Genomic DNA, 111400 nt, shown 5'->3' with positions numbered 1-111400 from the left:
CATCGAGTGCGCCGCTTCGGCGTCGGCGAGGGATCGGGCTCCGAGGGTCGGGTCGACGGGTTCGAGGTGGGCGAGGAGCTTCGCACGACGGCGGTTCTGCACCTCGAGCACGGTGAGCAGCGCGGCGATGGCCACGACCACTCCGATGACGATCCACACGACGACCACGACGTTCCCCTTCCGTCCCGGGGCGTCCACCCCGTCCTCCGAGCGTACCGCCGCCGTGTCTACGCCGCGCTGCTGATCCGCACGGCGCCAGCCCACCCGTGCACCCACGCGGGCAGTTCACGGTCGGCCGGTGCTCCGCCCACGGCGTCGAGCAGGTCCGCCATCGGGACCGTCCCGCCGGCGCGGCGCAGGAACCGCGCCTGGACGACGGCACGGGCGACGACGGCTCCGCGACGGACGAAGGTCTGCTCCAGGTACACGGCCCGGTCGTCGACGCCGAGCACCCGGGTCACGAGCTCGAACCGCTGCCCGAGCGTCAGGGACCGCTTGTACGTGATGGTCTGCGCCGAGACGACCGGGTACCAGCCGCGCTCCGCGATCGCGCCCCAGAACCCCGACCGCAGCATCAGGTCGAGCCGCCCGAGGTCGAGCATCGACAGGTACTTCCCGCTGTTGACGTGCCGTAGCGGGTCGAGGTCGGTCAGGGTCACGCGGAACGGTGTGCGTGCCTCGTCCCAGAGCGACGGCCGCCGTCCACCCGTCGTCGGGCGGAGCCGGACACGCAGGCGCAACAGGAACAGCCGGAAGTACAGGTTCACGCCCCGATCACACCAGAAGCGCGCGCTGCCCCGCGTGGACCTTGGAGGATCCACACGAACGGTGCCCGTGTCTGACCGGCACAGGCAGTGCCTTCCTCCGAGCGGCGCACCCGGAGTAGACCTGCACCATGCAGACACGCAAGCTCGCAGACCTCGAGGTCGGACCCGTCGGCCTCGGCACCATGGGCATGAGCGCCTTCTACACGGGCGCCGGCACCGACGACGCGGAGTCGATCCGCACCATCCACCGCGCGATCGACCTCGGCGTCACCCTGTTCGACACGGCCGAGGCGTACGGCCCCTACACGAACGAGGACCTGCTCCGCCGGGCCCTCGCCGACCGCCGCGACGACGTCGTGATCGCGACGAAGTTCGGCCTCATCACCCACACCGCCGGTGAGGAGACGCCCGCCACCGGCCGCGGCATCAGCTCCGCACCGGAGTCCGTGCGCGAGGCCCTCGAGGGGTCCCTGCGGCGCCTCGGCACCGACCACATCGACCTGTACTACCAGCACCGCGTCGACCCGGCCGTCCCGATCGAGGACGTCATCGGGCAGCTCGCGGGCTTCGTGCAGGAGGGCAAGATCCGGCACATCGGCCTGTCCGAGGCCGGACCCGAGACGATCCGGAAGGCCCACGCGGTCCACCCGATCACCGCCCTGCAGAGCGAGTACTCGCTGTGGACGCGCGACCCCGAGGGTGCGGTGCTCGACACCCTTCGCGAGCTCGGCATCGGACTGGTGCCGTACTCGCCGCTCGGCCGCGGGTTCCTGACCGGTGCGATCACGAAGCCGTCCGACCTGGACTCCGACGACTTCCGCCTGGCGAACCCGCGCTTCCAGGAAGAGGCGTTCGCGCAGAACATGCGCATCGTCGACGCCGTCAAGGCGATCGCGACCGAGGCCGACGCGACCCCGGCTCAGGTCTCCCTCGCCTGGCTGCTCGCCCAGGGCGACGACGTCGTGCCGATCCCGGGCACGAAGCGCGTGTCGCGGCTCGAGGAGAACGTCGGTGCCGCCGACCTGACCCTCACCGCGGACCAGGTCGCGCGCCTGTCGGCGCTCCCGGTCCCGACCGGCGACCGCTACCCCGACATGTCGACCATCGGTCGCTGACGCAACCGGATGACGGCCGGGAGGCCCGTGGCGGCTCCGCCACGGACCTCCCGGCCGTCTCGGCGTGCGTTTCGGGCGCTGGTCCGGTGACCGACGCGACCCACGCCCGTCATCCCGGGGAAACACGGGCTGCATAGCGTCCGGAGCACAGGGAAACCACCGCTCGAAGGGGACGCCATGACGACCACGAAGACACCGCGCGCGACACCGACCGAGGACGGTGTCGACTCCGTCCCACCGCTCGCCAGGCTCCTGCCGCTCGGCCTGCAGCACGTGCTCGCGATGTACGCGGGCGCGATCGCCGTGCCGCTCATCGTCGGCGGGGCCCTCGGCTTCGACAGCGCCGACCTGGCGTTCCTCATCAGCGCCGACCTGTTCGTCGCGGGCCTCGCCACGATCGTGCAGTCCGTCGGCTTCTGGCGGTTCGGGGTCCGGCTGCCGCTCGTGCAGGGCGTCACGTTCGCCGCCGTCGGCCCGATGATCGCGATCGGCACCGAGCACGGCATCACCGCCGTGTACGGGGCGACGATCGCGTGCGGCGTCTTCATGGTGGTCGTCGCACCGTGGTTCGCGCAGCTCGTCCGCTTGTTCCCCCCGATCGTCACCGGCACGGTCATCCTCATCATCGGCCTGTCGCTCATGAGCGTCGCCGCCGGCTGGGTCACCGACGGCGGGAAGGACGGTGCTGCCGACCCGCTCGACGTCGCGTTCGCCGCCGGGGTGCTGCTCGCGATCGTCCTGGTCGAACGGTTCGCGCCGCGGGGGCTCGCCCGGGTGTCGGTGCTGTTCGGGCTGCTGCTCGGCACGGTCGTGGCGCTGTTCGTCCCCGGCATGGTCGACGGGTCGGGCATCGGCGACGCGGGCTGGTTCGCCTTCGTCACGCCGTTCCACTTCGGGCTGCCGACGTTCGACCTCGCCTCGATCGTGTCGATGCTCGTCGTCGGGCTCGTGATCATGACCGAGACCACCGGCGACATGATCGCGGTCGGCGAGGTCACCGGCCGCCCGGTGTCGAAGCGCACGCTCGCCGACGGTCTGCGCGCGGACGGACTCGGCACCGTCGTCGGCGGGGTGTTCAACACGTTCCCGTACACGGCGTTCGCGCAGAACGTCGGGCTCGTCGCACTGACCGGCGTGCGCTCCCGGTACGTGGCGACGGCGGCCGGCGGCATCCTCGTGGTGCTCGGTCTGGTGCCGAAGGTGGCCGCGGTGGTCGAGGCGATCCCGCACGCGGTGCTCGGCGGTGCCGGTGTCGCCCTGTTCGGCATGGTCGCGGCGTCGGGCATCAGGACGCTGTCGAAGGTGCGGTTCGACAACCGGAACGTGCTCGTCGTGGCGCTGCCGCTCGGCATCGCGCTGCTGCCGACCGTCGCCCCGGAGATCTACGGGCAGTTCCCGACGTGGTTCACGCTGGTCTTCGACTCGGGGATCTCGGCCGGCGCCGTCGCGGCGATCCTGCTCAACCTGCTGCTCGGCTCGCGCGCCGTGGCCGAGCGGTACGGCGAGGACCCGGCGGTCGGTTCGTACGACGGGGTGCGGTCGACGGCTCCGATCGCGCTGCCGCGCGAGGAGCCCTCGGCCTAGACGAAGGCGGGCAGGTGCTCCCACGCACGGGGCGCCTCGGCCACGCCGTCGCGGACGACCGTCCCCTCGATCAGCCCGTAGGGACGGTCGGCCGCGATGAACACCTCGTTCTCGTTCGTCAGGTCGAACGGCGACAGGTCCACGACGAAGTGGTGCTTGTTCGGCATCGCGAACCGCACCTCGGCGAGCTCGGGCCGCAGTTCGATCGCCGCCCGCCCCATCTCCCACAGCGTCTGCTGCAGAGCGAGCGAGTGCACCGTGGCGAACTGCTCGAGCATCACGGCGACGACCTCGTCGTACAGGGCGTCGTAGTCGATCCCCGCTGCGACGGCGGACGGCAGGTACCGCCACCGCGCCGTGACCTCGGTCGCCATGATCCGGTCCGTCGTCTCCGGCAGGGTCGTGAACCGCGACCGCGGGAACCCGTGGAACTCGGACCCGGTCGACTTCAGGACGACCAGGTCCTTCACACCGCCGGTGACGTGGCGCTCGCCGCCCTCGACGTGCACCGTCGCCAGACGGGTCCCGGTGCCGGTGCGGCGGAACGAGTGGTCGTGCGGCTGCCCGTCGACCGTGATGCGTTCCCACGGGTGCACCTCGGCCTGCCAGAGCCCGCCCTCGACCCAGTCGAACTCACTCGTGAACTGGTCGGCGAGCAGCGCGAGGAAGTCCTCCGGGGCGCCGACGCCGTGCTCCTTCGCCAGGGCGAACACGGTGTTCTTCTGGGTGTCCGTCGCGACGATCCGGGAGTTGTCGCCGCTGGTGAACGACCCGGCGAACGCCTCGCCGATGAGCTGCGACGTCACGGTCAGGTCGGCGAGCTCGTGCCGGTCGCCGTGCCGGGTCACCCGCACCAGGCGGTTCTCGGCCTTGCCGTACTTGTTCGGCCCCAGGTGGACGGTGGTCTCCGACATGGCGGTCAACTCCTCGGTAGGTGCTGTAGGCGAAGGGGCTCAACAGCAGCGGGACGTGCAGGTGCTCGGTGCCCGTGACGCGGAACGCCACGGTCACGAACGGGTGGAAGGTCAGCACCCCGGCGGCGGCGAAGTACGGGCCGGTGTCGAAGCGCAGCACGTGGTCGATGCGCTCGAGCACGTCGGGGCCGAGCGCGGCGCGGCCGTCGGCGTCGGTCGAGCCGGTCGCGACGACGTCACCGTCGACGGTGCTGAGGATCAGGCCGACGCCGACCGCCGGGGTGCCGGTGGTGGCGTCGAGCACGTGCGTGGTCAGGTGCGGCACGGCGAAGGTCGCACGGATGCGGTGCAGGGCGATGTCGGACAGGGCAGCGGCGGCCTCGCGCGTCTCGACCACCGGGTCGCCCGCGAGGCGCCGGTCGAGCTCGGCCAGCAGCTCCTCGGGGGTCCGACCGGCGGCCCGCACCAGGAACACCCGCCCGAACCGCTGTTCGTACGCGGCGTTGCCGTCGGCGATCCGGCCGGCCACCGCGTCGGCGGCGCTGCGCATCGACGACTGTTCGCGGGCCGATGAGGCATCGGTCGTCCGCTCCCCGATCCGCGGGTGCTGCGCCAGGGCGTGGTCGAGCTCCGGCGCACCCCACGACGCCGACTCGACTCGCGCTCGGTCGAGCAGCGCCGACACCGTGCCGAACGGGCGCGCGGCCACCAGGGCGTCGACCCACGCGGGCACGTCGGCCCATCTCCGGATCACCGCGGCGGCGTCGGAGGCGGTCGCGTCGTCGAGGTCGCCGAGGTCCATGTGCCGAGGCTATGGAACGTCCGTTTCACCCGCGTTACCGGAGGATTTCCCCCGCAACGCGACCCGCGGCCCTGAAACGGTCGCGTCTGCCGGACGGGAGGCCCGTGGCGGCCCCACCCCGCGCCTCCCGTCCGTCGTCCGTCGCGTTGCGGACGCGAGACGCCGGCGGCTCAGACCTCCGTGGCGAAGGACGCTGCGCGCAGCTGCAGGTCCTCGATGCGCCGCAGGCGCGCGGCCTCGACGTCGTAGCCCTCGTAGGCGGGCGGCGGCAGCTTCCGGACGTTCCGCGAGCACTGGAAGTCCTGGCAGACGAGCGTGCCGACGGTGTCGCCGTTCCGTCCCGCCTTGCCGGACCGCTTCGCGCTGTAGAACACGACGTCGTTCGGCAGCTTGACGTCCTGGCACCACGAGCACTGGGCCCGCGAGCGCGACGAGGCCTCGGCCTGCCGGAACACGATGCCGACGAGCGTTCCCTCGAGCGTCGGCACGACGGCGTACGCACGCCGACCGATCTTCGGGTCGCGCCAGCCCAGGAAGTCGAGGGCGTCCCAGTCGATCGTCCCGAAGTCGGCGGGCAGCGTGATGTCGGTCGTCTCCTTGCGGGAGGCGTTGACGAAGGACGTGCGGAGGGTCTTCTCCGTGATGGGGAGCATGGTGCATCGCTTTCGAGCGGGCCCGGGGCGTGCGGACGCACACCGCACCGGGCGGGAGGAGGTCAGGGTTCGACGAGGGCGGCCGTGCCTGCAGGCACGACCGGGGGCCTCACGCCCTGATGCCGGCGCTCCGGGCGCCGACCACCTCCTGGAAGCTCACCCCAACAGCCTACGTCGACGTGTCAAGCGGCGGGGACGGCCGTCACCAGGACGAGGGCGCCATCGTAGGTCGGCCGGATCCGCAGCGCCCCGTGCCGCCGGTCCCACTCGCCGGAGTCGAGCGCGGTACGGAGGGCGGCCACCGATCGCCGTGCGGTGAGCTCGTCGACGAAGCTCCACGCCGAGTTCGCCTTCCGGGCGCCCGGGTCGAGCAGGCGCTCCGGCCGGGCGTAGTACGCCTCGGAGAAGCCGTCGACGCAGGTGAACGGGATCGGCAGCGGGGTGCTCGTGACGGTGTCGTCGCCCAGTGCGGCGGTGATGCGGTCGAGCGCCGGGTAGCGCCGGGCCTCGGTCGCCATCACCTCGGGTGCGTACTCGGCGAGCCAGAAGTCCTCGATGCGGGCCGGGTCGCACGTCAGGATCACGATCGGGCCCCGGGTCACCCGGCGCAGCTCGGCCAGCCCGAGCTCGAGGTCGCCCCACTGGTGCACCGAGAACGTCGTCATCGCGGCGTCGAACGTGTCGTCGTCGAAGGGCAGGCCCTCGGCGGTGGCGTCGATCGCCGTCGACAGGGTGTCCGGTCGTTGGGCGCGCATCGACGCCGAGGGTTCGACGGCCGTGACCTGTCGGTCGGTCGGCTCGTAGGACCCGGCACCGGCTCCCACGTTCAGGACCGTGCGGGCGTCGCCGAGGGCCTTCACGATCGCGCGGGCGAACGTCGGTTCGGGGCGCCGGTACTGCCGGTAGTCCTGCCCGATGCGGGCGTAGTCCGCGTCCCCGCTGATCCGTCCGTCGTCCTCACGTCCCCAGCCTACGAACCGCGCACCGGGCCGACCAGTGGTTCAGTCGACCGACTCGGACTCGGGCTCCGCCGCGCGCAGGGCCGCGTACTGCTCGGACCGTTCCGTCGCGGCCCAGGTGCCGAGCAGGGCCAGCGACCGCTCGGACTCGCTGCCCGGCTCGGCCGAGTACGTGAACAACGTCAGGCCGGGGTCGGCGACCAGGTCGAGCGCCTCGTACGACAACCGGAGCTCGCCGACGATCGGGTGGTCGATGCGCTTCCCGCCGGCGCGCTGCAGTCGGACGTCGTGCGCGGCCCACCAACCACGGAACTCCTCGCTGCGCGTGGAGAGCTCGCCGACCAGGGTGATGAGTCCGGGCTCGCACGGGTTCGACACCGCGGCTGCCCGGAGCACGGCGACGGCGTCCTTCGCGGTCTGCGCCCAGTCCGGGAAGAAGTCTCGGGCCGCGGGGTCGAGGAACGTGAAGCGTGCGGTGTTCACGGGGCGCCCCGGGCCGGCGAACATCGGCGAGTACAGCGCGCGACCGAGTTCGTTCGTCGCGACCACGTCACCGCGTTCGTTCCGCACCCAGGCCGGCGCGCCGGTGATGGCGTCGAGCAGGCGCTGGACGCCGGGGCGGACCCGGGTGGGGACGGTGCGGTGCATCGTCTTGACGCCGGAGTTCGCCAGTCGCGTGAGGTCCCACAGGTGGACGCGCTCGTCCTCGTCGAGCTGCAGGGCGCTCGCGAGGCCCTCGAGCACGCTGTCCGAGACGCCCTTGAGCGATCCACGCTCGAGGCGCGTGTAGTAGTCGACGCTCACGCCGGCGAGCATCGCGACCTCGTGCCGCCGCAGCCCGGGGACGCGTCGGACCCCGCCACCGAACGACGGCATGCCGACCTGCTCGGGGGTGAGCCGCGCTCGCCGGGAGGACAGGAAGTCGCGGATCTCGTTGCGCACGTCGATACCCATGGGGAGAGCGTACGTGGCGGCGCTGTCCGTCCGGCAGGCACTGGCGGTACCCGCCGGGCGGACGGGAGGCCCGTGGCGGCGCCGCCACGGGCCTCCAGGTCAGCTGCGCGGAGTTCAGAGCGTGACGTCGGCCGTGATCCGCACGCGCGCCACGCGGTGACCGTCCATGGCGGTCACCTCGAGGCGGTGCCCGCCGGCGGCGACGACGTCGCCGACCTCCGGCACGCGGTCCAGGTGGACCTGGACGAGGCCGCCGACGGTCTCGTAGTCGCCGTCGGGCAGCGCGGGACCGCCGTCGGCGACGAGGTCCTCGAGCACCGTGGACCCATCGACGCCGTCGTGCTCGGCGGTGGGTTCGTCGTACTCATCGCGGATGCGGCCGACGAGGTCCTCGAGCAGCGCCTCGAGCGTGACCATGCCCGCGCTGCCGCCGTACTCGTCCACGACCAGGGCGATCTGGTGCCCGTCGGTCCGCATGTCCGCGATCGCGCTCGACAGCGACTTCGTCTCCGGCAGTGCGAGCACCGGGCGCACCAGGGTCGACACCGGCGCGGACGGGTCGCTCGGACGGAGCAGGTCGCGGAGGTGCACGAAGCCGTCGACCTCGTCGCGTCCGCCGGAGGTCACGAGGTACCGGGTGTGCCCGACCTCGATCGCGTGGTCGGTGGCCTCGGCGATGGTCAGCGCGGCGTCGATCGTGGACACGTCGTACCAGGGGCGCATCGACTCGCGCAGGATCCGGTCACCGGCGTCCAGCGCACTCCGGGCGATCCGGCGGCCCTGCTCGTCGACGCCGGTGTGCTCGTCGACGAGGCCGCGGAGCTCCTCGGTGCTCATCGACTCGCTGCGGGCGTTCGGGTCGCCACCGAGTGCGCGGACGACCAGGTTCGTCGAGGCCGACAGCACCCAGATCACCGGGCGCATCAGGGTCGCGAAGCGGTCGAGGGTCGGCGCGACGAGCATCGAGAAGCCCTCGGCCCGCTGCAGGGCGAGTCGCTTCGGCACGAGTTCGCCGAACACGAGCGACAGGTAGGCGATGACGAGGGTCATCAGCACGAGGGCCACCGTCTCGGCGGCCCCCTGGCCGAGTCCGAGCCCGGTGAACACGGGTGCGATGTCGGGCGCGATCGACGAGGCGCCGTACGCGGCGGAGAAGAACCCGGCGACGGTCACACCGATCTGCACGGCCGCGAGGAACCGGTTCGGATCACGCCCGAGTTCGGCGACCCGCAGGCCACGAGAGCCCCGGCGTTCGAGCTGCTGCAGCTGCGACTCACGGAGCGAGACGAGTGCGATCTCGGCGGCGGCGAAGACCCCGCCGACGAGCACGAAGAGGATGACGAGCCCGAAGGCGATCCAGGTGTCGGCGCCCATCAGCGGGCAGCTTCCTCGGATCGACGACGGGCGGGCGGTCTGTGGTGATCGTCCATGCCTGTGAGTCTGCACAGGGCGGCTGGGACGTCACCCCACCAGCGCTCGACGTCTGCTGTGCGTCCGGGGTGCGTGCGGGGTGGGTGGTGTCGGGGGCTACGTCGTCAGCGAGCGGCCGATGCGGGCTTCGAGCCACGCCTCGGGGTCGATCGGGGTCACGCCGTCCATCAGGACCTCGAGGTGCAGGTGCGCGCCGGTCGAGACGCCGGAGGACCCGACGAGCCCGATGAACTCGCCGGCCTCGACCTGGTCGCCGACCTTGAGCGGCGACGACCCGGGGATCATGTGCCCGTAGAGCGTCGACACCTGGCGGCCGTCGATCTCGTGGTCGATGATCACGGCGTTGCCGTACGAGAAGTACGTGCCCGAGATCCGGACGGTGCCCGCGGCGACGGCACCGATGGCCGTGCCCATGCCGGGCGTGAAGTCGAGTCCCTGGTGCAGCGAGGAGCACGCGCCGCACGGTGCCGAGCGGTAACCGAAGCCCGAGCTCATCTGCACGGGGCCGGGGAACGGCGAGCGGACCGCGCCGCCGTACGAGACGGCTTCGCCGGCGATGCCGCTCGTGTCAGCCGTGCCGCCGGTGGTGACGATCCGGCGCGTCGTGCCGCCGCCGACGGTGAACCCGTCGCGGTCGAGCCCGGTCGCGGTGACCGCCTGGGTGACCGCGTAGTCCTGGGTGCGCACGATCGGTGCGATGGTCGACGTCGCCATCGAGGTTCCGGCGCTGGCGTGGGCGGGCATCGCCGAGGCGGCGAACATCGCGATCGCAGCGGCTGCGCTGGTCAGGGTGATCCGTCCGGCACGACCGGACCGGGAGGGCCGTGGGGCCGTCGCGACGCTCGTCACGGTGGCAGCGGGGCGGCGGACCACGCGCGTGATGCGGGTGTCGACGTGCTCGGTCGTCGCGCGGGCTGCGGTGGCGCGGCGGCCGACGGGCTTCGCCACGCTCGCGGCCTTGGCCGGCTTCGCGACCTTGGCGGGCTTCGCGACCTTGGCGGGCTTCGCGACCTTGGCGGGCTTCTCCGGCTTCTCCGGCTTGTCCGCTCGGCGCTGGGGCTTCCGGGCTGCAGCGCGCTCGGCCTCGAGGGCAGCGCGACGGGACAGGTGCACCACCGGGGTCTCCGGGTGCTGGTCGAGTTCGGGTGCAGTCGTCATGGCCGCCCACCATTCTGCACGACTCTGTCGCTTTGTACAGGCCCCACCGTGATCTTTTCGTTACCGCGGGGCTGGGAGGCACCTGATCACCGGGGGCCCCGACGTCCCCCGGCCGTCCGACATCGGTAGCGTCGTGGGAAAGCGACGGAAGGACCCGCACCATGGCCCGATCGCCGCGAGAGCGGCCCGCGCAGGTCGACCTCGGCACCGCCGACGTCGTGCTCGCCGGCACCCAGGAACTCCTGCCCGTGCTCCGCGCCGCCGCGGTGCGCGCGGGCATCGACGCCGCACGCATGCGGGTCATCGGTGTCGACGACCTGCCGGACCCCGAGGAGACCTGGGACGCCGAACTCGCGGTCATCGCGATCCGGCGCCCCGGTGACGACCCCGCGTTCCACCGTGCGCAGGCGGCCGCTGAGCTCATCGATCCGCTGCTCGTTCCGCACGCCGTCCGGATCGTGGTGACGGTCTCGGGACTGACACGGTTGGCGCCGAAGGTCGAGCGCACCCTGACGTCCGAGGTGCTCCACCAGATCGACGCCGCATCGGCGCCGTCGGGGTTCGAGCGGCCGTTCCGCAGCATGCGCATGCGGCTCGGGCTCGCAGCACTCCGGGCCGCCGGCGTCCGGGTGTTCCGGGTGTCGATCGGTACCTGATCGGCCAGACCGGGCCTGATCGGCTGGCCGTCGTCAGCGGGCAGGCGCCCCGCGGAGCTCGAGGGCGATCTGCTCGGCGTCGAGGTTCTGCAGCATCGACTCGAGCACCTCGGCGTCGAAGGAACCGTCGTCGCGGGCGTCGAGGATCGCCGCACGCTGCGCCTCGAGCACCGCGAGTCGTCGCGCCTTCTCGCGTCCCATCCACGCCCGGAGCTCGGCCGGGTCGGCTGCCTCGAGTTCTTCGCGTGCCCGAGGGCCGGACTCGCGGGTCCCGGGGACGTCCTCGGCCGCCGTCCGCATGAGCTCGAGCAGCCGCTTGCGCTCCTCGGTGTCCCGCGCCGATGTGTCGGGCGCGGGAGCGGCGATCCGTCGGAGCAGCGGGCCGATCGTGCCGCCCTGGACCACGAGCGAGAGCAGGGCCACCGCGAACGCGATGAACACCAGGAGCGATCGTTGCGGCGTCCCCTCGGGCAGGGTCTGCGCGGCGGCGACGGTCACCGCCCCGCGCATGCCGGCCCAGACCACGGCGGTGCCCTCGCGCCAGCCCAGTGGCGCCTTCGTGTAGTACGCGATGTCCGCCAGGGTGCGGCGGACGCGCGTCGTGAACCGGTCGAGTTCTCGCTCCGAGGGCGCTCGGTTGCCCGGCCGGTGCTCGCGGATCACCTCGCTCATCGCGTCGCGGTCGCCGGCGTGCATCTCGGCGAAGCGTTCCTGCATCCGCTCGCCGCGCTTGGCGGCCGCCGACAGCGCGAACAGCAGCGGGACGACGTACGCGGCCCGTACCAGCACGGTGAGCACGAGGGCGCCGACCGCGATGAGCAGCGCCGGACCGATGCCCGCGTGCTCCCGCTGCACGTCGCCGAGGATCCTCGCGAGTTCGAGCCCCATCGTCAGGAACACCGCGCCCTCGAGCACGAGCTCGATGGTCTGCCAGTTCTGCGCGTCCGACAGGCGGTGCCCCGGCGGGAGCTTGCGCGGCCCGACGATCCCGGTGAACAGTCCGGCGACGACCGCGGCCACGAGCCCGGACCCACCGAAGTGCTCGGTCGGCAGGGCGGCGACGAACGGCACCGCGAAGGACAGTGCCGTGTTCACCGCGGCGTTCGGCACCCGGGCGCGGACGAACACGTTCAACCAACCGACGAACCAGCCGATGACCACGGCGATGGCGACGGCCTTGGCGAAGTCGCCGAGCGCACCCCAGAACGAGAACGATGCACCAGCGGTGAAGATGGCCGTCCGGAGGAGGACCAGGGCGGTGGCGTCGTTGAGCAGCGATTCGCCGTCGAGGATCGAGATCGCCCGGCGCGACACCGAGGTCTGCTTGACGATCGAGGTGGCGGCGGCGTCGGTGGGACTGACGATCGCACCGAGGGCGATGCCCCACCAGAACCCGAGGTCCGGCACCACCCAGGCGAAGAACAGGCCGAGCACCAGGCTCGACGCGATGACGAGCAGGACCGACAGGCCACTGATGGCGCCGAACTCGCGCCGGAAGTTCATCGACGGCATCGACACCGCCGACGAGTACAACAGCGGCGGCAGGACCCCGGCGAGGATCCACTCCGGCTCGATCTCCGCGTCCGGGATGAACGGCAGCAGGCTCGCGATGATCCCGACGACGACGAGCACGAGCGGTGCCGCGACCCCGATGCGGGGCCCGAGCACGGCGGCACCGGCGATGGCGATCAGGGCGATGACGCCCACGACGAGGAGTTCGGTCACCGGTCCAGCGTGGCACCGTGCGCGCGATCAGGTCCGGTCGGGTCCGGCGCTGTGGACTGCTCCCGCCTGGACCGAGGGATGCGGAGGGGCGGTGTGGGCGACGACCGCGACGCTGCCGACGGCGAGCACGAGCGCCAGGGCCCCGGCGCTCACCGCTGTGCCGATGCGGCGGAGTCGGGAGCGTCCACCGCGGTCGCGTGGGGCGAACCGGGCCAGTCCGCGGCGGGGTTCCGGCCCGACGAGCCACGGACCGGATCCGTCGTCGTCGTACGAGAACGGCCCGCTGCCGTCCGGCGCGTACCGGTACGGACCGCTGCCGTCCGAGGCGTAGGCCGAGCGGAGGTCCTCCGCGGTCCACCCGAAGTCCTCCGGTGTCGCACGTGTCGTCGCCATGATCGCCCTCCTGCGGCTCTGGAACTGCGGAAGACCAGTCCACCGAGCGTTCCTATGAGTCGACAGTGCGCATCCAGGACGTCTGCCGTGTACCTGCCGGACGCAGGCCGGACCATGTATCTTGATGTCGAGACATCCCGCACCACGAGTAGCGTGGACGTACCGACGGTCGAACAAGGGAGTACCCGCCAGCATGGCCAAGATCATCTACACCCTCACGGACGAGGCGCCGTTCCTCGCCACCCACTCCTTCCTCCCGGTCATCCAGGCCTTCGCCGGCACCGCTGGTGTCGACGTCGAGACCCGCGACATCTCGCTCGCCGGCCGGATCATCGCCCAGTTCCCGGAGCGGCTCACCGACGAGCAGCGCGTGGACGATGCCCTGGCCGAGCTCGGTGAGCTCGCGAAGACCCCCGAGGCGAACATCATCAAGCTGCCGAACATCTCGGCGTCGATCCCGCAGCTCAAGGTCGCGATCAAGGAACTGCAGTCGCAGGGCTACGACCTGCCCGACTACCCGGACGAGCCGAAGACGGACGAGGAGCGCGACGCCCGCGCCCGCTACGGCCGCGTCCAGGGCAGCGCGGTCAACCCCGTGCTGCGCGAGGGCAACTCCGACCGCCGCGCTCCCCTGTCCGTCAAGAACTACGCCCGGAAGCACCCGCACCGCATGGGTGCGTGGAGCGGCGACTCGAAGACGAACGTCGTCACGATGGGCGTCGACGACTTCCGCTCGAACGAGAAGTCCTGGATCGCCCCCGCCGACGACGTCCTGACGATCACGTTCGTCGCCGAGGGTGGCGAGACCCAGGTCCTCAAGCAGTCGATCCCGGTCGTGCAGGGCGAGGTCGTCGACGGCACCGTGCTGCACGTCGCAGCGCTCGAGGCCTTCCTGCAGGACCAGATCCAGCGCGCCGCGGCCGAGGACATCCTGTTCTCCGTGCACCTCAAGGCAACGATGATGAAGGTCTCCGACCCGATCATCTTCGGCCACGTCATCAAGGCGTTCTTCCCGTCGGCGTTCGAGCGCTTCGGTGCCGACCTCGCAGCCGCCGGGCTCACCCCGAACGACGGTCTCGGCTCGATCCTCGCGGGGCTCGACGCCCTGCCGAACGGCGCGGAGATCAAGCAGGCCTTCACCGACGGCATCGCCGCGGGCCCCGAGCTCGCGATGGTCGACTCGGACAAGGGCATCACGAACCTGCACGTCCCGAGCGACGTCATCGTGGACGCCTCGATGCCCGCGATGATCCGCACCTCCGGCCACATGTGGGGCCCGGACGGCGACGAGCACGACACCCTCGCCGTGATCCCGGACTCGAGCTACGCCGGCATCTACCAGACCGTGATCGACGACTGCCGCGTCAACGGTGCCTTCGACCCGGCGACGATGGGTTCGGTCCCGAACGTCGGGCTCATGGCGCTGAAGGCCGAGGAGTACGGCTCGCACGACAAGACCTTCGAGGTCCCCGGTGCGGGCGCCGTCCGCGTGACGAACGCCGCCGGCGACGTCGTCATCGAGCACGACGTCGAGCCCGGTGACATCTGGCGCGCCTGCCAGACCAAGGACGTCGCCATCCGCGACTGGGTCAAGCTCGCCGTCACCCGTGCCCGCGCCTCGGAGACCCCGGCCGTGTTCTGGCTCGACGAGACCCGTGCGCACGACGCGAACCTGATCGGTCTGGTCCGCCAGTACCTGGGCGAGCTCGACACCGAGGGCCTGCAGATCGAGATCCTCTCGCCGGAGGACGCCATGCGCTTCTCGCTCGAGCGCATCCGCCGCGGCGAGGACACCATCTCCGTCACGGGCAACGTCCTGCGCGACTACCTGACCGACCTGTTCCCGATCATGGAGCTCGGCACCTCGGCGAAGATGCTCTCCGTCGTCCCGCTGCTCGGCGGCGGTGGACTGTTCGAGACCGGTGCCGGCGGCTCGGCCCCGAAGCACGTCCAGCAGCTCGTGCAGCAGAACTACCTGCGCTGGGACAGCCTCGGTGAGTTCCTGGCCCTGGCGGTCAGCCTCGAGCACCTCGCCGGCGTGACGGGCAACGAGCGGGCGAAGATCCTCGGTGAGACGCTCGACCGTGCCACCGGGACCTTCCTCGAGCAGGACAAGTCCCCGGGCCGCAAGCTCGGCTCGATCGACAACCGCGGCAGCCACTTCTACCTGGCCAAGTACTGGGCGGAAGAGCTCGCGGCGCAGACGACGGACACCGAGCTCGCCGCGTCGTTCGCCGAGATCGCGGGCAAGCTCGACGCGCAGGAGCAGCAGATCGTCGAGGAGCTGAACGGCGTGCAGGGCCACCCGGCCGACATCGGCGGCTACTACCGCCCGGACGACGCCAAGACGAGCGCGGTCATGCGCCCGTCCGCCACGCTGAACGCGACGCTCGCCGCGCTCTAGACGCACGCACCTGACGGACGGGAGGCCCGGTGCCAGCTGGCACCGGGCCTCCGTCCGTCGCGGCGCGCGTCCGCCCCGCCCGCCCGCCCCGCCCGCCCGCCCAGTCCCCGCCCAGTCCCCGCCCTGTCGCGTCCCGTGAGGTTCCGAAATCTCGGCATCTCGGCCCGCGAACGGGCCGTCTCCGGAACCTCGGCGAACCTGAGCGGCATGTCGTGGAACCTCGCGGCGGCGCGAATTCGCGGCGGCACCACCCCGCGACGCCGGAGCCGGAACGAGGCTCAGGAGCGCGGGACGGGCGGCCCCGCCGCCAGCAGCACCACGAACACCAGAGCGACCGCCACGACCCCGATGACGACCGCGACCGCGGGGCGACGCACCACGAAGAACAGCAGACGGTCCCAGAAACCCGAGCGCGCGTCGGGTGAGCGGCGCCACGGGCCCTCGAGCATGCCTCGGCGGGCGACCGCGACCTCGAACGGGACCGTGGCGTAGGGCACGACGGCGCTGGCCCAGCCGAGCACGAGCGCCCCGAACGACCACCGCTGGTTGACCGCGACGACGGTCGTGACCACCAGGTAGGCCAGGAACACGAAGCCGTGCACCCCGCCGCCGATCCGGACGCCCCAGTCGCCGGCGTCCAGGCCGTACTTGAGCACCATCCCGGCGATGAGCATGGTCCAGGTCACGAGTTCGGCGACCGCGGCGGCACGGAACAGGAGCGGGGAGTCATGCCCACATCGTCGCGGACGCGTCCCGGGAAACCCCGACACTCCGGTGGTCGTATCGATTCGACGCCCGGGGAGGCTAGCGTTGGAGCCATGTCAGTGCCGACCGAGAACCGTCCCCTGAACATCGTCGTCTGGAACGAGAACGTGCACGAGACCCGCGGTGACGCGACGGTCATCGGGCACTACCCCGACGGCATGCACACCGTGATCGCGGCATCGCTCCGCGAGCACCACCCCGACGCCACCGTGAGCACCGCCACGCTGCAGGAGCCCGACCACGGCATCACCGCCGAGCGCCTGGCCACGACCGACGTCCTGTTCTGGTGGGGCCACGCCGCCCACGACGAGGTCAGCGACGCCGTGGTGGACCTGGTCGTCGACGCGGTGCACGCCGGCATGGGCCTGGTGGTGCTGCACTCCGGGCACTACTCGAAGCCGTTCAAGCGCCTGATGGGCACCACCTGCTCGCTGAAGTGGCGCAACGACGGCGAGCGCGAACTCGTCTGGACGATCGCGCCGGAGCACCCGATCGCCGCCGGGGTGCCGCACCCGATCGTGATCGACCGGCAGGAGATGTACGGCGAGTACTTCGACATCCCGCGCCCCGACGAAGAGGTCTTCCTGTCGACCTTCGCCGGCGGCGAGGTCTTCCGGTCCGGGGTCGCCTACCGCCGCGGTCTGGGGAAGGTCTTCTACTTCTCCCCCGGCGACCAGGAGTACCCCGTCTACCACCACCCGGACATCCAGCGCGTGCTGTCGAACGCGGCGGCGTGGGCCGCTCCGGTGTCCGAGCGACGCGAGTTGACGGCCGACCAGCACCCGCGGGACTGGTTCCTGACGGAGGGTGCGGGTAGACAGGGCGCATGACCCAGCTGGACCCCGCCGCGCACCGGACCGCCGTCGTCGAGGCGCTCGGTGTCCTCGGCAGTGGCCCGGAGGAGCGGTTCGACCGCATCACCCGCATGACCCAAGAGGCGTTCGGGGTCCCGCTGACGTTCCTGAACCTGGTGCACGGCAACGTCGTGACGGCGCAGTCGACGCAGGGGTGGCGGCAGGGCGGGAGTGCCCCGGCGGAGCAGGTCTTCTGCTCGACGACGGTGCTCACGAACGAGCCGATGGTGGTGCCGGACGCGCTGCTGGACCCCCGGTTCCGCGACCTGGCAGCGGTCACCGAGCAAGGCATCCGATTCTACGCCGGAGCCCCGTTGTCGATGCTCGACGGCACCCGGGTCGGCACGCTCTGCATCATGGACGCGACCCCGCGCGAGCTGTCGGCGGCCGACCTCGACCTGCTGCGTGACCTCGCACGGTGGGCGGAGCGCGAACTCGGCCACGCGATCGACCGCGATCGGGTGACCCGCGTGCTCGAGGGCCTGGTCCCCGAACCCGTCGAGGTCCCCGGACACGACCTCGACACCCTGGTGCTCCGGACCGAGGACGGCGGCGGAGACGTCGCCGACTGGCGACTCGCCACCGACGGTGCACTGCACGTCACCATGGGGAGCGTCGCGGCGGCCGGACGCGCGTCCGGCCTGTTGGCCTCCGCGGTCCGCGGTGCCGTCGTCGCACGCACCGAAACCGCCATGCAGGACGCGATCGGCGGACTGGAGGCCCAGATCACCGCCGACCTGTCCGCCGCGGACGCCGTCGGTTCGCTCTTCCACCTGCGGCTCGACCCGACGTCGGGGCACGTCGACTTCGGGGACGCCGGCCACGGCCTCGCGGTGCTCGTCCGCGCTGACGGCAGCAGCCGGGCGCTGCACTCGCTCGACCTGCCGCTCGGCCTGCAGCCGGAGTCCGTGCCGCGGTCCCCCGCCACGCTCGACCTGGCGTCGGGCGACCGGCTCGTGGTGTGCACCGAGGGAGTCCTGGCGCTCGAGGGATCCGACACCTCGACGACCTGGCCGCCCTGGTCGCTGCCGAGCCGACCGGTGCCGCGGTCGTCGAACGGGTCCGCGCCCTGGTGCCGGCCGGTGCAGCCCACGACGTGACGCTGGTCGTGCTCGGGCGGCGCTGAACACCGCCCGCTGACGACGCCGCTGCCGCGCAGTCGTGCGCCGCCGTCAGGAGCGGAAGCGGTCCTGCCGTGATCGCGGTGCACCGGTGAGCGCGACGACGAGCAGCGTGGCCAGCAGGCCGAAGCCCGCGAGCTCGATGCCGAGGCCGGCGAGCTGCCAGTAGGCACTGCCGACCACCTGCGGCTGCGTGATCGACTCGGGCCACCACGCGTCGATCAGCGGGAACGAGCCGGGGAACGGGTCGAGGCCGAACACCACGAGCCCGCCGAGCAGCAGGACGACACCGAGCAGCGCCATCACCCCGCGGGAGCGCCCGAGCATGTGGACGACGAGCGCGGCCGCCATCCCGGCGAGGCCGACGACGGCGATCAGGAACGCGAGCACGACGACGGTCTGCGGCGCGAGGGCCACCCAGTCGAGCACCGCGATCGGCAGCAGCAGCCACCGTCCGGTCCGCGCCCACCGCGCGGGGTTCCGCCATCCGTCCATGGCGGCCAACCGTAGGGCACCCGCCCGGACGCGGGCCGTGCGCAGCCTCGGAGCGGACTACGATCGGCAGGTGATGGCCCAGGACGGACGCACCCGGCAGCAGCGGGCGCTCGAGACCCGCGCGGCGATCATCGGGGCCGCGGCTGCCGAGTTCGACGAGCGCGGGTACCTCGGCGCGTCGATGGACGGCGTCGCCGAGCGGATCGGGCTGACCAAGGGCGCGCTGTACTTCCACTTCGCGTCGAAGGCCGACCTCGCCGGTGCCGTGATCGCGCAGCAGCACGAGGTCTCGCGGCGCTACGGCGAAGCCGCGGTCGCCCGGAGCCGGACGCCGCTCGAAGCCCTCATGTGGATGTCACGGGGACTGGCGACCCAGATGGTCACCGAGGTGGTCGTGAGCGCCGGCATCCGTCTGTCGACCGAGGTCGCGACGCACGACGTCCCCCGTCAGGACCCGTACACCGACTGGATGGCGCTCATCGCACAGACCGTGCGCCAGGCGATCGACGCTGGCGAGGTGGACCCGCGGTGGGACCCGGACATGGTCGGACGCGTCGTCATCCCCGCGTACACGGGCGTGCAGACGGTGTCGGACGTGCTCGCCGACCGCACCGACCTGTACGAACGCCTGCGGGAACTCTGGACGGTGCTGCTCGCCGCGCTCGTCACCGAACGCCTCCGGCCAGAGGTCCCGCGACTCGTCGCCATCATCGCGCCGGAATGACGCGGGTCCCCCCAGGGAAACACCCACGTCACCGCTTCACGAGGATACCCAGCGGTCGGTTTCCGCACCCGCCCCCGTTCGCGGGCATGTGTCCACCGGCCCACTAGCCTGAGCCGGTGCCCACACCACCGGCAGAGGTCGACGTCGACGTCCCGCTCGTCCGGGCACTGCTGCGCGCCCAGCACCCTGACCTGGCGGACCGACGGCTCGTGGTCGTCGCGAACGGCTGGGACAACGTCATCGTGCGACTCGGCGACGAGTACGCCGTGCGGTTGCCGCGTCGGGAGCTCGCGGCACGCCTGGTCGAGCACGAGCAGCGGTGGCTGCCGGAGATCGCCGCCCTCGTCGCACCCGTCGTCCCGGTGCCGGCTCCGGTGCGCGTGGGCCGTCCGGCCCTCGGGTACCCCTGGTCGTGGAGCATCGTCCCGTGGCTCCCGGGAGCACCCGTCGGTGAGCGTGCTGCCGGTGTCCGGGTCGCCGAGGCCCTCGCGGAGTTCGTGCGACGGCTGCACGTGCCGGCTCCGCCGGATGCTCCGGCGAACCCGTTCCGTGCGGTGCCGTTGGCGACGCGCAGCGACGGCGTCCTGACGCGACTCGCCACGCAGGACGTGCCCCGGGCCGTGGAGCTGGCAGCGGTCTGGCGGACCGCGGCGGCGCTGCCGACGCACACCGGGCCTCCGTCTGGGTGCACGGCGACCTGCACCCGTTCAACCTGCTCGTGGACCGCACGCCGGACGGCGACGAACGCCTGTCGGCGGTCGTCGACTTCGGCGACGTGACCTCGGGGGACCCCGCCGTCGACCTCGCCACCGCCTGGCTGACGCTCGACCGGGAGGCCCGCCACGCGTTCCGGACGCTGGTCGCCGCTCCGGACGGCACCTGGGGACGCGCGCGCGGGTGGGCGATCGCGCTCGCCTCCGCGCTCGCGACGTCCGACGAACGCGCCTTCCGGAGCGTCGCGCGGCGCAGCATCGACGCGGTGCTGGACGGCTGAGACCCGCGGGGCTATCGTGACCGCACCATCCGTGCACAGCCGATCGGAGGGGCCCTCATGACCCTCGAGTTCCGCGTCCAGCACGACGTCGCCACCGACGCCTCTCCCGCCCCCACCCGATCCGAGCGAACCGGCCTCCGCGGGTTCCTCGACCGCCTCGCCGAGCGCCGCGCCGCCGCACGCGTCCGACGGGTCGAAGCCCGGCTGCAGGAACTCGGCGAGCTCGAGCACCTGCTGTCCGACGCGCGTGGCGTCGTCGAACGCGGCTGGATCCAGCACGCCTGGTTCGCGTACCTCGACGAGCACGGCCGGATGCGGAAGGCCACGAGTGCCGCCGCGATGGACGTGCAGGGGCGACCGCTCGTCGCTGCCTGCCTGGTCGGCGCGGTCGTCTCGGCCGCTGGCGGGCCGCACGCCGTGCACTCGCCGCGGGTCCAGCACTCCCTCGACCTGGTCTGGCACGCGCTCGCCGTGGACGAGGGCGCGCCGGTGCTCTGGTGTCCGGCGCCCGACGTCCGGATGGGCCGCGTGCGCGACCTGACGAGCTGGAACGACGCCCCTGCGCGCACCTCGGCCGAGGTGGCCGGGCTGCTGCTCACCGCGGAGCGGGTGGCCGTGCAGGAATCGGCACGCCTGCAGGACGTCGTGGTGGCACGATCGAGGGCATGAGCAGCACCGACGCCGTCCCCGAGGTCCACCCCGCGACGACCACCGGCCTCGCGTCCAGCGGGAACTCCGCCCTGTCGGACGAGGGCGCGTCGTCGGACACCGATCCCCTGGCCTCGGCCGCCGCGGTGAAGCGGACGCTGCACCGGTACCTGCAGAAGCACCGCGCCGCGCTGCTCGGCAAGCTCGACGGCCTGGCCGAACGGCAGGCCCGCTGGCCGGTGACCCCGACCGGCACGAACGTGCTCGGGCTGGTGAAGCACGTCGCCGGTGTGCAGGCCGGGTACTTCGGCGAGGTCTTCGGTCGACCGTTGCCCGACGCGCCCGCCTGGCTCGAATCGGAGGACGGCGAGGACATGTACGCGACGCTCGACGAGACCCTGGACGACGTCGTTGCCTTCCACCACCGCAGCGCAGCGCACGCCGACGCGACCATCGAAGCGCTCGACCTCGACGCCCGCGGCACCGTCCCCTGGTGGCCGGAAGAGCTCCGCGAGGTGACGCTCCACCGCATCCTGGTGCACATGGCGTACGAGACGGCCCGGCACGCGGGGCACGCCGACATCGTGCGCGAGATGCTCGACGGACTGGCGGGCGACGGGGACGGCAACCTGGCCGACAAGAGCCCGGAAGAGTGGGTCCTCTGGCGCGAGCAGCTCGTCGACATCGCCGAGCGGTCCGGCCTCCGGGGCTTGGCCATGTAGCCGATGGCCCCTCACGATCGTTACCGTTCTCTCAGGCTCGACGGTCGAACTGGCCGCTGACCAGGGGTTCTCGCTCGGCTGTCTGCACAGGAATCGATCGTCTCCGCTGCGCCTCGTCGTGCGACCGGTCCGTGCCCTGCGTAGCTTTGGCGCAGCTTGTGCCCCGACCCGTGGGCAGTTCGGCCGACCGGAAGGGGAGCGCCCACCCGTGTTCCAGTACGTCGTGGAGCGATGGAGCCAGATCTGGTTCTCGTCGTGGCAACACTTCTCACTGGTGGTCCAGTGCACGGTGCTCGCCACGGTCATCGCCGTGGTGCTCGCCACACTCGTCTACCGCAGTCCCCGCCTGACCTCCGTCGCGAACGGGGTGTCCGCCATCGGCCTCACCCTGCCGTCCTTCGCGGTCATCGGCCTGCTCATCGTCCCGCTCGGCTTCGGCGTGCTGCCGTCCGTCGTGACGGTCGTCTTCTTCGCCGCGCTCCCGATCCTGCGCAACGCGGTCGTCGGCCTCGCCGAGATCCCGCCGAGCGTGGTCGAGTCCGCGCGCGGCATCGGCATGAGCCGGTTCCGGACCCTCGTGCAGGTCGAACTGCCGATGGCCTGGCCGATCATCCTGAGCGGCGTCCGCGTGTCCGCCCAGATGGTGATGGGCATCGCGGCCATCGCCGCGTACGCGCTCGGCCCCGGGCTCGGCGGCTTCATCTTCTCCGGACTCTCGCGCCTCGGCGGCGCGAACGCCCTGTACTCCGTGGTCGTCGGGGTGGTCGGCGTCGTCCTGCTCGCCCTCGTCCTCGACCTGCTCCTCCTCGGCCTCGGCCGCCTGACCATCTCGAGAGGTATCCGTGTCCAGCACTGACTCCGCCACCACCACCGCGCCCGACGGGGACGTCACCGGCCGCAGCATCCTGCTCGACGAGGTCACCAAGCGGTACCCCGGACAGTCGAAGCCCGCCGTCGACGGCATCACCCTCGAGATCCCGGCCGGCAAGATCGTCATGCTCGTCGGCCCGTCCGGCTGCGGCAAGACGACGACCCTCAAGATGATCAACCGCCTGATCGAGCCCACCGAGGGCCGCATCGTCGTCGGCGACGACGACGTGACCGGCATCGACGCCGACGAGCTCCGCCGCCGGATGGGCTACGTGATCCAGGCCGGCGGGCTCTTCCCGCACATGACCGTCGCAGCGAACATCGCGATCGTGCCGAAGATGCTCGGCTGGTCGAAGGAGAAGATCGCGGCGCGCGTCGACGAGCTGCTCGACCTGGTCTCGCTCGACCCCGCCACCTACCGCGACCGCTACCCCCGCGAACTCTCCGGCGGGCAGCAGCAGCGCGTCGGCGTCGCCCGGGCGCTCGCCGCGGACCCGCCCGTCCTGCTGATGGACGAGCCGTTCGGTGCGGTCGACCCGATCACCCGGCAGCGCCTGCAGGACGAGCTCCTGCGCATCCAGGAAGAGCTGCACAAGACGATCGTCATCGTCAGCCACGACTTCGACGAGGCCGTGAAGCTCGGCGACTGGATCGTCATCTTCACCGAGGGCGCCCACATCGTGCAGTACGACACCCCGGAGCGGATCCTGGCGGAGCCGGCGAACGAGTTCGTCGAGAACTTCATCGGATCGGGCGCCGGGCTGAAGCAGCTCACCCTGAACCGCGTCCGCGACGTCGAGGTCGTCTCCGCGGTGACCTGCTCCCCGGCGAAGAGGCGAAGGCCGTCCTGCAGCGCATGCAGGAGGCCGGGGGTCACGGGCACGCCGTCGTGGTCGACCGTCGGCAGCGGCCGATCGGCTGGCCGTCCCGACGGCAGCTCGAGCGCCTGGACCGGATCCCGGACGGCGTCGACCCGGAGCTGCCCATCGTGGGCGAGGCCTCGACGCTCAACGACGCCCTCGACACCATGCTCGTCTCGAGCGCGGGGGCCGCACTGGTCACCGGTCGGGGCGAGGCGTTCCGCGGTGTCATCACGGTCGAGGTCGTCATGGAGGCCATCACCCGGTCGCGTGCGGCAGCGGCCGACGACCGCGCGTACACGCCGGTCGGCACGAACACCAACCAGATCGAGACGCTGCCGTCCTCGCCGGCCGCGCCCGTGATCGCGCCCTCCGGGGAAGACCTGTGAGTGCTGTCACCGCCGGACCCGCCACCGGCGCCAGCACGTCCTGGAAGGGCCTGCTGTTCCAGCCGATCGCGATCCTGGTCGTGCTCGCCGGGTTCGCGGTCTGGCTCGCCACGGCCGACCTCACGCCCACCGAACGCACGACGCTCAACCCGGCCGACATCCTCGACCTGACCGGGCAGCACCTCGTGCTGACCCTGCAGGCGACGGTGCTCGTGCTCGTGATCGGCATCCCGCTCGGCATCGTGCTCACGCGCGGTCCCCTCCGCCGGGCAAGCCCGTACGTGCTCGCCGTCGCGAACTTCGGGCAGGCGGCCCCCGCTGTCGGCCTGATCGTGCTGCTCGCCGCGTGGCTCGGCCTGAACAGCTGGTCCGCCGTGGTCGCACTCGTGCTCTACGCGATCCTGCCGGTCCTCCGGAACACCATGATCGGCGTGCAGAGCGTCGACTCACGCCTCGTCGAGGCCGGCCGTGGCATGGGCATGAGCGCGTTCAGCGTCCTGATGCGCGTCGAGCTGCCCCTCGCGGTGCCGGTCATGCTCTCCGGCATCCGGACGGCGCTCGTGCTGCTCGTCGGCACCGCGAGCCTGGCCACCTTCGTCGGTGCCGGCGGCCTCGGTCTCCTCATCACCACGGGCGTGACGCTGTTCCTGCCGAAGGTGCTCGTCGCCGGTGCGCTGCTCGTGGCGCTCCTCGCCCTCTCCATCGACTGGCTCGGCCGCGTGGTCGAGACCGTCGCACGTCCGAAGGGACTCCGATGAACCGCCGTACCCGCCGCCTCCGCCGCGGGGCCGCCGTCGCACTCGCCGGTGCCACTGCGCTCGTCCTGGCCGGCTGCGGCCTGCAGCCCGCGACGTCCTTCGTCCCCGAGGCCGGCCCAGGCACCATCGAGCGCATCGACGACCTGCCGGACGGTGCCCACATCACCGTGACGTCGAAGAACTTCACCGAGCAGCTCGTGCTCGGCAAGATCGCCGTGCTCGCCGCGAAGGCCGCCGGGTTCGACGTCACCGACGAGACCAACGTGCCGGGCAGCGTCGCCGTCCGCGAGTTGATGACCTCGCACGGTGCGGACTTCACGTACGAGTACACCGGCACCGCCTGGCTGACCTTCATGGGCCACGCCGAGGGGATCCCGGACAAGACCGAGCAGTGGGAAGCGGTCAAGAAGGAGGACGCCGGCAACGGGCTCACGTGGCTGAACCCGGCGCCGATGAACAACACCTACGCGTTCGCGGTGCGGGACGAGGCGGTCAAGGAGCTCGGCGACATCACGACCCTGTCCGACATCGCGAAGCTCCCCGTCGACCAGCGCACCTTCTGCGTGGAGTCGGAGTTCAACTCGCGTGCCGACGGGTTCAAGCCGATGCTCGAGAAGTACGGCTTGGAGCTCGGCGGTTCGGGCGACAACGGGATCCCGAGCGACAACGTCAGCATCCTCGACACCGGCACGGTCTACACGGCCACCGACCGCGGCAAGTGCAACTTCGGCGAGGTCTTCACCACCGACGGCCGCATCAAGTCGCTCGGCCTGACCGTGCTCGAGGACGACAAGGGCTTCTTCCCGGCGTACAACGTCGCGCCGGTGCTCGACTCGGCCACGCTCAAGGAGTACCCGCAGCTCGCCGACGTCTACGACCAGATCTCGCCGAAGCTCACCGACGCGGTGCTGCAGGAGCTGAACCGTCAGGTCGACGTCGAGGGGCGCGAGCCGGCCGACGTCGCGTTCGACTGGATGGTGAAGGAGGGCTTCATCACGAAGCCGTGACGGCGATGCGCGTAGCCGTGTCGCGGATCGACGCGACGACGCGGGCACGGACCTCTTCCGGGTCGGAACCCTCGTGCCGCGCCGAACTCCGCAGGCCGGTCATGCACATGCCGAGCAGCATCTCGGCGGCCTGCGGAGTCGCGGCGTCCGGCCCCCACGCCGGATCGCGTTCGAGGATCGTGCGCACCGCGCCCGTCATCGCCTCGGCCACGGTCGTCATCCGGCTGACCTGGCGGCGCATGAGCTGCGGGAAGCGCACGATCACCTCTTTCCGGGCGAGCCGCTCGTGCTCGTCGCCGAACGACGAGCCGAACACCAGGAACGCCAGGTCGACCACGGCCTGCGCAGCCGGCTCCCCCGCGACGGTCTCGAGGTGCGCTGCCAGGGTCTCAGCGTCCAGGTCGAGCTCGGTGTGCCCGAGGACCGCGTCCTCCTTGCTCTCGAAGTAGTTGAAGAACGTGCGCGGTGACACCTCGGCGCGTGCGGCGATCTGTTCGATCGTGGTGTGGTCGATGTCCTGCTCGAGCGCGAGGGACCGAGCCGCCTCCGCGATGCGGTGGCGTGTCTCGATGCGCTTGCGGTCGCGCAGACCCATCTCGGTGGCGGGCGCGGTGTCGGGCATGGCCCGACTGTAACCGGAACGTCACATGATCTACAGCAAACGCAAACTTGCAGTCGTGCAGCGGACACTACGGTGGGGCCATGACCACTCCCGTGCTCGAGGCCCGTGACCTCGCCAGGACCTACGGCCGAGGCCCGACGCGGTTCGACGCGCTCAAGGGGGTGTCACTCCGGGTGCACCAGGGCGAGAGCCTGGCGATCGTCGGCAAGTCCGGGTCGGGCAAGTCGACGCTCATGCACCTGCTCGCACTGCTCGACAAGCCGTCGACCGGGCAGGTCCTGCTCGACGGGACCGATGCGGCGACCCTCGGCGCGCGGCAGGTGAACCGCACGCGCAACAGCACCTTCGGGTTCGTGTTCCAGCAGTTCTTCCTGACCCCCAAGACCTCGGTCCTCGACAACGTCGTGCTGCCGCTCAAGATCGCGGGCGTCTCCGGAGCCGAACGGAAGCGCCGCGGCATGGCGGCGCTCGACTCCCTCGGTCTGGCCGACAAGGCGAAGAACGACGCCAACGACCTGTCCGGCGGGCAGAAGCAGCGCGTGGTCATCGCACGCGCGCTGGTCGGTGAGCCGAGCGTCATCTTCGCCGACGAGCCGACCGGCAACCTCGACACGAACACCGGGCAGGTGGTCGAGGACATGCTCTTCGGCCTGCAGCGCGAACGCGGGATCACGCTCGTCGTGGTCACGCACGACGAAGAACTCGCGGCCCGCTGCGACCGCAGCGTCAACGTCCGCGACGGACTCATCGTCGGTGGATCGGACGGCACGCCCACCGCCGGTGCCGCGGTCGACCAGCAGGCCACGCACGGAAGGCACTCCGCATGAACTTCCTCGACCTGCTCCGCACCGCGGTCTCGAACACCTTCCGGTCGAAGCTGCGCACGACCCTGACCGTCATCGCGATCTTCATCGGCGCCTTCACGATCACGCTGACCTCGGCGATCGGCACGGGGGTCAGCAACTACATCGACACCCAGGTCTCGTCGATCGGCGACACCGGTTCCCTGACCATCACGAAGGCCGTCGACACCGCGTCGACCGACAGCGGCCCGGCGAAGTACGACCCCGACGAGTCCGGCCAGAGCGTCGACCGCGGTCCGGCGTCGTTCTCGTACCTGTCGCAGTCCGACGTCGACGACATCCGCGCGATCGACGGCATCAAGAGCATCCGTCCGGCGGTCGCCCTGGCGCCGAAGTACGCCGAGCACGGCGACGACGGCAAGTACGTCGTCTCCCTGACCGCAAACGCGGGTGAGCTCGACGCCGACCTGGCGAGCGGGAAGCAGCTCGACGACGACACCGACGCGAACCAGGTGATCCTGCCGACGAACTACCTGGAGAACCTCGGACTCGGCAGCGCGAAGGCCGCCGTCGGCAAGGAACTCACCTTCGCGGTGGACGACTACCAGGGCAAGGAGCACACCCTCACCGCGACGGTGGTCGGTGTGCAGAACGAGTCGCTGTTCGGCGGCGGTGCCGGGGCGAACGCCGCGCTCACCGACGCGATGCAGGCCGCGCAGGAGATCGGCAAGCCGGACTCGATCGCGACCTCGTACGCCAGCGCCACCGCGACGCTCGACTCCGGGGCCTCCGCGACCACGGTCAAGAACGCGCTGTCGGACGCCGGGTTCCTCGGGCAGACCATCCAGGACCAGCTCGGCCAGTTCCAGACCGTCATCAGCGGCATCGTCGGGGTCCTGAACGCCTTCGCCGTCATCGCCCTGGTGGCTGCGGGCTTCGGCATCATCAACACGCTGCTGATGAGCGTGCAGGAACGCACCCGCGAGATCGGCCTGATGAAGGCGATGGGCATGGGCGGCGGCAAGGTCTACACGCTGTTCTCGCTCGAGGCGGTCTTCATCGGGTTCCTCGGCAGCGCCATCGGAGCCGGGGTCGCGATCCTGCTCGGGACCGGGATCTCGAACGTGCTCGCGGGCACGCTGCTCAAGGACCTGCCGGGCCTGCAGATCATGCAGTTCGCGCCGAGTTCGGTGGCGACGATCATCCTCGTCGTGATGTTCATCGCGTTCCTCGCCGGCACCCTCCCCGCACGCCGCGCCGCACGGCAGAACCCGATCGAGGCACTCCGGTACGAGTAGGGCCGGGCGTGCATAGTCTCTGACGGGTGGCGGCATTCGGGCGGGACCTCGGCGACGGGTACACGCTGACGCTGCGCGACCTGACGACGGTCGACCCGGTGCTGGAACTCGTGCGCGCGAACCTCGACCGGCTGCGGGCGGCCGAACCGTGGGCGTGGGATCCGCAGGACCGCGACACCATCGGGCTGCACACCGAACGGCTGCTCGGCCAGTTCGCGATGGACCGCGCGCTCCCCTGCGTCATCCGCTCCGACGACCGCATCGTCGGGGTGGCGTCGCTGACCTTCGACCCGTACCTGGGTCAGGCGTCACTCGGCTACTGGGTGGACGCCGGACACGAGGGCCGCGGTGTCGCGGGACGAGCCGCCGGGGTCCTGGTCGAGGTCGCGCGGGCACGCGGCACCGCACGGCTCGAGATCCGGACCGGCGTCGACAACGTCCGCAGCCGCGCGCTCGCCGAACGGCTCGGGTTCGCCCTCGAGGGCACTCTGCGGGGTGCGCTGCCGCTCGGGCCCGTCCGCGCCGACGTCGCCGTCTACGGCCTGCTGCTCTAGGCGCGTCTCTCCCGCCGACGTGCGCGTGCGTCAGGAGCCCTGCGTCGCCCCCTGCCAGACCGCGAACACACCGCCGACGACCGCCAGCACGAGCAGCAGGATCCAGACGGCGAGCGCGATGAGGTTCAGGAAGATCCCCCAGCCCGCACGACCATGGGCGAGCGGTTCCCGGCTGCGCGACGCGACGCCCAGGCACAGCCCGACGATCGGCGCGACGAACGTCCAGCCGGCGAGCAGCGAACAGATCCCGAGGACGAGGCTCGCGGTGCCGAGACCGGTGCGGGGGACTCCGTGTACGTGACCATGCACCCGACGCTACGAAACCACTCGGGGCGTGTCGTCCCTCCAGGGCGTGATCCGGGTCCACCTGCCGACGGATGGTCACCGGACGCCGGTATCGTCGGAGCATGGCCTTGTTCGGACGACGCAACCACGACGTGCGCGATCGACCCATCAGCCAGGTCGAACTGAAGCGGGCCGTCGACGAGGGGTTCCTCATCGCGAAGGCCGCGGTCACGATCGCGGTCGGCAACCGGATCATCACCAACGCGCTGCGCGACCAGGGGTACTTCGACCACGCGCTGATCGCCGAGGCCGCGCGTGAGGAACTCCACCGCATGGCCGAGGAGCAGCGGGGCGACGCCGCGCGCATGCGGGAGATCCGGTCGACGTCGAGCAAGTCGAAGGGCCGTTCACGGCACCAGCACGACTACCGCCGCGGTGACGACCTCAAGCTGCGCACGCGCGAGGCGACGTACGAGCAACTCGCGACGATGCTCGACAAGCGCCGTGACGACCAGCACTTCGTCGACGGCATCGTGCTCGCCGCCCGCGCCCGAGCCTGGGACGACATCGGCACCACGGTCGTCGGGCGCCTCGGCTGGGCCCAGCGTCCGGCCGACGACTACGAGATCGGCCGTGACGACCGCCTGCAGCAGATGCTCGACGAGGACTTCGCGACGTTGCTGGCCGAGCACCCCGTCGGCTCGACCCCGGTCGACGCCGACGAGCCCGACGACGCCGACGGCGACGAGGACGGCTCCGACCCGGCCGACCCCGACGTCGCCCGCCCCTGAACCGGTACTTGATATTCCACCCCGGCGTCGCTAGGCTGATCGGGTAACGCCCCAGGACCATTCGGCACCGCCGGACTCCTGGGGCGATTGCTGTTCAACACGGCAGTTCGGGGAGCGCAATGATCGATCCAGCGACGTTGCCGGAGTTGCCGCATCTGCTCAGCGCGCCACGGTTCAACCGGTACGCGGCTCGGTACGGCGGCCGCGTTGACCTCGGATCTCGGCTGTACGCCTGGAACTGCGAGATCGCGGCGGCGTTCTGGGGGCCGGTCGGGTGCCTCGAAGTGTTCGTCCGGAACGCGATCCACGACCAACTCCGACGATCCCGCCGGGACGACTGGTGGAACGACCCAACGGTCCGGCTCCTGGATCGAGAGCGTCGGGCAGTGAGCGATGCCACCCGGACACTCGTCCGCCGTGGCGTGAGCGACCCCGAGCCGGATCAGATCGTCGCGGCCACGAGCTTCGGGTTCTGGGTGGGGCTCACGGACGCGGGGGTCCCGCGAGATCCGTTGTGGAGCTACGAGACGACGCTGTGGCAACCCCGACTCGTGCACGCCTTCCCCCGGCTGGGGAAGGTGCGCCGAAAGCAACTGCATCGTCGCCTCGATGACGTCCGCCGGTTCCGCAACCGTCTCGCGCACCACGAGCCCGTCCACGCGGCTCCACTCGAACGGATCCGCGATGACATCATCGCGATCGCGGGGTACGTCGACCACGATGCTGCGGCCTTCATCGCCGGAGCACAACGGATCGACGCCGTCGTGGCCCGGAAGCAGATCGCTGTCTCATCCGGAGCCTCGGTCATCTGACCGGGACCACGCGCAGACACGAGTCCCTAGGCTCGGACCATGGTTGATGCGGTGGTGGTCGGGGCCGGACCGAACGGACTCGCAGCGGCGGTGACGCTCGCCCGTGCGGGCCTGTCCGTCGAGGTGGTCGAACGGAACGACACGATCGGCGGTGGTGCGCGCACCGCCGAGCTCACCCTGCCGGGGTTCCTGCACGACGTCTGCTCGGCCGTGCACCCGATGGCGCTGCAGTCCGAGTTCTTCCGCCTGTTCCGGATGGAGCAGCGCATCGAGCTCCGTCTGCCCGAGGTGCAGTACGGGCATCCGCTCGACGGGGGCGCGCGGGCATCGCGTACCAGGACCTCGAGCGGACGGCCGCCGAGCTCGGTGTGGACGGCCCGGCCTTCCGGAACCTGATGGGTCCGCTCGCCCGCGCGGCCGACCAGGTCGCCGACTTCGCCACCGACGCCCTGCTGCACGTGCCGCGACACCCGCTCACGGTGCTGCGGTTCGGCCTGCGCGCACTCGAGCAGGGCAGCAGCGTCTGGAACGCCCGTTTCCGGCAGGACGCCGCCCCGGCGATGGTCTCCGGGGTCGCGGCGCACTCCATCCAGCACATGCCCTCGCTGGCGACGGCCGCCGCGGCGCTGTCGCTCGGCGCCTACGCGCACGCCCGCGGCTGGCCCGTGCCGATCGGCGGCAGCCAGGCGATCGTCGACGCGCTCGCCGACGACCTCGTCGCGCACGGCGGACGGATCGTCACCGGGCACGAGGTCCGGTCGCTCGGTGACCTCACGCCGGCGAAGGCGGTGCTCTTCGACACGAGTGTCCCCGGCATGCTGCGGATCGCCGGCTCGCAGATCCCCACGCCGAAGCGCGGTGCGCTCCGCCGGTTCCGGTTCGGCAACGCGGCCGCGAAGGTCGACTTCGCGCTGTCCGACCCGGTGCCGTGGACGAACGAGGCGCTGCGCCGGGCCGGCACGGTGCACATCGGCGGGACACGAGCCGAGATCGCCGCCGCGGAGGGCTCGGTCGCACGCGGCCGGCACGCCGAACGGCCGTACGTGCTCGGCTCCGAGCCGACCGTCGTCGACCCGACCCGCGCGCCGCGGGGCAAGCACGTCTTCTGGGCCTACGCGCACGTGCCGGCGGGGTCCGACGTCGACCAGACCGAAGCGATCACGCGTCAGGTCGAACGGTTCGCACCGGGGTTCCGCGACACGATCCTGCACACGTCGAGCCGGACGGCCGCGCACATGGCGGACCACAACCCGAACTACGTCGGCGGCGACATCGCCGCGGGTGCCGCGAGCTTCTGGCAGCTCGTGAAGCGCCCGGTGCTGTCCAGCGACCCGTGGCGGATGGGCGGCGGCATGTACCTGTGCTCCGAGTCGTCCGCGCCCGGCCCCGGCGTGCACGGCATGGCCGGTTGGCGTGCCGCGAAGAGCGCTCTCCGGCACACCTTCGGGCTGCCCGACGACGTCGACCTCACCCCGGAAGGCTGATCACCATGGCGAAGAACGTCCGCATCCTGCACTGTGCTCCCGAGGACGTCTTCGACGTGCTCGGCGACGGCTGGCTCTACACGACCTGGGTGGTCGGCGCCTCACGCATGCGGAAGCAGGAGGCCGGTTGGCCGCAGGTCGGCACGCACCTGCACCACTCGTTCGGTGCCTGGCCGCTCGTCATCGACGACGTCACGACCTCGCTGGTGTGGGACCCGCCGCACCGCATGGTGATCCAGCCGAAGGGGTGGCCGATCGGTGAGGCCCGCGTGGAACTGACCGTGGAGCCGCACCGCAGGGGCTGCAAGGTGACGATCGTCGAGAACGCGGTGGCCGGTCCGGGCGCCTACGTCCCGGACTTCCTCATGCAGCCGCTCATCTGGGTCCGGAACCACGAGACGCTGCGCCGCCTCGGGTGGGTGGCCGTCGGACGCGCCGCGAACGCCTGAGACGTCCCACGAGCCGGACGGGAGGCCCGTGGCGGCGCCGCCACGTCCCTCCCGTCACGGCCGTCGTGCCGCTGGCGCGTCACGCCGGAACCGGCGGGTGGGGCCCACCTCCCGTCCGGCTCCTGGTCGCGTCGACTACTCGGCGCGCGAGAACTCGCTGGCGCGCGCCACCTGCTCGTCCGTCAGGGCGACGCCCGTGTAGCGCTCGAACTGGCGCGCTGCCTGCAGCGCGATGACCTCGGCGCCGGTGATGACGTGCTTGCCGGTGTCCCGCCCCGCACGGACCAGCGGGGTCTCCGACGGGAACGCGACCACGTCGAAGACCGTGTGGGCCGCCTCGATCCGGTCCTGCGCGAAGGCGAGCGCGTCCTGCTGGTCGCCCCGCATGCCGAGCGGCGTGACGTTGACCACCAGGTCGGACTCCCCCGCCTCGCGCTCCTCGGCGACCCACTCGTAGCCGTACTGCGACGCGAGCGCCGGGCCGGTCTGCTCGTTGCGGGCGACGACCGTCAGGCGGTCGAAGCCGGCGCCGCGGAACGCCGCGGTGACGGCCTTCGCCATGCCGCCGGAGCCGCGGAGCAGCACCCGGGACGCGGTGTCGACGTCGTGCGACCCGAGCAGCGCGGCGATCGCCTCGTAGTCGGTGTTCGACGCGGTGAGCACGCCGTCGTCGTTCACGACCGTGTTCACCGACTGGATGGCGGCGGCGGACTCCTCGACGTGGTCGACGAGCGGGATGATCGCCTCCTTGAAGGGCATCGACACCGAGCAGCCACGGATGCCGAGGGCGCGGATGCCGGCCACGGCGCCGGGCAGGTCGGTCGTGGTGAACGCCTTGTAGAGGAAGTTGAGCCCGAGCTCGTCGTACAGGAAGTTGTGGAAGCGGGTGCCGATGTTGCTCGGCCGGGCCGCGAGCGACATGCAGACCTGCATGTCCTTGTTGAGGATGGGCATGCGGCCAGTCTCCCACCGTCGTAACGATGGAGCGGTCCACGCGGACCGTTCGTCGTGCTCGGGGTAGCGTCGGACGCGATGACTGAGATCCCGGAGACCATGCGCGCCGTCCGCTTCGACGAGTGGGGTGATCGCTCCGTGCTGCACGTCGCCGAGGTCCCCGTCCCCGAGGCCACCGCCGGTCGGGTGCTCGTCCGGGTCCGCGCCGCCGGCATCAACCCGGGCGAGTCGGCGATCCGCCAGGGGCTGTTCGACGGCGGGTCCTCCGACGCGCTGCCGTCCGGTCAGGGCACCGACTTCGCCGGCATCGTCGTGGCCGTCGGCGAGGGCGTCGACGGCGTCGACGAGGGTGAAGAGGTCCTCGGGTGGTCGTGGGACCGCGCGAGCCAGGCCGAGTACGTCTCGGTGCCGGCCGAACAGGTCGTGCAGAAGCCGCGACTGCTCGACTGGACCGTCGCCGGCGGGCTCGACATCGTCGCCACGACCGCTGCCGCAGCCGTCCGTGCCGTCGACCCCCGACCCGGCGAGACCGTCGTCGTGTCCGGTGCCGCCGGTGGTGTCGGCGGGTTCGTCACGCAGCTGCTGACGAACGAGGGCATCGACGTGATCGCGATCGCGTCCGAGGCGAACCACGAGTGGCTCCGGTCGAAGCGTGCACGGCCCGTTGCCTACGGCGAGGGCCTGCAGGAGCGCATCACCGAGCTCGCCACCAACGGCATCGACGCCGTCATCGACACGTACGGTCCGGAGTACGTGCACCTGGGGATCGCCCTGGGTGTGCCGGTCGACCGCATCGAGACGATCATCGCCTTCGAGGCTGCCGCCGAGGTCGGTGCGAAGGCCTCCGGCAGCGCGGACACGGCCGACCCGGAGATCCTCGGCGCCCTGGCGATGCAGGTGGCGAACGGCGAGGTGGAGGTGCCGATCGCGGCGACCTTCCCGCTCGACCGGGTGCAGGACGCCTACGAGCAGCTGGAGCAGCGGCACACCCGCGGGAAGATCGTGCTGATCCCCTGACGGGCATCGGTGGTCGGGGCCCGGGCGTCCGGGGTCGTTCCGGGGTCGTTCCGGGGTCGCTCAGGGGTCGTTCGGGGGTCGTTCGGGGGTTGTCCCCACCGTGCTCCGGGGTACTGCCCGGATGCCCTGGCTCGTCGCTGGTGCGTAGCGTCGTCCCCATGAGCACACTCTCCCGTCCCCGCAACGGCCGCATCCTCGCCGGTGTCTGCGCCGGCCTCGCCGATCGCTTCGGCCTGTCCCGCACCCTCGTCCGCATCGGCTGGGTGATCCTGAGCCTGTTCCCCGGGCCGCTGTGGATCGCCTACGTCGTCCTGTGGTTCGTGGTGCCGGCGGAGGGCAACACCCGCCGCTGAGCCGCGGTCCGTCCGGACGGGACCGGGCCCGGGCCCGGGGGCCGAGCTTCGCGGTGAGCGACAGTTCTCGCGCTCGTGAGTCCGTGATCTGTCGCTCAGCCCGAGACTCGGCGCGGCCAGCTCGAGGCCCGGTCCGTCCGGACGGGTTAGTGTGGCGGCGTGCCGGTCTCCGTGTTCGATCTGTTCAGCGTGGGTGTCGGTCCCTCGAGCTCGCACACCGTCGGGCCGATGCGGGCCGGCGCCGAGTTCGCGTCCCTGGTGGCCGGGCTGCCCGTCGCCTCCGTCGCCGTCGACCTGTACGGCTCACTGGCATCGACCGGGCAGGGCCACGGCACCCTCGGCGCCGTGGTCGCCGGCCTGATGGGGTCCCACCCCGAGACCGTCGACCCGGACGCGATGACCGCGGCGCTCGACGCCCTCGAACACGACGGCCTGCTCCGACTCGACGGTGGGGCGACCGTGCCGTTCCGGATCGCCGACATCGTGCTGCACCCTCACGATGCTGCCCCGGCACCCGAACGCCATGCGGCTGCGAGCCCGTGACGGAGCCGGTGCCGACCTGGCCGACGAGACGTACTACTCGATCGGCGGCGGCTTCATCGCGCGCGACGGCGTGGACGACGGTGCCGTGGACGACGGTGCCGAGGTCGCGGGGGCGGCGATCCCGGTCGACGACCGCGTGCCGTACCCGTTCTCGAGCGGTGCCGAGCTGCTGGCCGCCTGCGCTGCCTCCGGTCTGCCGATCAGCGGAGTGGCGCTCGCCAACGAGTCGGTCACCCGGACCGACGCCGACGTCCGCAGCGGGCTGCTCGACATCCACGCGGTCATGGACTCGTGCGTCGACCGCTCCGTCCGCCGTGACGGATGCCTGCCCGGCGGACTCGACGTCCGGCGTCGTGCGGCCACGTGGCACGAGCAGCTCACCCGCGAGGACCCCGACCACGACCCGCTGTTCGCCATGGAGTGGGTGAACCTCGTCGCCATGGCGGTCAACGAGGAGAACGCCACCGGCGGCCGGGTCGTCACCGCACCCACCAACGGCGCCGCCGGCATCATCCCCGCGGTGCTGTACTACGCGCTCACCTACGTCCCCGCGATCACCGCCGCCGACCGGGACGACGCCGTCGTGCGGTTCCTGCTCACCGCCGGCGCCGTCGGGTCGATCTACAAGGAGCGCGCATCGATCTCCGGCGCCGAGGTCGGTTGCCAGGGCGAGGTCGGCTCGGCCGCGTCGATGGCGGCCGCCGGGCTCGCCGAGGTCCTCGGGGGCACTCCGGAACAGGTCGAGAACGCCGCGGAGATCGCGATGGAGCACAACCTCGGGCTCACCTGCGACCCCATCGGCGGCCTGGTGCAGATCCCGTGCATCGAGCGGAACGCGATCGCGGCGAACAAGGCGATCAACGCCGCACGGATGGCCCTGCGTGGCGACGGCGTGCACCACGTGTCGCTCGACCAGGTCGTCGAGACGATGCGGCAGACCGGGGCGGACATGTCGACGAAGTACAAGGAGACCGCCATGGGTGGGCTCGCGGTGAACGTCCCGCTCTGCTGAGCACTGCGGTTGCCCGGGCGGTGACCGCTCAGCCGTGCAGGAGCGTCAGCAGTCGTGCGGTCTCGGTGGAGATCGCCTCACGCCCGGCCGACACGTACTTCCGGGGGTCGACCAGGTCGGGCCGCTCGTCGAGCACCGCGCGCAGCGCCCGGGTGAACAGGCCGTTCAGGTGCGTCGAGATGTTGATCTTCGTCATGCCAGCCCGGACCGCGCCGCGCAGTTCGTCGTCGGACAGCCCGGACGAACCGTGCAGGACCAGCGGGACCGGCACCGCGTCACGCAGACGTTCCACCAGGTCGCGGTCGACCGAGGCCTCGCGGTTCTGCATCGCGTGCGAGGTCCCGACGGCGACGGCCAGGGCGTCGACCCCGGTGTCGGCCACGAACGCGGCGGCGTCGGTGGGGTCGGTGCGGACACCCGGAGCGTGCACGCCGTCCTTGCCGCCCACCTCGCCGAGTTCGGCCTCGATGGCGACGCCGGCGGCGTGACACCGGAGCGCGAGGTCACGGGTGGCGGCGACGTTCGCCGTGAAGTCCAGGTGCGAGCCGTCGTACATGACGGAGTCAACGCCCAGGTCGATGCCCGCGGCGACGAGGTCCGGGTCCTCGATGTGGTCGAGGTGGACCAGGACGTCGACGTCGGCGGCCCGGGCGATCGCCTGGGTCGCGGTCGTGATCGGTGCGAGACCGCCGTGGTACCGGACGCAGTTCTCGCTGATCTGCAGGATGACGGGCAGTCCGGCCCGCTCGGCCCCGGTGACGATGGCCTCGGCGTGCTCGAGCAGCACGACGTTGAACGCGCCCACGCCGCGGTGTGCCGTGCGGGCGGTGTCGAGCAGGCCCGTCAGGGCGAGGTCGGTGATCATGCTGGGGTCCTCGTTCGGTCGGAGTGGGTCAGGAAGCGGTGGACATCGGCGGGGTCGACCTCGCCCGCCACCGGGCGCAGGACGGCTGCGGCGCCGTGGGCAGCGGCGGACCGGAGCGCTCGGAGCAGGGTGTCGTCGGTGAAGGGGGCGCCGGTGCCCTGCTGGTCACCCGATCGGACCAGGGCACCGACCAGACCGGCAGTCGCTGCGTCGCCCGCCCCGGTCGGGTTGCCCGAGACGCCGGGCACCGCTGGGACATCGAGCACGTGGTCCGTGGTGTGGGCGGCGATGCCGTGCGCTCCGCGGGACACCACGACGACGCCGGCGCCGCGTTCCAGCAGCCGGAGGGCGGCGGTGCGCTCGTCCGCGGCGCCGGTGGCCTCGAGCAGCTCTTCGCGGTTGGGCTTGCAGACGGTGGCACCCGCGCTCGCCGCCGCCAGCAGTGCGGCACCGGAGCAGTCCACGACGCTCAGGACGCCGTGCTCGTGGGCCGTGGCGACCCAGCTCGCGACGACGTCGGGTGCGGCACCGCCGGGCAGTGAACCGGACACCACGAGGGCGGTGGCGTCGGCGCGGCCGAGCAGTCCGTCGACCGCTGCGGCGACGGCGTCCCACTCGGTGCCGGTGAGCACCGGGCCGGGCTCGCCGAACATCGTCGGGTGGGCGACGTCGTCGACCACGGTGACGGTCGTGCGGGTCGTGCCGGACACCACGACGTCGGTGTGGTCGAGGCCGAGGTCGTCGAGCGCGTCCGACACCCAGCGGCCGGGTGCCTCCCCGAGGGGCAGGACGGCGTGCGTCGCGACACCCGTCGCCGCCAGGACCCGACCGACGTTCAGGCCCTTGCCACCCGGATGCCGTGCGACGTCGAGGACCCGCTGGGTCTCGCCGATGCGCTGTTCGGCGACCCGGTACGTGACGTCGACGGCCGGGTTCGGGGTGACGACGACGATCACGAGGCCACCGCCGTCCGCAGGGGTTCCGCACCGCACCGGTGTCGGGGTCGAGGACGAGGAGGTCGGCGGGTGCGACGACCGTGAGCGGCGCCGGTCGACCGAGCAGCCGAGCCGCACGTGTGGCCGATGCCGCGACGACCTCGGGCACCGCGACTCCGCTCGTCAGCAGCCCTCGGACCGCGTCGGCGACGGTGATCGTGCTGCCCGCCAACGACGACCCGTCGGCGAGCACGGCGACCCCACCGCGGACCGAGACCGCGGACCCGGCGATGGTGTGGTCGCCGTCGGGGCAGCCCGTCGCCGACATCGCATCGGACACGAGCACCAGGCGGCCCGGTGCGCTGCGCTGGACGAGCCCGATCGTCGTGGGGTCGAGGTGGTGTCCGTCGACGATGCACTCGAGCAGCACGCGGTCGTCGGTGAGGGCGACCCCGACCGGCCCCGGTGTGCGGTGGTGCAGCGGCGGCATGCCGTTGAACAGGTGCGTGACGAGCGTCGCACCGGCGTCGATCGCGCGGCGGGTCTGCTCGGCGGTGGCGTCGGTGTGCCCGATCGCCACGACGACCCCGGCGGCGACGAACCGCGCCACGGTGCCGAGGGCGCCGGGGAGCTCGGGGGCGAGTGTCACGACCCGCAGCGCGCCGTCGGCGGCAGTCAGGTACGCGTCGACCTCGAGCGGGTCCGGGGCGTGGAGCAGGTCCACCCGGTGGGCTCCGCGGCGGGCCGGGGACAACCACGGCCCTTCGAGGTGCAGGCCCGCCAGCGTGCCGTCCGAGGTGAGCGGTCGTAGGCGCGCGAGGGCTGCGACGGTGTCGTCGGGACGCCCGGTCGCGATCGAGGCGACGAGCGTCGTGGTCCCCCGTGACCGGTGGTGCGCGGCGGCCGCTCGGGCGTCCGCTGCGGAACACGTCGCGAAGTCGTGGCCGAGTGCGCCGTGGGCGTGCAGGTCGACGAAGCCCGGCACGACGGTGCCCTCGACGGTGACCGCGGAGTCCGCGCGCGGCGGTGTGCCGGCACCGACCGCGAGAACGGTGGCATCGTCGCCGAGGACGAGCCACCCGTCGTGCAGGTCGTGGGCGGCGGTCACGATGCGTGGCGCGCGGACGAGCGTGGTCACAGCAGCACCCCGTTCTCGAGCACCCGCCGTGCGAGCAGGCCCGCGCCGATGGCTCCGGCGGCGTCGCCGTGGGTGGCCGGCAGGATCTCCGGTGCGCGGACCCCGACGAGCCGCTCGGCCACCGCCGTGCGGAGCGGCCCGAACAGCAGCGGTCCGGACTGGGCGAGTCCCCCGCCGACGATGACGGTGTGGCAGCCGGCGACCGCGGTCGTCCAGGCGAGGGCGTCCGCGAGCACGGCGATGCAGTCGTCCCAGACGGCGGTCGCCACGGGGTCGCCGTCGCGCACCCGGAGCATGGCTGCGTGCGCCGATGCCGACCCGGAGCGGCGTGCGACTCCCCCGGCCGATGCGATCTCCTCGACCCGGCGCCCCGCGTGCGGTCCGGACGGGATCAGGACCTGGCCGATCTCCCCCGCCCATCCGCCCCCGGACACGACCTGGCCGTCGACGACCAGCGCGCTGGCCAGGCCGGTACCGACGGGTACGAACGCCACCGATCCGCGGGACAGTGCCGTGTCACCGGTGTGGGTCTCGGCGAGGGCACCGGCGCGGACGTCGTGGCCGAAGGCGATCGGGACGTCGACACCGCGTCGGACGAGCTCGGCCCGCACGAGGTCGCGGACCGGCACGTCCCGCCAGCCGAGGTTCACCGCGAGGACGACGGTGCCGGCGGCTTCGTCGACGACACCGGGCGTGACGAGCCCGACGGCGTCGAGCCGACCGCGGTCGAGTGCCCGCACTGCCAGGTCGGCGACGGCCACGGCCAGTCGGAGCCCCGACGGATCGTCGCGCGGCGTCGGGACCCGGGTCTCGTCCAGGACGAGTCCGTCGGCGTCGGTCAGTCGGGCCTTGGTGCCCGTGCCGCCGACGTCGACCCCGAGCAACCGCGCCTGCGCCCGCCATCAGGTGAGGATGACCGACCGCGTCAGCGAACGGGGTTGTCCGGGTCCAGCCCACGGCCCTCGGCCAGGGCGACGGCGAACCGGTGCACGACGACGAGGCCGGCGATCGGGTCGAGGTCGTGCTGCACGAAGCGCGCACCGGTGGCGGCGACCTCGTCGGCCAGCCCCTGCGGAGCGGCACCGAGCGACCAGACGAGTCGGCCGGGCTGCGCGATGGCGATCGGCCCGTGCCGGTAGTCCATCGCCGGGTAGGACTCGGCCCAGAACTGCGCGGCCTCCCGCGTCTTGAGTGCGGCTTCGAACGTCAGGCCGACGGCTGCACCGCGGCCCACGAAGGAGACCTGCTCGGCGTCGAGCAGGTCGTCGATCGGCAGGGTCAGCGCGATCTCGGCCTGGGCGGCGAGGGCCTCGACGTCGTCGCCGATCGACGCGCGCAGCAGGGCGAGCGCCGTGGTGGCGAACCGCGTCTGCACGACGGAACGCTCGTCGGCGAAGGGCAGTGCGACCACGTCGTCGGCCACGGCCGCGGCGGGACTGTCCGCGACGGCCGTGATCAGGACGGTGCGCTGCGACGGCAGGGCCTGCAGCAGGTCGACGATCTCGGTCGTGGTGCCTGAGCGGCTGATGGTGAGCACACGGTCGTACTCGCGCGACGCGGGGTACTCGGAGCCGGCGAAGGCGTCGGTGACCCCGAGGCCGGCCTGCTCACGGGCGACGGCGTAGCTCATCGCGATGAACCAGCTCGTACCGCAGCCGATGACGGCGACGCGTTCACCGGGCTGGGGGAGCGCGTCCGAGAAGGTCGGCAGGAGTGCGGCGGCGGCGCGCCAGGTCTCCGGCTGGGAGGCCAGTTCGGCGCTCACGAAGGTGTCGGTCATGGGAGCCTTCCGGTCCGGTTCGATCCGGGTGATCGATGATCAGGAAGCGTAGCGAGCGATCGTGCGCGATGGAAGACCAAAGCGTCAATTCCGATCACCGAGCAGTCGTGATGGCACCGTAGGATGGCCGTCATGACCCCCCAACAGCGGCTGAACGCCCTGCTCGAACTGGTGAGCGAACGCGGCAACGTGTCGATCGCCGAGATCGGCGAGCTGCTGGGGATCTCGGCCGCCACGGCCCGACGCGACCTCACGACGCTCGCCGACCAGCGGCTCGTCACGCGCACGCACGGCGGAGCAGCGGCGCTCGGGGCCGGCTACGAACTGCCCCTGCAGTACAAGATCGCGCGCCAGGCCGAGGCGAAGACCGCCATCGCCCGTGCCGCCGCGCGACTGGTGCAGCCGGGCGAGACCGTCGGGCTGAACGGTGGGACCACCACGACCGAGGTCGCGCGGGAACTCGGCAAGAGCGAGCGGTTCATCCGTGCCGACGGCGAGTTCGGGATCACCATCGTGACGAACGCGCTCAACGTCGGGTACGAGCTGTCCGTCCGCGCCAACGTCAAGATCGTGGTCACGGGCGGGGTGGCGCGGCGGCAGTCGTACGAGCTCGTCGGCCCGCTCGTCCGCGACACCCTCGACGAGTTCGCACTCGACCTCGTGGTCCTCGGGGTGGACGGGCTCACCGGGCAGTACGGCGCCACGACCATGCACGAGGGCGAGGCCGAGGTCAGCCGGCACTTCGCCTCGGTCGGCCGACGGGTCATCGTGGTCGCCGACTCGACCAAGATCGAGCGGTCGACGTTCGCCAGGATCTGTCCCTGGACCGCATCGACGTCCTGGTCACCGACCAGCCCGTCCCGCCGGCCTTCGCAGCCGACCTCGCCAGCGCCGGCGTGGAGCTCGTCGTCGCCGACTGAGCCGACGGACGACCGCCCGGATCGCGGGCGCGACGTTTCGATCGTGTAAAACCCTCCCGCCGTGGACCCATGAGCGATCCGTGAGCGCCTATTGTGCATTCATGATCGATTCGGCATCATGGGCGTCACAATCACGCAAGGGAGCGAGATGAGCATGGGCGTTGACAACGGGATCCTCCGCGTCGCGGTGATCGGGATGGGCCAGCGGTCCGCGATCGCACGGCACATCGCCGAGGCGGTCGCCGCGGACCCGGCACTGCGGGCGCAGGTCGTCGCCGTGGCGGACGTCACCGCAGGGGCCGCGAGCGCGGGCGGGCCGAGTACCCCGATGCGCTGGTGGTCGAGCACCACCGGGACCTCACCGGCCAGGTCGACGCTGCGATCGTGACCACGCCGGACTGGACGCACGCCGAGATCGCGATCGACCTGCTCCGCGCGGGCATCGCCGTCTACCTCGAGAAGCCCCTCGCCATCACGGTCGAGGACGCCGACGCGGTGCTCAACACCGCCGCCGAGACGGGCACCCCGCTCTACGTCGGCCACAACTTCCGCCACGCGGCCGTCGTCCGCCTGATGCGCGAGATCGTCGACCGCGGCGAGATCGGCGAGGTCAAGGCCGTCTGGTGCCGCCACTTCGTCGGCAACGGCGGGGACTACTACTTCAAGGACTGGCACGCCGACCGTGCGAACGTCAACTCCCTGCTCCTGCAGAAGGCCAGCCACGACCTGGACGTCATCCACGCGCTCGGCGGTGGGGACACCAGTCGCGTCGTGGGCATGGGGTCGCTGTCGGTCTACGGCGACGTCACCGACCGACGGGACCGCAGCGGCGAGCTGATGGGGGACTGGTTCTCCCACGACAACTGGCCGCCGCTCGCCCAGACGGGGCTGAACCCCGTCGTCGACGTCGAGGACGTCTCGATGGTGATGATGACGCTCGACAACGGCGTGCAGGCCAGCTACGAGCAGTGCCACTTCACCCCGGACTACTGGCGGAACTACACCGTCATCGGCACCGAGGGTCGCCTCGAGAACATCGGCGACACCGGCGGTGGCGTCGTGAAGGTCTGGACGCACCGTCGCGGCTGGGACACCGCGGGGGACCGCGAGTACCCGATCGACGGCGTCGAGGACGGCCACGCCGACGCCGACCTGATCACCATGACCGAGTTCCTGCGGTCCGTCGCCCTCGGCGAACCGACGGAGCTGTCCCCGATCGCGGCGCGCGCCGCGGTCGCCGCCGGTGCCCTGGCGACCCGTTCGCTGCGTACCGGTTCCGTCCCCATCGACGTCCCGCCGCTGCCGGCCGAGACGATCGCGCACTTCAGCCGGCCCGCCACACCCTCCACACGACCCGCTCCGCACCCCACCCACCCCGCCCAGACCGTCGGTTCCTGACGGCCGTGCGAAAGGACCTCCCGATGACCGCACACATCCCCGCCCGAGGAACCGGCGTCCGCCGGATCCTCGTCGGCGCCGTCGCCGCCCTCGGCGCGGCCGCACTCCTCGCCGGGTGCTCCACGTCCTCCGGGGCGTCGAGCTCCGGCGGCGACTACACCGCCGCTGCGAAGGACACCAAGGCGAACCTGACGTACGCCGTCTGGGACGAGAACCAGGTCAAGGCGATCAAGGCCAACCTCAAGGGCTTCAACGAGGAGTACCCGGACATCAAGGTCAGCGTCGACGTCACGCCGTTCGCCAACTACTGGACGAAGCTGCAGACCCAGGGTTCGAGCAACACGCTTCCCGACCTGTTCTGGATGAACGGCCCCAACTTCCAGCTGTACGCGGCCAACGGCAAGCTCGCGCCGATCACCGGCGAGGTCAAGGCCGGCGACATCGACCCCGCGAAGTACTCGAGCGCGCTGAACGACCTGTACACGTACGACGACACCCAGTACGGCGTGCCGAAGGACTTCGACACCATCGGCGTCTGGGTCAACAAGGCCCTGTTCGAGAAGGCCGGCATGGACCTGCCGTCGAAGGACTGGACCTGGGACGACTTCCAGAAGACCGGCGCCGAGCTCAGCGAGAAGCTCAAGGCCGACGGCGCGTACGGCGCGGCCGGCGGCATGGACGGCCAGACGACCTACTACGACACGATCTTCCAGGCCGGGGGATCGGTCGTGAACGCGGACGGCACGAAGTCCGAGTACGCGTCGAAGGCCTCGGAAGCGGGCCTGCAGTTCTGGACGGACCTGATCGACTCGGGCGCTTCGCCGTCGATGAAGCAGCTCACCGACACCACCGCCGACCAGTGGTTCACGTCGGGCAAGCTCGCGATGTACCAGGGCGGCAGCTGGTTCCGCTCGGCCCTGACCGGCACCGCGATGGAGAAGGACATCGTCGTGTACCCCCTGCCGAAGGGCAAGGAGCAGGCGACCGTCATCCACGGTGTCTCGAACGTCGTGTCCGAAGCGAGCAAGAACAAGGCCGCGGCGCAGGCGCTCCAGGTCTACCTCGCCGGCAAGACCGCCCAGCAGCAGCAGGGCGACATGGGCGCCGTCATCCCCGCCTACGAGGGCACGCAGTCCGCCTTCACGAAGACGATGCCGGACGCCGACCTGCAGGTGTTCCTCGACGCCGTCGACTACGCCAAGCCCCTGCCGGTGTCGAAGAACACCGCCGCGTGGAACACCCTCGAGACCAACCTCCTGCCGAACGCCTTCGACGGGTCGACCCCGGTCGACGACGTCGCGAAGCAGCTCGCGCAGAAGATGGACGCCGCCCTCGCCAAGGAACAGTGAGTCCCGAGCCGATGACGATCAACACCGAGCGGCCGCAGCGCCTCCACCCCCGCCCGGACGACGCGTTCGTCCGGGCGGGCGCCCCCGGCCCGACGGCCGGCGGCAAGCGCGCACCCCGACGGACCGACGGCTGGTGGCCGTGGCTGTTCGTCCTGCCGCTGCTCATCGGCGTCGGCACGTTCTACATCTGGCCGATCATCCAGACGTTCTGGTACTCGTTCACCAGCTGGGGCGTGTTCGGCGGTGCGACGTTCAGCGGCGTCGCGAACTACGTCCGGCTCGCCGGTGACCCGCAGCTGTACCAGTCGCTGCTCAACACGATCGTCTACACGGTCATCGTGCTGGCCGGCATCCCGATCGCGGTGTGGCTCGCCAGCCTGCTGAACACCCCGGGCCTGCGGTTCGCGCAGTTCTACCGGGTGCTCTTCTTCCTGCCCTACGTCGCCATGCCGGCCGCGATCGCCCTCGTCTGGCGCATCATGTTCAACGGCGACTACGGCATCGTGAACTGGTTCATCGGACTGTTCGGCATCGACGGTCCGTACTGGATCTCGACGCCCGGGTTCGCGCTCGTCGCGGTGAGCTTCGTCGGCCTGTGGTCGTCTCTCGGGTTCTCGATGATCATCCTCGGCGCAGGCCTCAAGGACATCCCCCCAGAGCTGTACGAGGCCGCCGAACTCGACGGCGCGAGCCGCTGGCGGCAGTTCCGCTCCGTCACGGTCCCGCTGCTCAGCCCGAGCATCTTCTTCGTGGTCATCGTCACGACGATCTCGAGCTTCCAGCTGTTCGACCTGCTCTACGCCATCCTCGGCAGCACCAACCCGGTGATCCCGAAGACGATGTCGCTCGTCTTCTACTTCTACAGCGCCGGGTTCATCGACAACGACAAGGGCTTCGCGGCCGCGATCGCGATGGTGATCTTCCTGCTCATCGGCATCGTCACGCTCGTGCAGTTCCGCGTCCAACGGAAGTGGGTGCAGGCATGACCGCAACCGTCACACCGCCACGGGCAGCACGCCGGCCCGGTCGTCGCGGCGGCAGTCACTGGTGGATCCACGTCGTCCTCGGCGTCGGCGGCTTCGCGATGGCGTTCCCGTTCGTGTGGCAGATCATCATGTCGCTGTCCACGAACGCCCAGGTGCAGTCCGTCACGCCGACGTTCTGGCCGGGGAGCTGCAGTGGCAGAACTACGCGCAGGTGTTCGAGCGTCTGCCGTTCCTCAGCCAGCTCGGCACGTCCGTGTACGTCACGATCATCCGCACCCTCGCGCAGATCGTGCTCTGCACGCTCGCCGGCTACGCCTTCGCCCGCATGCGGTTCCGCGGCCGGGCGGTCCTGCTCGCGATCGTGTTGTCGATCCTGCTCGTGCCGTCGCAGGTCTACCTGATCTCGCAGTACCAGATCGTGCAGGGGCTCGGATGGCTCGACACCCTGATGGGGATCGTCGCGCCGGGCCTGTTCAGCGCGTTCGGCACCTTCCTGATGCGGACGGCGTTCCTGAACATGCCGCCCGAGCTCGAAGAGGCTGCGCGCATGGACGGCGCGAACCCGTTCCAGACCTTCTGGCGGATCATGCTGCCGCTCGCGCGTCCCTCGATCAGCGTGCTCGCGATCACGACGGTGCTGTGGTCGTGGAACGAGCTGCTCTGGCCGCTCGTCGTCTCGACCCGTGCCGAGGACATGCCCCTCGCCGCAGGACTCGCGACGCTGTCGAGCGACCGGACGATCGACTACCCGGTGCTCATGGCCGCGAGCCTGATGGCCATGGCCCCGGTGCTCATCATGTTCATCGTCCTGCAGCGGCGGGTGATGGACGGGCTCGCCTCGTCCGGGCTGAAGTGACCGCCGACACCCCCGGCCAGGAGGCCCGTCCTGCGTCCGTCGCGGTCCTCGCCGCCGCCGTGGGGTCACCGGACGACTCCGCCACGGTGGCGGCCGCACTGGCCGCCACCGTCGCCGACGCGGAGCCCGCCCAGCGGGACGCCCTGCTGGTCGCCGCGTTCCGAGCGTCCGTGCCCGGCAACGCCGCGGCGCTCGAAGCGCGGGGACTCCCGCGCAGCCTGGCGGCGGCGTCCGTCGCCGACGTCGGCCGGAAACTCGACCGGTACGGCCTGCGTGGCACGGGGGTGGACTGGCTCGTCGCGGTGGCGACCGGTCGCGTGGTGGCCGTGGGGCGCCTCCAGTACGAACTCGGCGACCACCTGCCGGACGGTCAGCCGGCCTGGGGCGTCCACGTCCCGGAGACCGGGCCGCTCGATCCGGGTGCCTGCGACCGGTCGTTCTCCCGCGCGCCGGAGGTCCTGCGAGCCCTCGCACCGGCGCTCGCCGCCGGTCGGTGGCAGTGCCGCTCGTGGATCCTCGATCCCGGTCTGGCCACGGTGCTCGGTCCCGATGCGAACCTGGTGCGCTTCGCGCGACGGTTCCGGCTCGCGCCGCCCGGCCCGCACGACGCCGCCGAGGGGGACGAGAGCGTGGCGAAGTTCGTGTTCGGCGTGCCGCTGGCCACGGCGCGCGTCTCGAACGCGTCCGGTCGCCTGCCCGGGGCGGTGCTCGACCGGTGGGCGGCGGGCGCGCACTGGACCGAACGGACCGGCACCGCACCCGTCGTCTGATCGCGCGCAGCAGGCAGCGCGTACCGTGCAGCGCATGACGAAGCCCGACCACGACCACCTCGACGACGGCGTGGACATGACGTTCGAGGAACGACGCCAGGACACCTTCCGGCGCATGTCCGGGTCCGACGCGCACGACGCCGACCCCCGGGTCGAGGTGTCCCGCGCCGAGGACGGCGACGTCCGCATCGACGTCGCTGACACCGCAGCCGTGCGCCCCGGCGGTCCGAAGCGCGCCTGAACCGTCACCCCGTCAGCCGGTGACGGTGGGGCACGGCATGATCGTTCCGTGCACCTCGTCCTCCGCCGTGTCGACGGCGGCGTCCTCGCGACGCCCCTGACCGACTCGGGGACCGCTGACGGTGAGCCGATGCGCGTCGACGAGTCGGGCCTCCCCGGCCTTCGTCGCGGCGCACGATGCACCGAGCGTGCGCTGGGTGTGGGACGACACCGCACGCTGGTACCCGGCCGTGCTCGCCGCCGGCGGACGCGTGGGGCGCTGCGTCGACCTGCGGTTGTGCCGACGGATCCTCCGTGCAGCGCTGGCCGCGCGCGGTTCCGCACTCGCGGCCGCACCGGCGGACGCGCTCGACGCGCCGATGGCGGAGGCCCGGGTCGTCCGGCCGACGCAGGCCCAGCTCTTCGACGACGCCCTGTTCACCGCGTCGGTGCCGGACGACGACGTCGACCCGGTCGCCGAGTTCCGGGCACAGCTCGCCGCGGTCGCGGGGTCGACCTCGCCCGGCGCCCTCCGCCTGCTGACGACGGCGGAGTCCGCCGGAGCCCTCGTCGCGGCGGAGATGCTGCACGCGGGGCTGCCGTGGCGTGCCGACGTGCACGAGCGATTGCTCGAGGAGACGCTCGGGCCGCGCGTCCCCTACGGCGTGCGGCCGCGCCGGCTCGAGGAGATCGCCGCCGTCGTGCGCGAGCGCCTCGACGACCCGACGCTCAACCCGGACTCGCCGGCCGACGTCCTGCGCTCGCTGCGCCGTGCGGGGCTCATGGTGACGAGCACCCGCAAGTGGGAGCTGCAGGAGATCGAGCACCCCGTCATCGAACCGCTGCTCGAGTACAAGCGACTCGCGCGGCTCCTGACGGCGAACGGCTGGACGTGGCTCGACGACTGGGTGCGCGACGGGCGGTTCCACCCGAAGTACGTGGTCGGCGGCGTCGTCACCGGACGCTGGGCGGCCGACGGCGGGGAGCGATGCAGCTGCCGAAGGGCATCCGCGGGGCGGTCGTCGCCGACCCGGGCTGGAAGCTCGTCGTGGCCGACGCTGCGCAGCTGGAGCCGCGCGTGCTCGCCGCGATGGCCGGTGACCGCGCGATGGCCTCCGCGGGCGACGGACGCGACCTGTACGACGGCGTCGTGGCCTCGGGCGCGGTCGAGACCCGGCAGCAGGCGAAGGTGGCCATGCTGGGCGCGATGTACGGCGCCACCCAGGGCGAGGGCGGCCGGCTCGTCCCGCGCCTGGTGCGGGCGTTCCCGCGTGCGCTCGACCTGGTCGAACGCGCCGCGCGGGCGGGGAGCGGGGCGAACCCGTCACGACGTTGCTCGGTCGGACGTCACCCGTGCCGGAGTCGTCGTGGTTCGAGGCCAGGAACCAGGCCTACACGGTCGAGGGGACCCCGGCGATGCAGCGTGCCGTCGAAGCCCGGGCGCGGAGCTGGGGGCGGTTCACCCGGAACTTCGTGGTGCAGGGGACCGCGGCCGAGTGGGCGCTCGCGTGGATGGGGTCGTTGCGCTCCCGGCTCACCGCGCGGTTCCCCGGGGCCGTGACGGACGGCCCGCACCTGGTGTTCTTCGTGCACGACGAGATCGTGGTGCACGCGCCGGAGGAGCACGCCGAGTGGGTGGCGACGCAGATCGGTGAAGCCGCGGTCGACGCCGGTCGGCTGCTGTTCCAGGACTTCCCGGTGACGTTCCCGCTGTCGGTCGCGGTGGTGGGGGCGTACTCCGAGGCGAAGGACTGACCGGTGCCTGCCTCGGCGGTTCCCGGGCGCTTCGGGCAGGCTGGACGGATGGACACCGAACGCGGGGACGCCGCCGACCGCACCGTCGGCGAGGTCGACCTCACACGCTGGCGCACCCGCGCGGGCCGGGCGACCGCGCAGGGGTGGACCACGCTCGGCCACCGGTACGGCGCGATGCCGCTCCTGCTGCTCACGCTGGCCGTCGGGATCGGCATCGCCGTCGTTGCGACCTGGCTCGCCTCCGAGGTCTACGACGCCGTCCGCGAAGCCGACGACGTCGCGGTGCTCGACCGTCCGGTGCTCGACTGGGCACTCACCCTCCGGTCGCCCGTGGGGGATCGCCTGGTCACGTGGTGGACCGACATCGCGGGCACGATCGGCATGCCCATCGTCGCTCTCGGGTTCCTGGTCGGGTTCACCATCCAGCGTCGGGCGTGGACCCTGCTGGTGCTGCTCGTCGCGGCGAGTGGCGGCTCGCTGCTCATGACGATCGCGGGCAAGGACCTCATCGGTCGAGCGCGTCCGCCGCGCTCCGACGCGGTGCCGCCGTACGAGCACTCGCCGTCGTTCCCGTCCGGCCACACCCTCAACGCGACGGTGATCGTGGGGACGATCGTGTACCTGTTGCTCCTGCGACAGTCGCGGGTCGTCACGCGGGTGTGGACGATCGTCGTCGGCACCCTGTTCGTGCTGTCGGTCGGGGCCTCGAGGGTGTTCCTCGGGCACCACTGGCTCACCGACGTTCTGGCGGCGTGGGCGCTGGGGCTCGCCTGGCTCGCCCTCGTGATCACGGCGCACCGGCTGTACCTGACGGCGCTCCGCCACGGTGCCGAACCCACCCCGGCCTGACCCGGATCAGGGACCGGCGGCAGAGCCCCGTCAGCCGCTACCGGTAGGTTGCCCCGCATGGAAGAACGGGTCTTCGGCGGCAGGTACCGCGTCACGGGCACGCTCGGACACGGTGGCATGGCGTCCGTGTACCGGGCGGTCGACGAGCAACTCGGCCGCGAGGTCGCCGTCAAGGTGTTCCGCATCGGGCCGGTCGACCACGGTGAACGCGCCCGAGCCGAGTCGGAGATCCAGACCCTCGCGACACTGCGCAGCCCGACCCTCGTCACCCTGTACGACGCCGCGCTCGACGACGAGGACGGGGACTCGTACCTCGTCATGGAGCTCGTCCCCGGCAGCGACCTCGCCACCCGACTGCGCGAGGGACCGCTCGACCCCACGACCGCGGCCCGTGTCGGCTCGCAGGTGGCCGACGGGCTGAGCGCCGTGCACGCGCAGGGCATCGTCCACCGCGACGTGAAGCCCGCCAACGTGCTGCTCGAACGCGACGGCACCCACGTCAAGCTCGCCGACTTCGGCATCGCCCTGCTCCGTGACGCCTCGCGCGTGACCGGCACCGGCACCGTGATGGGGACGGCTGCGTACCTGGCGCCGGAGCAGGTCCTCGCGCAGGAGATCACCGGCAAGGCCGACGTCTACGCGCTCGGGCTGGTGCTGCTCGAGTGCATGACCGGCAAGACGCCGTTCCCGGGCAGTGCGATCGAGTCCGCGACCGCGCGGCTGACCCGCAGCCCGGAGATCGACCAGCACCTGCCGACGGCCTGGCGCACGCTCCTGCACGTGATGACCGCGCAGGACCCGTCCGAGCGCCCGAGCGCGGCCGAGGCAGCCGAACGACTGCGCGCCCTGGGCCGCGACGAGCCCTCGACCGCTACGCAGCTCCTGCCCGGCGGGCCCGGAACACTCACGGCGGCCGCAGGCGGTGCGGCGGCCGGTGCTGCCGCGGCCGGTGCCGCCGCCGCAGCCACGGCTCCGATGGCCGCGCACGCGGACGACGCGACCCGCGTGATGCCGGCGAGTGGCGCCTCCCGTCCGGGTGGACAGTCGGGTGCGGACGACGCGACCCGTGTGATGGACGCCCAGCAGCCGAACGTCGCGGACGACGTGTCGACCACCGTCCTCGGTGCCCAGCGCGGCGCCGGCGGCCTGACCGGCGCCGGCGGAGGGGTGCCACCCGCGGCCCCGCCCGTCCGCCCGGGCACCGGCGACGACCCGGCGCAGCGCGAGAAGCGGCGCAAGGGACCGATCATCACGGCGATCGTCGTGGTGATCCTGGTGCTCGTCGGCATCGGTGTCGCGGTCTTCGCCCTGAACGGGGACGGCGACAGCACGCCCGCACCGACGGACTCGACCTCGACCGCACCGCCCGAGCAGGAGCCGAGCGAGGACCAACAGCCGAGCGACGAGCAGCAGCAGCCGAGCGAACCGGCCGAGCAGCAGCCCTCCGAACCGGCCGAGCAACCGTCCGAGCCTGCTGAGCAGCCGAGCGAGGAACCGAGCGAACCGGCACAACCGACGCAGGACCCGCCGGTCGGTCCCGAGCCGAGCAGCCCGGCGTCCAACCCGGTGCAGCAACCCCAGGACGGCACCGGCGCGGCGGACACCGCGGTCGACTCCGCGCCCGGCAAGTCCGAGAACGCCCCGGGCAGAACAAGGGCTGACACGCCGAGCGTTTTCGTCCAGACGCTGGACCAAATACGCTGGACCCGTGCGAGAACTGCAACGGAGCGGTGGGCCGACGACGGCCGTCGCGGCGCGGAACGGTGTCGGCTTCGGATCGTCGGAGGGGTGGCTGGTCGAACGAGCAGCGGGGACGGCGCCGTCGTGGCGCTCGTCCCCGGCTCCGGTGGCCGAGTGGTCGCACCCGGCGACGAACTGTCGTGGGTCTGGTTCCCCGAACGCACGCTGCCGCAGGGCGCCACCGAGCCCACCGAGGCGGACCTGCCGCACTTCTGGGATGCCACGGCCTTCGCCGTCGACGTGGTCTTCACCGACGGCACACGACTGAGCGAGCACGAGGCCGTGCGTGGCGGACAGGCTCGCGACCAGTACGGCGACCCGCTCACGCCCGAGGCGCAGGACGCGGCCCGCAAGCAGTGGGTCGACCAGTGGAACCGTCGCGCGGTGGACCTCACGCCGTTCGCGGGGCTCGTCGTCGACCGACTGGAGGCCCGGCTTGGCTCCGACACGCAGCCGTCGGACGCCGACGGGGAGCGTCCAGCCCTGCGCGGCTGGCTCGACGACGTCCGGATCGCCCCGGCACGCCCGGCACCGGTCACGCCGCTCGACCACGTCCGCACGACCCGCGGCACGCAGGCGTCGTCCCGGTTCTCCCGCGGCAACAACGCGCCGCTCGTCGGCATCCCGCACGGCGGGGTCTTCGGCCTGCCGATGACCGACGCGTCGAGCAACCGCTGGCCGTACGCGTACCAGGAGCACTCCCGCACCGAAGCCGACGGCCGGGTCCGACCGGCGATCCAGGCCTTCGCGACGAGCCACATCCCGTCGCCGTGGATGGGGGACCGCGGGGTGTTCCAGGTCATGCCGTCGCCGCTCGACACCCCCGACGTCGACCGGGCCGCCCGCGCGCTCGGCTTCGACCACGACGACGAGATCGACGGTCCGCACCGGTACCGGGTCGCCCTCGACCAGGGTGTGACGGCCGAGATGACCGCGGGGGAGTTCGCCCTCGGCTTCCGGTTCACCGGTACCCGCAGCATCGTGCTCGACCACCACGGGTGGGTCTCCGACGTCTCCGTGACCGTCACCGACGGCACCGCCGTGGTGGAGGCCCTGCTCGACGACCGCCCCGGCACCCTGCCACACCACGTGCACGTCCGGATCCCGCACGTGACCGCGGACCACACCAGCATCGGCGAGCACGAGCTGCGCGGCTGGCTGGCCGTGGACGGCACCGCTGTCGTCGACGTCCTGCTCGGCATCTCCACCGTCTCCATCGAGGACGCCCGCGCGAACCTCGACGCCGCCGGCTCCTTCGACGCCATGTGCACCCGCGCCGAGGCGCTCTGGACGGAGAAGCTCGCGACCCTGTCGTTCGACGGAGCCACCCCGGACCAGCTGGTGAGCCTGTACTCCGGCCTCTACCGGCTGTTCCTCTACCCGAACCGCGCCGGCGAGACCGCTCTGACCGGGTCGCCGCACCACCGCTCCCCGTACGGAGCCGTCCTCGCCGACCCGATCCGCGACGAGCCCGGGCCGGAGGTCGTCGAGGGGCCGTTCACCACCACGAACGGGTTCTGGGACACCTACCGCACCGCCTGGCCGCTCCTCGGACTCCTCACCCCGGAGACCGCCGGCGAGCTCGCGCAGGGCTTCGTGGAGCACCACCACGACGGCGGGTGGACGCCGCGCTGGAGCGCCCCCGGCGCCGAGGACTGCATGACGGGCACGACGAGCGACACCGTCTTCGCCGACCTCGCGGCGAAGGGCATCACCGGGTTCGACCTCGCCGAGGCGTACCGGAGCGCCGTGCGGAACGCGACCGTCCCGCCGCGTGACGAGCGCGTCGGACGGAAGGGGAGCCTCCCGGGAGCCTTCCGCGGCCACGTCGACACCGCGACGTCCGAGGGGATGTCCTGGACCCTCGACGCCGCCATCAACGACTGGGGACTCGCGGTGATGGCGGGGCTGCTCGCGTCGCGGGCGGGCACGCCCGCCGACCTGTCCCGGTTCGATGCCGAGGCGGAGTGGTTCGCCCGTCGATCGCTGCAGTACCGGCACGTGTTCGACTCCGAGCGGGGCTTCTTCATCGGCCGCGACCCCGACGGCTCGTGGCGGGTCGGCACCGAGTTCGACCCGCGCGACTGGGGCGACGACTACACCGAGACGAACGCGTGGGGTACTGCCTTCACCGCACCCCACGACGGCGCCGGCATCGTGGACCTGCACGGCGGCCCGGCGCGGTTCGACGCCGCGCTCGACGCGTTCTTCGCGACACCCGAGACCGGCGCGACCATGCGCTCCGGCGCGTACGGCTTCCCCATCCACGAGATGACCGAGGCCCGCGACGTCCGGATGGGCATGCTCGGCCTGTCCAACCAGCCGGCGCACCACATCCCGTTCTTCCCGATGTTCACCGGTCGGCACGACGACGCGCACCGGATCGTCCGCTCGGCTCTGGAACGACTCTTCGTCGGCTCCGATCTCGGCCAGGGCTACCCCGGCGACGAGGACAACGGCGAGATGAGCGCCTGGTACGTCTTCGCGACGATCGGCCTGTACCCGCTGGCGCCGTCCACGGGCACCTACGTGCTCGTGCCGCCGTCGGTCCGCAGGACGGTGCTGCGGCAGCCGGGAGGCGCGGAGACCGTCATCGAGGTCGCCGACGGTTCCGCAGGGGCGTACGTCGCGTCGGTGACGGTCGACGGCTCGCCCTGGACCTCGGTCAGCATTCCGCACCACGTGGTGGTGTCGGCGTCGCACATCGTCTTCACGCTGTCGTCCGAACCGCAGGGCTGGGCGTCGGACACCCGGCCGGTGTCGGCCTCCGAGGTCCACGGCTACCGGGACGCTCCGGTCGACCTGCTGCCCGTCGGGACGTCGTCGGAGGGCTCGTCGCCACTGGTCGATGACACCGGGCGGACCGTCACGGCGCTCGCCGCGGGGGAGTCCGTGTCCTTCGGCGTGTCGTGCCCCGCCGCCTCGTTGTACACCGTGACGGTGGCATCGCCGGGGTCCTACTCGTGGCAGGTGTCCCTCGGCGAGACGGTCACGGCCGTCGACGGGGCCGAGTTCACGTGGGCCGGGCAGACCCGGGTGTTCCGGATCATCGGCGGCGGCTCGTCGTTCGTGTTCACGGCGGGTACCGACGTCGGGTTGACGCAGCTCGAGCTGATCGCGGCCGACGGACAGCGTTGACCCGGCGTTCACCGAGCGGGAGCATGCTCGCCCCATGTCGATGAGCGCACCGTTCGATCCCGAACAGCAGGGCCGGTCCATCCCCGTGGACGGCAGTGACGAGTCCGAACTCGAGATGGAGGAGGACCGCGGCGCCGACGTCGGCGACGACTCCGCCGACCCGAGCGTCTCGCCCGTCAGCCACCACGAGGAGGACGAGGCCGGCGGCGGCCCGGTGTTCCGGCGTCCGCACGCCGGCGAGCGGCTGCACCCGGACGACCTCTGACCGTTCCGGGGTCCTCCGGGGTTTCTTGGGCGATTGCCAAGCGGCTCGGGCATGCTCGTGCGCATGTCGATCGCGAACTCGTGGGACCCGTCCGGTGGCCGTGCAATCCCGGAGGACCAGGTCCGTCAAGACGGGCTCGAACTCGACGAGGACCCGGCGATGCTCGGGATCTCGTTCGACGTCGTGGGTGGTGCCTCCGCCGACCCCGCCGGGGTGTCCCCGGTCGACGTGAACGTGCCGACGCCGAGGTCTGTGGGCTCTGCCTCCGACGACTAGCGCGCGCCTCGTCGACTGGCCGTGCGGCTCCATCTGGTCGTTAGTATTCCAGAATGGTACCGACGGCTTACGTGGACGAGTCCGAGCCCGGAGACGAACGTGACCCCGGCGCGTACATCCTCGGGGCGGTGACAGTTGCCGACAGCGATGCTGAGCGGTTCCGAGACTCGCTCTGCGCCATCAAGCCACGATCGGCGCGGAAGCTGCACTGGTCTGAGAGCGACGCCCGGCACCGTACCGGGATCGTCGGGATGCTGTGCGACCATCCGTTCGAAGCCATCGGGGTCGTGATCGTGACTGACAGATCCGTCCGGAGCGAGCGTCGTCGCCGTCTTGCTCTTGAGCACTTGATCCTCGAACTCCGCGCGAGCGGTGTCGACCGAGTCGTCCTCGAATCTCGCGGGCCCTCGGACCGGAACGATCGCGCGCACCTCGACGCCCTGCGGTCACGCAAGTTGGTTCACGGGCTGGTGTTCGAGCACCTGCCGGGTGGTCGCGAGCCACTTCTCTGGGCGGCGGATGCGGTCTGCGGCGTGGTCGCGCTGGCTCGGCGAGGGGAAACGGCCTATCTCGAGCAGCTGGACCATGTGCTGAGCGTCCACGAACACCGTCGGTGAACGCGCGAATCCCCGGGCCCCGCTATAGCCGCAGGAGCTCCCGGGGATCACTTCCGCACCCACCTCGATGGGGCGACTGGTCTCAGTGTGACATATCAGGCGGGATGGCGGAAGGGTCGGGGACCCGGTACTTGAAGCCGACGTGCGATCCGGTGAAGCCGAGGCGCTCGTAGAACCGGTGCGCATCCGTCCGGGCGGCGTCCGAGGTGAGCTGCACGAGCGGGGTCCCGAGGTCCGGCGCTGCGACGTCGGTCACCCAGCGCATCAGCGCGCTGCCGATGCCGCCGGAGCGGAGTGCGCTGCTCACGCGGACGGCCTCGACCAGCAACCGCGTCGAACCGCGGCGGGCCATGCCCGGGATCCGGGTGAGCTGCAGCGTGCCGACGAGCCGACCGGACTCGTCCTCGGCGACCAGCAGCGCGTTCGTCGGGTCCTCGGTGATCGATCGAAGCGCCGCGGCGTACTGCGGGCGGTCCTCCGGGGCGGCGACATCGCCGCGGGCGGCACTGATCGGGTCGTCGGACAACAGCGCCATCAGGGCGTCGAGGTCGCCGTCGGCCGCGTTCCGCACCACCACCGAACCGGCGCGGGCGGACAGGCGGACGGGCAGGGTGAGGTCGTGGAGCACGACTCCACCCTGCCCGACGGACTCACGGAACGGTGTGCCCCGCAGCGGTGAAGATCCGGTACCACTCCTCACGCGACAGCTCGACGTCCGAGCCAGCCGCCGAGTCGCGGACACGCTGCGGGTTCGTCGTGCCGAGGACGACCTGGAAGTGCGCGGGGTGCCGGGTGATCCAGGCGACGGCGATGCCGGTCGGGGTGACCCCGTGCGCGGCGGCGATCTCCTCGAGGGCGTCGTTGAGGTCGGCGTACTGTTCGCGGTCGCCGAGGAAGACGCCATCGAAGAACCCCTTCTGGAACGGCGACCAGGCCTGCAGCGTGATGTCGTTGATCCGCGAGTAGTTGAGGATGTCGTTGTCGCGGGAGATCGACTGGTCGAGGCCACCCATGTTCGCCGTGAGGCCCTGCGCGATGACGTTGGCGTGGGTGATGCTCAGCTGCACCTGGTTGAACGCGAGCGGCTGGCGGACGTGCTTCTTGAGCAGGTCGACCTGGCCGGGGGTGTGGTTCGAGACCCCGAAGTGGTGCACCTTGCCGGCGGCGTGCAGCTCGTCGAAGGCCTTCGCGACCTCTTCGGGCTCGACCAGGGCGTCGGGGCGGTGCAGGAGCAGGACGTCGACGTACTCGGTCTGCAGCGCGGTGAGCGATTCCTCGACCGACTCGAGGATGTGCTCGTACGAGAAGTCGAAGTACGCGCCGTTCGGGGTCGGACGGATGCCGACCTTGGTCTGCAGCACGATCTCGGCGCGCTCCGCGGGCGACAGCGTGACGGCCGCGCCGAACCGCTCCTCGCAGCCGTGCCACTCGCCGTACACCGCGGCGTGGTCGAACATGTTCACGCCCGCGTCACGCGAGGCGCTGTAGAGCGCGCGGATGTCCTCGTCGCTCATGTCGTTGATCCGCATCAGGCCGACGACGACGTCGGAGGCGGTGAGGTCCGTCTGTGGCAACTCCAGTGTCTTCACGCCCACGATCCTGCCAGCCGGTCCCCGGTGCAGGCAGGCCCTGCCAGTACCCCAGGCCGGCGCATCGAACACCCGCTCAGTGCACGGAGAACCCGCCGTCGACCGCGATGGACTGCCCCGTGACGTACGCCGAACCAGGGCCGGCGAGGAACACGGCAGCGGCGGCGAAGTCCGAAGCGAGTCCGTTCCGGCCGACCAGCGTCCGCGCCGCGAGCGCTGACACCGCGGCCGGGTCGGAACCGAGCCGCTCGTTGAGCGGGGTGCGCACGAAACCGGGGATGAGGACGTTGGAGGTGACCCCCTGCGCGGACCAGGCCTCCGCTTGGGACCGGGCCAGTGCCTCCAGGCCGGCCTTGGAGACCCCGTACGCGCCGCTCGCGGCGAACGGACGGTGCGCCTGCTGCGAGCTGATGCTGATGATCCGGCCGTGGCCACGTGCTGCCATGCCGGGCGCGAGACGCTGCCCCAGGACGAACGGGGCGTCGAGGTTCACGGCCATCGTGGCGTCCCAGGTGGCCTCGTCGAGGTCGGCCATCGGCGGCCGGAGGTTGATCCCCGCGGAGTTCACGAGGACGTCGACGTCACCCGCCGCGTCGGCGAGGGCGTGTGCCCGGCGCGCGTGGACAGGTCCGCGACGATGCCGTCGGCCGAGCCACCCGCCTGCCGGATCGCCGCGACGGTGGCGTCGACGGTCGCAGCCGTCCGTGCCGCGATGCGCACGTGCGCTCCCGCGTCCGCCAGAGCGACCGCGATCGCCTGTCCGATGCCGGAACTGCCTCCCGTCACCAGGGCGGTGCGTCCGTCGAGACCGAAGAGCTGCTGCAGCGACATCCGGCCAGGCTAGCGAGGCCCCGTACGCTGGGCCGGTGCGTGACGACCTGCTGCCGATGCTCGCCTGCCCCGTGTGCGCCGAGCCCCTCGGCCGGGTCGACGGCGGCCAGGTCGGCTGTGCGACCGGGCACCGGTTCGACGAGGCGAAGCAGGGCCACCTGACGCTCCTGCCCGCGAGGCGCCGTGCACTCACCGCGGACACCCCGGAGATGGTCGACGCCCGGCTGCGGTTCCTGGGGCGCGGGCACTACGCGCCCGTCGAGCGGGCGCTCGCCGAGGTGGTCGCCGAGGCGACGGCACCCGGCATCGTGCTCGACGTCGGGTCCGGTCCGGGGACCTACCTGGCGCATGCGCTGGACGCAGCGCACGTTCCGGACGGTGCGGACGGGAGGCTCGGGGTCGCGCTGGACCTGTCGGCCATCGCGATCCGACGGGCGGCCCGCGTCCACGAACGTGCCGGAGCCGTCGTCGGGGACGTGACCGAGCGCCTCCCGGTCGTCGACCACGCTGCCGCCGTCGTCCTCGACGTCTTCGCACCGCGCAACCAGACCGAGTACGCCCGCGTCCTGCACCCCGACGGCGTGCTGGTCGTCGTGACCCCGCGCACCGGCCACCTGGCTGAGCTGGCCGAGGCGACGATCTCCGTCGACCCGGAGAAGGAGCGGCGGCTGCACGACTCGCTCACGCCGTCGTTCGTCCTGCGGTCCTCCGAGGACCTGACCTGGACGATGGACCTCTCCGCCGAGGACGTCCACGACGTCGTGCACATGGGGCCGAGCCACCACCACGTCGCTCCGGACGCGGCGTTCGCCCCGGCGACGGTGACGGCCGCGGTCACCGTGTCGACGTGGACGCCAACGCGCTGACCGCGACCACCGCGACCGACTACTCCTGAGCCGGGGCGACGTCGAGCGCCCAGATCACCCCGAACTTGTCGCGCAGCTGGCCGGCGAGCGGGGACCACGCCGCGGGACCGAACGGCTGCCGGATCTCCGCGCCCTCGGACAGCCCCTCCCACGCTGCGGTGATCTCGTCCGCATCCGTGCCGCTCAGGTACACGTAGAAGGCGTTCGTGCCCTGGTCGTAGGGCTGGCCGGGCCACACGTCGAAGGCCATCACCCGGATGCCGCTGGCGGTCTGCACCTGCCCCCAGACGATGCGGTCGGCCCAGGCGGGTTCGTCGGTGGCGCCCATCGCGCCGTAGGTCATGGACTGCGGTTCGGTGCCGAGCGCCGCCGCGTAGAAGTCGAGGGCCTCGCGGGCGTTGCCGTCGAAGTTGAGGTGGGAGTCGTCGTGATCGTCATGGAACGAGGATGACGGTCAATGCGGCCAGATCGTGTCCGCTTCTCCGGCGAGAATGATCGACATGGCCGGACCCTCCTCGCGCATGCTCGCGCTGCTGTCGCTGTTGCAGGTGCACCGTGACTGGCCGGGCGACGAGCTCGCCGGACGCCTCGAGGTCAGCCCTCGCACGGTCCGCCGCGACGTCGACCGGCTCCGCGAGCTCGGGTACCGGGTCGAGGCACTGCGCGGGCCCGCCGGCGGGTACCGGCTCGCAGCGGGCTCGGACCTGCCGCCCCTGCTGTTCGACGACGACCAGGCCGTGGCGATCGCCCTGGCGCTCGCCGTCGCGCCCGCGTCGGGCGCGGACATCGCCGAGTCGGCTGCCCGAGCACTGGCGACGGTCCGGCAGGTCATGCCCGCGCGGCTTCGATCGCGCATCGACGCGGTGCAGGCGGTCTCGACGTCCGGGCGGACCCGCACCGACCCGGACGTGCTCGTCGCGGTGAGCGAGGCTGTCCATCTGCGCGAGGTCTTCCGGTTCGGGTACGGCGAGGACGAGACCCTGCACCGGGTGGAACCGCACGCCGTCGTCGCCCGGAACGGTCGCTGGTACCTGCTCGACTGGGACCTCGACCGCGACGACTGGCGCACCCACCGTGTCGACCGGATCACCCCGCGGATGCGCACACGGGTGCCCTTCACCCAGCGGCCCGTGCCCGGTGGCGACACCGCGGCCTTCGTGTCGGCGCGGTTCAAGGGATCGGCGCAGGCCGACGTGTGGCCGTGCGTCGGTTCGGTCACCGTGACGGCCGCCGACGCACGGACGATCACGCCCTACCTGCCCGAGGACGCCGTCGTCGAACCCCTGTCCGACGAACGGAGCCGCGTGACGCTCGGCTCGTGGTCCTGGTCGGGGCTCGCCGGAGCGTTCGCGGGGTTCGCGGTCGACTTCGTGGTCGAGGGTCCCGAGGACCTCCGCGTCGCCGTCGGTGCGCTGGCGACGCGGCTCCGGGCGGCGAGCGCGCGTTAGCGGGGCGCATGCGTCCGCCGGGGCGGCGTGAGGAAACCGTTAGGAGCGGCCTGGAGGCCCGGCGCAGGACCCAGCATCGGTGACGGCACCACACGTGGTGCCGTCCGCGTCGCCCGGCGCGGACACCGCAGACCTTCTGGAGTCCCTCGTGTTCGACGTGTTCGTCGTCGCCGGTGTCCTCGCCGTGTTCGGCGTGGTGGCACTGATCGCCAAGGGGTGGAACGGCTGTGATCGGCATCACCATCGCGGCCGCCGTCCTCGGCATCGCCGCAGTCGTGTACCTCGTCTGGGCGCTCGTGCGTCCGGAGCGGTTCTGATGGGCGCGGGCACCGCGGACGTCTGGGCGGGGATCGTCCAAGTCGCCACGCTCGTCCTGCTGCTCGTCGTCGCCTACCGGCCGCTCGGCGACTGGATGGCCCGGGTCTTCACACCCGTGCGGCACAACCGGATCGAGCGCGGGGTGTACCGGCTGATCGGGGTCGACCCGGACGCCGAGCAGTCGTGGCCCGTGTACCTGCGCGGCGTGCTGCTCTTCAGCGTCGTCGGCCTCCTGCTCGTCTACCTGCTGCAGCGCATCCAGGTCGTGCTGCCCGGCGACCTCGGGCTGCCCGCCGTGGGCCCGTCGCTCGCGTTCAACACCGCGGCGTCGTTCGTCGCGAACACGAACTGGCAGTCGTACTCACCCGAGGCCACCGTCGGGTACAGCGTGCAGATGGCCGGCCTCGCGGTGCAGAACTTCCTGTCCGCAGCCGTCGGGCTCGCCGTCGCCGTGGCGCTGGTCCGCGGGTTCGCCCGGCGCAAGTCCGGCACGCTCGGCAACGTGTGGGTCGACGTCGTCCGCGGCGTCGGTCGACTGCTGCTGCCCGGCGCGTTCGTCTTCGCGATCGTGCTCGTCGCCGGCGGCGTCATCCAGTCGTGGGGGAGCGGCACCGACGTCACCACGCTGGTCGGCGGCACGCAGCACCTGCCCGACGGGTTCGTGGCGTCGCAGGAGGCGATCAAGGAACTCGGCACGAACGGCGGCGGCTACTTCAACGCGAACTCGGCGCACCCGTTCGAGAACCCGCAGGCGTGGACGAACCTGGTCGAGGTCTTCCTGATGCTCGTCATCCCGTTCTCGCTGCCGCGCACCTTCGGCCGGATGGTCGGTGACGACCGCCAGGGCTACGCGATCCTCGCCGTGATGGGCGCGATCTTCCTCGTGTCCCTGTCGGTGATGTCGATCGCCGAGCTCGGTGGCGGCGGACTCGCCACGCACGCAGCCGGCGCCGCGATGGAGGGCAAGGAGACCCGGTTCGGGATCCTCGGCACCACCCTGTTCGGCACGACGTCGACCGCGACCTCGACCGGTGCGGTGAACGGCATGTTCGACAGCTTCACGCCGATCGGCGGGATGATGGCGATGCTGAACATGATGCTCGGCGAGGTCACCCCCGGCGGCGTCGGCTCCGGCCTGTACGGCATGCTCGTGCTCGCCGTCATCACGGTGTTCATCGGCGGCCTGCTCGTCGGTCGGACGCCGGAGTACCTCGGCAAGAAGATCCGCGCCAAGGAGATGACCTTCGCGGCGCTGTACATCCTGGTCACGCCGACCCTCGTGCTCCTCGCGACCGGACTCTCGCTCGTGATCCCCGGTGTCCGCGAACAGGTGCTCGGCACGTCGATCTTCAACCCCGGCAACCACGGGCTGTCCGAGCTGCTCTACGCCTTCACCTCGGGTGCGAACAACAACGGCTCGGCCTTCGGCGGGCTCACCGCGAACACGACGTGGATGAACTCCGCGCTCGGTGTCGTGATGCTGCTCGGCCGCTTCGTCCCGATGGTGTTCGTCCTGGCGCTCGCCGGGTCGCTCGCCGCCCAGGACCGCGTGCCCGAGACGGCCGGCACCCTGCCCACCCACCGCCCGCTGTTCATCGGGCTGCTCGGCGGCGTCGCCGTCATCGTCACCGCACTCACCTACTTCCCGGTGCTCGCACTGGGCCCGCTCGCAGAAGGACTGTCATGACATCCGTGACCTCCGAGCACGAGGCGACCACCGCCCCGGAGCCGGCCACCCGCTCGTCCGCATTCGGACCCCGTCAACTGGTGGCGGGCCTCCCGGGCGCGCTGCGCAAGCTCGATCCGCGACTGATGTGGCGGAACCCCGTCATGTTCATCGTCGAGGTCGGCGCCGCGCTGACGACGGTCGCCGCCGTCGTCGAGCCGTCCGCGTTCACCATCGCCATCGCGGTGTGGCTCTGGTTGACCGTCGTCTTCGCGAACCTGGCGGAGTCGGTGGCCGAGGGGCGGGGCAAGGCGCAGGCCGACACGCTGCGGAAGACCCGCTCGACCACGAGCGCCCGCCGGGTGCTCGTGTACGACCCGGCCGACGCAGCGGCGACCGGCAACGCGACCGAGGAGATCGCCTCGGTCGACCTGGCCAAGGGCGACGTGGTCGTGGTCGTCGCGGGCGAGGTCATCCCGGGCGACGGTGACGTCATCGACGGCATCGCGTCCGTCGACGAGTCGGCCGTCACGGGTGAGTCCGCGCCCGTCATCCGCGAGTCCGGCGGCGACCGCAGTGCGGTCACCGGCGGCACCCGGGTGCTGTCCGACCGGATCATCGTGCGCATCACCTCGACCCCTGGTGAGACGTTCATCGACCGGATGATCCGCCTCGTCGAGGGTGCAGCCCGGCAGAAGACGCCGAACGAGATCGCGCTGAACATCCTGCTCGCCTCGCTGTCGATCGTGTTCGTGATCGTCTGCCTGACGATGCAGCCCATCGCGGGACTCGTCGGTGCGACGGTCAGCGTCCCCGTCCTGATCGCCCTGCTCGTCTGCCTCATCCCGACCACCATCGGGGCCTTGCTCTCGGCGATCGGCATCGCCGGCATGGACCGGCTCGTGCAGCACAACGTGCTCGCGATGTCAGGCCGCGCGGTCGAGGCCGCCGGCGACATCACCACCCTGCTGCTCGACAAGACCGGCACGATCACGTACGGCAACCGTCGGGCGTCCCGCGTGGTGCCGGTGCCGGGTGTGCCCGAGGCCTCGCTGATGGCGGCAGCAGCCCTGTCGAGTGCTGCGGACTCGACGCCCGAAGGTCGTTCGATCGTGTCGCTCGCTGCTGACGCCGGGGTGACGCCGGCACTGCCGGACGGCGCCGTCGAGGTGCCGTTCACGGCGCAGACGCGCATGTCGGGGCTCGACCTGCCGGACGGGTCGCAGATCCGGAAGGGTGCCGCTGCGGCCGTGCTGGCCTGGGCAGACACCCCCGACGCCGGTTTGGTTGCCGCGATCGACTCCACCGTCGCGGAGATCTCCGACCAGGGCGGCACCCCACTGGTCGTCGGCCGCCGCTCCTCGGACGGCGCGGTCGCCCTGCTCGGTGTCGTGCACCTGAAGGACGTCGTCAAGGACGGCATGGCGTCACGGTTCGCCGAGCTCCGGTCGATGGGCATCCGCACGGTGATGATCACCGGCGACAACCCCGCACCGCGGCCGCCATCGCGCACGAGGCCGGCGTCGACGACTTCCTGGCCGAGGCCACCCCGGAGGACAAGCTCGCGTACATCAAGCGCGAACAGGAGGGCGGCAACCTCGTCGCGATGACCGGCGACGGCACCAACGACGCCCCGGCCCTGGCGCAGGCCGACGTCGGCGTCGCGATGAACACCGGCACGACGGCGGCGAAGGAGGCGGGCAACATGGTCGACCTCGACTCCGACCCGACCAAGCTCATCGACGTCGTCCGGATCGGCAAGCAGCTGCTCATCACCCGTGGTGCCCTGACCACCTTCTCCATCGCCAACGACGTCGCGAAGTACTTCGCGATCATCCCGGCGATGTTCCAGGCGGCGTTCCTCGGGCTCGCGGCCCTGAACATCATGGGGCTGCACAGCCTGTCGTCCGCGATCCTGTCGGCCGTCGTCTTCAACGCGCTCGTCATCGTGGCGCTCATCCCGCTGTCCCTGCGCGGCGTCGAGTACCGCGCCGCCGCAGCGTCGTCGATCCTCGGCCGCAACCTGCTCGTCTACGGGCTCGGCGGCGTGATCGTCCCCTTCATCGGCATCAAACTGATCGACCTCGTGGTCGGTCTCATCCCGGGGTTCTAGTCATGGCATCTGCACGTTCCACCGTCCGTTCCGCTGGTGTGGCGATCCGCCTCACCCTGCTCGCCACCGTCGTGCTCGGCGTCGGCTACCCGCTCGCCGTCTGGGGCGTCGGGCAGGGGGTGTTCCACGAGCAGGCCAACGGCTCGGAGGTCACCGACTCGTCCGGCGCCGTCGTGGGGTCCTCGATCATCGGGCAGTCGTTCTCCGGCAAGCAGGCTGATCGCTGGTTCCAGTCGCGGCCCTCCGCAGCTGGCGAGGACGGCTACGACGCCGGGGCCTCGTCCGGCTCGAACCTCGGGCCGAACAACCCGGACCTGCTGAAGGCCGTCAAAGAGCGGCAGCAGGAGGTCGCGAAGGCCGACGGCGTGTCCGTGTCCGAGGTGCCGGCCGACGCGGTCACCGCCTCGGGTTCGGGCCTCGATCCGGACATCAGCCCCGAGTACGCACTCCAGCAGGTGCAGCGGGTGGCGTCCGCGCGGGGCATGTCGGTCGACGATGTGCGGACGCTCGTGACCGAGCACACCGAGTCGCGCCAGCTCGGGTTCCTCGGCGAGCCCGTCGTGAACGTGCTGGCCCTGAACCTCGCGCTGGCGAAGGCGTCCTCGTGATCGATTGCGCCTCGCGGTGGTCATCGCGCCCCGACTCACTGGGGCGCGATGACCACACGGGGCGCGATCCCGCCCTGCGCCTGGCTTCGCACCCGCTGCGGAACTCGACGCGAGAGGATGAGCACGTGAAGCGCGGCAAGCTACGGGTGCTGCTCGGTGCCGCACCGGGCGTCGGTAAGACGTTCACCATGCTCGAGGAGGGCCGCCGGCTGCTCGACGAGGGCCGGGACGTCGTCGTCGCCGTGGTCGAGACGCACGAACGCGCCGCCACCGCCGCGCTCGTCGACGGCCTCGAGGTCATCCCACGCCGCACCGTGGACCACCGCGGCGTGGAGCTCGACGACCTGGACCTCGACGCGGTGCTCCGGCGAGCGCCCGAGGTCGCCCTCGTCGACGAACTCGCGCACACGAACGCTCCCGGCAGTGCGAACGAGAAGCGCTGGCAGGACGTCGAAGCGCTGCGAGCCGCTGGCATCGACGTCATCTCGACGGTCAACGTGCAGCACATGCAGTCCCTCGGCGACGTGGTCCGCGAGATCACGGGCACCGTGCAGCGCGAGACCGTCCCCGACGCCGTCGTGCGTGCGGCCGACCAGATCGAGGTCGTCGACCTGGCGCCGGCTGCCCTGCGCGAGCGGCTCTCCGACGGACTCGTGTACCCGGCCGCCCGGATCGATGCGGCCCTGTCGAACTACTTCCGGCTCGGGAACCTGACGGCGTTGCGCGAGATCGCGCTGCTCTGGCTGGCAGACGAGGTCGACGACGCGCTCAAGGCCTACCGCGCCGAGCACGGCATCGAGCACCGGTGGGAGACCCGGGAGCGCGTGCTCGTCGCCCTGACCGGCGGGCCCGAGGGCGAGACCCTGCTGCGCCGCGGGGCCCGCATCGCTGCACGCAGTGCCGGGGGCGAACTCGCGGCCGTGCACGTGACGACGAACGACGGCCTGCGCGAGCGGCACCCGGGGGCGCTCGGTGCCCAGCGCACCCTGCTCGAACAGCTCGGCGGGACGTACCACCAGGTGGTCGGCGACGACGTGCCGTCGACCCTCGTGCGGTTCGCGCGGTCGATCGACGCGACCCAGATCGTCGTCGGCGTCAGCCGTCGCAGTCGGCTCGCCGCGGCCCTGACCGGCCCGGGCATCGGCAACACGGTGATCCGTGAGTCGGGCGACATCGACGTGCACGTCGTCACGCACGAGCGCGCCGGTGGTGGCTTCGCCCTGCCGAAGCTCGGCGGCAGTCTGTCCCGCGGACGGGTCCTCGCCGCGTTCGTGCTCTCGGTCCTGGTCGGGCCCCTGCTCACCTGGGTCCTGTCGATCGGCAGCGACCCCGACGCCATCACCGTGGACGTCCTGGCGTACCAGTTGCTGGTGCTCGTCGTGGCGCTCGTCGGCGGGATGTGGCCGGCGGTGTTCACGGCGGTGCTGTCCGGACTGAGCCTCGACTTCTTCTTCGTCCAACCCCTGCACATGGTCACGGTGCAGCAGCCGTGGCACCTCTTCGCCCTGGTCATGTACGTGATCAGCGCCGTGCTCGTCAGCTTCGTGGTCGACCGGTCCGCCAGACGTTCGCGTGCTGCCCGTCGCGCCGCGGCGGAGTCGGGCCTGCTGATGGGGATCGCCGGCAGCGTCCTCCGCGGCGACGACGCCCTGCAGGCCCTGCTCGACCGCACCCGCGAGGCCTTCGGGTTCGCCGGCGTCCGGATCCGGCAGGGGAACGAGGAACCGGCCACGTCGGGGACGTTCGGCGAATCGCCGGACGCGGCCACGAGCCTCCCGTCCGGCGCCGTGCTCGAGTTCGCGGGCGCTCCGGACGACCCGACCCAGCGCCGGCTGCTGCGTGTCGTCGAGCAGCAGCTCGACGCCGCGGTCGAACACCGCTCGTTGACACGCACTGCGCTGGACGCGGAGCGGATCGCCGCGGCGGACCGCGTCCGCAGCGCGATCCTCGCGGCCGTCGGCCACGACGTGCGTCGGCCGATCGCGGCCGCCTCGGCCGCCGTCCAGTCGTTGCGTGCGTTGGACGTCGACCTGTCACGGGCCGACCGGGAGGCACTGCTCGCGACCGCCGACGAGAGCCTCGGTCAGCTGGCGGTGCTGTTGGCGGACCTGTTGGACGTCAGTCGTGTGCAGGCGGGTGTGCTCGCGGTCGCGTCCGGGCCGCTGGCCCTCGACACGGTGGTCGCCCCCGCGCTCGACGAGCTCGAGCTCGGGCCCGACGACGTCGACCTCGACCTGCCGGCGGACCTGCCCCGGTCCTCGCCGACCCGGTCCTGCTGCAGCGGGTCGTCGTGAACCTGCTCGCGAACGCCGTCCGCTACGCACCCGACGGCACCCGTGTGCGCGTCGCGGCGAGCGCCTTCGGCGGCGGGGTCGAGCTCCGGATCGCCGACCACGGTCCGGGTATCCCGTCGGACCGGGTCGACGAGGTCTTCCAGCCGTTCCAGCGGCTCGGCGACACCGACAACGAGACGGGCCTCGGGCTCGGTCTCGCACTCGCGCGGGGCTTCACCGAGGGCATGGGCGGCACGATCGAGGTCGATGACACCCCGGGCGGTGGGCTCACCGTCGTGGTGCGGCTGCCGATCGCCGGGCACGTGGGAGTGGAGCTCCGGTGAAGGTGCTGATCGCCGACGACGACGCGCAACTCGTCCGAGCGCTCTCCGTCACGCTCGCCGCCCGCGGGTACGAGGTCGTGACGGCGAAGGACGGCCGTGCGGCGATCGACGCCGTCATCACCGAACGGCCCGACCTGGTGCTGCTCGACCTGGGCATGCCCCGGCTCGACGGCATCGGGGTGCTCGAGGGCATCCGGGGTGGTCGCAGGTGCCGGTGCTCGTGCTGTCCGGACGGACCGACTCCTCCGACAAGGTCGACGCACTCGACGCCGGCGCGGACGACTACGTGACGAAGCCGTTCCAGATGGACGAGCTGCTGGCGCGGTTGCGGGCCCTCGGACGACGCCGTGCCCCGGCGGGTGTCGACAGCGCGCCGACGATCCGGATCGGCGACCTCGTCGTGGACCTCGTCGCGAAGCAGGTCACCCCGGCCAGCGGTCCCGCGATCCGGCTGACCCCGACCGAGTGGCGCCTGCTCGAGGTGCTCGTCACGAACCCCGACCGGCTGATGACCCGCGAGATGCTCCTGACGGAGGTGTGGGGGCCGTCGCACGGCAACGACTCCGGGTACCTGCGGCTGTACATGGCGCAGCTGCGGCGGAAGCTCGAGCCCGACTCGGCGACCCCGCGGTACCTGGTCACCGAGTCCGGCATGGGCTACCGCTTCGCGCCGGGAGGGCGGTGACGAAGGCGGTCGGACCGCTGTCGCGTGACTGGCGGGTCGCTGTCGTGCAGGTGTCGGGTCCGTGTCGTGGTGCGTCGTTCCGGGGATCCCTAGTGTTCAGGGCATGAACGAGATGCGGATCGGGGAGCTGCGGCGGCTGCGCGGGTGGACCCAGGAACGACTGGCCGAGGCGAGCGGCCTCGCGGTGCGGACGGTGCAGCGGATGGAGAGCGGCAACGACGCGAGCCTGGAGTCGCTGTCGTCGGTGGCCGCGGCGCTCGAGGTGCCCGTGCGGGACCTGTTCGTCACCGAGGAGCGGGAGTCCCTCGAGCCCGGAGTGCGCGGACTCGACGAGCGGGCGGAGCAGCAGCAGGTGCAACGCGAGTCGGCGACGCGGGGGTGGCAGTACCTCTACTCGGGTGTTGGCATCGTCGTGACACTCGGGACGATCGCCCTCATCGGTGACGGGGTCTGGACCGGGTTCGCGATCTTCGTGATCCCCGTCTACTGGGCCGCTGGCAAGCTGCTCTCGCAGTTCCTGATGGCGACCGTCGTCGAACCCTCGCTCGACCGCCGGTACCCGCTGTCGCGGTCGCGGCGGGTCACGCCCGGGAACTGAAGGCGGCGAGCTCGGCACGGGTGCGGGCCCCGTGCTTCCGGAGCAGGTTCGCCACGTGGTACTTCACGGTGTTGACGCTGATGCCCAGGCCCTCGGCGATCTCGCGGTTGCCGACACCCGTCGCGAGCAGCCGCAGCACGTCGCGCTCCCGCGGGGTGAGGTCGTCGTCCGCGACCGAGTCCACCTCGGTCGGCGAGGGGTCGAGGGGCAGCGAGATGTCGAGGACCGAGCCCCAGTCCGGCGTGCTCGACACCTGGACGCGGCCGTCGAGCGTGACGACCCGTTCTGCGATCGGCCGCATGGCGTCGTCGTGCACGTCGAGGGTGCCGGACCCGTCGTCACGGAGCTGCATGAGCAGGTTCCGGCCGTCGCAGTCCCACTGGATGCGGACCCGCTTGGCCGCACCACCGTCGACAAGCGCGAGGACGGCGGTCCGGACGATGGCGCGGGCCGCGTGGGCGACGTCGCCGGGCAGCGCGCGTCCGGTGGTGGGCGGCTCGACGAACTGCACGTCGAGGTCGCCGAACCGGACGAGCGGGCGCAGGTCGGCTCGGAGGCGCGAGAACGCCCCGGTGACCGGCTCCAGCAGGGTGCTTCGCTGGTGGTCGGTCTCGGTGCGCAGGTCGACGAGTGCTGCCGACGCGATCTCGACGGCCTCGGCCCGCGCGGCGGCGTCGGACACCCGTGGTGACCGGAGTACGGCGAGCACGGACTCGAGGGTGAGCGCCTGACGGTCCGCCTGCTCGGCGACGGTCCGGGCGTGCTCGAGGCGGCGAGCCGACTGGCGGGCTCGCCACGGGCCTCCCGGTCGGGTGCGATGGCGTCCATGGGAGCCGAACCTACCTGTCCCACCCGTGCGGACGGGGCCACCCGATCGGGTGGGATGCCTGCCGACGCGGGTAGCGGTGCGGCGGCCCGCGTGACGGCATGCTCGTGCACATGGCAGAACCCACCGTCCCCGCAGCGTTCGACGTGATCGTGCGCGAGGTCACCGACCTCGCCGCGAACGTCGACGACGCGTCGGCCGAGCGCGCCCTCGACCTGATCGACCGCTCCCACCGCGTCTTCGTGCACGGTGCCGGCCGTTCCGGACTCGCACTGCGCATGACCGCGATGCGGCTCATGCACCTCGGCCGCGACGTCCACGTCGTCGGCGAGGTCACCACGCCCGCGATCCGGCCCGGGGACGTGCTCCTCGTCGCGAGCGGGTCCGGCACGACCACCGGCATCGTGCAGGCGGCCCGCACCGCGCACGACGTCGGAGCGTCCGTCGTCGCCCTGTCGACCACCGACGACTCCCCGTTGTCCGAAGTCGCGGACGTCACCCTCGTGCTGCCGGCAGCGACGAAGACCGACCGCTCGGGCACGGCCTCGGCGCAGTACGCCGGCAGCCTCTTCGAGCAGGCCGTCGCCCTGGTCGGCGACGCGCTGTTCCACACGCTCTGGTCCCGCGGCGGGCAGTCCGCCGACGACCTCTGGCCCCGACACGCAAACCTCGAATGAAAGGCATCCACATGCAGCTCCAGTTCGCCATGGACACCCTGACCACCGAAGCCGCCCTCGAACTCGCCGCCGCGGCCGCGCCGCACGTCGACGTCCTCGAGCTCGGCACGCCCCTGATCAAGAGCGCCGGCCTGTCCGCCGTCACCGCGATCAAGGAAGCCCACCCGGACAAGATCGTCTTCGCCGACCTCAAGACGATGGACGCCGGCGAGCTCGAGGCCGACATCGCGTTCTCGGCCGGAGCCGACCTGGTCACCGTCCTCGGTGTCGCTGGTGACTCGACCATCGTCGGCGCCGTCAAGGCCGCGAAGAAGCACGGCAAGGGCATCGTCGTCGACCTGATCGGCGTCTCCGACAAGGCCGCTCGTGCCCGCGAGGTCGTCGCGCTCGGTGCCGAGTTCGTCGAGGTCCACGCCGGACTCGACGAGCAGGCGGAAGAGGGCTTCACGTTCTCGACCCTGCTCGACGCCGGCAAGGAGTCGGGCGTGCCGTTCTCGATCGCCGGTGGCGTGAACGCGTCGTCCGTCGCCTCGGTGCAGGAGGCCGGTGCCCGCATCGCCGTCGCCGGCAGCGCGATCTACAGCGCGTCGGACGTCGGCGCAGCAGCCGCGGAGATCCGCGCCGCGATCAAGTAGCGTCCGCGGCGCCCGCGGCGTCCGCGTCGTCCGCGTCGTCCGCGTCGCGATGGTGAGCAGAAATGGTCGAGTGCGCATCCCGCACCCGACCTTTCTGCTCACCGAGTGACCTCCGTCCGCACTCGACGAACCGGGCGATCCCCTGCCCGACGGTCGGAACGAGGTGCTGATGCGCCGTACGGTGGTCGCATGAACCGAGTACTGCGGTGGACCGCGTGGATCGTCGCCGTGCTGCTGCTGGTCGTGGTGGTGTTCCTCGTCTGGGCGCACATCGTCATGCAGGGCACCCGGAGCGCTGCGCTGCAGGTCTGGCGCGACGACCGTGTGTCGGTCCAGGACGCCGGTGACTCCGTGGTGATGACGCCCACGGGGCAGGCCGACGGCAAGGGCATCGTGTTCATCCCGGGTGCGAAGGTCGATCCGTACGCGTACATGGCGACCTTCCGGCAGGTGGTCGCGAACGGCACGACGGTCGTCATCACGAAGCCGACGCTGAACCTCGCGTTCTTCGACACCCGGCCGCTCTCCACCTTCGAGGCGCACGCGCCGGACGTCGCGACATGGGCGGTCGGCGGGCACTCGCTGGGCGGGGTCCGCGCCTGCCAGCTCGCGCAGGACGCGGACGGCCTGCTGCTGCTCGGCAGCTACTGCGCGAACGACATCAGCAGCTCGTACATCGACGTGCTGAGCGTCTCGGGCTCGCGTGACGGACTCTCGACGCCCGACAAGGTCGACGCGGCCCGGCACCTGCTGCCGTCGACCGCGACGATGACCGAGGTCGAGGGCTCGAACCACGCCGACTTCGGCGCCTACGGCGACCAGCCGGGCGACCGCACGGCGACCATCAGCCGCGAAGCCGCCCGCGAGCAGATCTCGTCGGCGATCGAGGAGTGGGCGCGCGACCTGCCGCCGGCCTCCGGCCTGCGCTGACCGGGAGGCCCGTGGTGCGCCGCGTCAGCGGATGACGCCCGCCTCGTGGTCGCGTCCAGAGCGTCGCCCGGTGATCCGGGCGACGAAGTACAGCACCACGCCGACGGCGAGCAGGATCGTCGCGTAGAGCCAGACCTGCCCGCTCTGCTGCGTCAGCAGCAGCACGCACGACGCGACGCCGAGCACGGGGACGAACGTCCACACGCGGAAGTGGTCGTGGTCGACGCGGTCGCGGCGCAGCACCAGCACGGCGACGTTCGTGCTGATGAACACGAAGAGCAGCAGGAGCACGACGGTCTCGGCCAGGACACCCACGTCGCCGACCAGGGTGAGGAGCATCGCGACGACGGTGGTCGCCATGATGGCGGTCCACGGCGTCTTCCGGTTCGGCAGCACCTTCGCCAGCAGCGCGGGCAACAGTCGCTGCTCCGCCATGCCGTAGGTCACCCGGCTCGACATGATCATGGTGAGCAGGGCGCCGTTCGCGACGGCGACCAGGGCGATGAGGCTGAAGACCCAGTCCGGGATCGGGACTCCGCTGGCCGACACCACGGCCAGGAGCGGCCCGGTCGAGTCCGACAGTTCGGACGCCGGCAACGCGATCGAGCTGGCGAGACCGACGAGGACGTAGACGACGCCTGCGGTGGCGAGGGCACCGAACAGGGCCTTCGGGTAGACCCGGCTCGGCTCGCGGACCTCCTCCGCGACGTTCGCCGAGGTCTCGAACCCGACGAACGAGTAGTAGGCGACGATCGCCGCGCTCAGGGTCGCGAGCGCCGGGTTCGCCTCGGCCGGGAACGCGCCGATGCGGGAGACGTCGCCGCCTCCGCCGCCGAGCATCACGGCGACGACCACGATGACGATCACGAGCCCGGAGACCTCGATGACGGTCATCACGACGTTGCTCTTCAGCGAGTCCGAGATGCCGCGGGCGTTCAGGCAGGCGATCAGCGCGAGGAACACGATCGCGGTCGGGACGGGCGGCAGGTCCACGAACGTGCCGAGGTAGTCGCCGGCGAACGCGAGCGACAGGCCCGCGGCGCTCGTGACACCGGCCGCGAGCATGCTGAACCCGACCAGGAACGACACGATGGGCGTCTTGTAGGCACGCTCGGCGAACACCGCGGCGCCGCCGGCCTTCGGGTACTTCGTCACGAGTTCCGCGTACGAGCCCGCGGTGAGGAGGGCCAGCAGCAGCGCGAGCAGGAGCGGTGCCCAGAGTGCGCCGCCGACGTCCTTCGACAGGGTGCCCATCAGCGCGTAGATCCCGGCGCCGAGGACGTCGCCGAGGATGAAGAGGTACAGGAGCGGCCCGGTGATGGCCTGCTTGAGCTTGGATCCGGCGCCGTCGTGCTGGGGCGCCGCGGTGTCGCTGGTCATGGTGGAGCCTTCCGTCCGGACCAGCGTGTCGACCGTCGGCTCAGGGAGTTCACAGGCCGCCGGCCGCGAGTGAACACCCGTCCTGGAGCGGTCCTAGACTCGACGAGAGCAACGTCCACGAACCCCGTTCCCTGAAGGGCTGCAGATGACGACGCCGACCCGGCGCACACCCGCGCGACTCGCGGACACGCGAGCGCTCCTGTTCGACCTGGACGGTGTCCTCACCCCCACCGCCGACGTGCACATGCGCGCCTGGAGCCGGCTCTTCACGCCGTACCTCGAAGCGCACGGGGTCGCGCCGTACACGCAGGCCGACTACTTCGCGTACATCGACGGCAAGCCGCGGTACGACGGCGTGCGGTCGCTCCTCGGCTCGCGGGGCATCGACCTGCCGGAGGGCACCCCGGACGACGGCCCGGACGACGACACCGTGTGCGGTCTCGGCAACCGGAAGAACGCCGAGTTCACCGCTGAGCTGGACGAACACGGCGTCGAGCCGTACCCCGGCTCGCTCCGGTTCCTCACCGCCGCGATCGACGCCGGCTTCCACGTCGCGGTCGTCTCGAGTTCCGCGAACGCCGTCTCGGTGCTGCGGACCGCCGGCATCCTCGACCGGTTCACCGTCGTGGTCGACGGGCTCGTCGCCCGCCAGGACGGACTGGCCGGCAAGCCCGCCCCCGACACGTACCTGGACGCCGCAGGGCGCTTCGGGCTGACCGCTGCCGAGTGCGTCGTGGTCGAGGACGCCACCAGTGGTGTCGAAGCCGGCCGGAACGGGGCCTTCGGGCTCGTCGTCGGGGTCGACCGCGGAGCGGGCGCCGACGCGCTGCGTGAACACGGTGCCGACGTCGTCGTGACGGACCTCGCAGACCTGGTCGCGGACCTTCCCCACGCGACCACCAGCACGACGTAGCCAGCGCGCCGGAGGCGAGCCGCGCCTCCCGGTCGAACCGACGTCCCCACGCCACCCTCCCTTCCCACGGAGCACCATGAACCCCATCACCTCGGACCCGCTCGACCGCGTCCGGTACCCGATCGACGAGTGGGCACTCGTCGAGACCGAGTACACCCCTGACCAGCAGGGCGTCGCCGAGACGAACTTCGCCGTCGGCAACGGGTACCTCGGCCTGCGCGGCAACCTCGACGAGGGCCGCGGCGGTGTGCAGTACGGCACGTACATCAACGGGTTCCACGAGACCTGGCCGATCCGGCACGCCGAAGACGCCTTCGGGTTCGCCAAGACCGGCCAGACGATCATCAACGCGCCCGACGCCAAGGTGATCCGGCTGTACGTCGACGACGAACCCCTGGTGCTGGCCGAGGCGGACATCCTCCACCACACGCGGCGCCTCGAGTTCCGCGGCGGCTACCTGTTCCGCGAGACCGAGTGGTCGACGCCGTCCGGCAAGCGCGTGCTGATCCGGTCCCGCCGTCTGGTGTCGTTCACCGATCGGCACCTCGCCGTGATCGACTACGAGGTCACCGTGCTCGACGCGGACGCCTCGATCCTGCTGTCCAGCCAGATCCTGAACCGCCAGGACGTGCAGGACGAGTACCACGCGGGGATGCGCGCCGCCGCGAACGCCTTCGACCCGCGCAAGGCCGAGGCCTTCACCGACCGGGTGCTCGAACCGAAGCTCAAGCGCAGCACCGGTGCCCGTTCCCTGCTCGGGTACCAGGCGTCCAGCTCCGGCATGACCATCTGCGTCGGTGTGGAGCACCACCTCGAGACCGAGAACAGCTGGGACGAGTCGTCGTCGATCGACGACGACCTGGCCAAGCACGTCTACCGCGTCCAGGCGCGTGCCGGGCAGCCGATCCGACTCGTCAAGCACGTGGTGTACCACACCTCCCGCGGTGTCCCGGTGCGCGAACTCGCCGACCGCTGCGACCGCACGCTCGACCGGGCACACGCCGAGAACATCGACGAGACGTTCGAGAAGCAGCGCGTCTGGCTCGACGACTACTGGGCACGCAGCGACGTCGAGATCGCCGGGCAGCCGGAGATCCAGCAGGCCGTCCGGTGGAACCTGTTCATGCTCGCGCAGGCCACGGCCCGCACCGACGGGCACGGCATCGCCGCCAAGGGCGTCACCGGCTCCGGCTACGGCGGGCACTACTTCTGGGACATGGAGATCTACGTCCTGCCGTTCCTGTCGTACACGGCGCCGATCGTCGCCCGGAACGCACTACGGTTCCGCTACAACATGCTCGACGCGGCACGCTCGCGGGCACGCGAGCTGAACCAGCGGGGTGCCCTGTTCCCGTGGCGCACGATCAACGGTGAGGAGTCGAGCGCGTACTACGCCGCCGGCACCGCGCAGTACCACATCGACGCCGACATCGCCCATGCCCTGATGCAGTACGTGCGGGCCTCCGGTGACACCGAGTTCCTGAAGCGCGGGGCGATCGACGTGCTCGTCGAGACCGCTCGGCTGTGGGCCGACCTCGGCTTCTGGCGCTCCAACGGCGACAAGAAGTTCCACATCGACGGCGTCACCGGGCCCGACGAGTACACGACCGTCGTCGACGACAACCTCTACACGAACGTCATGGCGCGGGCGAACCTGTGGTTCGCGGTCAACGCGTGCCGCGAGCTCGCGGCCGACGACGTCGAGGAGTACGACCGGATGGTCCGGCGCACCGGTCTGCGCCCCGACGAGCTCGTCGAGTGGGAGCACGCCGCCGAGTCGATGGAGATCCCCTTCGATCCGCACCGCGGCATCCACCCGCAGGACGCCCAGTTCCTCGACAAGGAACTCTGGGACCTCGAGAACACCCCCGAATCCAAGCGTCCGCTGCTGCTCCACTACCACCCGCTGGTCATCTACCGCTTCCAGGTACTCAAGCAGGCCGACGTCGTGCTCGCGCTGTTCCTGCAGGGGCACGAGTTCACCGCGGCCGAGAAGCGCCGCGACTTCGACTACTACGACGCGCTCACCACGGGCGACTCGACGCTGTCGGCGGTCGTGCAGTCGATCATGGCGGCCGAGGTCGGGTACCACGACCTCGCCGACCAGTACTTCCAGACGGCGCTCTACGTCGACCTGGCCGACCTGCACGGCAACACCTCGGACGGCGTGCACATCGCGTCGACCGGCGGTATCTGGGGTGCGCTCGTCAACGGGTTCGGCGGCATGCGCGACCACGGTGGCCGGATGACGTTCAACCCGCGACTGCCGCGGCACTGGGACTCGCTGACCTACCGTCTGACCGTGCGCGGGTCACGGGTCCGGGTCGACCTCGGGCAGGACGCCATGACCTTCACGGTCGAGACCGGCACGGGCTTCACCGCCTGGGTGCACAACCAGCAGTGGGACATCGAGGCCGGCGAGCCGACCGTTGTTCCGTTGCCGCACCAGGGGCCGCGGATGTCCGGGCACGCACCGACCACGAGCGACATCCAGGGCACGCTCCGTGCCGACGGCTCCGTGATCACGGCGTCGATCCCGACGATCTCGCTCCAGCGCGACTTCGACGTGGACGAGACGACGGCGTAGGGCGTCGGTCCGGCGGTCGGAAGGGCCCCGCTCGACCGGTCAGCTCGCGACGAGCTCGACCTTGAAGCGGTCGTCGTCCTCCAGGAAGGCCGCACGGTGGTCCGGTCCGCCGGCGAACGGGTGCCGGTCCTCGTACAGGCGGGTCCAGCCGTGCGTCGGTGCGGTCTCGAGCACGACGTAGACGTTGCCGAGTCGCCAGCTCCGCCCATCCGACCACTCCTGGAACGGCGTGTACCCGAGCTCGCCGAGCAGCCAGCCCCACGCGCTGCTCGCCGTGGCGAGACGGGCGGTGCGGAGCTCGACGTGGTGCAGGGCGCCTCGGGTCACAGGAACTTCCGGAGCGTGTTCGTGTTGCGCGTCGTGGTCGTGCGCTTGAAGCGTGCTGCCCCGGCCCGCTTCGCGAACACGGTGTCGGTGCTCGACCCCTTCGGGCACGACCAGTACACGACCCCGTCACCCCGGGCGACCTGCTCCACGGCGGCGTCGAGCGTGAGGTCGGCGAGCAGCGCGTCGAGGGCGTCGTCGTCGGAGCCGAACACCACATAGTCGTGTCGATCGTCGGCCCGGTCGAACGGGAACCGTTCGACGATGCCTTCGAGGTCGTCGTGCGGGACGAGCACGATCCACGCGTCGTAGCCGAAGCGCTCGCGGAGCGCCTGTTCGATCGTGGCTTTCAGGGTCGGCGCCTCGGCGTCCGCGCCGAACACCACGTTGCCGGATGCGAGCACCGTGCGGACGTCCTCGAAGCCGAGTCCGCGGAGCAGTTCCGCGAGGTCGGCGTTCTTGATCGTGATGCCGTTGACGTTCACTCCGCGCAGCAGCGCGATCCACTTCGCCATGCCGGAACCGTAGCGCGGTGGCGGCGGTCCCAGTCGATCAACTGCACAAGAATCATTGCGCAACAGTTATTGTGCATCTATCGTCAGAGCATGACCGTGCGCAGACTCGACGACGCCGCCCACATGCGCGCCCTCGCCCACCCGACCCGGCTGCGGATCGTCGGGCTCCTCCGCTCCGGTGGGCCGCAGACCGCGGCGATGCTCGGCGACGAGATCGACGAGGCGCCCGGCACGATCAGCTACCACTGCAAGCGGCTGGCCGACGCGGACTTCATCGAGCCGGCGCCGGAGCTCGGTTCGGACCGGCGGGAGCGGTGGTGGCGGGCGACTGCGGACCACACGTCGTGGGACCTCGCCGATGCGTTCGACGACCCGGAACGCATGCTCGCCACGACGGCACTCGACCACACCGTCGCCGATGCGTACGCGGCCGAGTACGGGCGGTTCATCGACCAGGCGCCGGTGCTCGGCCGTGAGTGGGTCGCGGCGTCGACCAGTTCCGACGAGGTGCTGCGGCTGACCGCCGAGGAACTCACCGGCCTCGGCGCCGAACTGCGTGCCGTCGTCGAGCGATGGACGGCCGTGAGTGACGCGCACACGCCGGGCGACGGGTCGGAGCGCGTCATCGCCGTCACACAGAGCTACCGGATGGGGCGACCGTGAACGCCCGGGCACGGTTGCGTGCACTGCTCGCGGTCCAGGTCGTCTCGCGGACCGGCAACGTCGTCACGACCGTGGCCGTGCCCTTCGCCGTGCTGGCCCGGGGCGGATCGGCGACGGACGTCGGGATCGCCGCCTTCGCCGCGACGGTGCCCATCGTCCTCGGCGGCCCCTTCGGCGGGGCGCTCGTCGAACGGGTCGGGTTCGTCCGTTCGAGTGTGGCGTCGGACCTCGTCAGCGGTGCGACCCTGCTGGCGATGCCGGTGCTCGCCTGGACCGTGGGTCTGCCGTTCTGGGCGCTCCTGTCACTCGTCTTCGTGAGCGGCCTCTTCGACCTGCCCGGGGAGTCCGCACGTCGGGTCCTGCTCCCGGGACTCGCACGATCGGCCGGCGTCCCGCTGGAGCGCGCGGTCGGTCACTTCGAAGCGTCCCAGCGACTCTCGGTGCTCATCGGTGCACCGCTCGGCGGGGTGCTCGTCGCCGCCGCGGGACCGATGGCCGCACTCGTCTGCACCGCGGTGGCGTTCGGCACCGCAGCCCTGCTCGCTGCGGTGCTGGTCCGGCCAGCGGGCGACGGCGCAACGGCCGTGAGCGCTGACGCGGCTCCGACCAACGGGTACTGGCGGGACATCGCCGAAGGGTTCCGGTTCTGCGTCCGCGATCCGTTCTTCCGGCTCGTGATCGCCCTCGTGCTGATCACGAACCTGCTCGACGCGGCCCGGTCGACGACGTTGCTCCCGCTCTACGCCGCCGACACCCTCGGCGGGGCGCAGGCGCTGGGCTTCGTGACCGGGACCTTCGGGGGTGCGGCGTTCCTCGGGTCGGTGGCCTTCGGGTACGTCGCACACCGCGTGCCTCGCCGGATCACGTTCGTCGTGTGCTTCGTGCTCGCGGGTGGGCCCTCGCTCCTGGTGCCGACGCTCGGCCTCGGGCTGCCGTGGATGCTCGCGGCTTCGGCGGTGTCGGGCCTCGCCGCCGGGTCACTCAACCCGATCCTCGGTGCCGTCGAGCTCGAGCGCATCCCGGAGCACATGCGCGCTCGGGTGTTCGGGCTGCTCGGAGCCGGGTCGTGGGCGGGGATCCCGCTCGGCGGACTGCTCGCCGGGTTCGCGGCCGAGGGTGTCGGTGTGCAGGCGACGTTCGGGGCGGTCGTCGTGCTCTACACCGTCGTGACGCTCGCGCCGCTGACGGGTGGCGCCTGGCGTCTGATGGAACGACCGGCTCCGGAGCGGGCGCCGGTCGACCGCGTGACGACGTAGTCCGCATCCGGGGCGGCGCTCACGTCCACGTCCGCGCGACGCCCCAGCCGCTGCCCTCGGGCACGATGTCGACCACCAGGGTGTCCCCGTCGTCGGCCGTGGCCTGGAACCGCCAGCCGACCGTGCGCTCGGGGGCGTGGGTGATGGCGGTCGGCAGCTCGGCCCGCGTCACGGTCAGACGGGTCGGGGTGTCGCTCACCCGCCAACGGCGCCCGCCCCAGACCAGCCGGCTCGGTGCGCCCTCGGCCCACCACACCGTGGCGGCTGTCTCCGTGATCATCATCGGGTCTCCTCGTTCGAACGTGTGTTCGAATGCTAGGTCGCAATCGAACGCCGAGCAACTGCGACTTGTGTTCAGAATGCGTTCTGAATACGATGACTCCATGACCTTGACCGCTCCTCCTCGCTCACGTCGTGCCGTCCAGTCGTCTGACCTCTCACGCCATTCGAAAGACGTGTTCGCCGCAGCCGAGGAAGAACCGCTCGAGGTCACGCGGCGCGATGGAAAAGCGCTCGTGCTCACGACGAAGGAACGCTCGGACGACGACGACGCGGTCCTCGAGATCGCTGCGCAGTTGATCGCTGCAGTGACCGTCAACGAGGGGCTGCCACTCCACGATCGACTCGCCATCCCGTACCCGTGGATCAAGCTGCTGAGTCGAGACGACCAGCAGCGATTCGCACGCGAGATCGTCGATGTGGCACGTGGATCCTTCTCGCTCAGGCAGCCGCGGGCCTTGCTCGTCGAGATGCAGGCGTGGCGCAGCAGTGCCGAGGCGATCGCGGCGGGCTGGAGCACCGGCGACCCAGAACTCCTCGAGCACCCGATCGTAATCGACGCGCCGTGAAGCCGTGGTCAGTCGCGGCACTGGTGTCCCCCGGCCGGTACGGACGACGGAGTTCACGGTCGTCCTGGGCACGCGCTCGGCAGAACACGGCTGGCGAGACGTCCTGGCGACACAGCGGAACGCAGTCGTGTCGGCCTGGGAGCGGTTGACCAGCGATCCCTTGTCCGAAGACCTGGCCTGCCATGCGCTCCGCGGTGCGCTCGGCGTCGTCCGGCACTCGGGTCGCGAATGGACACGTCGGCAACTCGAACTGAAGCGGGGAGCGCGGATCTGGTTCACGGTGGACGAGGCGGGATCGAGTCGTCTGCATCACAGACGTCCACACGCGTCATCCAAACCAGACGAAGTGACTGCGCCTGACCTCGGACGCCCTCGTGTAGACGGGGTGCATGACGAACGACGATCAGGGCCCCGACGGACAGCACCAGGTCCCCGAGGGGGTCTCCGACGCCACGGTCGAGGCGCTCGGCACACTGTCGGCCGCGGTCGAGGTCATCGAGCACGCCCGCGGCCTGCTCTACGGCTTCCACCGCCTGACGGGCACCGCCGACCTGAACCTCGGCGAAGCCGTCGAGCAGCTCCGGAAGGCGGGCCACACCGAACTGGCCGACCGCATCGACACGGAGCTGGTGGGCCGCAACGTCATCGCCGGCCGCTGGACGTTCCAGGTCGTCGAGGACTACGACGACGGGTACTACGCGCTCGCGAAGGAGCTGGAGCGCACTGCGCGGGACGAGCTCGTGCAGGGGCGCCGCCACCTGTTCGAGGCGGGCATGAAGGAGGACCGGCGGACGGGCGGTCGACGCCACCACGAGGCGACGCCGAGCGACCTGCCGGACTGAGCACGGGCCTCCCGGCCGGCCCGAACGCGAAAGCGACAGTTCTCCGCGGATGTTTCGCGGACAACTGTCGCTTTCGTGGACCGCCTCGACGGCCCCACAGGAACTGGCGCTCTTGCAGACCAGCCCCTGCCCAGCGCCAGGCCTCAGCCGACGCCGAGCAGCGCCTCGAGCGGCCCCCGCGCGAAGTACAGCAGGAAGCCCGCGGCGACGACGTAGAGCAGCCACGACACCTCGCGACCCCGGCCGGACAGCAGCTTGATGAGGACCCAGCTGATGAAGCCCACGCCGATGCCGTTCGCGATCGAGTAGGTGAGCGGCATGACGACGATCGTCAGGAACGCGGGCAGGGCCGACCCGAAGTCCGTCCACGAGATGTCCGCCACCTGCGCGACCATCAGGGCGCCGACGACGACGAGTCCGGCGGCGGCGACCTCGAGCGGGACGACCTGCGTGAGCGGGGTGAGGAACATCGACGCCAGGAACAGCAGGCCGGTGACGACCGACGCCATGCCGGTGCGCGCGCCCTCGCCGATGCCGGCGGCGGAGTCGATGAAGACGGTGTTCGACGACACCGAGGCGCCACCGCCGGCGATCGCGCCGACACCCTCGACGACGAGCGCCGACTTCAGGCGGGGAACGTGCCGTCGGGTTTCGCGACGCCGGCGGCCTTCGCCAGGCCGGTCATGGTGCCCATCGCGTCGAAGAAGTTCGTGAACACGAGCGTGAAGACGAGCATCGACGCGGCCAACGGCCCGATGCGGCTGAACGCGCCGAACAGGTCGGCGTGGCCGACGAGCGACAGGTCGGGGAACGCGAAGAGCGCACTCGGCAGGCCGGGGGCGTTGAGGTTCCAGCCGGTCTTCGAGTCGACCGAGGTCGGCACCTGGAAGATCGCCTGCAGGATGATCGCGATGATCGTCGTCGCGACGATCCCGATGAGCAGCGCGCCCTTGACCTTGCGGGCCATGAGCGTGCCGATGATGACGAGGCCGATCAGGAACACGATGGTCGGCAGGGCGCCGACGGAGCCGTCCTCACCGAGCTGCAGGGCGGCGACGCGAGCCCGGACGATCGCACGAAGCCCGAGTCGACGAGGCCGATGAAGGCGATGAACAGACCGATACCGACGGTGATCGCTGCCTTCAGCTGCGCCGGGACGGCGGTGAAGATCATCGTCCGGATCCCCGTCAACGCCAGGACCACGATGATCACGCCGTTGATGACGACGAGTCCCATCGCCTCGGCCCAGGTGACCTGCTGCACGACGCTGACGGCCAGGAACGAGTTGATCCCGAGGCCCGCGGCGATGCCGAACGGCAGGTTCGCGATGACGCCCATGGCGATGGTCATCAGGCCGGCGACGAGGCCGGTCGCGGCGGCGACCTGCGCGTTCTCGAGCCAGCCGCCGGAGACGTCCTTGGCGGCCTGGTCGGCGCTGAACCCACCGAGGATCAGCGGGTTGAGGATGACGATGTACGCCATCGTCACGAACGAGACGAGTCCGCCTCGCACCTCGCGCGGGATCGTGGATCCGCGCTTCGTGATGGAGAAGTATCGATCGAGGCCGGTCGCGAAGCGGTTCCGGGGTGGGGTGTCGGTCTGCGGGGCGCTCACCGAGCAAGTTTAAAGCCTGCTGGGTTTCCGGCATGTCACAGGATCCTCACAGGGCGCGCAGGGTGCGCCGATGTTCGACCGGGAGGCCCGACCCGCGTGATCGGGGGACGTCACGCCGTGCGCCGGCTCGCGTTCTCCGGCCATGGCTGGTGTTGGATGGACCGGTGACGTCACGCATGGACCGTGCCCGCGTCGAGGCCGCGGTGCGCGAACTCCTGCTCGGCATCGGCGAGGATCCCGACCGCCCCGAACTCGAACGCACACCCGCTCGGGTCGCCGACTCGTACGCCGAGTTCTTCGCCGGCATCGGCACGGACGCCGTGGCCATCGCCCGCGACGGCACCGTGCACGCCGAGGACGGCGAACGCGGCCGACTCGTCATCGTCCGCGACGTGAAGTTCCGGTCCGTCTGCGAGCACCACCTGCTGCCGTTCCTCGGGGTCGCGCACCTGGCCTACGCGCCGGGCGACCGGCTGATCGGGCTCGGCACCCTCTCGCGTGTGCTCGATGCCGTGGCCTCGCGTCCGCAGCTGCAGGAACGACTGGGCGAGCAGGTCGCCGCGACGATCGCCGAGGGGCTCGGCGCCGAGGGGGTCCTCGTGGTCCTCGACGCGCAGCACCAGTGCGTGACGACCCGTGGGGAGCGCCAGACCGGCTCGACGACCGTCACGGTCGCGGCGAACGGCTCGCTGGCCGACGCCGCGGGCCGGGCCGAGGCGATCGCGCTCATCGGTGCGGGGCGTGTGACGGACACCGAGGCGGACGCATGACGTCTGAGGGGGCCGCCACGGGCCTCCAGGCAGGATCGACCGCACCCGGCTGGGTGGTGCCCGACCTGCGCGACCCGGTCCGTACGATCGGACGCCGCACGTTCGACTTCGACCACCGCATCGCCGTGATGGCGATCGTGAACCGCACGCCTGACTCGTTCCACGACCGCGGTGCCACCTTCGAACTCGACCGCGCCGTCGCCGCCGCCGTCCGGGCTGCCGAACAGGGTGCCGACTGGGTCGACATCGGCGGCGTGAAGTTCGCTCCGGGGCCGGAGCTGCCCGCTGCGGACGAGGTCGACCGCGTCGTCCCCGTCGTCGAGCAGCTCGCCCAGGAGTCCGACGTCACCATCAGCGTCGACACGTTCCGCCCCGAGGTCGCCGCAGCGGCGATCGCAGCTGGCGCGAGCGTGGTCAACGACACCACCGGCCTGTCCGATCCCCGGATGGCGGCCGTCGTCGCGGACTCCGAGGCGACGATCGTCATCACGCACTCGCTCGCCGAACCCCGACGGCCCCTCGCAGCGCCGCCGCAGTACGACGACGTCACCGCGTCCGTCGTCGGGTTCCTGCGGGAGCGCGTCGACCGAGGCGCTCGCCGCGGGGATCCCGGAGTCGCGGATCGTCGTCGACCCGGGCCACGACCTCAACAAGAACACCGTGCACACGCTCGAGGTGACCCGGCGCCTGCCCGAGGTCGTGGCGCTCGGCTACCCGGTGCTCGCGGCGGTGTCCAACAAGGACTTCGTGGGGGAGTCGCTCGGACGCCCGCGCGGCGAACGCCTGGCGGGGTCGCTCGCCGTCGCGACCGTGAGCGCGATGCTCGGGGCGCGGATCGTCCGGATGCACGACGTCGCCGAGAGCGTCGACGCGATGCGCATGGTCGAGGCAACGCTCGGCTGGCGAGCCCCGGTGGAAGCACGGCACAACACGTGAACCTCCTGCCCCCGTCGATCGCTGAGCTGTCCGACGACGACCTCATCGACCTGTACAGCGCGGGTGCCTCGGCGCCGTGGCTGCGGGTGAACTTCGTGGCGACGCTCGACGGGTCCGCCTCGGCCGCCGGTGTCTCGGGGTCGCTCGGCGGCCCGGACGACCTGCGCGTGTTCGACCTGCTCCGCCGGGTGGCCGACGTCGTGCTCGTCGCCGCGGGCACCGTGCGGGACGAGGGCTACGGGCCGATGGTCCTGCACGACGCCGACGTGGCCTGGCGCCGGGCGCACGGCATGCCCGACCACCCGGTGTTCGCGATCGTGTCGCGGTCACTGTCGCTGGACGCCGGATCCCGGGTGTTCACCGAGGCCCCGGTCCGGGCGGTCGTCCTGACCTCCGCGGCTGCGGCGGCGTCGGACGCCGGGGTCGCGCTGTCGTCCGTCGCCGACGTCGTGCCCTGCAGTACCGACACCGACCCCGACTCAGTCGACGTGTCGCTCGTCCGCGACGCACTGGTGGCGCGGGGGCTCGGCACGATCCACTGCGAGGGCGGCCCGTCGTTCCTCGGGTCGCTGATCGCCGCGGACGCCGTCGACGAGCTGACCCTGACGATCGACCCGTCGCTCGAGGGCGGCACCGGGCCCCGGATCGCCCGCGGCGGTTCCCCGGAGCTGCGGCGGATGCGCCCCGCGCACGTGCTCCGCGGTGCGGGTGACGTGCTGCTGACCCGGTACGTCCGGGCGGAGCCGACCGCCCGCGTCTCGGTGCCGGTCGACCGCGTCTCGGTGCCGGTCGGCCGCGTCGGCTAGGGTCGGGCGCGTGATCGACATCGTGGCGTCCGGGGTCCTCTTCGACATGGACGGGACGCTCGTCGACTCGACCGCGGTGGTCGAGGCCACCTGGACCCGCTTCGGTCAGGACCGCGGCATCGAGCCCGCCGAGATCCTGGCCTTCTCGCACGGCCGTCAGGCGATCAGCACGATCGAGCACTTCCTGCCCGACCTCGACCGCGACGAGCAGCTCCGCATCGCCGCCGCACTGGTCGCCGAAGAGAGCGCGAGCAGCGAGGGCATCTTCGAGATCCCCGGCGCCGCGGCCTTCGTCGACCGGCTCCTCGGGGCGGGGGTGCCGGTGGCCCTCGTGACGAGTGCACCGCGCGACCTGGCCGCCGGCCGGATGGCGGCAGCGGGCCTGACCATGCCGACGGCGTTCGTGCCGTCCGAGGACGTCGAGCACGGCAAGCCGCACCCCGACGGGTACCTGCGCGGTGCTGCGCTGCTCGGTGTCGCGGCAACCGATTGCGTCGCGTTCGAGGACGCCCCCGCCGGTCTCGAGTCGGCCATCGCCTCGGGCGCGACCACGGTCGTCGTCGGCCCGCACGAGTCGGACGTCACGGCCGGGCTCTACCGGGTGTCGGGGTACGACGGCATCACCGTCGAGGCCGAAGGGTCCGCTTTCCGCATCCGCGGCTGAGGACCCGCTGCGTCCTGCGGGCACGCCCAGCGCCTCCCGACGACCCTCGGGGGTGCGGCCGGAACCACCGGGCCGCACGTGCGGCCGGAACCACCGTGCCGCGGAAGGAGCGACCATGGCAACCCTGGACGGCAAGAAGGTCCTCGTCATCGCGACGAACTACGGCGTGGAGCAGGACGAGATCGTCGTGCCCGTCGACCAGCTCCGCGAGCGCGGCGCGACGGTGACCGTGGCGGCGCAGGACTCCGGTTCGATCGCGACCCTCGTCGGCGACAAGGACCCCGGCAAGTCCCTCGACCCCGACACCACCATCGCCGGTGTCAACGTGACCGGGTACGACGCACTCGTGGTCCCCGGCGGCACCATCAACGCCGACACCCTGCGACAGGACAACTCGGCGGTCTCCCTGGTGACGGCCTTCGTCGAGGCGAACAAGCCCGTCGCGGCGATCTGCCACGGCCCGTGGGCCCTCATCGAGGCCGGTGTGCTGCGCGGACGGACGATCACCTCGTTCCCGTCGCTGCAGACCGACGTCCGGAACGCCGGCGCCGAGTGGGTCGACCAGGAGGTCCAGGTCGACGGCGGCATCATCACCTCGCGGAACCCCGACGACCTGCCGGCCTTCGTCGACGCGATCGAGAGCGCGTTGACCGCGTGAGCACGGCGCGCTGCCGCTGACGCCCCTGCCGCTGACGGCCCTGCCGCTGGCGGCGCTGCCGTCAGCCCAGCGCGACGGGGCGGGTCGTCCGGAGCACCGCGGGTCCGAGGGTGAGCACGCCGTCGGACTCGGGGTCGCACCGCACGCCGCCCCGTCCACGCATCGCCCGGAACGCCCCCGGCGCCACCTCGTGGTCCATCCAGGCGCACGGGTTCGCCGACCGGTACCCGCGGAACAGCACGGCATCGCTGCCGGGACTCTGCAGCAAGAACGGCTCGCCTCGGAGTGCCTCGACGTCGGCGCCCCGCAGGAACACGTTCCGCCGGGTCGCCACGGGGTCGACCGGCACGCCGAGCGATCGTTCGACCTCTTCGAGGCCCTCGAGTCCGATGACCGTCACCGAGGCGTGCACGTGCGCCCGTGCCGCGAAGTAGCGGTCGCCGACGATGCCGAGTCCCGCACGCAGTTCGATGCGGTCGCGCAGCTCGTCGGGGTCGTCCGGCCGGACCGGCAGGGCACCGTCGGCTGGCCTGCCCTCGTAGCGGTGGCGGCGCGACACGAGCAGCAGCGCGATCTCGACGTCGGTCCGGAACGGCAGGTCGGCGCAGTCGGCGAGGCCGGCGAGCTCGTCGGAGCCGACCCGGTGGTCAGACCCGGCCACGTCGTCTCCGGAGGTCACCCGCCCAACGCTAGCCGGGCCTCCCGGTCGATGCCGCGCCGTCGTCGGTGCCGCTGCGTCGAGGTTCCACAACACGCCGTCGGTGTGGCGCCGAGGTTCCACGGGCGAGCACATCGAGCGCCGACATGCCGAGATTTCGGAACCTCGGGGCCGCCCGACCGCCGCCCGACCGCCACCCGGGCCCCGCCGCGGCGTCCGATTTCCGCCAGTCGCGGTCGGTGGTGCGTGTCAGGCTGGGCCCGTGACCATCCCCGGAACCGACCAGCTGCACGCCGAGCGGTACCGCGTCGTCGCCTCGCGCGACGCACGCTTCGACGGCCAGTTCGTCACCGCCGTGCACTCCACCGGCATCTACTGCCGACCGAGCTGCCCGGCACGCACGCCCCGCGAGGCCGGCGTCACCTTCTACCGCACGAGCGCCGCAGCGCACCTGGCGGGCTTCCGCGCCTGCAAGCGCTGCCTGCCCGAAGCGACCCCCGGCAGCCCCGAGTGGGACCTGCGCGAGGACGTCGCCGGTCGCGCCATGCGCCTCGTCCTCGACGGTGTCGTCGAGCGCGACGGCGTCCCGGGGCTCGCCGCACGGGTCGGCTACTCCGAACGCCAGCTCAACCGCATCATGACGGCCGAGCTCGGTGCCGGCCCGAAGGCGCTCAGCCGCGCACACCGCGCCCAGACGGCACGCACGCTGCTGACGTCGTCGGACCTGCCCATCGCGGATGTCGCCTTCGCCGCCGGGTTCGCGAGCGTCCGCCAGTTCAACGAGACCGTCCGCGAGGTCTTCGCCGTCACCCCGTCCGAGCTGCGCGCCCGGCGGACGCTCCGGCCCGCGTCCGACGGCGCACTGCACGTGCACCTGCCCGCGCGGCCGCCGTTCGACGCGCAGGGGCTCCTCGACTGGCACGCACTGCACGCCCTGCCGGACCTGGAGCAGGTGGACACCGACGAATCCGGGCGGGTCACCTCGTACGGGCGGCTGCTCGACCTGCCGGGAGGCCCGGGCTGGTTCAGCGCATCGGCCGCGGTCGCGGGGACGGCCGGGTCCACTGCTGCCGGTCGCGGCACCGGGATCGACCTGCGGGTGCGCGTCACCGACCTGTCCGACCTGCCGACGCTCGTCGCCCGCGTCCGGTCGTACTTCGACCTCGATGCTGACCCGGTCGCCGTCGACGCGGTGCTCGGCTCCGTGCCCGAGCTGGCTGCGGCGGTGCAGCGGGTCCCCGGCCTGCGGCTGCCCGGTGCCGTCGACGCGCACGAGATCGTGTTCCGCACCCTCATCGGGCAGCAGGTCTCCGTCGCCGCGGCCCGGACGGCCCAGACGCGGCTCGTGGCGGCGCTCGGTGCTGCCGTGCCGTCGGCGATCCTGCCGGAGGGCCTGCTGTTCCCGTCCGCCGAGGTCATCGCCGCCCGCGGCCACGAGGTGCTGCGCGGTCCGGCCGCCCGCGTCGACACGATCCTGCGGGTCGCCGCGGCGCTCGCCGACGGGTCGCTCGTGGTCGACGGCGGACAGTCCCTCGACGAGCTGCGTGCCCGGTTGCTGGCGGTGAAGGGCATCGGGCCGTGGACCGCCGACTACGTGGCGCTCCGGGTCCGGCACCACCCCGACGTGTTCCTCCACAGCGACCTCGCGGTGCGCAACGGTGCACAGGAACTCGGACTGCCCGGTACGGCGCGCGAGCTCTCCCTATGGTCGGAGCAGGTGGCGCCCTGGCGGAGCTACCTGACGATGCACTGCTGGCGACCGATCATCGACCGCGCGATCGCGACGGCCGCCGGTGCGCGGGTGCACGGCACCGGCCGTGCGCGGCACGCAGACAACGACCCTCGGAAGGACGAACGATGACCGACGCAACCATCCAGACCCTGGACACCCCGGACGGGGCCTTCACCGTGCTCGAGGACGCCGAGGGCCGTGTCCTCGCCTCGGGCTGGACCGACTCCGTCGACCGGATCCTCGGGCGGCTCGCCGACCGGTACCGGCCCAGTCGCATCGTCGACGGCACGGTCGCCGCCGCTGATGCCGTGGACGCCTTCTACTCGGGCGAGGTCGAGCACGCCATGCAGGTGCCGGTGCGGCAGTTCGGCACCGACCTGTTCACCGAGGGGTGGCGGCAGCTCCGCCGCATCCCCGCCGGCGGGACCCTGACCTACACCGAGTTCGCGGGGGCGATGGGCCGTCCGGACGCCGTGCGGGCTGCCGCCAGTGTGTGCGCACGGAACGCTCCCGCCCTGTTCGTGCCGTGCCACCGGGTGCTGCGTTCCGACGGCACGCTCGGGGGCTTCGCGTGGGGGCTCGACGTCAAGCGATCATTGCTCGAACGGGAGTCGGTCGGCACCACGGCGCTCGTCTGAGTTGTACAAAACGCTCTAGAATGTACAGGTGAGCGAAGTGTCGATCTCCGAAGCACGTAGCCGCCTGGCGTCGATCATCGACGACGCCCGGCACGAACCCGTCTACCTGACCCGGCGCAACAAGCGCGTCGCGGCGGTGGTGGACGCGGATGTCCTGGACCGCCTGCTCGAGGCGGCCGAGGACCTCGACGACCTGGTCGCGTACGACGCTGCCATCGCGGAGAACAAGCGCATCGGCGGCGAGAACGTGCAGTGGGACGATCTCAAGCGCGAACTCGGACTCGGATGACCTGGTCGGTCGAGGTCATCCCGTCCGCGCAACGTGTCATCCGCAAGCTCCCGCCCGACGGTCGTCGGCGGATCGAGGGACTCCTCGCGATCCTCGCCGACCACCCGCGGCCCCCGGCAGCTCGGAAGCTCGTGAACCGACCCGGTTGGCGGGTGCGATCAGGTGACTACCGTCTGATCTACGAGATCGACGACGGCCGACTCATCGTGATCGTCGTCGATGCCGGCCACCGCCGAGCGATCTACCGCGACCGCTGAGCGGAGCCGGACCCGGACCCGGATCGGTCGTCTCCCCCTGGTTGCGGGTGTCGACGTGGGAGCGCTCCGATGCCATGCTTCGAGGACCGACCCGCCCGGTCCCTCCCGAGGACCCGACGCAGCGCCGTCGAACCACCCTCGGAAGGCCCCCAATGGACCAGCACGTCGACCGCACGGTCGTCTCCGCCGACGGCACGGTGATCGCCGTGTCCGACGCGGGGACCGGTCCGGCGCTCGTCGTGGTCGGTGGCGCCTTCGACCACCACGGCACCCCCACCGTCGAGCACCTGACCGAAGCGCTGCAGGACCGCTACCGGGTCATCACGTACGACCGGCGGGCCGCGGCGCGAGCGGCGACACCACCCCGTGGACGATCGAGCGCGAGGTCGAGGACCTCGCGGCCGTCGTCGCGAGTGTGGACGGACCCGTCGCCGCGCTCGGCCTCTGCGTCGGCGCGGGTGTGGTCCTCCGCGGCCTCGCCGCCGGTGTCCCGTTCGGGGCCGCCGTGCTGTGGGAGCCGCCGTACCGGGCGACGGTCGACCCGCACGCCGACGACGTCGTCTTCGCCGACCTGCTCGACGAGCACGTCGCCGCCGGCCGTCGTGCCCAGGCCGTCCGGGCGTTCCTCGCGCACGTCCTGGGGGTGCCGATGGGGCAGATCTCGGCGCTGCGGTTGCGGGGCGCGCTCTGGCGGTCCCTCGTCGTCGACGCCCACGTGCTCAGCCGCGACGTGCGGGTGCTCAACGGCCTGGCGATCCCGGAGCGGGTGGCAGCAGCGGTCGGTGTCCCGGTGCTCGTCGCCGCGGGCAGCGACGGCCACGAGTGGATGCGGCAGGCGGCCCGAGCAGTCGTCGAGGCCGTGCCGGGTTCGGACTACGTCGAGGTCCCCGGGCAGGGTCACGTCCCCGACCCGGCTGCGATCGGCGCCGTGCTCGACGGGTTCACCGCGAGGGCGGTCACGCTGGGCTGAGAGGATGGTCCCGTGAACCCAGCTCGTGCTGGGGAGTTCAGCTCTCCTGCGAAGATGGTGCCGTGAACCCAGCTCGTGCTGGGGAGTTCAGCTCTCCTGCGAAGATGGTGCCGTGAACCCAGCTCGTGCTGGGGAGTTCAGCTCTCCTGCGAAGATGGTGCCGTGAACCCAGCTCGTGCTGGGGAGTTCAGCTCTCCTGCGAGGATGGTGCCGTGAACCCAGCTCGTGCTGGGGAGTTCAGCTCTCCTGCGAAGATGGTGCCGTGAACGCACCTCGTCTCGGTCTCCTGCTCGACGTCGACGGGCCCATCGCCAGCCCGCTCTCCCGCACCATCGCGATCCCGAGCATCATCGAGGACCTGGTCGCCCTGGCCGCCGAGGGCATCCCCGTCGTCTTCAACACCGGCCGGAGCGACGCCTTCATCCGGAGCGAGGTGGTCGGTCCGCTGCTGGCGGGTGGTCTCGCCGAGGGCGGCCGCGTGCACGCCGTCTGCGAGAAGGGGGCCGTCTGGTGCTCGATCGGCCCGCAGTACGAGGGCGGCATGAGCGAGCTCACCGTCGCCGACGACCTGGCGCTCCCGCGCGACTACGCCGACGAGATGCGCGAGCTCGTCCGCACCGAGTACGCCGACCTGGTGTTCTTCGACGAGACGAAGCGCGCCATGGTGTCGATCGAGCAGCGGGTGGAGGTGCCGAACGCCACGTACCTGGCCCGGCAGCCAGAGTTCGACGCGAAGGCGATGGCGGCCCTCGAGCGTCGCGGCCTGGGCGTGCGCCGTCTCGACGACGTCCGACCCGACGCCGACGGCGCCGTGCAGTGGCGGATCGACCCGACGATCATCTCGACCGACGTCGAGTCCGACCGCAGCGGCAAGGACATGGGCGCCGAGCGGTCGCTCGAACTCCTGGCGCAGGACGGCGAGCTGCCGACGGCCTGGCGCACGATGGGCGACTCGCGCAGCGACTACGCGATGGCGGACTGGCTGCACGCGAACGGCCACGAGGTCGCGCACGTCGACGTCCGTCCCTCGGACGGCGTGCCGGCGACGCCGTACCCGGTGCTCACCGCACCCGACGGGGTGATCCACGACGAGGCCGGAGCGCGGTTCCTGGCGGACTGGCGCCGATCCGCCTGAGCCGAGCCGGGCCTCCCGGTCGACCCGCCCTGCCCACGGAACCCGGTTCCCGTGCGCCCAGCGGCTCCGCTGTTTGCGTGTCGGGGTGGTACACCAGTACTGTCACGGGGTCCGCCGCCCAGCCGATGACGGGATCCACCCCATGGCAACGAAGCTCCGCATCAAGTCGATCGAGGCCTCACTGGCCGACTCCGAGGAGCAGGGCCGGTCCCTGAAACGCTCCCTGAAGACGTTCGACATCGCCGCGATGGGCATCGCGGTCGCCGTCGGCGCCGGCATCTTCTCGGTCGGCGCGAACGCCGCCGCGAACTTCGCCGGGCCGGGCGTCATCATCTCGTTCCTGCTCGCCGCCGTCACGTGTGGCCTGGCGATCATGTGCTACGCCGAGTTCGCCTCGACGATCCCCGTCGCCGGTTCCGCGTACACGTTCACCTACGCCACGATGGGTGAGCTGCTCGCCTGGATCGTCGGCTGGGACCTCATCCTCGAGACCCTCACCGCCAGCGCCGTCATCGCGAAGTACTGGGGCATCTACCTCAGCACCGCGTTCGACGTCTTCGGCGTCACCCTGCCGAGCACGATCCAGCTCGGCCCGATCCCGTTCACCTGGGGTCCGGTCCTGATCGTCGGCATCTTCACGGTGCTGCTCGCCTTCGGCACCCGCCTGTCGTCGCGGGTCTCGGCGGTCATCACGATCATCAAGGTCGCCATCGTGGTGTTCGTCATCGTCGCCGGCGCGTTCTTCGTCAAGGCCGCGAACTTCACCCCGTTCATCCCGCCGTCGGAGCCCGCCAAGGGCGCCGAGGGCAGCGTCTGGACCCAGTCGCTCGTGTCCTGGTTCACCGGTTCCGAGCCCGCGCAGTACGGCGTCTTCGGGCTGCTCGCCGCGGCGTCACTCGTGTTCTTCGCGTTCATCGGCTTCGACGTCGTCGCGACCAGCGCGGAGGAGACCGAGAACCCGCAGAAGACGCTGCCCCGCGGCATCTTCATCGGCTTGGGCATCGTGACGCTGCTCTACGTCGGCGTCAGCATCGTCATCACCGGCATGGTCTCGTACCAGCGCCTGGCGCAGGAGGACGCACCGTCGCTGGCCTCGGCCTTCGACATCGTCGGGTTGCCGTGGGCGGCCGGCATCATCGCCATCGGCTCCCTGATCGGTCTGACGACCGTCGTCATGGTGCTGCTGCTCGGCCTGTCCCGCATCGTCTTCGCGATGAGCCGTGACGGTCTGCTGCCGCGCTGGTTCTCGAAGACGAACCCGAAGACGCAGACGCCGGTGCGCGTGCAGGTCGTCGCGGGCGTCGTCGTCGCGCTGCTCGCCGGCTTCACCGCGGTCGACAAGCTCGAGGGCATGATCAACATCGGCACGCTGTCGGCCTTCGTGCTGGTGTCGATCGGCATCATCGTGCTCCGCAAGTCGCGCCCGGACGCCCCGCGCTCGTTCCGGGTGCCGTGGTCGCCGGTGATCCCGATCCTGTCGGCCGTGCTGTGCTTCTGGCTGATGCTGAACCTCGAGGTCGAGACCTGGCTGCGGTTCGTCGTCTGGCTCGTCATCGGCTTCGCCATCTACTTCGGGTACAGCCGCCGCAACAGCCGGGTGGGCAAGGGGCAGCAGTAGCGGGCTCCGGCCTCCTACGCGCCGACGACCAGCAGGACGCCGAAACCCAGCATCACTACGGCGACCAGGCCGTCGAACACCCGCCACGTCAGCGGCTTCGCGAACAGCGGCCGGAGCAGTCGCCCGCCGAACCCGAGCGCGCCGAACCACAGGCAGCTCGCCGCGACGGCGCCGACGGTCCACAGCCAACGGTCGTCCGGGCCCTGCTGGTTCGCGACGGACCCGAGGAACACCAGCGTGTCCAGGTACACGTGCGGGTTCGCCCACGTGAAGACGAGCATGGTCGCTATTGCCGTGCGCATGGTCGCCGCCTGCCCGGGAGGCGCGGTGCGCGTCCGCCCCGTCACCACCGTCCCCGGGTGCTCGGGTCCACTGCCCGTGCCCGTGCCCGTGCCCGTGCCCGTGCCCGGCTCCGGCACGCCGTCGTCCGCCGCCTCGTCGGCCACGCGCATGGCGTCGCTCGACGGCCGCAGTGCCCGTCGCGCGGCGAGCACGCCGTAGGTCACGAGGAACGCGGCCCCGACGAACCGCACGACGACGAGCGCCACCGGGAACCGCTCGACCACGGCCCCGACGCCGAGCACCCCGGCGACGATGAGCACGGCGTCCGACACCGCGCACACGACGACCGCCGCCGTCACCACGCGCAGACCCGAGCTGACCGCCAGCCGGAGCAGGTAGGTGTTCTGCACACCGATCGCGACGATCAGGGCGAGTCCGGTGCCGAGGCCGGCGAGCAGGGGAGGAGTGCGGTCACGTCCACGACGCTAGGTGCACCCTCGTCTGTAGACCAGCTCACGTTCCTTCAGCACCGTAAGCTGCACTGCATGGTCCGGTTCCAGCGCGAGCACCTCGAGACCCTGCTGGCCGCCGTCGACCACGGCACCCTCGACGCGGCCGCCCGGGCCCTGGCGATCACCCCGTCGGCGGTCTCGCAGCGCATCAAGTCGATGGAGCAGCAGGTCGGCCGGGTCCTGCTGCAGCGGACGACCCCGGTCACCCCGACTGCCGACGGAGCGGTCGTGCTCCGGCACGCACGTCAGGTGCGGTTGCTCGACGACGAGACCGCTCGCGCACTCGGCGAGACCGACGCCGACGGTGCGGGGTCCGCGGTGCCGTCGATCCCGCTCGCCGTCAACGCCGACTCGCTCGGCACGTGGTTCCTCGATGCGCTCGCACTCGTCCGTGCCGACACCGAGGTGGTCTTCGACCTGCACCGCGAGGACCAGGACCGCACCGCCGAGCTGCTGCGCGCCGGCACGGTGATGGGTGCCGTGACGGCCGAGGCGGATCCCGTGCAGGGCTGCTCGTCGGTACCGCTCGGCATCGACCGGTACCGGGCGGTGGCGTCGCCGGCGTTCGTGGACCGCTACCTGTCCGACGCCGACACCGAGCGGCGGATGCTGAGCCGCCTCGACCGGGTGCCGCTCGTCGACTACGACCGCGACGACGACCTGCAGCAGGGCTACCTCCGCCGGGTGCTCGGCCACGCGCCCTCCGGTCCACGCCACTTCGTCCCGACCTCGGCCGACTTCGCACGGGCGGTCTCGCTCGGCTTCGGGTGGGGGATGCTGCCCGAGGCGCAGTGCCTCGATGCCCTGGCGCGAGGCGAGCCGCTCGAGCTCACCCCGACCCGCCGGGCGGACGTCGCCCTGTGGTGGCAACGGTGGAACCTGGCGTCGCCGCTGCTCGAGCGGGTCACGGACGCCGTGCGGACGACCGCCGCCGAGCGCCTGCACCCCGTCAGCCGGTGAGCAGGCACGTGCCGGGGCTCGTCGCTGCGTCCGCGGCTCAGGTCTGGCAGCGCGGGCACCAGTAGGTGTCCCGCAGGGTGAGCTCCGAGTCACCGAGGTCTCCTCGCCGGATCCGGGTGCCGCACCGCAGGCACGGCTTGCCCGCGCGTCCGTAGACCCAGAACCGACGCCCCGGGCGGTCGATCCCCGTCGTCACCCGGTGGCTGCGGTCGCGGTTCGCCAGGATGAGCCGGCTCGCCAGGGAGATCGTCCGGCCGGCGTCGTGCACCTCGGCCACCGGGCGGGTCGGCAGGACTCCGCGCAGGAAGCAGAGTTCGTTGCGGTAGACGTTGCCGAGCCCGGCGAGCACCCGCTGGTCGAGCAGCGCCAGTCCGACCGGACGTGCAGGATCCCGCGTCAGGTTCTCGAGTGCCAGGTCGGCGTCCCAGTCGGGCCCGAGCAGGTCCGGGCCGAGGTGCCCGACGACCTCGGACTCCTGGTCGCGCGGGACCACCTCGAGCACCCCGAGCGTGAACCCGACGGTCGAGACGTCCTCGGCATCGAGGATCGCGCGTGCCTGGTGCGCCGGACGCCGCCAGCGCTCACCGGGGGCGTAGACGTCCCACCGCCCTTCCATCTTCAGGTGCGAGTGCACGGTCAGGTCCCCGATCCGGTGCAGCAGGTGCTTGCCACGGGGCACGACCTCGTCCACGGTGCGGCCGACCAGGTCGACGGTCGCGAACGCGGGCACCCGGAAGTCGCTCCGGGTCAGGACCTTGCCCGCGAGCGCCGTGTGCAGCCGGTGCGCTGCCCGGTAGACGGTGTCGCCCTCAGGCACGGAGCCGGAGTCCCTGCGGGGTGGCGGTGAACCCGGCGTCGCCCAGCGCGGTGCCGAGCGGGGTACCGAGCACGAACTCGCCGTCGACGCGCTCGACCGCGAGCTTCCGCAGGCCGGTGCGCACGATGCCCGCGATGGACGCGGCTGCGACGGCCAGGTCGGCGGGATCATCGGTGAAGGTCAGCACCGACTTCCCGCCCCGCTCGACGTACACCGCGAGCCGGCCGTCGACGGTGGTGACGAGCGCTCCGGCCTTGCGCCCGGGCCGGCGGCCGCGCGCGCCGGTGGTGGTGGCCGGTTCCGGGGCCTTCTGCGCAGCCGCAGCGACCGCAGCGACGTCGGCGCTCGTGTCGCCCGCATCGGCCGCCGCGCGGTCGTCGGACGGCCAGGGCAGCGATGCACCGTACGGGTTCGCGGGGTCGGTCGCAGCCAGGGTCAGTGCCTCGCGCTTCCGGTCCGGGTCGACGCGTTCGTCGTCGTCGAGGTCACGGGCGTAGGTCCGCAGCCGGTCGATGGTCGGGCCCGTGGCGAACTGTGCGGCGCCGAGGCCCTCGATGAAGTAGCCGCGTCGCGCCCGCCCGGACTCCTCGAACCGCGAGAGCACCCGGTACACGCCCGCGAACCCACCCCGGACCCCCTCGACCTGGACGGCCCCGCGAGTGACGACCCCGTAGCGCTCGAGCAGCTGTTCGGCGGTCGCGGCGGCCCGCACGGTCGAGTCGGACTCGGCCAGGGGGAGCAGGGACCAGCGGCCACCGACGGACGGCGGGCCGGACTGCGTCGGCATCGTCGGTCGTCGCCGCCCGCGGTAGGCGCGGGCCCGCGGGGCGCTGCTGCTCTTCGCCTTGCCGCCGAGCATCGAGCGGAGCGGAGCGAACGTGTCGTTCGTGATCTGCCCGGCCCAGACGAGGTCCCACAGCGCCGTCGTCAGGGCCGGGTCGTCGGTGCTGCCGACGGCCTGCCCGAGCTGGCGGAAGAAGTACGCGCCGCCGCCGGCGAGGGCACCGAGCACGTCGCGCTGCAGCTCGGTGGTCTCGTCGCCGGAGGGCTCGGCGAGCGTCGTCGATGCCGTCTCGGCCAGGTGCAGGCGCACCCACCCGTCGTTGCCGGGCAGGGTCCCGCCGCCGGACCACAGGACCTCGCCCGTGGCGGTGAGCTCGTCGAGCATGTTCGTGGAGTAGTCGGTCACCCGCGCGGGCAGCACCAGGGTCTCCCAGGCGCTGGCGGGCAGGGCGACGCCGGCGAGCTGGTCGATCACCTGCAGGACTCCGTCGACCCCGCGCAGACCGCCGCGGGTGCCGGGGGTCTGCACGTGCTGCCAGGCGGGCAGGAAGCGCGCGAGTGTGTCCGGCGACACCGGCTCGACCTCGTGGCGGAGCGCGGCGAGGGACTTCGTGCGGATCCGGCGCAGGACCTCGGCGTCGCACCACTCGGCGCCCTGCCGATCCGGGCGGAACTCGCCCTCGACCACACGCCGGTCGGCGACCAGGCGGCGCAGGGTGTCCTGCACGACGGCGATCCCGAGGCCGAGGCGACCCGCGGCCTCCTGCGCCGAGAACGGCCCGTGCGACCGGGCGTAGCGGCCGATCAGGTCACCGAGCGGGTCGACGACGGGTTCGACGAACGCGGTCGGTACGCCGATCGGCAGCGGGACCCCGAGGGCGTCACGCAGGCGCGAGGCGTCCTCGATGACGGCCCAGCGGGTGGACCCGGCGTGCGAGAACGACAGGACGCGGCGGTCCCGTTCGAGCGCGGTGAGGATCGCCTGGACCTCGGCGTCGGCCGCCTCGCGGTCCGGGGCCCCTGCGAGCCAGCTCCGGTCGACGGCCTCGGACAGGTCGAGCGCCCCCACCAACCGCAGGACGTCGACGAGCCCCTCGGCGTCGCGGGCGCGGCGGTCCGGCGACAGTCGCTGCAGGTCCTGTTCGACCGAGGCGATGACCGCCGGGTCGAGCAGCTCCCGCAGTTCGGCACGACCGAGCAGCTCGCCCAGCAGCGTCGAGTCGAGCGACAGCGCCGCCGCCCGACGCTCGGCGAGCGGGGAGTCGCCCTCGTACATGAACGCGGCCACGTACCCGAACAGGATCGAGCGGGCAAAGGGGGACGGCGTCTCGGTCTCGGTCTCGACCAGGCGGATGCGGCGGCCGGCGATCTCGTCGGCGATGCCGAGCAGGGCGGGCACGTCGTAGACGTCCTGCAGCACTTCGCGCACGGTCTCGAGCACGATCGGGAACGACGGGTACTTCCGGGCCACCTCGAGCAGCTGCGAGGCGCGTTGCCGCTGCTGCCACAGGGGCGAACGCTGCCCGGGGTTCCGACGGGGCAGCAGCAGGGCGCGCGCCGCGCACTCGCGGAACCGCGCGGCGAACAGCGCCGAGCCACCGACCTCGTCCGTGACGAGTGCCTCGAGGTCGTCGCGCTCGAACACGAACAGGTCGGCGCCCGGCGGTTCGGCGTCGGTCTCGGGGATGCGCACCACGATGCCGTCGTCGGCGGCCATCGCGTCGCCGTCGATGCCGTGGCGTTCACGCAGCCGTGCCGCGACCGCCAGGGCCCACGGCGCGTGCACCTGCATGCCGTACGGCGAGTGCAGGATGAGCCGCCAGTCGCCGAGTTCGTCGCGGAAGCGCTCGACCACGAGCGTGGTGTCGTTGGGCACGTGCCCGGTGGCCGCGCGCTGGTCGCGCAGGAAGGTCAGCAGGTTCGTGACGGCACGCTCGTCGAGGCCGCCGGCGGCGACCCGAGCGCGGGCGTCGTCGTCCGAGGCGCCTTCGACCTCGCGCACGAACGCCCCCGTCGCGCGACCGAGTTCGGCGGGGCGGCCGATGCCGTCGCCCTTCCAGAACGGCACCCGACCGGGCTGTCCGAAGGCCGGGCTCACGATGACCCGGTCGTGGGTGATCTCCTCGATCCGCCAGCTCGTGGCTCCGAGGGCGAAGACGTCCCCGACGCGGGACTCGTAGACCATCTCCTCGTCGAGCTCACCGACGCGGGAGGCCTTCTCGCCGACCATGAACACGCCGAACATGCCGCGGTCCGGGATCGTGCCGCCGCTCGTCACCGCGAGCCGCTGGGCCCCGGGGCGTCCGGTCAGGGTGCCGTGCACGCGGTCCCACACCAGCCGCGGGCGGAGCTCGGCGAACTCGTCGCTCGGGTACCGCCCGGTCACCAGGTCGAGCGTGGCGTCGAACGCCGACCGGGGCAGCCCGCTGAACGGGGCGCTGCGTCGAACGAGGTCGAACCAGTGCTCGACGTCGACGGTGTCGATCGCCCCGGCAGCGACGGTGTGCTGCGCCAGGACGTCGAGGGGTTCGCCGGCACCGAGATCGACTCGATCTGCCCCGAGACCATCCGTTCGACCGTGACCGCACTGTTGACGAGGTCGGCGCGGTGCTTCGGGAACAGCACCCCGCGGGAGATCTCGCCCACCTGGTGCCCGGCACGCCCGACGCGCTGCAGGCCGCTCGCGACCGAGGGCGGCGCCTCGACCTGGACGACGAGGTCGACCTCGCCCATGTCGATCCCGAGCTCGAGCGAACTCGTCGCGACCACGCACCGCAGTCGACCGGACTTCAGGTCGTCCTCGATGATCGCGCGCTGGTCCTTCGACACCGAGCCGTGGTGGGCGCGGGCGAGCACGGGCACTGCGGTGTCGGAGCCACCGCCACCGGTCTGCCCGGACGCGCCGATCATCTGCGCCGGCGGCCGCTTCGTGCCCTGGGGTGCGACCGCGTGCGCCGAGGTCCGCGCGGGTGACTGCGGGCGACCCCGCGCCACCGGCAGGCCGTCGTCGGCCGGCGAGACACCTGCCGGGACCAGCGCGTCGGCCACCTCGGCGGGCGCTGCCGCAGCGAGGACGCGCTCTTCGTGGATCTCGTTCAGCCGCGCGGTGAGTCGCTCGGCCAGTCGCCGCGAGTTCGCGAACACGATCGTCGACCGGTGCTCCTCGATGAGGTCGACCACACGCTCTTCGACGTGCGGCCAGATCGAGCCGTTCGCGGGCGCGTCGGACGCGTCCGCACCGACCGGCGGAGCACCGAGCTCGGCCATGTCGTCGACCGGCACGACGACGCGCAGGTCGAAGGTCTTCTGCGCCGGCGGCGCGATGATCGTCACCGGCGCCCGACCCCCGAGGAACCGGGCGACCTCTTCCGGCGGCCGGACCGTGGCGGACAGCCCGATGCGCTGCACCGGCTTGTCGAGCAGGTCGTCGAGTCGTTCGAGCGAGACGGCCAGGTGCGCTCCGCGCTTGGTCGACGCGACGGCATGGACCTCGTCGACGATGACGGTGTCGACGTTCACCAGGGTCTCGCGCGCCTGCGAGGTGAGCATGAGGTACAGGGACTCGGGCGTGGTGATGAGGATGTCCGGCGGCTGGCGGAGCAGCTTCTGCCGGTCCGACGACGGGGTGTCGCCACTGCGCACCCCGACGGTGACCTCGGGTGGTTCGGTGCCGAGCCGCCGGGCCGTCTGCGTGATGCCGACGAGCGGGCTGCGCAGGTTCCGCTCGACGTCGACGCCGAGGGCCTTGAGCGGCGAGACGTACAGGACCCGCGTGCGCTGCTTGGCCGGGGGCCGGTCGGTCGCGCTGATGAGCCGGTCGATCGACCACAGGAACGAGGCCAGGGTCTTGCCGGAACCGGTCGGCGCGATGACGAGTGCGTGCTGCCCCGTCGAGATGGCGTCCCACGCGCCCGCCTGTGCGGGGTGGGGGCGTCGAACGCACCACGGAACCACTCCGCGGTCGCGGGGAGAAGCGCTCGAAGACGTCCGTCATGGTCCGTCCCATCCTGCCCGTCACCACCGACAGCAGCCCGAGCGGGGAGTACCCCTTGACAAGACGATAGTTAGCGATCTATCGTAAACACATCGCGATACGACGAAGACGAAACCAGTCAGACCGATCGCGAGCCGACTCAGCAACAAGGAAGGACGCATCATGCGCCCCATGCACAACGACAACGACAGCAACCACCACCCGCGCGGCCCCCGTTTCGGCGGCGCGCGGCAGCTCCACGGCGCCGGCTTCCCCGGCCGCGACCGCGGTGACCACGAGCACGGCGGCCGAGGTGGCCGCGGCTTCGGCCCGGGCTTCGGGCCGGGCATGGGCTTCGGCCCCGGCTTCGGTGGCTTCGGCGGACCCGGCTTCGGTCGCGAACGCCGCCGCCGCGGTGACGTCCGCCTCGCGATCCTCGGCCTGCTGGCCGAGGGGCCGCAGAACGGCTACGCCGTGATCAAGACCATCGCCGAGCGCACCGGCGGTGCCTGGAAGCCGAGCCCCGGCTCGGTCTACCCGACGCTCCAGCAGCTCGTCGACGAAGACCTCGTGGTCTCGTCGGGTGACGGCCGCAAGACGCTCTTCGAGCTCACCGACGCCGGCAAGGCCGAGGCCGAGGCGAAGGCCGACGAGATCGCAGCGGCACTCGACGCAGCTCCAGGGATCCCGGACGCGCAGCGCGAGTTCTTCGAGGCGCTCCGGAAGACCATGGGCGTCCTGCAGATGTACCGGACGACCGCGACGGAGGACCAGGCGAAGGCCGCCACCGCCAAGGTCGACCAGCTCCGCAAGGACCTCCTGCAGATCCTCGCCGACTGACGGACAGGAGGCACGGTGCCAGCCCGCACCGTGCCTCCCGTCCGTCGTCGCCGGGGCTGACCCCGCGCATCGTGAGCAGAAATGGTCGAGTCCGCACGTCGGACCCGACCATTTCTGCTCACCAAGCGCGTCCCGCGCCGCTCACCGAGCGCGCTGCACGCCCGCGCCTACGCCCCGATGAACGCCGCGACGTCCGACAGCTCCGCTGCCGACACCGCGTGCGGCAGACCCTCGTACGTCCGGTCCGTCACGGTGGTGTTCGCCGCCGCCCACGCCTGCGTCCGCGCGGTGGCCTCCGCCGGGATCACCGGGTCGAGGTCGCCGTGCCCGAGGAACACCCGCGGCCGGGCGGCGGCGACGGCCTCGTCACGCGAGTCCGTCGCCCCCGGTACGACGAACCCGGACAGCGACACCGCGAAGGCGAACGCAGCCGGTCGGGCCCGCAGCAGCTGCAGCGCCATCGATCCGCCCTGCGAGAACCCGAGGAGTCCGATCCGCGGGTGGTCGGCGGCGACGGAGTCGACCCACGCGAGCACCTCGGCGACCGCGGCGTCGACGGGCTCGAGCGCGGGGAGCCCGGCGTCCCGAGCGGGTACCAGCTGAACCCCTGGCCCCACGGCATCGGCGCCCGCAGTGACGCCATCGTCCAGGCCGCCGGCAGCGCGGGGGCGAGTCCGAGCAGGTCGCGTTCGTTCGACCCCACCCCGTGCATGGTCACGAGCAGCGGTGTCCCTGCGCGTTCTTCCGCGGGACGGGTCCACTGCACCAGGTCTGCATCGATCATGTGGACAACGCTAACCATCCCCAAGTCCCGCGCCTTCCGCCGAACTCGACGCCGTCCCTGGTAGACACGGTGCATGGCCTCGTTGCAAACCCCCGACCCCGACTCCGGCTGGCTGTCCGACGAGGAACTCGCCAACGCGCGTCGTCGACTCCCCATCTGCTACGTCGAGGCGATCCCCGTCCGCACCGACGGGCTCGGCGTCGTGACCGAGGTCGGGGTGCTCCTGCGTGTGGCCCCGAGCGGCTCGATCGTCCGCACCCTGGTGTCCGGTCGCGTGATGTTCGGCGAGTCCATCCGCACGGCGCTCTTCCGTCACCTCGAGAAGGACCTCGGCCCGATGGCGTTCCCGCAGCTGCCGTCGAGCCCGACGCCCTTCACGGTGGCCGAGTACTTCCCGCTGCCCGGCGCCTCGGTGTACACCGACGAGCGGCAGCACGCGATCTCGCTGGCCTACGTCGTCCCGGTCACCGGCACGTGCGAGCCCCGGCAGGACGCCCTCGAGCTCACCTGGATGACCCCGATGGAAGCCGCGTCCGACGGCGTCGCCGACGACATGGAGGGTGGCCGCGGTGCCCTGCTGCGCGCGGGCCTCGCGTCGGTCGGCGCGCTCATGTAGCGCCCGGCACGGTCCCCGAGCACAACGGATCACCCGATCACGACGAAGCCCCCGGATCCGATCGGATCCGGGGGCTTCGCAGCGCGGTACTGGACCGGCTTGTTACTTCGTGTCGCGGTCGCTCTTGAGGCTGTCGGCGACGCCGGAAGCGGCGTCCTTGACGTTCGTACCCGCCTGCTTGGTGTCGGCCTTGACCTGATCGGTCTTGCCCTCAGCCTTGAGGTGGTCGTTGTCCGTCGCGTTCCCGACGGCCTCCTTGACCTTGCCTGCCGCCTTCTCAGCGGCGTTCTTGATGTCTTCGATCCCAGCCATAGGCACTCCTTCCAACAGCGGACGTTTCCCCGTCAGCCGCTTGCGCGGCATCCGGTGAAGGAGAACCTACGCCTCGGAGGCGTGCGTTTCGCAGGCGCCCCCAAGGTTGTCCCCCGCTGGTCAGCGCGGGCCGGGTCGACAGATCAGTGGCGGTCGGCAGCGCCGGCCGGACGGGAGGCGCGGCGCGACGAGCCACGACGGCCCCCGCCCGACTCCTGGCCGGCTCCACGGCCCGCTGCGTAGCCACCGTCCGAGGACCAGACCGCAGAGGACCCACCGCGCACCGTGTCGCTGCCGGCACGACGGCTGCCGCCGGTACGGCGACCACCCGTCGAGCCCGCGCCCGCGGCGGCGGAGCGCCCGGTGCCCTCGGAACGTGCGCCGCGAGCCGGACGGCCCTGACGGCCCCGGCCGAACCGGCGGACTCGGAAGCCGAGCCGGAGCGCGCGGGCTGACCCGAGCCTCCCGGACGGCCACCGCGACCACGGCGACCACGGTCACCGGCGGAATCGGCGGAACGCTGCTTCGGCTGACGCTGCTGCTGTGCGGGCTGGTCCTCGGCGACGTGGCGGATCGGGGCGATCTCGCCGACGAGCGTGGTGACCGCCGGGGAGGTCGCGGTGACCTGCTGCGGGGTGACCTTGATGGCTGCGGCGCGCATCATCTGCGCGACGTCGCGACGCTCGGCGGGCATCGTCACCGTGACGACGTCACCGGACGAACCGGCACGGGCGGTACGGCCCGAGCGGTGCAGGTACGCCTTGTGCTCGGTGGGCGGGTCGACGTGCACGACGAGCTCGACGTTGTCGACGTGCACACCACGGGCGGCGACGTCGGTGGCGACGAGGACGAGGGCCTCGCCGGACGAGAACTTCGCCAGGTTCCGCTCACGGGCGCCCTGCGACAGGTTGCCCTGCAGGTCGACGGCCGGGATCCCCTGGCTGCTGAGCTGCTTGGCGAGGCGCTTGGCGTGGTGCTTGGTGCGCATGAAGAGGATGCGGCGACCGTTGCCCGAGGCGAGGGTGCTCACGAGGTGCTTCTTCGCGTCGGCGTCGGCGACCTCGAACAGGTGGTGGGTCATCGCCTCGACGGGGCTGTTCGCCTCGTCGACGGAGTGCATCACCGGGTTGTGCAGGAACTTCTTGACGAGCTTGTCCACGCCGTTGTCGAGCGTGGCGGAGAACAGCAGACGCTGCCCCTGCTCGGGCGTCGCCTGCATGATCTTGGTCACGCCGGGCAGGAAGCCCATGTCGGCCATGTGGTCGGCCTCGTCGAGGACGGTCACCTCGATGTCACCGAGGTTGACGTGGCCCTGCTGCATGAGGTCGGCGAGGCGACCCGGGCAGGCCACGACGACGTCCACGCCGCCGCGCAGGGCGTCGACCTGACGGCCCTGTCCGACGCCACCGAAGATGGTCGTGGTGTTCAGGCCCATGGCCTTGGCGAGCGGGGCGAGGGCGACGTCGATCTGGGTCGCGAGCTCACGGGTGGGGGCGAGCACCAGGGCACGGGGGCGGCCGGCACGGCGCTTGCGGCCACTGGCGGCGAGGCGGGCGACGAGCGGGATCGCGAACGCGATCGTCTTGCCGGAGCCGGTGCGGCCACGGCCGAGGACGTCCTTGCCCTGCAGGGAGTCGGGGAGCGTGTCCTCCTGGATCGGGAACGCGGTCTCCTTGCCCTGGTCGGCGAGGACGGCGACCATCGGCGCGGGGACGCCCAGGTCGGAGAAACGGAGGTCATTGGTGGTCATGGTGACCTTTCGAGCCGGATGAGACCGGCTGTGGGCGCGCTCTGAGGCAGCGCGCGGGCGGGATGCGCGCCAACAGAGGTGGCTGGCGCAGTCGCCGCAGCAGAGAAGCCTGGGCACCTTCGGGAGGTGCTCGATCATCGACCAGAGGATCAGTGGAACGTGGTCGGGAGTTCGGGGCGTCCGTACGACGCACGAGACGATCGGCGTCTCGAGTACCACCAGCATAGCGTGTGCACCCCGCAGAACCCAGGACCGGTCCGTTCGCCGTGCGCGTGCGAGGATTCCCGGGTGCGTACGCAAACCGTCCTGATCACCACCGCGATGGCCCTGGTGGCCGTCCTCGGCACGGCCGGTTGCGCCGAGGCTGCTCCGACCAGCGCTGCGGCGAGCTACCGCAACCTGCCGACCTCGGGGCGCCCGGACTACCAGCTCGGCGGCTCCTACACGCCGCCGTCCGGCGTGACGATCGTCGAGCGGGACAGCACCGCGAAGCCCGCGAAGGGCAAGTACGACATCTGCTACGTCAACGGGTTCCAGACCCAGCCCGAGTCCGCCGGCACGTGGACGAAGTCCTACCCGTCGGCGATCCTGCGCGACCGGGCCGGCAAGCCGGTGTCCGACCCGGGCTGGCCGGACGAGATGCTCCTCGACACCCGGACGGCGGCGAAGCGCGCGCTCATCACGAAGGTGCTCACGAAGTCCATCGCCCGCTGCGGCGATCGCGGGTTCGACGCGGTCGAGTTCGACAACCTCGACTCGTGGACCCGGAGCGGGAAGCGGCTGACGCGCGCCGGCAACCTGGCGCTCGCGAAGTCGCTCGTCGACACCGGGCACCGCCACGGCCTGGCCGTCGGGCAGAAGAACACGCCACAGCTCGGGGCCTCCGGCCGGAAGCAGACCGGGTTCGACTTCGTCGTCGCCGAGGAGTGCGTGCAGTACCAGGAGTGCTCGGCGTACACGAAGGCCTACGGCAAGCGGGTCATCGACATCGAGTACGCGGACACCCTCGAGCGCTCGTGGGCATCGGTGTGCGGGCTGGAGGACCGGCCCGCGATGACGATCCTGCGCGACCGCGACCTGGTGACACCGACGGACGACGCCTACGTCTTCGAGCACTGCTGAGCGCGCGGGTTCCTTCCCAGAACGGCCGCGATGGAAAGTCGGATCGGGCGTACCGGGCCGGAACTTCCGACCAGGTACGCCCGGAAGCACCAGGTACGCCCCGAAGCCCCGCGCTACGCGGGCCAGGCGTCCTTGAGCGCGGTGGCCGCCTGGTCCGCCGACAGTCCCGCGGCGCGGGCAGCGGCTGCCAGCGCGCGGGCCGCATCAGCCACGGCGTCCGGCACCTCGGCCGGCCGCACCACCCGGGTGCCGGCACCACGCGCGGTGTGCACGAGCCCGGCCTCCTCGAGCAGCTGGTAGGCCTTCGCGACCGTGCCGGCCGCCAGCCCGAGCTCGTCGGCCAACCCCCGCACGCTCGGCAGCCGTTCGCCGTCGACGAGGTACCCCGCGCCGATCTGCGCCGCGATCTGCGAGCGGACCTGCTCGAAGGGCGGTACGCGTCCGCCGGCGTCGAGTGCGACCAGTCCTGCCATGCGTTCCACCCTAGAAGTCGTACTGCTCGCCGACCGGGATCGGCACCGGCACGGTGTTGCCGGGAGGCGCGAGCGAGCACGCCCACGCCGGGTCGTACGCGCACGACGGGTTGTACGCGAAGTTGAAGTCCAGCACGAGCGAGTCGGCGTCGTCGCCGCCCAGGTCCGAGCCCTTGATCGTGTCGAGCAGGTAGCGTCCGCCGCCGTACGTACCGCGGGCCTTGCCGGCGCTGGAGTCCTTCACCGGGACGAACAGCCCGCCCCCGTAGCCGCCGTGCGACCAGACGTCGAGCGTGCCGACGCCCGGGACCGTCACGACGCCGAGACGATCGAAGTGCACGGTGCCGTCGGTGCCGGTCTCGTAGTCGAACTCGGCGGGCTCAGCCGCCTCGATGCGCACCTGGAACCGCCAGGCGGGGTCGTAGTCCGGCACGGGCAGCGACTCGAAGTCGCGGGCATCGTCGTCCAGGAGCGGCGACGCGGGGTGCTCCGCAAACATCGCGTCGCGGGTCTCCCGCCACAGCGCGTGCGCCGTCTGGGGATCAGGCGTCGCGCGGACACGGCGGTACAGGTCGAACGTCATGCGCCGCCAGTCCACGGTCGCCAGCGTGCTGCGGACACGGTCGTCGGTCGTCGGCTCCTGGGGGCGCGTCTGGCTCACGTGGTCGAGGCTACGCCCGCTCCGCGGTGGACGGGAGGCCCGACTCGCCTCGGTCAGGCAGCATCCGTCCGCCAGGTGGGCGCGAGCGCACGCATCCGGTACGCCCGCCACTGCCAGATGACCCACATCCCCGGCCACAGCAGTGCGCCGAGGGGCCACGGCCGCATCCGGTAGGTCAGGCGGTCGATGAGCAGCGTCCGGTCGCCGGGAGCCGGCACGACCGCCATCCGGTGGCGCATCGTCATGCGGCCGAACAGCCCGCTCGTGCCGCCGCCGTTGTCACGCTGGACGGGGACGCCGTCGATCTCGTACAGGTCGAGGTCGACGTGCGTGTCGCCGCTCGGCACCAGGCCGAACGCACTCGCGGTGATCGGGTGCGGGTGCCCCGGTTCCCACCGCACCGGGAACCCCTCGGCGCTGCGCGAGCGGTACACCAGGAACGGCTTCGTCACCGCGACCATCACGGACGGGGACAGCAGGGCATCGCGCACGGCGTCGACCGGCGCATCGAGGACGATCCGGATACCGACGTGCATGCCCAGGACCCTACGCTCGCGGCCGACGACCACTCAAGGCAAATGTGAAATACGAGTATGTGAGTGTGTACAGCATGCGATCCACTCACCCCCGCCTGCCCCTGCTCGCCGCCCCAGCCGTCCTCCTCGTCCTCGCCGGCTGCGCGGCCGGAACGCCTCCCGCGGCCGACGCGCACGACGCCGGTACGTCGTGGTCGTACGAGGGAGCAGGTGCCCCGCAGCACTGGGGTGGTCTCACCGACGAGTACGGCACGTGCGGAACCGGCGCCCAGCAGTCCCCGATCGATCTGCCGGCCGCCCGCGGTGGCGCCGACCTCGACCTCGTGGGCTCGGGCGCTGTCCGGGGTCTGACGGCGGACAACGGGCACACCGTGCAGTTCACCGCCGGCGACGGTGCCTCGACGACCATCGCCGGCGCGGACCTCGACCTGGTGCAGATGCACTTCCACGCGGGGTCGGAGCACACCGTCGACGGCGACCCGGCCGACGCGGAGTTCCACTTCGTGCACGCCGACGACCGCGGCGCCCTGACCGTCGTCGGGGTCCTCGCCGAGCGGGGCGCGCACAACCCCGCCTACGAGAGCTACCTCGCCGGTGCGACGGCAGGGGCGGGTCGCGAGAGCACGGTGGACGTCGAGGCGATGCTGCCCGCGTCGCGCTCCTTCGCGACCTACGAGGGGTCGCTCACCACGCCGCCCTGCACCGAGGGGGTGCGGTGGATCGTGCTCGAGGACCCGATCGAGCTCGGCGCCGACCAGCTCGCCGACCTCGAGGCAGCGCACGTCGAGAACGCGCGTCCGGTCCAGCCGCTCGGTGACCGGACGGTCCGTCACACGCTCTGACGGTCAGGCGTGCCGGGCGGACCGGCGGCGCGACCCCTCGGCGCGGTCGTGCCGCCGGAGCCGCTCGGCCAGGGACAGCCGGACCGCCGGCCACTCCGAGGCGATGATCGAGAACACCACCGTGTCGCGGAGCGTGCCGTCGCGACCGATCGAGTGGTTCCGCAGCACGCCGTCCTGCTTCGCGCCCAGGCCGGCGATCGCGGCGCGGGACTGGTGGTTGTGCCAGTGCGTGCGGAACTCCACCGCGATGCACTGCCAGGCTTCGAACGCGTGGGACAGCATCAGCAGCTTCGCCTCGGTGTTGATGCCCGATCGCTGCGCCGACTTGGCCAGGAAGGTGCTGCCGATCTCGACGTGTCGGTTGCCCGCGTCGATGTTCATGAAGGTCGTCGAGCCCACCACGCGGCCGGTCGGACGGTCCCGCACCCCGAAGGGCACCATGCGGCCGGCCTCGTGCTCGGCGAGGCGCCGGTCGATCTCGTCCTCGACCTGGGCCGGCGCAGGGACCGAGGTGTACCAGGTGCGCCACAGATCGCCGTCCGTCACCGCTGCCCGCAGGTCTTCCGCGTGCTCCTGCGCGAGGGGCTCGAGCGTCACACGGTCGCCGGTCAGGGTGGGCGCGGGGGCGATCTCCATGGAAGTGCATCCTACGGTCGTCGACCATGGTGGAGCCTGTCGGGACGGCCACCCTGTGGAGAGGGACAGCATCGTCCGGGCGGCTATCGTGACGGACGTGGCAGAACGCACCCAGGAGCAGTACCAGGTCCGGTTCGCGTGGGGCACCGGTGGGGCGGCACGCATCGCCCACGGCGCACACCTCTTCGTCTGGGTGGACGTCCTGCCGAGCTCGCCGGACGCGGCGCGCAGCGCCGCGCGCTGCGGAACGCGACCGCCCAGCTGCCGGACGGTCCGGAGGTCGTGCTCGGCCACCTCGGCAACGCGAGTGCGATCGCGGAACGGGTGACGGGCCTCCAGGACGATCGTGGCGACCGGTGCGTCGTCGCGGTCATGGCCGCCGGGCTGCACCATGCCGGAGCGCTGGACGACGCGGCCGAGGCCGCGGGCGAGACCGTCGACGTGCCCGACGCACCCGACTTCGCCG

General features: G+C 71.7%; 104 protein-coding genes and 14 pseudogenes (2 of these 118 cut by a window edge). 74 read left to right on the top strand and 44 right to left on the bottom strand.

The genetic code is table 11. From position 1 onward, the window contains the following. Positions 1-168, bottom strand: partial view of a hypothetical protein gene (locus ACZZ0J_RS12165; protein WP_148067594.1) — the 5' portion only. 69 nt of this gene lie to the left of the window's left edge; the window shows 168 of its 237 coding nt (coding positions 1-168); its start codon is at positions 166-168; its stop codon lies beyond the left edge, outside the window. Positions 169-227: 59 nt separating this feature from the next. Beyond that, entirely contained in the window at positions 228-767 is a 540-nt protein-coding gene (locus ACZZ0J_RS12160; RefSeq protein WP_463437143.1) for an acyl-CoA thioesterase, read from the bottom strand. A 128-nt stretch (positions 768-895) separates the two neighbouring features. Between ACZZ0J_RS12160 and ACZZ0J_RS12155 the strand changes: the two genes are divergently transcribed. Both ACZZ0J_RS12155 and ACZZ0J_RS12150 read left to right on the top strand, forming a co-directional pair. Further along, entirely contained in the window at positions 896-1882 is a 987-nt protein-coding gene (locus ACZZ0J_RS12155) for an aldo/keto reductase (protein ID WP_463437142.1), read from the top strand. A gap of 177 nt (positions 1883-2059) precedes the next feature. Then, entirely contained in the window at positions 2060-3466 is a 1407-nt protein-coding gene (locus ACZZ0J_RS12150) for a nucleobase:cation symporter-2 family protein (RefSeq protein ID WP_463437141.1), read from the top strand. Here the strand turns inward: ACZZ0J_RS12150 and pucL are convergent. From pucL to ACZZ0J_RS12115, 7 genes and pseudogenes are all read right to left on the bottom strand, one after another. Beyond that, complete coding sequence (pucL, locus tag ACZZ0J_RS12145; RefSeq protein WP_463437140.1) at positions 3463-4380, bottom strand: factor-independent urate hydroxylase; 918 nt, start codon at positions 4378-4380, stop codon at positions 3463-3465. The genes ACZZ0J_RS12150 and pucL overlap by 4 nt on opposite strands. A gap of 70 nt (positions 4381-4450) precedes the next feature. Further along, a pseudogene (gene uraD / locus ACZZ0J_RS12140) lies at positions 4451-5182 on the bottom strand (2-oxo-4-hydroxy-4-carboxy-5-ureidoimidazoline decarboxylase); the annotation flags it as partial. Positions 5183-5352: 170 nt separating this feature from the next. Continuing rightward, entirely contained in the window at positions 5353-5835 is a 483-nt protein-coding gene (locus ACZZ0J_RS12135; RefSeq protein WP_463437139.1) for an FBP domain-containing protein, read from the bottom strand. 182 nt (positions 5836-6017) lie between these two features. Next, positions 6018-6695, bottom strand: a complete 678-nt coding sequence (locus ACZZ0J_RS12130; protein WP_463437138.1) for a class I SAM-dependent methyltransferase — start codon at positions 6693-6695, stop codon at positions 6018-6020. Between the two features lie 141 nt (positions 6696-6836). Further along, positions 6837-7748, bottom strand: a complete 912-nt coding sequence (locus ACZZ0J_RS12125; RefSeq protein ID WP_194647283.1) for a helix-turn-helix transcriptional regulator — start codon at positions 7746-7748, stop codon at positions 6837-6839. 114 nt (positions 7749-7862) lie between these two features. Then, positions 7863-9122 (bottom strand): hemolysin family protein, encoded by a 1260-nt coding sequence (locus ACZZ0J_RS12120; protein ID WP_463437137.1) that lies wholly within the window; start codon positions 9120-9122, stop codon positions 7863-7865. 153 nt (positions 9123-9275) lie between these two features. Continuing rightward, a complete protein-coding gene (locus tag ACZZ0J_RS12115; protein WP_463437136.1) occupies positions 9276-10337 on the bottom strand; it encodes a M23 family metallopeptidase in 1062 nt (353 codons plus the stop codon). A gap of 161 nt (positions 10338-10498) precedes the next feature. On the opposite strand from ACZZ0J_RS12115, the gene ACZZ0J_RS12110 reads away from it, so the two are divergent. Further along, a complete protein-coding gene (locus ACZZ0J_RS12110) occupies positions 10499-10993 on the top strand; it encodes a hypothetical protein (RefSeq protein ID WP_111083592.1) in 495 nt (164 codons plus the stop codon). Between the two features lie 33 nt (positions 10994-11026). On the opposite strand, the gene ACZZ0J_RS12105 is transcribed toward ACZZ0J_RS12110, so the two are convergent. Together ACZZ0J_RS12105 and ACZZ0J_RS12100 are read right to left on the bottom strand one after the other, a co-directional pair. Further along, positions 11027-12718 (bottom strand): cation:proton antiporter, encoded by a 1692-nt coding sequence (locus ACZZ0J_RS12105; protein WP_463437135.1) that lies wholly within the window; start codon positions 12716-12718, stop codon positions 11027-11029. 27 nt (positions 12719-12745) lie between these two features. After that, positions 12746-13111 (bottom strand): hypothetical protein, encoded by a 366-nt coding sequence (locus ACZZ0J_RS12100; protein ID WP_463437134.1) that lies wholly within the window; start codon positions 13109-13111, stop codon positions 12746-12748. Between the two features lie 193 nt (positions 13112-13304). On the opposite strand from ACZZ0J_RS12100, the gene ACZZ0J_RS12095 reads away from it, so the two are divergent. Then, complete coding sequence (locus tag ACZZ0J_RS12095) at positions 13305-15515, top strand: NADP-dependent isocitrate dehydrogenase (RefSeq protein WP_463437133.1); 2211 nt, start codon at positions 13305-13307, stop codon at positions 15513-15515. Positions 15516-15793: 278 nt separating this feature from the next. On the opposite strand, the gene ACZZ0J_RS12090 is transcribed toward ACZZ0J_RS12095, so the two are convergent. Then, positions 15794-16201, bottom strand: a complete 408-nt coding sequence (locus ACZZ0J_RS12090) for a DUF3817 domain-containing protein (protein ID WP_463437132.1) — start codon at positions 16199-16201, stop codon at positions 15794-15796. Between the two features lie 132 nt (positions 16202-16333). Here ACZZ0J_RS12090 and ACZZ0J_RS12085 point away from each other — a divergent pair, with 132 nt between their 5' ends. Beyond that, a complete protein-coding gene (locus ACZZ0J_RS12085) occupies positions 16334-17110 on the top strand; it encodes a ThuA domain-containing protein (RefSeq protein ID WP_463437130.1) in 777 nt (258 codons plus the stop codon). Next, a complete protein-coding gene (locus ACZZ0J_RS12080; protein WP_463437128.1) occupies positions 17107-18234 on the top strand; it encodes a PP2C family protein-serine/threonine phosphatase in 1128 nt (375 codons plus the stop codon). The genes ACZZ0J_RS12085 and ACZZ0J_RS12080 overlap by 4 nt, the downstream gene beginning before the upstream one ends. Before the next feature lie 72 nt (positions 18235-18306). Here ACZZ0J_RS12080 and ACZZ0J_RS12075 read toward each other — a convergent pair whose 3' ends face one another. Beyond that, positions 18307-18750, bottom strand: coding sequence for a hypothetical protein (locus ACZZ0J_RS12075; RefSeq protein ID WP_194647291.1), 444 nt, complete (start codon positions 18748-18750; stop codon positions 18307-18309). Between the two features lie 73 nt (positions 18751-18823). Between ACZZ0J_RS12075 and ACZZ0J_RS12070 the strand changes: the two genes are divergently transcribed. From ACZZ0J_RS12070 to ACZZ0J_RS12030, 9 genes and pseudogenes are all read left to right on the top strand, one after another. Then, positions 18824-19474 carry a ScbR family autoregulator-binding transcription factor gene (locus ACZZ0J_RS12070; RefSeq protein WP_463438180.1) on the top strand — a complete coding sequence of 217 codons (651 nt, stop codon included), beginning with the start codon at positions 18824-18826 and terminating at the stop codon, positions 19472-19474. A 116-nt stretch (positions 19475-19590) separates the two neighbouring features. Continuing rightward, positions 19591-20253, top strand: a complete 663-nt coding sequence (locus ACZZ0J_RS12065; RefSeq protein WP_463437126.1) for a phosphotransferase — start codon at positions 19591-19593, stop codon at positions 20251-20253. Further along, on the top strand, positions 20193-20468 hold the full coding sequence (locus tag ACZZ0J_RS12060; protein WP_463437124.1) for a phosphotransferase: 276 nt from the start codon (positions 20193-20195) through the stop codon (positions 20466-20468). Before ACZZ0J_RS12065 ends, ACZZ0J_RS12060 begins: the two co-directional genes overlap by 61 nt. A gap of 57 nt (positions 20469-20525) precedes the next feature. After that, positions 20526-21137 carry a DUF6197 family protein gene (locus ACZZ0J_RS12055; RefSeq protein WP_123339389.1) on the top strand — a complete coding sequence of 204 codons (612 nt, stop codon included), beginning with the start codon at positions 20526-20528 and terminating at the stop codon, positions 21135-21137. Then, on the top strand, positions 21134-21838 hold the full coding sequence (locus ACZZ0J_RS12050; protein ID WP_123339390.1) for a DinB family protein: 705 nt from the start codon (positions 21134-21136) through the stop codon (positions 21836-21838). The genes ACZZ0J_RS12055 and ACZZ0J_RS12050 overlap by 4 nt, the downstream gene beginning before the upstream one ends. Positions 21839-22046: 208 nt before the next feature. Then, positions 22047-22694: an ABC transporter permease gene (locus tag ACZZ0J_RS12045; protein ID WP_111083581.1), complete on the top strand. Its 648-nt coding sequence runs from the start codon at positions 22047-22049 to the stop codon at positions 22692-22694. Next, positions 22681-23957: pseudogene (locus ACZZ0J_RS12040) on the top strand (ABC transporter ATP-binding protein). The gene ACZZ0J_RS12045 and the pseudogene ACZZ0J_RS12040 overlap by 14 nt, the downstream one beginning before the upstream one ends. Next, positions 23954-24715, top strand: coding sequence for an ABC transporter permease (locus ACZZ0J_RS12035; protein ID WP_123937044.1), 762 nt, complete (start codon positions 23954-23956; stop codon positions 24713-24715). The pseudogene ACZZ0J_RS12040 and the gene ACZZ0J_RS12035 overlap by 4 nt, the downstream one beginning before the upstream one ends. Then, entirely contained in the window at positions 24712-25722 is a 1011-nt protein-coding gene (locus ACZZ0J_RS12030) for a glycine betaine ABC transporter substrate-binding protein (protein ID WP_123671359.1), read from the top strand. Before ACZZ0J_RS12035 ends, ACZZ0J_RS12030 begins: the two co-directional genes overlap by 4 nt. Here the strand turns inward: ACZZ0J_RS12030 and ACZZ0J_RS12025 are convergent. Beyond that, positions 25709-26344, bottom strand: a complete 636-nt coding sequence (locus ACZZ0J_RS12025) for a TetR/AcrR family transcriptional regulator (RefSeq protein ID WP_463437121.1) — start codon at positions 26342-26344, stop codon at positions 25709-25711. The two genes, ACZZ0J_RS12030 and ACZZ0J_RS12025, sit on opposite strands and share 14 nt — an antisense overlap. Before the next feature lie 80 nt (positions 26345-26424). Here ACZZ0J_RS12025 and ACZZ0J_RS12020 point away from each other — a divergent pair, with 80 nt between their 5' ends. Genes ACZZ0J_RS12020 through ACZZ0J_RS12010 form a run of 3 tightly spaced genes read left to right on the top strand, consistent with a single transcriptional unit; the run spans position 26425 to position 28999 of the window. Continuing rightward, the gene (locus tag ACZZ0J_RS12020) at positions 26425-27171 is read left to right on the top strand and encodes an ABC transporter ATP-binding protein (protein ID WP_463437119.1); all 747 of its coding nucleotides are present in this window, start codon (positions 26425-26427) and stop codon (positions 27169-27171) included. Further along, positions 27168-28445 carry an ABC transporter permease gene (locus tag ACZZ0J_RS12015; RefSeq protein WP_463437117.1) on the top strand — a complete coding sequence of 426 codons (1278 nt, stop codon included), beginning with the start codon at positions 27168-27170 and terminating at the stop codon, positions 28443-28445. The genes ACZZ0J_RS12020 and ACZZ0J_RS12015 overlap by 4 nt, the downstream gene beginning before the upstream one ends. A gap of 26 nt (positions 28446-28471) precedes the next feature. Continuing rightward, the gene (locus ACZZ0J_RS12010) at positions 28472-28999 is read left to right on the top strand and encodes a GNAT family N-acetyltransferase (RefSeq protein WP_123339396.1); all 528 of its coding nucleotides are present in this window, start codon (positions 28472-28474) and stop codon (positions 28997-28999) included. Positions 29000-29029: 30 nt separating this feature from the next. On the opposite strand, the gene ACZZ0J_RS12005 is transcribed toward ACZZ0J_RS12010, so the two are convergent. Further along, positions 29030-29308 (bottom strand): hypothetical protein, encoded by a 279-nt coding sequence (locus tag ACZZ0J_RS12005; RefSeq protein ID WP_463437115.1) that lies wholly within the window; start codon positions 29306-29308, stop codon positions 29030-29032. A gap of 98 nt (positions 29309-29406) precedes the next feature. Here ACZZ0J_RS12005 and ACZZ0J_RS12000 point away from each other — a divergent pair, with 98 nt between their 5' ends. The 4 genes and pseudogenes from ACZZ0J_RS12000 to ACZZ0J_RS11985 all read left to right on the top strand — a co-directional run bounded on the left by ACZZ0J_RS12000 (position 29407) and on the right by ACZZ0J_RS11985 (position 32820). Beyond that, complete coding sequence (locus tag ACZZ0J_RS12000; protein WP_111083572.1) at positions 29407-30075, top strand: hypothetical protein; 669 nt, start codon at positions 29407-29409, stop codon at positions 30073-30075. 386 nt (positions 30076-30461) lie between these two features. Then, complete coding sequence (locus tag ACZZ0J_RS11995; protein ID WP_260212645.1) at positions 30462-30887, top strand: hypothetical protein; 426 nt, start codon at positions 30462-30464, stop codon at positions 30885-30887. A 39-nt stretch (positions 30888-30926) separates the two neighbouring features. Then, positions 30927-32371 (top strand): annotated as a pseudogene (locus ACZZ0J_RS11990) (phytoene desaturase family protein). A gap of 5 nt (positions 32372-32376) precedes the next feature. Continuing rightward, positions 32377-32820 (top strand): SRPBCC family protein, encoded by a 444-nt coding sequence (locus tag ACZZ0J_RS11985; RefSeq protein ID WP_463437113.1) that lies wholly within the window; start codon positions 32377-32379, stop codon positions 32818-32820. Positions 32821-32955: 135 nt separating this feature from the next. Here ACZZ0J_RS11985 and ACZZ0J_RS11980 read toward each other — a convergent pair whose 3' ends face one another. Beyond that, complete coding sequence (locus ACZZ0J_RS11980; RefSeq protein WP_463437111.1) at positions 32956-33774, bottom strand: shikimate 5-dehydrogenase; 819 nt, start codon at positions 33772-33774, stop codon at positions 32956-32958. A gap of 78 nt (positions 33775-33852) precedes the next feature. Here ACZZ0J_RS11980 and ACZZ0J_RS11975 point away from each other — a divergent pair, with 78 nt between their 5' ends. The 3 genes and pseudogenes from ACZZ0J_RS11975 (at position 33853) to ACZZ0J_RS11965 (ending at position 36699) form a co-directional block, all read left to right on the top strand. Then, positions 33853-34791, top strand: coding sequence for an NADP-dependent oxidoreductase (locus tag ACZZ0J_RS11975; protein ID WP_463437109.1), 939 nt, complete (start codon positions 33853-33855; stop codon positions 34789-34791). Between the two features lie 158 nt (positions 34792-34949). Next, positions 34950-35144 carry a PspC domain-containing protein gene (locus ACZZ0J_RS11970; RefSeq protein WP_111083567.1) on the top strand — a complete coding sequence of 65 codons (195 nt, stop codon included), beginning with the start codon at positions 34950-34952 and terminating at the stop codon, positions 35142-35144. 159 nt (positions 35145-35303) lie between these two features. Next, positions 35304-36699 (top strand): annotated as a pseudogene (locus ACZZ0J_RS11965) (L-serine ammonia-lyase). A 28-nt stretch (positions 36700-36727) separates the two neighbouring features. Here the strand turns inward: ACZZ0J_RS11965 and ACZZ0J_RS11960 are convergent. The 5 genes and pseudogenes from ACZZ0J_RS11960 to ACZZ0J_RS11940 form a co-directional block, all read right to left on the bottom strand. After that, positions 36728-37564: a class II fructose-bisphosphate aldolase gene (locus tag ACZZ0J_RS11960; protein WP_463437107.1), complete on the bottom strand. Its 837-nt coding sequence runs from the start codon at positions 37562-37564 to the stop codon at positions 36728-36730. Next, positions 37561-38520, bottom strand: coding sequence for a 1-phosphofructokinase family hexose kinase (locus ACZZ0J_RS11955; RefSeq protein ID WP_463437105.1), 960 nt, complete (start codon positions 38518-38520; stop codon positions 37561-37563). The genes ACZZ0J_RS11960 and ACZZ0J_RS11955 overlap by 4 nt, the downstream gene beginning before the upstream one ends. A gap of 103 nt (positions 38521-38623) precedes the next feature. Beyond that, a pseudogene (locus tag ACZZ0J_RS11950) lies at positions 38624-39484 on the bottom strand (N-acetylglucosamine-6-phosphate deacetylase); the annotation flags it as partial. Between the two features lie 149 nt (positions 39485-39633). After that, positions 39634-40521: an ROK family protein gene (locus tag ACZZ0J_RS11945; protein WP_463437103.1), complete on the bottom strand. Its 888-nt coding sequence runs from the start codon at positions 40519-40521 to the stop codon at positions 39634-39636. 41 nt (positions 40522-40562) lie between these two features. Beyond that, positions 40563-41417 (bottom strand): SIS domain-containing protein, encoded by an 855-nt coding sequence (locus tag ACZZ0J_RS11940; RefSeq protein ID WP_463437101.1) that lies wholly within the window; start codon positions 41415-41417, stop codon positions 40563-40565. Between the two features lie 132 nt (positions 41418-41549). Between ACZZ0J_RS11940 and ACZZ0J_RS11935 the strand changes: the two genes are divergently transcribed. The 7 genes and pseudogenes from ACZZ0J_RS11935 (at position 41550) to ACZZ0J_RS11905 (ending at position 47937) form a co-directional block, all read left to right on the top strand. Beyond that, the gene (locus ACZZ0J_RS11935; protein WP_463437099.1) at positions 41550-42386 is read left to right on the top strand and encodes a DeoR/GlpR family DNA-binding transcription regulator; all 837 of its coding nucleotides are present in this window, start codon (positions 41550-41552) and stop codon (positions 42384-42386) included. 99 nt (positions 42387-42485) lie between these two features. Further along, positions 42486-43735: pseudogene (locus ACZZ0J_RS11930) on the top strand (Gfo/Idh/MocA family protein). Between the two features lie 23 nt (positions 43736-43758). Next, the gene (locus ACZZ0J_RS11925) at positions 43759-45084 is read left to right on the top strand and encodes an ABC transporter substrate-binding protein (protein ID WP_123339407.1); all 1326 of its coding nucleotides are present in this window, start codon (positions 43759-43761) and stop codon (positions 45082-45084) included. Next, a complete protein-coding gene (locus ACZZ0J_RS11920) occupies positions 45081-46070 on the top strand; it encodes a carbohydrate ABC transporter permease (protein ID WP_463437097.1) in 990 nt (329 codons plus the stop codon). Before ACZZ0J_RS11925 ends, ACZZ0J_RS11920 begins: the two co-directional genes overlap by 4 nt. A gap of 211 nt (positions 46071-46281) precedes the next feature. Beyond that, complete coding sequence (locus ACZZ0J_RS11915; protein WP_463437095.1) at positions 46282-46926, top strand: carbohydrate ABC transporter permease; 645 nt, start codon at positions 46282-46284, stop codon at positions 46924-46926. Next, positions 46923-47696 (top strand): hypothetical protein, encoded by a 774-nt coding sequence (locus ACZZ0J_RS11910; RefSeq protein WP_463437093.1) that lies wholly within the window; start codon positions 46923-46925, stop codon positions 47694-47696. The genes ACZZ0J_RS11915 and ACZZ0J_RS11910 overlap by 4 nt, the downstream gene beginning before the upstream one ends. Positions 47697-47730: 34 nt before the next feature. Beyond that, positions 47731-47937, top strand: a complete 207-nt coding sequence (locus tag ACZZ0J_RS11905; RefSeq protein WP_111083557.1) for a hypothetical protein — start codon at positions 47731-47733, stop codon at positions 47935-47937. Between the two features lie 12 nt (positions 47938-47949). On the opposite strand, the gene ACZZ0J_RS11900 is transcribed toward ACZZ0J_RS11905, so the two are convergent. Continuing rightward, entirely contained in the window at positions 47950-48147 is a 198-nt protein-coding gene (locus ACZZ0J_RS11900) for a hypothetical protein (RefSeq protein WP_463437091.1), read from the bottom strand. A gap of 1121 nt (positions 48148-49268) precedes the next feature. On the opposite strand from ACZZ0J_RS11900, the gene ACZZ0J_RS11895 reads away from it, so the two are divergent. The 6 genes from ACZZ0J_RS11895 (at position 49269) to ACZZ0J_RS11870 (ending at position 56555) form a co-directional block, all read left to right on the top strand. After that, on the top strand, positions 49269-49670 hold the full coding sequence (locus ACZZ0J_RS11895) for a hypothetical protein (RefSeq protein WP_463437089.1): 402 nt from the start codon (positions 49269-49271) through the stop codon (positions 49668-49670). A 48-nt stretch (positions 49671-49718) separates the two neighbouring features. Continuing rightward, positions 49719-50519: a phosphatase PAP2 family protein gene (locus ACZZ0J_RS11890; protein ID WP_463437087.1), complete on the top strand. Its 801-nt coding sequence runs from the start codon at positions 49719-49721 to the stop codon at positions 50517-50519. Between the two features lie 57 nt (positions 50520-50576). Next, positions 50577-55397, top strand: coding sequence for a GH92 family glycosyl hydrolase (locus ACZZ0J_RS11885; RefSeq protein ID WP_463437085.1), 4821 nt, complete (start codon positions 50577-50579; stop codon positions 55395-55397). 34 nt (positions 55398-55431) lie between these two features. After that, on the top strand, positions 55432-55662 hold the full coding sequence (locus tag ACZZ0J_RS11880; protein ID WP_463437083.1) for a hypothetical protein: 231 nt from the start codon (positions 55432-55434) through the stop codon (positions 55660-55662). A gap of 63 nt (positions 55663-55725) precedes the next feature. After that, the gene (locus ACZZ0J_RS11875) at positions 55726-55938 is read left to right on the top strand and encodes a hypothetical protein (protein ID WP_463437081.1); all 213 of its coding nucleotides are present in this window, start codon (positions 55726-55728) and stop codon (positions 55936-55938) included. A gap of 71 nt (positions 55939-56009) precedes the next feature. Continuing rightward, positions 56010-56555 carry a hypothetical protein gene (locus tag ACZZ0J_RS11870; RefSeq protein ID WP_123671377.1) on the top strand — a complete coding sequence of 182 codons (546 nt, stop codon included), beginning with the start codon at positions 56010-56012 and terminating at the stop codon, positions 56553-56555. Positions 56556-56637: 82 nt separating this feature from the next. Here the strand turns inward: ACZZ0J_RS11870 and ACZZ0J_RS11865 are convergent, their stop codons facing one another. The 4 genes from ACZZ0J_RS11865 to ACZZ0J_RS11850 form a co-directional block, all read right to left on the bottom strand. Further along, positions 56638-57183 (bottom strand): GNAT family N-acetyltransferase, encoded by a 546-nt coding sequence (locus ACZZ0J_RS11865; RefSeq protein WP_123339413.1) that lies wholly within the window; start codon positions 57181-57183, stop codon positions 56638-56640. Between the two features lie 22 nt (positions 57184-57205). Then, positions 57206-58144: an aldo/keto reductase gene (locus ACZZ0J_RS11860; protein WP_463437079.1), complete on the bottom strand. Its 939-nt coding sequence runs from the start codon at positions 58142-58144 to the stop codon at positions 57206-57208. Positions 58145-58220: 76 nt separating this feature from the next. Beyond that, positions 58221-58712 (bottom strand): SDR family NAD(P)-dependent oxidoreductase, encoded by a 492-nt coding sequence (locus ACZZ0J_RS11855; RefSeq protein WP_463437077.1) that lies wholly within the window; start codon positions 58710-58712, stop codon positions 58221-58223. Next, on the bottom strand, positions 58709-58975 hold the full coding sequence (locus ACZZ0J_RS11850; protein WP_463437075.1) for an SDR family NAD(P)-dependent oxidoreductase: 267 nt from the start codon (positions 58973-58975) through the stop codon (positions 58709-58711). The genes ACZZ0J_RS11855 and ACZZ0J_RS11850 overlap by 4 nt, the downstream gene beginning before the upstream one ends. Positions 58976-59010: 35 nt before the next feature. Here ACZZ0J_RS11850 and ACZZ0J_RS11845 point away from each other — a divergent pair, with 35 nt between their 5' ends. After that, positions 59011-59841 carry a putative RNA methyltransferase gene (locus ACZZ0J_RS11845; protein ID WP_463437073.1) on the top strand — a complete coding sequence of 277 codons (831 nt, stop codon included), beginning with the start codon at positions 59011-59013 and terminating at the stop codon, positions 59839-59841. 19 nt (positions 59842-59860) lie between these two features. Here ACZZ0J_RS11845 and ACZZ0J_RS11840 read toward each other — a convergent pair. Continuing rightward, a pseudogene (locus ACZZ0J_RS11840) lies at positions 59861-60247 on the bottom strand (VOC family protein); the annotation flags it as partial. Positions 60248-60341: 94 nt separating this feature from the next. Here ACZZ0J_RS11840 and ACZZ0J_RS11835 point away from each other — a divergent pair. The 8 genes and pseudogenes from ACZZ0J_RS11835 (at position 60342) to ACZZ0J_RS11800 (ending at position 69894) form a co-directional block, all read left to right on the top strand. Further along, positions 60342-61289, top strand: coding sequence for a helix-turn-helix transcriptional regulator (locus ACZZ0J_RS11835; RefSeq protein ID WP_463437071.1), 948 nt, complete (start codon positions 60342-60344; stop codon positions 61287-61289). Between the two features lie 227 nt (positions 61290-61516). After that, positions 61517-61606 carry a potassium-transporting ATPase subunit F gene (locus tag ACZZ0J_RS11830; RefSeq protein WP_017887940.1) on the top strand — a complete coding sequence of 30 codons (90 nt, stop codon included), beginning with the start codon at positions 61517-61519 and terminating at the stop codon, positions 61604-61606. Further along, positions 61606-63294: a potassium-transporting ATPase subunit KdpA gene (gene kdpA, locus ACZZ0J_RS11825; RefSeq protein WP_214546600.1), complete on the top strand. Its 1689-nt coding sequence runs from the start codon at positions 61606-61608 to the stop codon at positions 63292-63294. The genes ACZZ0J_RS11830 and kdpA overlap by 1 nt, the downstream gene beginning before the upstream one ends. Further along, a pseudogene (gene kdpB, locus ACZZ0J_RS11820) lies at positions 63291-65386 on the top strand (potassium-transporting ATPase subunit KdpB). Before kdpA ends, kdpB begins: the two are co-directional and overlap by 4 nt. A gap of 2 nt (positions 65387-65388) precedes the next feature. Then, on the top strand, positions 65389-65994 hold the full coding sequence (gene kdpC, locus ACZZ0J_RS11815) for a potassium-transporting ATPase subunit KdpC (protein WP_463437067.1): 606 nt from the start codon (positions 65389-65391) through the stop codon (positions 65992-65994). 125 nt (positions 65995-66119) lie between these two features. After that, positions 66120-68611 (top strand): annotated as a pseudogene (locus tag ACZZ0J_RS11810) (ATP-binding protein). After that, positions 68608-69296, top strand: a pseudogene (locus ACZZ0J_RS11805) (response regulator). The pseudogenes ACZZ0J_RS11810 and ACZZ0J_RS11805 overlap by 4 nt, the downstream one beginning before the upstream one ends. 103 nt (positions 69297-69399) lie before the next feature. Next, complete coding sequence (locus ACZZ0J_RS11800; RefSeq protein WP_463437065.1) at positions 69400-69894, top strand: helix-turn-helix domain-containing protein; 495 nt, start codon at positions 69400-69402, stop codon at positions 69892-69894. On the opposite strand, the gene ACZZ0J_RS11795 is transcribed toward ACZZ0J_RS11800, so the two are convergent. Then, on the bottom strand, positions 69878-70603 hold the full coding sequence (locus tag ACZZ0J_RS11795; RefSeq protein ID WP_463437063.1) for a helix-turn-helix transcriptional regulator: 726 nt from the start codon (positions 70601-70603) through the stop codon (positions 69878-69880). The two genes, ACZZ0J_RS11800 and ACZZ0J_RS11795, sit on opposite strands and share 17 nt — an antisense overlap. Positions 70604-70833: 230 nt before the next feature. Between ACZZ0J_RS11795 and hxlB the strand changes: the two genes are divergently transcribed. From hxlB to ACZZ0J_RS11780, 3 genes are all read left to right on the top strand, one after another. Further along, a complete protein-coding gene (gene hxlB / locus ACZZ0J_RS11790; protein WP_123339553.1) occupies positions 70834-71397 on the top strand; it encodes a 6-phospho-3-hexuloisomerase in 564 nt (187 codons plus the stop codon). 11 nt (positions 71398-71408) lie between these two features. Then, positions 71409-72032: a 3-hexulose-6-phosphate synthase gene (hxlA, locus tag ACZZ0J_RS11785; RefSeq protein ID WP_027466791.1), complete on the top strand. Its 624-nt coding sequence runs from the start codon at positions 71409-71411 to the stop codon at positions 72030-72032. 189 nt (positions 72033-72221) lie between these two features. Beyond that, positions 72222-72962, top strand: a complete 741-nt coding sequence (locus ACZZ0J_RS11780) for an alpha/beta hydrolase (RefSeq protein WP_463437060.1) — start codon at positions 72222-72224, stop codon at positions 72960-72962. Between the two features lie 24 nt (positions 72963-72986). On the opposite strand, the gene ACZZ0J_RS11775 is transcribed toward ACZZ0J_RS11780, so the two are convergent. Beyond that, positions 72987-74342, bottom strand: coding sequence for an APC family permease (locus ACZZ0J_RS11775; RefSeq protein ID WP_463437058.1), 1356 nt, complete (start codon positions 74340-74342; stop codon positions 72987-72989). 145 nt (positions 74343-74487) lie between these two features. Here ACZZ0J_RS11775 and ACZZ0J_RS11770 point away from each other — a divergent pair, with 145 nt between their 5' ends. Together ACZZ0J_RS11770 and ACZZ0J_RS11765 are read left to right on the top strand one after the other, a co-directional pair. Next, complete coding sequence (locus ACZZ0J_RS11770) at positions 74488-75255, top strand: HAD family hydrolase (protein WP_194647328.1); 768 nt, start codon at positions 74488-74490, stop codon at positions 75253-75255. A gap of 76 nt (positions 75256-75331) precedes the next feature. Beyond that, positions 75332-77842, top strand: coding sequence for a glycoside hydrolase family 65 protein (locus tag ACZZ0J_RS11765; protein WP_463437056.1), 2511 nt, complete (start codon positions 75332-75334; stop codon positions 77840-77842). Between the two features lie 39 nt (positions 77843-77881). Here ACZZ0J_RS11765 and ACZZ0J_RS11760 read toward each other — a convergent pair whose 3' ends face one another. Then, complete coding sequence (locus ACZZ0J_RS11760; RefSeq protein ID WP_463437054.1) at positions 77882-78169, bottom strand: VOC family protein; 288 nt, start codon at positions 78167-78169, stop codon at positions 77882-77884. After that, positions 78166-78681 carry a DUF1697 domain-containing protein gene (locus ACZZ0J_RS11755; protein ID WP_463437052.1) on the bottom strand — a complete coding sequence of 172 codons (516 nt, stop codon included), beginning with the start codon at positions 78679-78681 and terminating at the stop codon, positions 78166-78168. Before ACZZ0J_RS11755 ends, ACZZ0J_RS11760 begins: the two co-directional genes overlap by 4 nt. A gap of 90 nt (positions 78682-78771) precedes the next feature. Between ACZZ0J_RS11755 and ACZZ0J_RS11750 the strand changes: the two genes are divergently transcribed. Together ACZZ0J_RS11750 and ACZZ0J_RS11745 are read left to right on the top strand one after the other, a co-directional pair. Further along, the gene (locus tag ACZZ0J_RS11750; RefSeq protein ID WP_123671389.1) at positions 78772-79344 is read left to right on the top strand and encodes an ArsR/SmtB family transcription factor; all 573 of its coding nucleotides are present in this window, start codon (positions 78772-78774) and stop codon (positions 79342-79344) included. Next, positions 79341-80600 carry an MFS transporter gene (locus ACZZ0J_RS11745; protein ID WP_463437050.1) on the top strand — a complete coding sequence of 420 codons (1260 nt, stop codon included), beginning with the start codon at positions 79341-79343 and terminating at the stop codon, positions 80598-80600. The genes ACZZ0J_RS11750 and ACZZ0J_RS11745 overlap by 4 nt, the downstream gene beginning before the upstream one ends. A 19-nt stretch (positions 80601-80619) precedes the next feature. Here the strand turns inward: ACZZ0J_RS11745 and ACZZ0J_RS11740 are convergent, their stop codons facing one another. Further along, on the bottom strand, positions 80620-80880 hold the full coding sequence (locus tag ACZZ0J_RS11740) for a hypothetical protein (RefSeq protein WP_133937394.1): 261 nt from the start codon (positions 80878-80880) through the stop codon (positions 80620-80622). A 103-nt stretch (positions 80881-80983) separates the two neighbouring features. Between ACZZ0J_RS11740 and ACZZ0J_RS11735 the strand changes: the two genes are divergently transcribed. Both ACZZ0J_RS11735 and ACZZ0J_RS11730 read left to right on the top strand, forming a co-directional pair. Continuing rightward, the gene (locus ACZZ0J_RS11735; RefSeq protein WP_463437048.1) at positions 80984-81448 is read left to right on the top strand and encodes a prevent-host-death protein; all 465 of its coding nucleotides are present in this window, start codon (positions 80984-80986) and stop codon (positions 81446-81448) included. A gap of 389 nt (positions 81449-81837) precedes the next feature. After that, the gene (locus ACZZ0J_RS11730) at positions 81838-82290 is read left to right on the top strand and encodes a hypothetical protein (protein WP_463437046.1); all 453 of its coding nucleotides are present in this window, start codon (positions 81838-81840) and stop codon (positions 82288-82290) included. Positions 82291-82433: 143 nt separating this feature from the next. Here ACZZ0J_RS11730 and ACZZ0J_RS11725 read toward each other — a convergent pair. Beyond that, a pseudogene (locus ACZZ0J_RS11725) lies at positions 82434-83904 on the bottom strand (NCS2 family permease). Between the two features lie 176 nt (positions 83905-84080). On the opposite strand from ACZZ0J_RS11725, the gene folE reads away from it, so the two are divergent. The 5 genes and pseudogenes from folE (at position 84081) to ACZZ0J_RS11700 (ending at position 87738) form a co-directional block, all read left to right on the top strand. Beyond that, complete coding sequence (gene folE / locus ACZZ0J_RS11720; protein ID WP_194647608.1) at positions 84081-84674, top strand: GTP cyclohydrolase I; 594 nt, start codon at positions 84081-84083, stop codon at positions 84672-84674. Continuing rightward, a pseudogene (gene folP, locus ACZZ0J_RS11715) lies at positions 84671-85610 on the top strand (dihydropteroate synthase). Before folE ends, folP begins: the two are co-directional and overlap by 4 nt. Beyond that, a complete protein-coding gene (locus tag ACZZ0J_RS11710) occupies positions 85607-86416 on the top strand; it encodes a pyrimidine reductase family protein (protein WP_463437044.1) in 810 nt (269 codons plus the stop codon). The pseudogene folP and the gene ACZZ0J_RS11710 overlap by 4 nt, the downstream one beginning before the upstream one ends. A gap of 10 nt (positions 86417-86426) precedes the next feature. Beyond that, entirely contained in the window at positions 86427-87080 is a 654-nt protein-coding gene (locus tag ACZZ0J_RS11705) for an HAD-IA family hydrolase (RefSeq protein WP_194647337.1), read from the top strand. A gap of 115 nt (positions 87081-87195) precedes the next feature. Then, positions 87196-87738, top strand: coding sequence for a type 1 glutamine amidotransferase domain-containing protein (locus ACZZ0J_RS11700; RefSeq protein WP_463437041.1), 543 nt, complete (start codon positions 87196-87198; stop codon positions 87736-87738). A gap of 61 nt (positions 87739-87799) precedes the next feature. Here ACZZ0J_RS11700 and ACZZ0J_RS11695 read toward each other — a convergent pair whose 3' ends face one another. Then, positions 87800-88336, bottom strand: a complete 537-nt coding sequence (locus ACZZ0J_RS11695) for a molybdenum cofactor biosysynthesis protein (protein WP_463438179.1) — start codon at positions 88334-88336, stop codon at positions 87800-87802. A gap of 328 nt (positions 88337-88664) precedes the next feature. Here ACZZ0J_RS11695 and ACZZ0J_RS11690 point away from each other — a divergent pair, with 328 nt between their 5' ends. The 7 genes from ACZZ0J_RS11690 to ACZZ0J_RS11660 all read left to right on the top strand — a co-directional run bounded on the left by ACZZ0J_RS11690 (position 88665) and on the right by ACZZ0J_RS11660 (position 95035). Beyond that, positions 88665-90257 carry an AlkA N-terminal domain-containing protein gene (locus ACZZ0J_RS11690; RefSeq protein ID WP_463438178.1) on the top strand — a complete coding sequence of 531 codons (1593 nt, stop codon included), beginning with the start codon at positions 88665-88667 and terminating at the stop codon, positions 90255-90257. Then, on the top strand, positions 90254-90766 hold the full coding sequence (locus tag ACZZ0J_RS11685; RefSeq protein ID WP_111083519.1) for a methylated-DNA--[protein]-cysteine S-methyltransferase: 513 nt from the start codon (positions 90254-90256) through the stop codon (positions 90764-90766). Before ACZZ0J_RS11690 ends, ACZZ0J_RS11685 begins: the two co-directional genes overlap by 4 nt. 28 nt (positions 90767-90794) lie before the next feature. Next, on the top strand, positions 90795-91055 hold the full coding sequence (locus tag ACZZ0J_RS11680; protein ID WP_463437038.1) for a type II toxin-antitoxin system Phd/YefM family antitoxin: 261 nt from the start codon (positions 90795-90797) through the stop codon (positions 91053-91055). Next, entirely contained in the window at positions 91052-91312 is a 261-nt protein-coding gene (locus ACZZ0J_RS11675) for a type II toxin-antitoxin system RelE family toxin (protein WP_123293075.1), read from the top strand. Before ACZZ0J_RS11680 ends, ACZZ0J_RS11675 begins: the two co-directional genes overlap by 4 nt. A gap of 415 nt (positions 91313-91727) precedes the next feature. Continuing rightward, the gene (locus tag ACZZ0J_RS11670; protein WP_463437035.1) at positions 91728-92282 is read left to right on the top strand and encodes an alpha/beta fold hydrolase; all 555 of its coding nucleotides are present in this window, start codon (positions 91728-91730) and stop codon (positions 92280-92282) included. A 262-nt stretch (positions 92283-92544) separates the two neighbouring features. Beyond that, a complete protein-coding gene (locus tag ACZZ0J_RS11665; protein WP_463437033.1) occupies positions 92545-93417 on the top strand; it encodes an HAD family hydrolase in 873 nt (290 codons plus the stop codon). Positions 93418-93559: 142 nt separating this feature from the next. Further along, positions 93560-95035: an amino acid permease gene (locus tag ACZZ0J_RS11660; RefSeq protein ID WP_123293079.1), complete on the top strand. Its 1476-nt coding sequence runs from the start codon at positions 93560-93562 to the stop codon at positions 95033-95035. A 14-nt stretch (positions 95036-95049) separates the two neighbouring features. On the opposite strand, the gene ACZZ0J_RS11655 is transcribed toward ACZZ0J_RS11660, so the two are convergent. Next, positions 95050-95727: a LysE/ArgO family amino acid transporter gene (locus ACZZ0J_RS11655; protein WP_463437031.1), complete on the bottom strand. Its 678-nt coding sequence runs from the start codon at positions 95725-95727 to the stop codon at positions 95050-95052. A 135-nt stretch (positions 95728-95862) separates the two neighbouring features. Here ACZZ0J_RS11655 and ACZZ0J_RS11650 point away from each other — a divergent pair, with 135 nt between their 5' ends. Further along, on the top strand, positions 95863-96789 hold the full coding sequence (locus ACZZ0J_RS11650; protein WP_463437029.1) for a LysR family transcriptional regulator ArgP: 927 nt from the start codon (positions 95863-95865) through the stop codon (positions 96787-96789). A 37-nt stretch (positions 96790-96826) separates the two neighbouring features. Here ACZZ0J_RS11650 and ACZZ0J_RS11645 read toward each other — a convergent pair whose 3' ends face one another. Both ACZZ0J_RS11645 and ACZZ0J_RS11640 read right to left on the bottom strand, forming a co-directional pair. Beyond that, positions 96827-97606, bottom strand: a complete 780-nt coding sequence (locus ACZZ0J_RS11645; RefSeq protein ID WP_132099149.1) for an Fpg/Nei family DNA glycosylase — start codon at positions 97604-97606, stop codon at positions 96827-96829. Further along, positions 97599-102383, bottom strand: a pseudogene (locus ACZZ0J_RS11640) (Lhr family ATP-dependent helicase). The gene ACZZ0J_RS11645 and the pseudogene ACZZ0J_RS11640 overlap by 8 nt, the downstream one beginning before the upstream one ends. Positions 102384-102554: 171 nt before the next feature. Here ACZZ0J_RS11640 and ACZZ0J_RS11635 point away from each other — a divergent pair. Further along, the gene (locus tag ACZZ0J_RS11635; RefSeq protein ID WP_463437026.1) at positions 102555-103202 is read left to right on the top strand and encodes a PadR family transcriptional regulator; all 648 of its coding nucleotides are present in this window, start codon (positions 102555-102557) and stop codon (positions 103200-103202) included. 167 nt (positions 103203-103369) lie between these two features. On the opposite strand, the gene ACZZ0J_RS11630 is transcribed toward ACZZ0J_RS11635, so the two are convergent. Continuing rightward, a complete protein-coding gene (locus ACZZ0J_RS11630; protein ID WP_463437024.1) occupies positions 103370-103819 on the bottom strand; it encodes an alpha/beta hydrolase in 450 nt (149 codons plus the stop codon). Positions 103820-104059: 240 nt separating this feature from the next. Here ACZZ0J_RS11630 and ACZZ0J_RS11625 point away from each other — a divergent pair, with 240 nt between their 5' ends. After that, positions 104060-104602, top strand: coding sequence for an NUDIX hydrolase family protein (locus ACZZ0J_RS11625; RefSeq protein ID WP_111083509.1), 543 nt, complete (start codon positions 104060-104062; stop codon positions 104600-104602). Between the two features lie 102 nt (positions 104603-104704). On the opposite strand, the gene ACZZ0J_RS11620 is transcribed toward ACZZ0J_RS11625, so the two are convergent. Both ACZZ0J_RS11620 and ACZZ0J_RS11615 read right to left on the bottom strand, forming a co-directional pair. Further along, positions 104705-104914 carry a CsbD family protein gene (locus ACZZ0J_RS11620; protein ID WP_111083508.1) on the bottom strand — a complete coding sequence of 70 codons (210 nt, stop codon included), beginning with the start codon at positions 104912-104914 and terminating at the stop codon, positions 104705-104707. A gap of 143 nt (positions 104915-105057) precedes the next feature. After that, positions 105058-106664 (bottom strand): annotated as a pseudogene (locus tag ACZZ0J_RS11615) (DEAD/DEAH box helicase). A 288-nt stretch (positions 106665-106952) separates the two neighbouring features. Between ACZZ0J_RS11615 and ACZZ0J_RS11610 the strand changes: the two are divergent. Then, positions 106953-107786 carry an endo alpha-1,4 polygalactosaminidase gene (locus ACZZ0J_RS11610; protein ID WP_463437021.1) on the top strand — a complete coding sequence of 278 codons (834 nt, stop codon included), beginning with the start codon at positions 106953-106955 and terminating at the stop codon, positions 107784-107786. Positions 107787-107899: 113 nt separating this feature from the next. Here ACZZ0J_RS11610 and ACZZ0J_RS11605 read toward each other — a convergent pair whose 3' ends face one another. From ACZZ0J_RS11605 to ACZZ0J_RS11595, 3 genes are all read right to left on the bottom strand, one after another. Next, positions 107900-108259, bottom strand: coding sequence for a GntR family transcriptional regulator (locus ACZZ0J_RS11605; RefSeq protein WP_165901018.1), 360 nt, complete (start codon positions 108257-108259; stop codon positions 107900-107902). A gap of 10 nt (positions 108260-108269) precedes the next feature. After that, a complete protein-coding gene (locus ACZZ0J_RS11600; protein WP_463438177.1) occupies positions 108270-108842 on the bottom strand; it encodes a DUF1684 domain-containing protein in 573 nt (190 codons plus the stop codon). A 131-nt stretch (positions 108843-108973) separates the two neighbouring features. After that, on the bottom strand, positions 108974-109456 hold the full coding sequence (locus ACZZ0J_RS11595; RefSeq protein ID WP_463437019.1) for a hypothetical protein: 483 nt from the start codon (positions 109454-109456) through the stop codon (positions 108974-108976). 74 nt (positions 109457-109530) lie between these two features. On the opposite strand from ACZZ0J_RS11595, the gene ACZZ0J_RS11590 reads away from it, so the two are divergent. Beyond that, positions 109531-110298 (top strand): carbonic anhydrase, encoded by a 768-nt coding sequence (locus ACZZ0J_RS11590; RefSeq protein WP_463437017.1) that lies wholly within the window; start codon positions 109531-109533, stop codon positions 110296-110298. Positions 110299-110301: 3 nt separating this feature from the next. On the opposite strand, the gene ACZZ0J_RS11585 is transcribed toward ACZZ0J_RS11590, so the two are convergent. Then, positions 110302-110934 (bottom strand): GNAT family N-acetyltransferase, encoded by a 633-nt coding sequence (locus ACZZ0J_RS11585; protein ID WP_463437015.1) that lies wholly within the window; start codon positions 110932-110934, stop codon positions 110302-110304. A 138-nt stretch (positions 110935-111072) separates the two neighbouring features. On the opposite strand from ACZZ0J_RS11585, the gene ACZZ0J_RS11580 reads away from it, so the two are divergent. Further along, positions 111073-111400, top strand: partial view of a hypothetical protein gene (locus ACZZ0J_RS11580; RefSeq protein ID WP_463437013.1) — the 5' portion only. The gene runs 119 nt beyond the window's last position; the window shows 328 of its 447 coding nt (coding positions 1-328); the start codon lies at positions 111073-111075; its stop codon lies beyond the right edge, outside the window.

The organism is Curtobacterium sp. AC272 (assembly GCF_979258155.1).
Note: the sequence above shows the minus strand (reverse complement) of the source record. Positions and strands in the feature narration are given on the sequence as shown.

What these genes read in the sequence shown, in the direction of transcription:
- ACZZ0J_RS12155 (WP_463437142.1), top strand. Translation starts at nt 896, where the DNA reads ATGCAGACACGCAAGCTCGCAGACCTCGAGGTCGGACCCGTCGGCCTC.
- ACZZ0J_RS12150 (WP_463437141.1), top strand. Translation starts at nt 2,060, where the DNA reads ATGACGACCACGAAGACACCGCGCGCGACACCGACCGAGGACGGTGTC.
- pucL (WP_463437140.1), bottom strand. Translation starts at nt 4,380, where the DNA reads ATGTCGGAGACCACCGTCCACCTGGGGCCGAACAAGTACGGCAAGGCC.
- ACZZ0J_RS12135 (WP_463437139.1), bottom strand. Translation starts at nt 5,835, where the DNA reads ATGCTCCCCATCACGGAGAAGACCCTCCGCACGTCCTTCGTCAACGCC.
- ACZZ0J_RS12125 (WP_194647283.1), bottom strand. Translation starts at nt 7,748, where the DNA reads ATGGGTATCGACGTGCGCAACGAGATCCGCGACTTCCTGTCCTCCCGG.
- ACZZ0J_RS12120 (WP_463437137.1), bottom strand. Translation starts at nt 9,122, where the DNA reads ATGGGCGCCGACACCTGGATCGCCTTCGGGCTCGTCATCCTCTTCGTG.
- ACZZ0J_RS12115 (WP_463437136.1), bottom strand. Translation starts at nt 10,337, where the DNA reads ATGACGACTGCACCCGAACTCGACCAGCACCCGGAGACCCCGGTGGTG.
- ACZZ0J_RS12110 (WP_111083592.1), top strand. Translation starts at nt 10,499, where the DNA reads ATGGCCCGATCGCCGCGAGAGCGGCCCGCGCAGGTCGACCTCGGCACC.
- ACZZ0J_RS12100 (WP_463437134.1), bottom strand. Translation starts at nt 13,111, where the DNA reads ATGGCGACGACACGTGCGACACCGGAGGACTTCGGGTGGACCGCGGAG.
- ACZZ0J_RS12095 (WP_463437133.1), top strand. Translation starts at nt 13,305, where the DNA reads ATGGCCAAGATCATCTACACCCTCACGGACGAGGCGCCGTTCCTCGCC.
- ACZZ0J_RS12085 (WP_463437130.1), top strand. Translation starts at nt 16,334, where the DNA reads ATGTCAGTGCCGACCGAGAACCGTCCCCTGAACATCGTCGTCTGGAAC.
- ACZZ0J_RS12080 (WP_463437128.1), top strand. Translation starts at nt 17,107, where the DNA reads ATGACCCAGCTGGACCCCGCCGCGCACCGGACCGCCGTCGTCGAGGCG.
- ACZZ0J_RS12075 (WP_194647291.1), bottom strand. Translation starts at nt 18,750, where the DNA reads ATGGACGGATGGCGGAACCCCGCGCGGTGGGCGCGGACCGGACGGTGG.
- ACZZ0J_RS12070 (WP_463438180.1), top strand. Translation starts at nt 18,824, where the DNA reads ATGGCCCAGGACGGACGCACCCGGCAGCAGCGGGCGCTCGAGACCCGC.
- ACZZ0J_RS12055 (WP_123339389.1), top strand. Translation starts at nt 20,526, where the DNA reads ATGACCCTCGAGTTCCGCGTCCAGCACGACGTCGCCACCGACGCCTCT.
- ACZZ0J_RS12050 (WP_123339390.1), top strand. Translation starts at nt 21,134, where the DNA reads ATGAGCAGCACCGACGCCGTCCCCGAGGTCCACCCCGCGACGACCACC.
- ACZZ0J_RS12030 (WP_123671359.1), top strand. Translation starts at nt 24,712, where the DNA reads ATGAACCGCCGTACCCGCCGCCTCCGCCGCGGGGCCGCCGTCGCACTC.
- ACZZ0J_RS12025 (WP_463437121.1), bottom strand. Translation starts at nt 26,344, where the DNA reads ATGCCCGACACCGCGCCCGCCACCGAGATGGGTCTGCGCGACCGCAAG.
- ACZZ0J_RS12020 (WP_463437119.1), top strand. Translation starts at nt 26,425, where the DNA reads ATGACCACTCCCGTGCTCGAGGCCCGTGACCTCGCCAGGACCTACGGC.
- ACZZ0J_RS12015 (WP_463437117.1), top strand. Translation starts at nt 27,168, where the DNA reads ATGAACTTCCTCGACCTGCTCCGCACCGCGGTCTCGAACACCTTCCGG.
- ACZZ0J_RS12000 (WP_111083572.1), top strand. Translation starts at nt 29,407, where the DNA reads ATGGCCTTGTTCGGACGACGCAACCACGACGTGCGCGATCGACCCATC.
- ACZZ0J_RS11985 (WP_463437113.1), top strand. Translation starts at nt 32,377, where the DNA reads ATGGCGAAGAACGTCCGCATCCTGCACTGTGCTCCCGAGGACGTCTTC.
- ACZZ0J_RS11980 (WP_463437111.1), bottom strand. Translation starts at nt 33,774, where the DNA reads ATGCCCATCCTCAACAAGGACATGCAGGTCTGCATGTCGCTCGCGGCC.
- ACZZ0J_RS11975 (WP_463437109.1), top strand. Translation starts at nt 33,853, where the DNA reads ATGACTGAGATCCCGGAGACCATGCGCGCCGTCCGCTTCGACGAGTGG.
- ACZZ0J_RS11970 (WP_111083567.1), top strand. Translation starts at nt 34,950, where the DNA reads ATGAGCACACTCTCCCGTCCCCGCAACGGCCGCATCCTCGCCGGTGTC.
- ACZZ0J_RS11960 (WP_463437107.1), bottom strand. Translation starts at nt 37,564, where the DNA reads ATGATCACCGACCTCGCCCTGACGGGCCTGCTCGACACCGCCCGCACG.
- ACZZ0J_RS11940 (WP_463437101.1), bottom strand. Translation starts at nt 41,417, where the DNA reads ATGACCGACACCTTCGTGAGCGCCGAACTGGCCTCCCAGCCGGAGACC.
- ACZZ0J_RS11935 (WP_463437099.1), top strand. Translation starts at nt 41,550, where the DNA reads ATGACCCCCCAACAGCGGCTGAACGCCCTGCTCGAACTGGTGAGCGAA.
- ACZZ0J_RS11925 (WP_123339407.1), top strand. Translation starts at nt 43,759, where the DNA reads ATGACCGCACACATCCCCGCCCGAGGAACCGGCGTCCGCCGGATCCTC.
- ACZZ0J_RS11905 (WP_111083557.1), top strand. Translation starts at nt 47,731, where the DNA reads ATGACGAAGCCCGACCACGACCACCTCGACGACGGCGTGGACATGACG.
- ACZZ0J_RS11890 (WP_463437087.1), top strand. Translation starts at nt 49,719, where the DNA reads ATGGACACCGAACGCGGGGACGCCGCCGACCGCACCGTCGGCGAGGTC.
- ACZZ0J_RS11885 (WP_463437085.1), top strand. Translation starts at nt 50,577, where the DNA reads ATGGAAGAACGGGTCTTCGGCGGCAGGTACCGCGTCACGGGCACGCTC.
- ACZZ0J_RS11880 (WP_463437083.1), top strand. Translation starts at nt 55,432, where the DNA reads ATGTCGATGAGCGCACCGTTCGATCCCGAACAGCAGGGCCGGTCCATC.
- ACZZ0J_RS11875 (WP_463437081.1), top strand. Translation starts at nt 55,726, where the DNA reads ATGTCGATCGCGAACTCGTGGGACCCGTCCGGTGGCCGTGCAATCCCG.
- ACZZ0J_RS11850 (WP_463437075.1), bottom strand. Translation starts at nt 58,975, where the DNA reads ATGTCGCTGCAGCAGCTCTTCGGTCTCGACGGACGCACCGCCCTGGTG.
- ACZZ0J_RS11835 (WP_463437071.1), top strand. Translation starts at nt 60,342, where the DNA reads ATGGCCGGACCCTCCTCGCGCATGCTCGCGCTGCTGTCGCTGTTGCAG.
- kdpA (WP_214546600.1), top strand. Translation starts at nt 61,606, where the DNA reads ATGGGCGCGGGCACCGCGGACGTCTGGGCGGGGATCGTCCAAGTCGCC.
- kdpC (WP_463437067.1), top strand. Translation starts at nt 65,389, where the DNA reads ATGGCATCTGCACGTTCCACCGTCCGTTCCGCTGGTGTGGCGATCCGC.
- ACZZ0J_RS11800 (WP_463437065.1), top strand. Translation starts at nt 69,400, where the DNA reads ATGAACGAGATGCGGATCGGGGAGCTGCGGCGGCTGCGCGGGTGGACC.
- hxlB (WP_123339553.1), top strand. Translation starts at nt 70,834, where the DNA reads ATGGCAGAACCCACCGTCCCCGCAGCGTTCGACGTGATCGTGCGCGAG.
- hxlA (WP_027466791.1), top strand. Translation starts at nt 71,409, where the DNA reads ATGCAGCTCCAGTTCGCCATGGACACCCTGACCACCGAAGCCGCCCTC.
- ACZZ0J_RS11780 (WP_463437060.1), top strand. Translation starts at nt 72,222, where the DNA reads ATGAACCGAGTACTGCGGTGGACCGCGTGGATCGTCGCCGTGCTGCTG.
- ACZZ0J_RS11775 (WP_463437058.1), bottom strand. Translation starts at nt 74,342, where the DNA reads ATGACCAGCGACACCGCGGCGCCCCAGCACGACGGCGCCGGATCCAAG.
- ACZZ0J_RS11770 (WP_194647328.1), top strand. Translation starts at nt 74,488, where the DNA reads ATGACGACGCCGACCCGGCGCACACCCGCGCGACTCGCGGACACGCGA.
- ACZZ0J_RS11765 (WP_463437056.1), top strand. Translation starts at nt 75,332, where the DNA reads ATGAACCCCATCACCTCGGACCCGCTCGACCGCGTCCGGTACCCGATC.
- ACZZ0J_RS11755 (WP_463437052.1), bottom strand. Translation starts at nt 78,681, where the DNA reads ATGGCGAAGTGGATCGCGCTGCTGCGCGGAGTGAACGTCAACGGCATC.
- ACZZ0J_RS11750 (WP_123671389.1), top strand. Translation starts at nt 78,772, where the DNA reads ATGACCGTGCGCAGACTCGACGACGCCGCCCACATGCGCGCCCTCGCC.
- ACZZ0J_RS11740 (WP_133937394.1), bottom strand. Translation starts at nt 80,880, where the DNA reads ATGATCACGGAGACAGCCGCCACGGTGTGGTGGGCCGAGGGCGCACCG.
- ACZZ0J_RS11735 (WP_463437048.1), top strand. Translation starts at nt 80,984, where the DNA reads ATGACCTTGACCGCTCCTCCTCGCTCACGTCGTGCCGTCCAGTCGTCT.
- ACZZ0J_RS11730 (WP_463437046.1), top strand. Translation starts at nt 81,838, where the DNA reads ATGACGAACGACGATCAGGGCCCCGACGGACAGCACCAGGTCCCCGAG.
- folE (WP_194647608.1), top strand. Translation starts at nt 84,081, where the DNA reads ATGGACCGTGCCCGCGTCGAGGCCGCGGTGCGCGAACTCCTGCTCGGC.
- ACZZ0J_RS11700 (WP_463437041.1), top strand. Translation starts at nt 87,196, where the DNA reads ATGGCAACCCTGGACGGCAAGAAGGTCCTCGTCATCGCGACGAACTAC.
- ACZZ0J_RS11685 (WP_111083519.1), top strand. Translation starts at nt 90,254, where the DNA reads ATGACCGACGCAACCATCCAGACCCTGGACACCCCGGACGGGGCCTTC.
- ACZZ0J_RS11675 (WP_123293075.1), top strand. Translation starts at nt 91,052, where the DNA reads ATGACCTGGTCGGTCGAGGTCATCCCGTCCGCGCAACGTGTCATCCGC.
- ACZZ0J_RS11660 (WP_123293079.1), top strand. Translation starts at nt 93,560, where the DNA reads ATGGCAACGAAGCTCCGCATCAAGTCGATCGAGGCCTCACTGGCCGAC.
- ACZZ0J_RS11650 (WP_463437029.1), top strand. Translation starts at nt 95,863, where the DNA reads ATGGTCCGGTTCCAGCGCGAGCACCTCGAGACCCTGCTGGCCGCCGTC.
- ACZZ0J_RS11635 (WP_463437026.1), top strand. Translation starts at nt 102,555, where the DNA reads ATGCACAACGACAACGACAGCAACCACCACCCGCGCGGCCCCCGTTTC.
- ACZZ0J_RS11625 (WP_111083509.1), top strand. Translation starts at nt 104,060, where the DNA reads ATGGCCTCGTTGCAAACCCCCGACCCCGACTCCGGCTGGCTGTCCGAC.
- ACZZ0J_RS11620 (WP_111083508.1), bottom strand. Translation starts at nt 104,914, where the DNA reads ATGGCTGGGATCGAAGACATCAAGAACGCCGCTGAGAAGGCGGCAGGC.
- ACZZ0J_RS11605 (WP_165901018.1), bottom strand. Translation starts at nt 108,259, where the DNA reads ATGGCAGGACTGGTCGCACTCGACGCCGGCGGACGCGTACCGCCCTTC.
- ACZZ0J_RS11600 (WP_463438177.1), bottom strand. Translation starts at nt 108,842, where the DNA reads ATGACGTTCGACCTGTACCGCCGTGTCCGCGCGACGCCTGATCCCCAG.
- ACZZ0J_RS11595 (WP_463437019.1), bottom strand. Translation starts at nt 109,456, where the DNA reads ATGCACGTCGGTATCCGGATCGTCCTCGATGCGCCGGTCGACGCCGTG.
- ACZZ0J_RS11590 (WP_463437017.1), top strand. Translation starts at nt 109,531, where the DNA reads ATGCGATCCACTCACCCCCGCCTGCCCCTGCTCGCCGCCCCAGCCGTC.
- ACZZ0J_RS11585 (WP_463437015.1), bottom strand. Translation starts at nt 110,934, where the DNA reads ATGGAGATCGCCCCCGCGCCCACCCTGACCGGCGACCGTGTGACGCTC.